The organism is Chryseobacterium sp. BIGb0232 (assembly GCF_024810195.1).
In the GTDB taxonomy this organism is placed as follows: Bacteria; Bacteroidota; Bacteroidia; order Flavobacteriales; family Weeksellaceae; genus Chryseobacterium; species Chryseobacterium pennae.
In genome coordinates, this window is sequence record NZ_JANUEH010000001.1 from 403,700 (window position 1) to 519,042 (window position 115,343).

The 115,343-nt window shown below is 36.8% G+C and carries 79 protein-coding genes (1 of these 79 cut by a window edge); 52 read left to right on the forward strand and 27 right to left on the reverse strand.

Annotation, left to right across the window (positions count from 1 at the left end; all coding sequences use genetic code 11):
- Positions 1–114: 114 nt before the first annotated feature.
- Together M2372_RS01795 and M2372_RS01800 are read left to right on the forward strand one after the other, a co-directional pair.
- Positions 115–3,237: a LodA/GoxA family CTQ-dependent oxidase gene (locus tag M2372_RS01795; RefSeq protein ID WP_123318614.1), complete on the forward strand. Its 3,123-nt coding sequence runs from the start codon at positions 115–117 to the stop codon at positions 3,235–3,237.
- 2 nt (positions 3,238–3,239) lie between these two features.
- Positions 3,240–4,361 carry an NAD(P)/FAD-dependent oxidoreductase gene (locus M2372_RS01800; protein ID WP_123318613.1) on the forward strand — a complete coding sequence of 374 codons (1,122 nt, stop codon included), beginning with the start codon at positions 3,240–3,242 and terminating at the stop codon, positions 4,359–4,361.
- A 227-nt stretch (positions 4,362–4,588) separates the two neighbouring features.
- Here M2372_RS01800 and M2372_RS01805 read toward each other — a convergent pair whose 3' ends face one another.
- From M2372_RS01805 to M2372_RS25580, 3 genes are read right to left on the reverse strand one after another with little or no spacing between them, the layout of a single operon-like run.
- On the reverse strand, positions 4,589–5,458 hold the full coding sequence (locus M2372_RS01805; RefSeq protein ID WP_148060727.1) for a zinc ribbon domain-containing protein: 870 nt from the start codon (positions 5,456–5,458) through the stop codon (positions 4,589–4,591).
- On the reverse strand, positions 5,388–5,960 hold the full coding sequence (locus M2372_RS01810; RefSeq protein WP_409013122.1) for a hypothetical protein: 573 nt from the start codon (positions 5,958–5,960) through the stop codon (positions 5,388–5,390). Before M2372_RS01810 ends, M2372_RS01805 begins: the two co-directional genes overlap by 71 nt.
- Positions 5,887–6,231, reverse strand: a complete 345-nt coding sequence (locus tag M2372_RS25580; RefSeq protein WP_123318610.1) for a recombinase family protein — start codon at positions 6,229–6,231, stop codon at positions 5,887–5,889. The genes M2372_RS01810 and M2372_RS25580 overlap by 74 nt, the downstream gene beginning before the upstream one ends.
- A gap of 668 nt (positions 6,232–6,899) precedes the next feature.
- Between M2372_RS25580 and M2372_RS01815 the strand changes: the two genes are divergently transcribed.
- Entirely contained in the window at positions 6,900–7,778 is an 879-nt protein-coding gene (locus M2372_RS01815) for an IS982 family transposase (RefSeq protein WP_123318608.1), read from the forward strand.
- A 90-nt stretch (positions 7,779–7,868) separates the two neighbouring features.
- Here M2372_RS01815 and M2372_RS01820 read toward each other — a convergent pair whose 3' ends face one another.
- Positions 7,869–9,509, reverse strand: a complete 1,641-nt coding sequence (locus M2372_RS01820) for an amidohydrolase family protein (RefSeq protein WP_123318607.1) — start codon at positions 9,507–9,509, stop codon at positions 7,869–7,871.
- Between the two features lie 452 nt (positions 9,510–9,961).
- On the opposite strand from M2372_RS01820, the gene M2372_RS01825 reads away from it, so the two are divergent.
- The 16 genes from M2372_RS01825 (at position 9,962) to M2372_RS01900 (ending at position 46,304) form a co-directional block, all read left to right on the forward strand.
- A complete protein-coding gene (locus M2372_RS01825) occupies positions 9,962–12,352 on the forward strand; it encodes a TonB-dependent receptor plug domain-containing protein (RefSeq protein WP_123318606.1) in 2,391 nt (796 codons plus the stop codon).
- Between the two features lie 25 nt (positions 12,353–12,377).
- Positions 12,378–13,655: a DUF4374 domain-containing protein gene (locus M2372_RS01830; protein WP_123318605.1), complete on the forward strand. Its 1,278-nt coding sequence runs from the start codon at positions 12,378–12,380 to the stop codon at positions 13,653–13,655.
- A gap of 92 nt (positions 13,656–13,747) precedes the next feature.
- Positions 13,748–14,173 carry a hypothetical protein gene (locus tag M2372_RS01835; RefSeq protein WP_123318604.1) on the forward strand — a complete coding sequence of 142 codons (426 nt, stop codon included), beginning with the start codon at positions 13,748–13,750 and terminating at the stop codon, positions 14,171–14,173.
- Between the two features lie 3 nt (positions 14,174–14,176).
- A complete protein-coding gene (locus M2372_RS01840; protein ID WP_123318603.1) occupies positions 14,177–15,640 on the forward strand; it encodes an NAD(P)/FAD-dependent oxidoreductase in 1,464 nt (487 codons plus the stop codon).
- A 53-nt stretch (positions 15,641–15,693) separates the two neighbouring features.
- The gene (locus tag M2372_RS01845; RefSeq protein ID WP_259080549.1) at positions 15,694–19,548 is read left to right on the forward strand and encodes an AMP-binding protein; all 3,855 of its coding nucleotides are present in this window, start codon (positions 15,694–15,696) and stop codon (positions 19,546–19,548) included.
- A 16-nt stretch (positions 19,549–19,564) separates the two neighbouring features.
- Positions 19,565–24,574, forward strand: a complete 5,010-nt coding sequence (locus tag M2372_RS01850; protein WP_123318601.1) for a beta-ketoacyl synthase N-terminal-like domain-containing protein — start codon at positions 19,565–19,567, stop codon at positions 24,572–24,574.
- Positions 24,575–24,592: 18 nt separating this feature from the next.
- Positions 24,593–26,482: a type I polyketide synthase gene (locus M2372_RS01855; protein WP_123318600.1), complete on the forward strand. Its 1,890-nt coding sequence runs from the start codon at positions 24,593–24,595 to the stop codon at positions 26,480–26,482.
- Positions 26,483–26,530: 48 nt separating this feature from the next.
- Positions 26,531–32,326 carry a non-ribosomal peptide synthetase gene (locus tag M2372_RS01860; protein WP_148060726.1) on the forward strand — a complete coding sequence of 1,932 codons (5,796 nt, stop codon included), beginning with the start codon at positions 26,531–26,533 and terminating at the stop codon, positions 32,324–32,326.
- A 37-nt stretch (positions 32,327–32,363) separates the two neighbouring features.
- Entirely contained in the window at positions 32,364–33,164 is an 801-nt protein-coding gene (locus M2372_RS01865) for a thioesterase II family protein (RefSeq protein ID WP_123318598.1), read from the forward strand.
- A gap of 13 nt (positions 33,165–33,177) precedes the next feature.
- A complete protein-coding gene (locus M2372_RS01870; RefSeq protein WP_123318597.1) occupies positions 33,178–36,744 on the forward strand; it encodes an amino acid adenylation domain-containing protein in 3,567 nt (1,188 codons plus the stop codon).
- A 2-nt stretch (positions 36,745–36,746) separates the two neighbouring features.
- Entirely contained in the window at positions 36,747–37,844 is a 1,098-nt protein-coding gene (locus M2372_RS01875) for a saccharopine dehydrogenase NADP-binding domain-containing protein (protein ID WP_123318596.1), read from the forward strand.
- Between the two features lie 10 nt (positions 37,845–37,854).
- Complete coding sequence (locus M2372_RS01880) at positions 37,855–38,979, forward strand: Gfo/Idh/MocA family oxidoreductase (RefSeq protein ID WP_123318595.1); 1,125 nt, start codon at positions 37,855–37,857, stop codon at positions 38,977–38,979.
- A gap of 22 nt (positions 38,980–39,001) precedes the next feature.
- Positions 39,002–43,420 carry a non-ribosomal peptide synthetase gene (locus M2372_RS01885; protein ID WP_123318594.1) on the forward strand — a complete coding sequence of 1,473 codons (4,419 nt, stop codon included), beginning with the start codon at positions 39,002–39,004 and terminating at the stop codon, positions 43,418–43,420.
- Between the two features lie 2 nt (positions 43,421–43,422).
- Complete coding sequence (locus tag M2372_RS01890) at positions 43,423–44,796, forward strand: MATE family efflux transporter (protein ID WP_123318593.1); 1,374 nt, start codon at positions 43,423–43,425, stop codon at positions 44,794–44,796.
- 94 nt (positions 44,797–44,890) lie between these two features.
- A complete protein-coding gene (locus tag M2372_RS01895) occupies positions 44,891–45,568 on the forward strand; it encodes an HAD family phosphatase (RefSeq protein ID WP_185018709.1) in 678 nt (225 codons plus the stop codon).
- A gap of 1 nt (position 45,569) precedes the next feature.
- Complete coding sequence (locus M2372_RS01900; protein WP_123318591.1) at positions 45,570–46,304, forward strand: 4'-phosphopantetheinyl transferase superfamily protein; 735 nt, start codon at positions 45,570–45,572, stop codon at positions 46,302–46,304.
- 260 nt (positions 46,305–46,564) lie between these two features.
- On the opposite strand, the gene M2372_RS01905 is transcribed toward M2372_RS01900, so the two are convergent.
- The gene (locus tag M2372_RS01905) at positions 46,565–47,110 is read right to left on the reverse strand and encodes a hypothetical protein (RefSeq protein ID WP_123318590.1); all 546 of its coding nucleotides are present in this window, start codon (positions 47,108–47,110) and stop codon (positions 46,565–46,567) included.
- A 58-nt stretch (positions 47,111–47,168) separates the two neighbouring features.
- On the opposite strand from M2372_RS01905, the gene M2372_RS01910 reads away from it, so the two are divergent.
- The 11 genes from M2372_RS01910 to pgl all read left to right on the forward strand — a co-directional run bounded on the left by M2372_RS01910 (position 47,169) and on the right by pgl (position 63,336).
- Entirely contained in the window at positions 47,169–47,510 is a 342-nt protein-coding gene (locus tag M2372_RS01910; protein WP_185018707.1) for a helix-turn-helix domain-containing protein, read from the forward strand.
- A 258-nt stretch (positions 47,511–47,768) separates the two neighbouring features.
- The gene (locus M2372_RS01915) at positions 47,769–50,747 is read left to right on the forward strand and encodes a TrlF family AAA-like ATPase (protein ID WP_123318588.1); all 2,979 of its coding nucleotides are present in this window, start codon (positions 47,769–47,771) and stop codon (positions 50,745–50,747) included.
- Between the two features lie 76 nt (positions 50,748–50,823).
- Positions 50,824–51,627 carry an abortive infection system antitoxin AbiGi family protein gene (locus tag M2372_RS01920; protein WP_123318587.1) on the forward strand — a complete coding sequence of 268 codons (804 nt, stop codon included), beginning with the start codon at positions 50,824–50,826 and terminating at the stop codon, positions 51,625–51,627.
- 228 nt (positions 51,628–51,855) lie between these two features.
- A complete protein-coding gene (locus M2372_RS01925; protein ID WP_123318586.1) occupies positions 51,856–52,740 on the forward strand; it encodes a hypothetical protein in 885 nt (294 codons plus the stop codon).
- 811 nt (positions 52,741–53,551) lie between these two features.
- Positions 53,552–55,870, forward strand: coding sequence for a TonB-dependent siderophore receptor (locus M2372_RS01930; protein WP_123318584.1), 2,319 nt, complete (start codon positions 53,552–53,554; stop codon positions 55,868–55,870).
- A gap of 3 nt (positions 55,871–55,873) precedes the next feature.
- Complete coding sequence (locus tag M2372_RS01935) at positions 55,874–57,319, forward strand: DUF3526 domain-containing protein (protein ID WP_123318583.1); 1,446 nt, start codon at positions 55,874–55,876, stop codon at positions 57,317–57,319.
- Positions 57,319–58,665 carry a DUF3526 domain-containing protein gene (locus M2372_RS01940; protein ID WP_123318582.1) on the forward strand — a complete coding sequence of 449 codons (1,347 nt, stop codon included), beginning with the start codon at positions 57,319–57,321 and terminating at the stop codon, positions 58,663–58,665. The genes M2372_RS01935 and M2372_RS01940 overlap by 1 nt, the downstream gene beginning before the upstream one ends.
- On the forward strand, positions 58,659–59,354 hold the full coding sequence (locus M2372_RS01945) for an ABC transporter ATP-binding protein (RefSeq protein ID WP_123318581.1): 696 nt from the start codon (positions 58,659–58,661) through the stop codon (positions 59,352–59,354). The genes M2372_RS01940 and M2372_RS01945 overlap by 7 nt, the downstream gene beginning before the upstream one ends.
- A gap of 342 nt (positions 59,355–59,696) precedes the next feature.
- Positions 59,697–61,115 carry an NADP-dependent phosphogluconate dehydrogenase gene (gene gndA, locus M2372_RS01950; protein WP_123318580.1) on the forward strand — a complete coding sequence of 473 codons (1,419 nt, stop codon included), beginning with the start codon at positions 59,697–59,699 and terminating at the stop codon, positions 61,113–61,115.
- A 9-nt stretch (positions 61,116–61,124) separates the two neighbouring features.
- The gene (zwf, locus tag M2372_RS01955; protein WP_123318579.1) at positions 61,125–62,606 is read left to right on the forward strand and encodes a glucose-6-phosphate dehydrogenase; all 1,482 of its coding nucleotides are present in this window, start codon (positions 61,125–61,127) and stop codon (positions 62,604–62,606) included.
- 19 nt (positions 62,607–62,625) lie between these two features.
- Positions 62,626–63,336 (forward strand): 6-phosphogluconolactonase, encoded by a 711-nt coding sequence (gene pgl, locus M2372_RS01960; RefSeq protein ID WP_123318578.1) that lies wholly within the window; start codon positions 62,626–62,628, stop codon positions 63,334–63,336.
- 99 nt (positions 63,337–63,435) lie between these two features.
- On the opposite strand, the gene M2372_RS01965 is transcribed toward pgl, so the two are convergent.
- The 4 genes from M2372_RS01965 to M2372_RS01980 form a co-directional block, all read right to left on the reverse strand.
- On the reverse strand, positions 63,436–63,954 hold the full coding sequence (locus M2372_RS01965) for a DUF2911 domain-containing protein (protein WP_115970764.1): 519 nt from the start codon (positions 63,952–63,954) through the stop codon (positions 63,436–63,438).
- A 35-nt stretch (positions 63,955–63,989) separates the two neighbouring features.
- Entirely contained in the window at positions 63,990–65,681 is a 1,692-nt protein-coding gene (locus tag M2372_RS01970; RefSeq protein ID WP_123318577.1) for a sodium:solute symporter, read from the reverse strand.
- 100 nt (positions 65,682–65,781) lie between these two features.
- Complete coding sequence (locus tag M2372_RS01975; RefSeq protein ID WP_123318576.1) at positions 65,782–68,274, reverse strand: PIG-L family deacetylase; 2,493 nt, start codon at positions 68,272–68,274, stop codon at positions 65,782–65,784.
- Between the two features lie 515 nt (positions 68,275–68,789).
- Positions 68,790–69,464, reverse strand: coding sequence for a hypothetical protein (locus tag M2372_RS01980; protein ID WP_123318575.1), 675 nt, complete (start codon positions 69,462–69,464; stop codon positions 68,790–68,792).
- A 338-nt stretch (positions 69,465–69,802) separates the two neighbouring features.
- On the opposite strand from M2372_RS01980, the gene M2372_RS01985 reads away from it, so the two are divergent.
- From M2372_RS01985 to M2372_RS01995, 3 genes are all read left to right on the forward strand, one after another.
- Positions 69,803–71,341: a tyrosinase family protein gene (locus M2372_RS01985; RefSeq protein ID WP_123318574.1), complete on the forward strand. Its 1,539-nt coding sequence runs from the start codon at positions 69,803–69,805 to the stop codon at positions 71,339–71,341.
- A 2-nt stretch (positions 71,342–71,343) separates the two neighbouring features.
- Positions 71,344–72,090 carry a DUF2182 domain-containing protein gene (locus tag M2372_RS01990; protein ID WP_123318573.1) on the forward strand — a complete coding sequence of 249 codons (747 nt, stop codon included), beginning with the start codon at positions 71,344–71,346 and terminating at the stop codon, positions 72,088–72,090.
- A 152-nt stretch (positions 72,091–72,242) separates the two neighbouring features.
- Positions 72,243–73,100, forward strand: coding sequence for a LysR family transcriptional regulator (locus tag M2372_RS01995; RefSeq protein WP_123318572.1), 858 nt, complete (start codon positions 72,243–72,245; stop codon positions 73,098–73,100).
- On the opposite strand, the gene M2372_RS25510 is transcribed toward M2372_RS01995, so the two are convergent.
- Together M2372_RS25510 and M2372_RS02010 are read right to left on the reverse strand one after the other, a co-directional pair.
- Positions 73,092–74,063 carry a GNAT family N-acetyltransferase gene (locus M2372_RS25510; protein WP_310473116.1) on the reverse strand — a complete coding sequence of 324 codons (972 nt, stop codon included), beginning with the start codon at positions 74,061–74,063 and terminating at the stop codon, positions 73,092–73,094. The genes M2372_RS01995 and M2372_RS25510 overlap by 9 nt on opposite strands.
- Positions 74,064–74,066: 3 nt before the next feature.
- The gene (locus tag M2372_RS02010) at positions 74,067–74,528 is read right to left on the reverse strand and encodes a GNAT family N-acetyltransferase (protein WP_228455647.1); all 462 of its coding nucleotides are present in this window, start codon (positions 74,526–74,528) and stop codon (positions 74,067–74,069) included.
- Between the two features lie 718 nt (positions 74,529–75,246).
- Between M2372_RS02010 and M2372_RS02015 the strand changes: the two genes are divergently transcribed.
- Entirely contained in the window at positions 75,247–76,464 is a 1,218-nt protein-coding gene (locus tag M2372_RS02015; protein ID WP_123318571.1) for a hypothetical protein, read from the forward strand.
- Between the two features lie 323 nt (positions 76,465–76,787).
- Here M2372_RS02015 and M2372_RS02020 read toward each other — a convergent pair whose 3' ends face one another.
- The gene (locus tag M2372_RS02020; protein ID WP_123318570.1) at positions 76,788–77,333 is read right to left on the reverse strand and encodes a hypothetical protein; all 546 of its coding nucleotides are present in this window, start codon (positions 77,331–77,333) and stop codon (positions 76,788–76,790) included.
- 488 nt (positions 77,334–77,821) lie between these two features.
- On the opposite strand from M2372_RS02020, the gene M2372_RS02025 reads away from it, so the two are divergent.
- Entirely contained in the window at positions 77,822–78,112 is a 291-nt protein-coding gene (locus M2372_RS02025) for a helix-turn-helix domain-containing protein (protein ID WP_123318569.1), read from the forward strand.
- A 13-nt stretch (positions 78,113–78,125) separates the two neighbouring features.
- Here M2372_RS02025 and M2372_RS02030 read toward each other — a convergent pair whose 3' ends face one another.
- Both M2372_RS02030 and M2372_RS02035 read right to left on the reverse strand, forming a co-directional pair.
- The gene (locus M2372_RS02030) at positions 78,126–79,406 is read right to left on the reverse strand and encodes a hypothetical protein (RefSeq protein WP_123318568.1); all 1,281 of its coding nucleotides are present in this window, start codon (positions 79,404–79,406) and stop codon (positions 78,126–78,128) included.
- Positions 79,399–79,848, reverse strand: a complete 450-nt coding sequence (locus tag M2372_RS02035; protein WP_123318567.1) for a hypothetical protein — start codon at positions 79,846–79,848, stop codon at positions 79,399–79,401. Before M2372_RS02035 ends, M2372_RS02030 begins: the two co-directional genes overlap by 8 nt.
- A 194-nt stretch (positions 79,849–80,042) precedes the next feature.
- Here M2372_RS02035 and M2372_RS02040 point away from each other — a divergent pair, with 194 nt between their 5' ends.
- The gene (locus M2372_RS02040) at positions 80,043–80,195 is read left to right on the forward strand and encodes a hypothetical protein (protein ID WP_185018705.1); all 153 of its coding nucleotides are present in this window, start codon (positions 80,043–80,045) and stop codon (positions 80,193–80,195) included.
- A gap of 30 nt (positions 80,196–80,225) precedes the next feature.
- On the opposite strand, the gene M2372_RS02045 is transcribed toward M2372_RS02040, so the two are convergent.
- Positions 80,226–81,344, reverse strand: a complete 1,119-nt coding sequence (locus M2372_RS02045; protein WP_123318566.1) for a serine hydrolase — start codon at positions 81,342–81,344, stop codon at positions 80,226–80,228.
- Positions 81,345–81,642: 298 nt separating this feature from the next.
- Between M2372_RS02045 and M2372_RS02050 the strand changes: the two genes are divergently transcribed.
- The gene (locus M2372_RS02050) at positions 81,643–82,605 is read left to right on the forward strand and encodes an alpha/beta fold hydrolase (RefSeq protein WP_123318565.1); all 963 of its coding nucleotides are present in this window, start codon (positions 81,643–81,645) and stop codon (positions 82,603–82,605) included.
- Between the two features lie 322 nt (positions 82,606–82,927).
- Here the strand turns inward: M2372_RS02050 and M2372_RS02055 are convergent, their stop codons facing one another.
- Together M2372_RS02055 and M2372_RS02060 are read right to left on the reverse strand one after the other, a co-directional pair.
- Positions 82,928–83,842, reverse strand: coding sequence for a hypothetical protein (locus M2372_RS02055; RefSeq protein ID WP_123318564.1), 915 nt, complete (start codon positions 83,840–83,842; stop codon positions 82,928–82,930).
- 172 nt (positions 83,843–84,014) lie between these two features.
- Positions 84,015–84,686 (reverse strand): hypothetical protein, encoded by a 672-nt coding sequence (locus tag M2372_RS02060; RefSeq protein WP_123318563.1) that lies wholly within the window; start codon positions 84,684–84,686, stop codon positions 84,015–84,017.
- A gap of 215 nt (positions 84,687–84,901) precedes the next feature.
- Between M2372_RS02060 and M2372_RS02065 the strand changes: the two genes are divergently transcribed.
- The 3 genes from M2372_RS02065 (at position 84,902) to M2372_RS02075 (ending at position 87,866) form a co-directional block, all read left to right on the forward strand.
- Positions 84,902–86,038 carry an AraC family transcriptional regulator gene (locus tag M2372_RS02065; protein ID WP_123318562.1) on the forward strand — a complete coding sequence of 379 codons (1,137 nt, stop codon included), beginning with the start codon at positions 84,902–84,904 and terminating at the stop codon, positions 86,036–86,038.
- 268 nt (positions 86,039–86,306) lie between these two features.
- Complete coding sequence (locus M2372_RS02070) at positions 86,307–86,441, forward strand: hypothetical protein (protein ID WP_259080552.1); 135 nt, start codon at positions 86,307–86,309, stop codon at positions 86,439–86,441.
- A gap of 132 nt (positions 86,442–86,573) precedes the next feature.
- A complete protein-coding gene (locus M2372_RS02075; protein WP_228455646.1) occupies positions 86,574–87,866 on the forward strand; it encodes a serine hydrolase in 1,293 nt (430 codons plus the stop codon).
- A 415-nt stretch (positions 87,867–88,281) separates the two neighbouring features.
- Here M2372_RS02075 and M2372_RS02080 read toward each other — a convergent pair whose 3' ends face one another.
- The 7 genes from M2372_RS02080 to M2372_RS02110 all read right to left on the reverse strand — a co-directional run bounded on the left by M2372_RS02080 (position 88,282) and on the right by M2372_RS02110 (position 96,059).
- A complete protein-coding gene (locus M2372_RS02080) occupies positions 88,282–89,580 on the reverse strand; it encodes a serine hydrolase (protein WP_123318559.1) in 1,299 nt (432 codons plus the stop codon).
- 75 nt (positions 89,581–89,655) lie between these two features.
- On the reverse strand, positions 89,656–90,480 hold the full coding sequence (locus M2372_RS02085) for an AraC family transcriptional regulator (RefSeq protein WP_123318558.1): 825 nt from the start codon (positions 90,478–90,480) through the stop codon (positions 89,656–89,658).
- A 60-nt stretch (positions 90,481–90,540) separates the two neighbouring features.
- Complete coding sequence (locus M2372_RS02090; RefSeq protein ID WP_123318557.1) at positions 90,541–91,254, reverse strand: DUF1266 domain-containing protein; 714 nt, start codon at positions 91,252–91,254, stop codon at positions 90,541–90,543.
- 6 nt (positions 91,255–91,260) lie between these two features.
- A complete protein-coding gene (locus tag M2372_RS02095; protein WP_123318556.1) occupies positions 91,261–91,959 on the reverse strand; it encodes a hypothetical protein in 699 nt (232 codons plus the stop codon).
- Between the two features lie 43 nt (positions 91,960–92,002).
- A complete protein-coding gene (locus M2372_RS02100) occupies positions 92,003–93,463 on the reverse strand; it encodes a serine hydrolase (RefSeq protein ID WP_123318555.1) in 1,461 nt (486 codons plus the stop codon).
- Between the two features lie 138 nt (positions 93,464–93,601).
- Positions 93,602–94,756 (reverse strand): AraC family transcriptional regulator, encoded by a 1,155-nt coding sequence (locus M2372_RS02105; RefSeq protein WP_123318554.1) that lies wholly within the window; start codon positions 94,754–94,756, stop codon positions 93,602–93,604.
- A 361-nt stretch (positions 94,757–95,117) separates the two neighbouring features.
- Positions 95,118–96,059: an alpha/beta fold hydrolase gene (locus M2372_RS02110; protein WP_123318553.1), complete on the reverse strand. Its 942-nt coding sequence runs from the start codon at positions 96,057–96,059 to the stop codon at positions 95,118–95,120.
- 335 nt (positions 96,060–96,394) lie between these two features.
- Here M2372_RS02110 and M2372_RS02115 point away from each other — a divergent pair, with 335 nt between their 5' ends.
- The 7 genes from M2372_RS02115 to M2372_RS02145 all read left to right on the forward strand — a co-directional run bounded on the left by M2372_RS02115 (position 96,395) and on the right by M2372_RS02145 (position 106,826).
- Complete coding sequence (locus tag M2372_RS02115) at positions 96,395–97,453, forward strand: serine hydrolase (protein WP_115970730.1); 1,059 nt, start codon at positions 96,395–96,397, stop codon at positions 97,451–97,453.
- A gap of 681 nt (positions 97,454–98,134) precedes the next feature.
- Complete coding sequence (locus M2372_RS02120; RefSeq protein WP_123318552.1) at positions 98,135–98,923, forward strand: PhzF family phenazine biosynthesis protein; 789 nt, start codon at positions 98,135–98,137, stop codon at positions 98,921–98,923.
- A 123-nt stretch (positions 98,924–99,046) separates the two neighbouring features.
- Positions 99,047–101,452, forward strand: coding sequence for a hypothetical protein (locus tag M2372_RS02125; RefSeq protein WP_148060725.1), 2,406 nt, complete (start codon positions 99,047–99,049; stop codon positions 101,450–101,452).
- Between the two features lie 172 nt (positions 101,453–101,624).
- Positions 101,625–102,515 (forward strand): SMI1/KNR4 family protein, encoded by an 891-nt coding sequence (locus tag M2372_RS02130; protein ID WP_123318550.1) that lies wholly within the window; start codon positions 101,625–101,627, stop codon positions 102,513–102,515.
- A gap of 143 nt (positions 102,516–102,658) precedes the next feature.
- Positions 102,659–103,267: a hypothetical protein gene (locus tag M2372_RS02135; RefSeq protein WP_123318549.1), complete on the forward strand. Its 609-nt coding sequence runs from the start codon at positions 102,659–102,661 to the stop codon at positions 103,265–103,267.
- A gap of 135 nt (positions 103,268–103,402) precedes the next feature.
- On the forward strand, positions 103,403–105,799 hold the full coding sequence (locus M2372_RS02140) for a hypothetical protein (protein ID WP_123318548.1): 2,397 nt from the start codon (positions 103,403–103,405) through the stop codon (positions 105,797–105,799).
- 547 nt (positions 105,800–106,346) lie between these two features.
- Positions 106,347–106,826: a hypothetical protein gene (locus tag M2372_RS02145; RefSeq protein ID WP_123318547.1), complete on the forward strand. Its 480-nt coding sequence runs from the start codon at positions 106,347–106,349 to the stop codon at positions 106,824–106,826.
- A 295-nt stretch (positions 106,827–107,121) separates the two neighbouring features.
- Here the strand turns inward: M2372_RS02145 and M2372_RS25515 are convergent, their stop codons facing one another.
- From M2372_RS25515 to M2372_RS02160, 3 genes are all read right to left on the reverse strand, one after another.
- A complete protein-coding gene (locus M2372_RS25515; protein ID WP_310473117.1) occupies positions 107,122–107,370 on the reverse strand; it encodes a transposase in 249 nt (82 codons plus the stop codon).
- Positions 107,371–107,537: 167 nt separating this feature from the next.
- Positions 107,538–108,077, reverse strand: a complete 540-nt coding sequence (locus tag M2372_RS02155; protein WP_123318546.1) for a hypothetical protein — start codon at positions 108,075–108,077, stop codon at positions 107,538–107,540.
- 136 nt (positions 108,078–108,213) lie between these two features.
- On the reverse strand, positions 108,214–109,044 hold the full coding sequence (locus M2372_RS02160) for a hypothetical protein (RefSeq protein WP_123318545.1): 831 nt from the start codon (positions 109,042–109,044) through the stop codon (positions 108,214–108,216).
- Positions 109,045–109,418: 374 nt separating this feature from the next.
- Here M2372_RS02160 and M2372_RS02165 point away from each other — a divergent pair, with 374 nt between their 5' ends.
- The 5 genes from M2372_RS02165 to M2372_RS02185 all read left to right on the forward strand — a co-directional run.
- Positions 109,419–111,302, forward strand: coding sequence for a type VI secretion system Vgr family protein (locus tag M2372_RS02165; protein WP_115970719.1), 1,884 nt, complete (start codon positions 109,419–109,421; stop codon positions 111,300–111,302).
- Between the two features lie 92 nt (positions 111,303–111,394).
- The gene (locus M2372_RS02170) at positions 111,395–113,074 is read left to right on the forward strand and encodes a PAAR-like protein (RefSeq protein ID WP_123318544.1); all 1,680 of its coding nucleotides are present in this window, start codon (positions 111,395–111,397) and stop codon (positions 113,072–113,074) included.
- Positions 113,055–113,630 (forward strand): hypothetical protein, encoded by a 576-nt coding sequence (locus M2372_RS02175; RefSeq protein ID WP_123318543.1) that lies wholly within the window; start codon positions 113,055–113,057, stop codon positions 113,628–113,630. The genes M2372_RS02170 and M2372_RS02175 overlap by 20 nt, the downstream gene beginning before the upstream one ends.
- A gap of 20 nt (positions 113,631–113,650) precedes the next feature.
- On the forward strand, positions 113,651–115,153 hold the full coding sequence (locus M2372_RS02180; RefSeq protein ID WP_123318542.1) for a hypothetical protein: 1,503 nt from the start codon (positions 113,651–113,653) through the stop codon (positions 115,151–115,153).
- A protein-coding gene (locus tag M2372_RS02185; protein ID WP_123318541.1) for a hypothetical protein crosses the window boundary here: on the forward strand, positions 115,138–115,343 show its beginning. Its footprint extends 409 nt past the window's final position; the window shows 206 of its 615 coding nt (coding positions 1–206); the start codon lies at positions 115,138–115,140; its stop codon lies beyond the right edge, outside the window. The genes M2372_RS02180 and M2372_RS02185 overlap by 16 nt, the downstream gene beginning before the upstream one ends.

Genomic DNA, 115,343 nt, shown 5'->3' on the forward strand with positions numbered 1-115,343 from the left:
TCCTACACAAACAATAAAAGAGGAAAAAGTATTACCGTTGGTGCAGGGTTAATCAATCTTGAAATTATTTACAATCCAATCACTATAAAAAATAATTAATTAAAACTTATTAAAATGGAAAAAAAGTACATTAATGACCTTAAGGCTCAATTTATTGACACTTACCAAAAGGTTATGATAGAAAATGGTGCAAATCCAGCACCTAGAGCCGTATTCAGGAAACAACATGGTATAGTACATGGTGAATTAAGCTTAACCAATGACTTACCGATTGAAAAATTAGCAGGTGATCTTGGTTTTTTTGGAATTAAAGATAATTTCAAGTGTGTAATGCGTTTTTCAAGTGATACAGATCCTAAAAGAACAGATGTAAAGTCTACCATTGGTTTGGGTTTAAAGATTTTTGATTTACCGAATAATGCTGAAGGGCTTAATGGACCAAATACAGATTTTATATTTCAAAATATTGATGTGTTTTTTGCTCAAAATGCACAACAAATGGTTGAATTCACTCAAATTTCCACTTCTGGTGATATCAACCAATTAAATGAATATTATAGAGAAAACAAAGAATTGAAACGTATTTTAGACCAAATGGAAAAATACGAAGACAGTTGTTTAACCACTGCATATTACCCTATCATACCATTCCGATTAGGCGAAAAATATATGATAAAACTACGGCTTAAACCCGTAGTTAAAGAAAATTTCCCTGTCATCATGAAGCAGAAAGATTATCTCGCTAAAGATTTACAGCAAAAATTATCTAATGATTCTTACCAATTTATTCTTGAAGGACAAATCAAGGAGCTTGATGAAAAAATAGCAGATAATCTACAATTAAAATGGGATGAAAGTTTTATTGAAATTGGTAAATTAAACCTTCCCAAACAAGATTTGAATCTGATTGGAGTGAAAGAACTTGGTGATCATATTAATTTTAATTGCTGGCGTATCAATTCATTAAATCAACCTCTGGGTAGTATTGCTGAAGCAAGAAAAGATGTTTACAAATATGGTGCAGAAACGAGATACAGCGCTAATGCTTTAGAGTTCAGAGAACCTCAAGGACAAATTTGCCCTTTTCATGCACAAAATAAAGATGAAAAAATAGTTGACCACGAAATTGTGAGTGCAGCAATATATCCTTCAATAGGCATTATGCGTGTAGGAAATAGTGATGAGTACTATATAGGGCCACAAGTTCCAGAACCCATAATGTCAAATGATCTTTCTTTTTATAGGGATAGAGAAGGCAAAATTAAAAGACAAGCAGCAGAATTTAGAATATATGGTCTGAATATTAAAGGAGAAGTTGTAAAGGAACTTACTCATCCTGATATTAAAGACAATGTTGAAATTGATTGGTCGTGCCATTTAGCCAACCAAAAAGCAGCTTGGTATCAATTTAATCTTGCATTAGATATTCCGGAAGCAAATGAAGATGAATACAAATATTCATTTAAAAGAAATTCAGAGATCCCAGATCGTATGAGCCTCGTTATTGATGGAGGTGTAAAAAGTATCAATAGCAAATCGATCAACCAATCAGGGAAATTTTCAGGAAATTTTTTAGGAAACACAGAAGTTTATCTTGGAGAAATGTTTTTCGATAAGAATTCACCAAATTCTAGAAGATTACATGTACTTGGAGGTAAAGGGATATCCAAAAGTTATAAAAATGAAATTGCCTTAGATTTTGCCAATAATGATGATTGGTATGATGACACTTCTGATGGACCGGTAACAGCCATTGTAAAATTCAATAATAAGGAAATTAATGTAAAACCTGCCTGGGTCATTTGTGCACCTCCAGATTATGCTCCTATGCAACAATCGGTAAGAACAATGTGGGATTTAATGAGAGATCTATCCGTAAGAGAACTTAAATTGCCTGCTCCCATTAGCCCTTCATTCTCTTATGATATATTTCCCATCTTTAAGAGAATGACAGAACTACAATGGGTAAACAAAGGTTTTTTAACCACTTTTGGCTTCAGTGGAGCTTATAATTTCAATGAAAATATATGGATTGAAAAATTAAGAGATGGAACTATGAATAACTTAGAATTCAGAAGACAAATGTTTAATCAGTTCAGACAGTTTGATCTCCCAGGTTCTCAATCTCCGGCTTTATGGCCTTGGTTATATGGAGATGCTATAGAAATAGTAGGAAACGGAAGCCCGAGGCAGCATAGTACACTTACAGATTTGCAAATCAAAATGTTACAGCAATGGGTAGATGGGAATTTTATTGATGATTGGGATAAATATAAAACCAATTATATGAATCCTAAACCTTTAGATGAATATCCTGTAGAAGAACAAGCTGACTTACTTACAAGAGCTTCTTTAGATTTTTGTCTGGCAGATGCTTTTCATCCAGGTTGTGAAATGACATGGCCGGTAAGAATATCTTCTATGTATGATTCTCCTTTTAGACTTAAATTTGATAGAGATAATCTTATTAAAGACAACCTTGATTACGGTCCTTTTATAGATCAAACGTTACTTAATAAAATAATTAACCCTTTCGAATTTCAAGTTGCAGGCGGTATAACACGTTGGATGGCTATTCCTTGGCAAACAGATACCGCCTCTTGTAAAGACGGATACGACAATTCATATGACCCCTATATTCCAACATTTTGGCCAGCACGAGTGCCTAATGAAATTATTACTTACAAGCAATTCAAAGCTTTACAAGAAAAACAAGGAAATCCCCAAGAGCAATTAGAAATATTAAATCAACGTTTTGAGTGGTTGGAAGATTTACCTGGTAACCCCACTATTTATTCCCCATATCAAGAGATTATTAATAAAATGATTACTCATTTTGATTCTGTAGGCACAGTGCTACCTATAAAATTAGATGAAACAATTACGAATAATGAGAATACTAAAGTTCCGAATACTGTGCAAGTTGCCTTAACAAGCTCATACACTAAAATTATTAATATCATTTTAAAAGAAACCAGACAAAAGCAGCTAATAGACAATGTCGCAAAAGATAAGGTAATTGAAATAATATCAGATAATGTATTAAATTCTTCTAGATTACAAATTGACGAAGAAGTAAAAAAAGAAGCGGAGCATATATTAAATAACTCAGAAGCATTAGAAAATCTACTGTCGAAAGTTCAAGAAATGAATGAAAATTTACAAATAGAATATGTTAAACCAAATCAAAAAATAGTAACTATTAATGAAAGATTTAGAAGACGTTTTAATTCTTAATCATGAATAACTGTTTCGACATTATAATTATTGGAGGAGGTATAGCAGGGTGTATCGCTGCTATGCACCTCCATTCATATTACAAAATTTTAATCATTGAAAAACCAGAAAACACAAATGTTTTACATGGGGAAACTTTAGTGGCATCCAGTACACGTATTTTTAGTGAATTAGGTATTGATATTGATGCAATAATGCAAGATCCGTTGGTTGGAAAACCTACAATTGGTATGCAATCATACTGGGGAACTCCTCATCCTATCATACAAGATAGCATACAGAATCCTGAAGGTCACGGCTGGTCTATCCATAAGAGTAATTTTGTAAATGAATTACAAAAAATAACAAGTGAGCGAGGGATTAAAATCATTAGAGAAAATATTGTTAGTGTTTTAGAAGAGTCTCAACAATGGGCTTTGATTACAAAAACAAAGGCGGGTTTTGAAAATAACTATAAAGCCAAATTTATCATAGATGCTTCAGGACGTAGAAGTTTGATGGCTCAAAAAATGAACATTAAGTGCCTCAAAAAAGATCAGCTTATAGGGATTCATGGAAGTATATCCATTCCAACTTTAAAAGAACTTTCTACAATCTATACTGTGGAAAATGGATGGTGGTATATTACCAAACTACCTAATAATAAACACTTGATTAGTTTCTTTACAGATTCCGATTTATGCGATAAAAAGTTGACAAAAGATGGAGATTTTTTTAAAAATTATTTTTTAGCTGAAAAAGATTTAATTAAAATTTTAGAAATTAAAGAAGAAATATTAGATTATGAATTTTTAGGCACAAAAGCATCACATTCTTCTTATCTTAAATTTCCAATACAATCAAATTGGATAGCACTTGGAGATGCTTGTTTAACCTTTGATCCATTATCCTCTCAAGGAATGTTTAATGCTTTAGCAATGGCTGCTCAATACTCTAAATTGATCATTAAATCAAATGTAGTTCATACCTTATCAGAAAACATTAAAAATGCATTTATAACAGAATACAATCGTATTGCAGAAAATATTTGGTCTCGTTATGAATATCACCATTACATCTATTACAAGATGGAAAAAAGATGGCCAAACCAATTATTTTGGAATAGACGTCATTATCCTAAATAAGCATTATTGATAAAATTAAGTTATGAGATTTACTTGAAATTAAAGCAACAGTATACTTGAATGTATCAGGTTTCATCTTTATATAAATTCTACTCATTACATTCAAATTAAATATTGTTCTTAAAATCTTCATAAAAGAGAGAAACCAATCGAAGTAAAATGAATTCAAACGATTCCAATTTTGATTGTTTTCAAATATTTAAAATCATCTTGAAAAAAAATCACAACTAAAAAAAATTAAATTCTAAATTAGGAATTGCTAAATCCTTTTTAATTTGGCTTAAACGGATTAAATCATCTATAAAAGCGTTTGAAGATACGCTCGTCTTGGTCACAAGACGGGGATTAAGATTTTTTAAATTTTGATCCCCATTTTTTTCTCTACCTAATTCCTTCTTAATCAAGAAAATACTTTTAGCAAAACTATTCATTTTAGCGGTTCGAAAACTAGTTCCGTCAAAAGTTAACTTTTCAGGAAATATCGAACCAACAATAGCACGTTTATCAATCAAATTGGCATTTCTATAACGATCTGATACATTTGTTACAGCATCTAATGCCAAAGAAAGTTTTGTTTCAATTTCACTCTCTGGACTTTTCTTTATCAAACTTAGCTTTTCTTTTAATTCACCCAACTCTCCTTTGTATCTATTCTTAATATCTCTAAAATCATCTTCGTCGATTTTATCAGATAAAAACATATCTCTTGCCTTTGAGATTCTTTCATCGAGAGCGTTGATTCTATTTGTAATAGCGGATCTTTCATCTTTTACCGTTGATGAAACATTTTTGAAATTATGTAGAATTATCGTATTTAAAATTTTTCTAATACTAAGCTGAAACTCATATTTTGAAAGTTCACGTTCAAATAATTCATTAACTAAATCAGAATTATGTCTAAATCCACAGGCAGAACTGCAATGACAATAGTAGTAATGCTTTTTTCTTCCTTTTGAGCCGCTTGCAGTAAGATTGTTTCCACATTTAGGACAGAGTAAAATTCCTCGTAAAGGGTATCTTTCATCATTAATCGCTTTTCCTCCTGGCAACCTCAGATCTTTGGTCCCTTTTCGCCATAAAACATTTTGAACCTTCATAAAGAGCTCTTCTGATATTAACGGGGTCGTGTTTTCCCTCCACTATTTTCTCCTCTTCTTTTCCATTAGCACGTAATAATAATTTCCCACAATAAGCTACATTCTTTAAGACTTCCATAAAAGCATTTAAAGAAATATCCCTCCCATCACGTTTGTTCATTTCAACACGCACTGTAGCTATAGGTAAATGCCCTTTGGCCACTTGTTTAAATGCCCATATTATATTAGAAGCTTCTGGCTCTTTTATGGCGACATATTTCCTTCCATCTTCTGTGCATTTATTAATATAGCCATAAGGAGCAATTCCCATCATCCTACCTTCCTTTATAGCTCTTCTCATTCCATTTGTTACATTTAAGGCTCTTCGATCGTTTTCAACTTCAGGTGTGGATAGATATATTGCTAAGAGAACTTTATTTTCGGAATACTTAGATCCAAATTGTTCTATTGCTTGGGGTGTAATATTTTTCTTTTTGAGATAGCTGATCATTTTGATAGGCATCGCTTGTATTTCTGCTAAATCTATCCCATTTTGTAAATAATAGTAATCGTCCTTCTTTTTCAGCTTTTCTACGATTAAATTCCAGTATGTATTTTCGCCACCCTGGACGATCGAATGTTTTTGCAGAATGATCTTCAAAAATAATTTTGTCAATCATTATTCCTGAGCGTATACAATGGTTGCGAAGCCTCTCTCCTTGATCTCTTTGAGAATAACCTTTATCGGCCTGTTCATCTGTAGAAACTCGTATATATAAATCAGCTATACTCATTATAAAGTATATTTAAAATTGGAAAAAATCAGTATTGCCAGCTATTAAACATCTGGTTATTAGAACATTTAAAGAAAATAAAGTACAAAAAGCTATTTAGTTGAAAAACTTCTTTCAAAGTTATTTTTGCGAGTGTATTCAGGAACTGCATTAGGTCCTCAACTTCTCTAGATGTAAGATTAAGACCATAATCAGTTAATATTTTGGCAGATTGTTCTAGTGGAAATTCTTCAAATTTCACAATAGATTCAAGGTCAAAATTTTCTGAGTATTTCCTTTTTTGATCTTTAAAAAGCCTTGTTTTTTTATGCACCATCATCTACAAATTTTAAACTTAAATAGATGACGAAATTATATACTAAGCGATAAAATGGATAAGTAATAAGACTCTGGTGAATAATTTTGCCTATAGTTTCCTATTTAAACTATAAAATTTGTAGATGAATAAATGAGTATGGATGGAGGATCATCCTATACAATAAAAGTGACTGAAATTACATTTTCAAAACAAAACATTTTTAGGAACTTATACAACTTCATTAATATTCTAAATTAGCAAGACTATTAAAAATTATATTTTTTTACCCGTTGTGCATTATGACTTCAAAATAAAAAGCTGTTCATTTGATTGATAATCAGTAAATTGTTTTTACCACAAAACATTTACAATGAACAGCTTAACTGCAAATTACGAAAGAATCTTGGAAGTTCTAAGAAAAATTTCAACGGATAAACTTTTATCTTATCAAAGGCGTTCTCCCCGAATGAAAGATTTAGAGCTTGTAAGTTTAGCTTTGACAGCTGAATATATGGGAATTGATAGTGAAAATCATTTATTTCGTCAGCTTCCCGTTTTTTTGAGCAATAAAATAGAACGTAGTGTTTACAATCGAAGGAAGCGAAAACTATCATTTAAGATTAATGAGATCCGCTTAAAAATGGCTCAAAGTTTTAATGAGTTTGAAGATTATTTTATTGTAGACAGTATGCCTTTGGAAATTTGTAAAATCTCAAGAAGTCTACGTTCTAGAATATATAAAGAACAACAAAATTGCTATCCCAACAGAGGTTTTTGTGCATCACAGCAAATGTCTTTCTACGGTTACAAACTGCATGCAGTTTGCTCTGTGAGTGGTATCTTTCAAAGTATAGATTTAAGTCCTGCATCCATTCATGATATTCATTTTTTAAAAGACATTAAAGAGCAGTTCTCTGATTGTATTTTGCTTGGAGATAAGGGATATCTTTCATCAGAGGTACAGATCGATTTGTTTAATTATGTTAATATTAGGTTAGAAACTCCTAAAAGAATTAATCAAAAAAATTATAAACCTCAATTTTACTTATTTAAAAAGCACAGAAAAAGGATTGAAACCTTATTTTCACAGCTATGCGATCAATTCATGATTAGACGAAATTATGCGAAAACCTTTGATGGATTTAAAACAAGGATATTAGCAAAAATTACAGCTTTGACAACAGTTCAGTTCATCAATAAAAATTACTTAAACAGAAACATCAACAATTTAAAATCAAATATAATTTAAAATGCACAACGGGTATAAAATACAAAAGAGTATACTATCAAAGTATTTTCCAGTACTATTCCTTTCGGGATTGTAACGAAGAGTCCAATATTACAAATCTTGTTTAAGTTTTGATATCCGATGATTATATATTTGATCATCGGCAGATAAAAACTTAGTCCTAAAAAGTTGTTTTTTCAAGGTATCTCTTGAATATGTTTCAATCAGACTATCCATTTTCTTTATCGAATTTTCAAGATTGAAATTTAGGTTGGAATTAATACTGACCCCCTTATTCTTTGAGTATTGTCCTTCATTATCTGGAAACTTCTGATAATCAACCTTTATATGATCAAAGACAGAAATATCCCCATAAATAATCCGACCATTGATCATAGAAAACTTTATCTTCTCATCTTCATTTTTCAACATATCCTCCAGTACATGATCAGAACTACCAGCTTTATAAACAAATAGATCAGCAAATGCACCTTCCTTAATCACAGAATAATTTAGATTTCCCAATGCCTTTGCGGCATTTACTGTAGCCATATCAAATATCTGTGTATCTGAACATTCAATATTGAAATGATTACAATAATATCTCGCAAATTTCATCTCATCCAATATATGCTTACTTCCACTGGGAGTCCAGTCAGTCCCTAAACAAACATTAATATTTTCATCTAAAAGCTTTTTAATCGGCAAAGTATCATTATAGAGCAATAGATTGGATACTGGTGACCAAACGATACTAATATTATGATCCTTTAAAAAATGAATTGTATCATGATCTGAATAATCAATGCCATTGGCGTGAACTAAAATCAGATTAGAATCTTTTAAATCCTGAGCATTTACTTTTTGTTTTAATTCTTCAAATAGCTGCTTGCATTCATTCTCAGAATATTTGTCTTTTGTCGCTTTATATAAATTACCCGTTTTGCCTTCTCCAATATGGGCAATGGTAGAATAATAATTAGCATTTTTTTGATTAACGGAATTTATATAGTAATCAAGATTCTTTTGTTTTACAGGTGACCATTTTGAAGTATCTGCGACAGGTGTTCCATCGGGCCTGATTTCGGGGCTGTAGAAATCAACCACAGGAAATACCTTTAGCGATTTATCGATTCCCATATCTTCGGAATTACCGGTATTCCGGATAAGAAAATGTTTCATATCAGACTCCTCATCATCCAGACTTAGCGTTTGAAGCAAAAGTCCGGTTCCACCGCATACAGCCTGAATTTCAGAAAGGATAGCATGGATTCTTTCAACCTCAGTTATCGCCCGAAACATATAAAACTCACGATAAGTACTATTACTTTCATCGTATAATAATGAATTTAGTTTTGAGGGATCAATATAGTCTGCAATAAAGCTTTCTAAAAGTACCGGGTTGGAAGCCCATCCTTTTTTTATATAGTTTGTAAATTCTTTGATTTCTGCAATATACTGTGGAGAATTTCTCCATTGATGTCTATTATACCATATATGAGGAGAATTCCATATCGGCAATACATTATAGCCAATATGGGTATGAAGATTTATAAAAGCAGGGAAAATAATTTCATTATCACTAAGCTCAATGATAAAACTGTCTGACAACAGATCAGTATTTGATTTCCCTTCAATGATTTTCACAATTTTTCCATCATCAATAAATAAACTCTTCACTTCACATTGATCAGTTACTGAATCATAAACTCTACCAATCAGGCAGATCGGTTTTGTAGAACTAATTTTCATGATTTTAAGTTTTCAAGGTTAGTATTATAAATTTATAAAAAATTTATAATACTATGGAAATCAATAACAGTAAGATCCCAAATACCTCAAACAAACTCCATTCAATTTAGTATAAAACAATTCAAATATAAATTACAGAAAGTAACGATATACTAGAATGCACCAGACCATATTTTATAAAAATACCATTCTACCTCCTTTTATAAAATAAACAAGATCGATTATAAAACGAATAATATTGCATTTTTTGATTCAGTACATCCCAATATATAATTACCCTTTTTATTCATCCATTAAAAAACAAACCACTGGTTTACAGAATAGAAAACCTCTATTCCTTATCGAATTTAACCCATAAAACCTAGAAAATACTATCCACGACATAAATCATGTTTTATTTTTAAATCATTTGTAAATTATTTATTTATATTTGGACTAATTATAAATAACACATGATACCAATTTTTGAGCGTTTAAATTACTCCAAGTTTACGGCAGCTATTTTCTTAACTGCATTTTCAATTAAATACACTAATGCTCAAACAATTATCAATATAAAAAATGAAAATAAGGAAGCTATTTTCAACGCAAAAATCACTGTTGAAGGAAATGGAGTTATTACTCAACAGACAACAGACAGGAATGGACAAGTAACAATTTATGAAAAACCAGGTACATATATGGTTTCTGTAGAAAATTCGTTATTTAGGAAAAAAGACTTCAAAATTCAGATCAGTGAAGAGCGGGAAACATTGGATGTTACTCTTTTGAAATCTGCTTATGAACTTGAAGAAGTGATTGTGGAAGGAACAAAACTTTCAGCATCACAAAGAATCCGTGAGTCGCTGTATACCCCTGAAGTTATTGATTTCAGAGAATTTAAAACCTCCTCAAAAACAGTTGTAGAAGCCTTAAACCTTGCTTCCGGATTGCGAATACAGCAGCAAGGCGGAATGGGCAGCGCCGTGAATGTGATTCTTAACGGTATTGATGGAAAAGATGTTCGGGTTTTTGTAGATGAAATTCCTGTTTATATTCTGGGGCGTGGCTTTGAACTGCAGAATCTCACCGCCAACATCATTGATCGTGTTGAAATATACAAAGGGCTGATTCCTGTACAGTTTGGGTCTGATGCTTTAGGAGGAGTCATCAATATCGTGACCAAACAAGGAGAAAAAGATTTTCTGGGGGCAGGATACAGTTATGGTTCATGGAATTCTCACGAAGCCACCCTCAACACCTCCGGGCATCCTTTCAAAAACAAAAAATTCTATGCAGGCTTCGATGCGGTGTACCGTCATTCAGACAATGACTACTGGATGGATGATGTGGATATTGTGGTTGACGATTTATACAACACGAAAAAAGGGCGTGCCAGAAGGTTTAATGATCAATATGATTTTGCGTTAGCCAAACTACAGGTAGGTGTTAAAGACCTAAGCTGGGCAGATCACCTGAAATTCATTTCTACTTTCACCCACACGTATAAAGAATGGCAGCATGGAGTTACCGCTCTACAGCCCTGGGGAGAACCTTTTTCCAGAGAATATACTGGCGGAGCCGCTTTGAACTGGAAAAAATCAAGTGCACAAAAAAATAAATGGCAAATTGATGTGACTGCCGGATACAATTTTGAACAGACCTATTTTGAGGATATTTCATCACGAATTTATTTCTGGGACGGCAATTTTGCCCAGGGAACAACTAAGGGAGAAAGCGGTTTATACAGCCAGGGACGTACTCCAAAAATCAATCAGAATGTGCTGTATGCAAGAGAAAATGCTTTTTTCAGATTAGGAGACCATTACAAACTGAACGTTAATCTCCTAACCACAAGAATGGAATTAACCGGAGAAGATAAAGCCGGTACAGCTACTTACAAAGAAGATCCTTTTAAAACACCTCAAACATTATTCAATAACTTTTTCGGTACTTCTCTTGAATCGAAATTTTTAAATGGTCACTTGATTTCCAATACTTCTTTCAAACATTACTACAACCAAGTACGAGGCATTAATTTTAAGATTAATAATGAATTTGATAAACTCAATTCGTCTTCCTCTTCTGATATTGGTTTTGGTCAGGTTTTTAAATGGATGGCAACACCGCAAATTTCCATATTGCCCGGTTATGAATATACCGTTCGCCAGCCTGACAGCAGGGAAATTTTTGGGGATTATATTACAACCAGTCCCAATCCTAACCTGAAATCTGCCAAAAGTCATAACATCAACTTTAAGATACAGTATAAAACTTTAGAAGGAAAAATATTTACCGGAATCGGTGGTTTTTACAGAAATACAAAAGACCGTATTCTCCTTACCTCTTTTTCCAATGCCCTTGCTGCTTACACCAATTTATTAAAAACTTCTACCCTTGGTGCAGAATGGTTCATGGAATACAAGATTAACAACAAGCTTAACGTTAACCTTAATGCCACCTATCTGGATACCCGATTACGAGGAGTAGATGATTCCGGAATTTTTAATGACAAATATATTGGCGCCAGAATTCCCAATACTCCTTACCTGTTCGGAAATACCCAAATCTCGTACACACTGGATCCCGGGAATAAAAAAAACTATTATTTCAGAGTATTATACACCGGATCTTATGTTCATGAATATTTCCTTACCTGGGCTATCAATGGGGTAAAATCTTCCAAAACTACTATTCCATCACAGTTTGTCAGTGATATTTCGGTGTCCGTGCATTCTAAAAATGAGAAATGGAGTTTTGCAGTTGACGGTAAAAACCTTACCAACGCCAAGGTATATGATAACTTCTCTGTTCAAAAACCGGGACGGAGTATTTACGCCAAGATTACGTATCAATTTAACTAAACAAAAATCATAAAAAATCAAAACAATGAAGAACAAATTAACTGCTTTAAGTTTTATGCTGCTGAGCATCTTATCCTGCAACAGCAAAGATGATGAACCCGGAAATCCAACAGCGGATAGCGGAACAGCCAATTTCGCCCTGATTACAAGACCACAAAATTCCAATGGAATGTCTTTTTCTGCCTATATGCAGAAATTGGAATCTCCGGATTTTGCTGGAACATTAGACAATTCTAAGGCATACGAAATTTCTGCTTCCCATTCCGGAGGAGTCTATGAGTTTAAAAAGGCTGTGTATGTAAATGATTATCAAAACAAATCGATCACAAGATGGACTTTATCCAACGGAAATGCCGGCGAGAAAAAAGGATCTATTGCAGTTCCTGAACTGGGATTCCAGGGAAATATTGCCTTTAAAGATGAAAACACAGCTTATATAGGAGGATCAGGGAAAATTGTGATCTTTAATCCAACAACGATGACCAAAACCGGGGTCATTGACTGGACCTCCATGTCAAGAGTCGGACAGGTAACCAACTTCCCTACTGCCGGAGCCAAAATTCAGGCAGATGGGGTTACCGAGATTATCATCAATGGAAATTATATGTACGCAGCATTGTATTACATGAACGATTTTAACACGTTCACTCCAGCTACGACAACCTGTGACATTCTTGTTATCGATCTTACCAAAGTCAATAATTCATCCAGTGATAATTCTAATGCACTCGTAAAAATTATCACCGATACAAGAGGATCCTTTACAGGAGCCTGGAATACCGGCGGTGGGGTTTACTACATGAATAAAACGGAAACCGGAGATATCTATGTATTGTGTCACAATGTATTTGGCGGAGCCAGAAACGTGATTGGCAAACCTGCCTGTATGCTAAGAATCAAAAACGGAGCTACAGAATTCGATAAAGACTATTATTTTAACCTGGAAGCCGCCTCACAAGGAAACGGAAATCCTGTGACCAACTTCGAATATTACGGAAACGGTAAATTCCTGGCTACCGTACTCGATCCTTCAAAACTGGATCCGGGCAATCCGTATTCATATAATACAGATGTTATTTTCCGTTGGTGGAGCTTTGATTTAAATGCGAAAACAGCCACAAAAGTAGATGATGATTATACCATCGGAGGAAAAGTAGCAAGATGTTATTTCGCAAACGGATTCGCTTATGTTCCATTTGCCAATAAAACAAGCAACTACATCAATAAAATCAATTTAAGCAATCTAAGTAAAACCAAAACGGTCACTACAACAGGGATGTCTCATATTCTAAAACTGAACTAGAACATTGTAACGGAATGAGCGTCTGAAAGTTCTTCAGATGCTCATCCGTTGTTATTCGTCATTTTAAAACTTACACTAAAAAATCAAATATTATGAGAAAATCCATGACCATACTCAGGTATGTTTTTGCCGTTGTGTTGTTACTTTTCGGTGCAATAGGAACCTATGCCATGTTTACAGAAGGTTATAATCCGCAAAGCGAAGGAATTTTACTGTTTGGAAAGACCTTCCGCCAATTGCATGATGCTATTATGATGAGTTACTTAGGTCCTTTCGTCCGTTTAGCCCAATTATTTGCAGGAATACTTTTATTAACCAAAAGATACTGGTGGATTGGTTTACTATTCTATCTTCCTTTTGCGGTCAATATCTTTTTAATTCACATTATTCATGATATGCCGCCTGCTCACCCTGTATTTTTTGCTTCGGGAATGATTGTATCTATTATGAATTTTGTCCTGGTATTTTATGAAAAAGATCGTTTGAAACAGCTTGTTGTCACTCCAAAAACAAAGTAACCCATGGCCACCAATCAAAAAGTGTATGAAGCCATCATTGTAGGATCAGGATTTTCAGGAATTTCAATGGCGATCAGCTTAAAAAAACGAGGGATCCATTCTTTTCTTATCCTGGAAAAAGCAAAAGACCTGGGAGGAACCTGGAGAGACAATACCTATCCGGGTGCCCAGTGTGATGTACCTTCAGCATTGTACAGCTATTCTTTTGAACCCTTCCCGGGTTGGGAGAAAAAATGGTCAGACCAGCCACAAATTCTTGAGTACCTAAGATTCAATGCAGAAAAAAACGATTTACAAGAACATATTCTTTATGAAAAAGAATTTTCGTCTTCATCGTTTATGGAAAATGAAGGCTGCTGGGAAGTGAAGACAAAAGAAGGTGATGCCTATACTGCAAAGTCGCTTATTATGGCCATAGGCCAGCTGCATCACCCGAAAATCCCCGATTTTAAGGGAAAAGAAACTTTCAAAGGAAATACCTGGCATTCCGCACAATGGAACCATGAGATTGATTTGAAAGGAAAACGTTTAGGAGTTATAGGAAATGCAGCCAGCGCCATTCAGTTTATTCCGAAGATTGTTTCTGATGTAGAGTCTCTGACGGTCTTCCAACGAAGTGCAAAATGGTTATTGCCCAAGAAAAACTCGCTGTACAACGACAAGGACAGACGTTGGCATCAAAAATACCCTTTCATCCTCAATTGGTCACGTCATTCAAATAATACATTCAATGGAGTGTTTTATCATTTGATGGGCCAGAACAAATTCTGGAAAAAGCTTTGGCAGGGTGTCAGCTTGAGCCACCTCAAAAAGTCTGTCAAAGATCCGGAACTTCTGAAAAAGCTGATCCCGGATTATCCAATGGGAGCGGTCCGTGTCCTTTTATCAGACGAATATTATCCTGCTCTGGCAAAAGAAAATGTACAGGTCAATGTGGATGGAATCTCACATATAACTGAGGATGGTATTGTTACCAAGCCCGGAGATCAAATTCCTTTGGATGTCATTATTTACGCGACAGGATTCGAAAGCAACCCTTTTTTGAAAGGATTGAATATACAAGGATTAAATGGACTTTCTATACGCAACGCCTGGGAACAGTCCATAGAAACCTATCTTGGAATTACAACGGCAGGTTTCCCGAATTTCTTTATGATGTTCGGCCCCAACACGAATCTTGCACATAGTTCTGTCCTGCTCATGGTAGAAAATCAGGCTCATTACATCACTGAATGTATCACTCTTATTTCGAATAACAGACTGAAGTACATGGATGTGAAACCTGATTTCCAGAAGAAGTTTACCCGTCAGGTCAACGAAAGAATGAAGAAAAAGGCCTGGACTCAGGCTAAGAACAGCTGGTACAAAGACGGAGATATTATTCTCAACAATTGGCCCGGCAAAGCGAAAGAATATCAAAAACTGACAAAAAAAGTAGATCAGTCTGCTTATACTTTTTGTCAATAAATAACCACCACTAAACCAATACAACTAACATGGAAAAAAGTCATGTTCAAGTTATGCCCCATACAGCAGACCATCAGCCGTCTGCAAAAGATGATCATTGTCTGATTGATTTTCTGATCAAAAGAACTGCACAATACCCACATAAAACAGCATTCTGCGATGTGGATATTGATCTTCAGGAAAACCCGTTTACCTATCCGGAACTCTTATTTCAGGTAAAGGGATATGCACAGATTTTAAAACATAAAAACATAAAAAAAGGAGATCGCTGCCTGCTTATTTTTAATCAGGGGATCGAATTTGTCATTGCATTTTTAGCCTGTCAATGGATCGGAGCGATTCCTGTTCCGCTTAATATTCCGGGACGTTCAAAATCTTTGGACAAATGGGAGAATATTGCCGGAGAATGTTTTCCTGAAACGATCATTACAGCTAAAAAAAATGCTTCAAGGTTGATTCAGTCTTTAAGTAAATCTAAACTATTAAGCAAAATACCGGTAACCGAAGTAGAAATTTTGGTTTCAGATCAATTGGAAACAGCCTTTACAGATGAACCAGATATTCATCCTACTGCATTTTTACAGTATACATCCGGTTCCACAGGAAATCCTAAAGGAGTTGTGGTGACCCAAAATTCTCTGATCAAAAATTCCAGAGAATCCAGAAAAAATATGAATGCCACTCCAGACAGTGTATTTGTGAGCTGGCTTCCCTTCTATCACGATATGGGACTCATCCTGTTTATTGTACAGACAATTTATAATGGAAACAGTCTTTATCTGATGAAACCTGAAGATTTTATGAGCAGGCCTCTCAATTGGGTCTGTGCGCTCAGCAAATGGAAAGGAACGCATACCGGAGGTCCTAACTTTGCGTATCAGCTGGTCGCTGATAAATTGGTACAGCTCCATCACGAGCTTAAACAAACGAATAAAAAAGCCGAAATCTCACTGGAGGATCTCAAAATGTGTGCTTCTGGAGCCGAACCGATCCGTTTTAAAACCATCTGTGATTTTCAAAATGCCATTTCGCTGTTTGGAGCCAATGATCATGTCATTTCTCCCGGATATGGCTTAGCAGAAGCTACTTTAACTGTTGCTTTGAACAAAGAAGGTGAAAAAGTAAAATGGCTGAAAGTAGATAAAGAAGCCTTGAAGAAAAACAAGGTAATTCTCAAAGAAAGCGGTTTTCTGGAAACAGCCAGGGATTTCCCCGAAGATGAAAGTTCCGTTTATCTTGTAGGAAACGGACAGGTCATTGATAACCACGGTATCGATATTATTGCCATTTCTGACCTTGAAAAGGAATTACCGGACTCCATTTCAAAACTTACTGCCCTTGAACCTTATTCAATTGGTGAATTATGGTATTCAGGACCTTCCGTGACTGATGGATATTACGAAAACAGACAAGCTACATCCGAAAGCTATTTCCACTCCCGTTCCAATGATACAGTATATCTAAGAACAGGAGACCTTGCCTTCAAAGATGATGACGGACAAATTTATATTGTGGGCAGAATTAAGGATCTCATTATCATCAGAGGTTTAAATTATTATCCTCAGGACATTGAGCGTACCTCCTGCTATTCACATCCTGATCTGAGAACTGACGGAGCTGCTGCTTTTGCCATGAATAAAGAGGGTAATGAATGCTGTTATATTGTACAGGAATTAACCCGAAGTGCTGTTTTATCTCCAAAATTTGATGAATATGCCAAGACAATACGCAACGCTGTTTTACAAGAACATGGAATAGCCATTGAAAAAATTATTTTTGTTGCTCCCATGCATGTTCCCCGAACTACCAGTGGTAAAATTCAGAGACGACTGGCTAAACGTACTACGGAACGCAATGAGTGGGAAAACATTTTACACACTTCTCAGTTAGGTTTCACAGTACCTGTAAAAAATGCAGATACGGTTCACATTCCGCTTGAGGAAAATACCTTCAAAAATACCATTGAGGAACTACAGCATTTTCTTCAAACCAGAGTTGACAGCTATACCATTGACGAAAGGCGTTCAATTCCACCCTACATCATGACTGAGTTTTCCCGGATGGGATTAATGGGATTACTGATTCCACAGGAAAATGGTGGCTTGGGCTGTAGTCTCAGCCAGGCAAGAACTATAATAGAAATCATTTCTTCTGCTGATCTGACATTGGGATTATTGGTGAGCCTCCACAACTTACTGGGACTGCATCCTATCGCAAAATTTGCCAAAGAAGAAATCAGGGAAAAAGTGGTGAAAGATCTGTCTGCAGGTAAAGGAACCGCCAGCTTTGCATTAAGCGAACCCGGTGCAGGAAGCAATCCTAACGCAGGAAAAACTTTCGCACAGAAACATAACAGCCACTGGATCTTAAATGGTGAAAAATGTTGGGTCGGCTCTTCTTCATGGGCGAGTTATCTGACTGTCATTGCCCATACACAGGACGAAAATGGTAAATATCTTGGACAATCCGCCTTTTTAGTCCCACAAGGAACTCCCGGGTTACATCATATTGAAGAATGCATGACCATGGGAATGCGAGGCACTGTACAAGGACATTTTACGATGAATAATGTACAAATTCAGGCCTCACATATTCTGGGAGAGATTGGGAAAGGCGCTGAAGTTCTGCACGAAGTAGTCTCTATGGGACGCATCGGAATCAATTCTATGTGTATAGGAATCCTGAAAACCGTCTTATCCCGATCTAAACGATGGGCTGAAAACAGAAAGATCAATTCAGGATACCTCATCGATCAGCCTGTTGTTCTTAAAAACCTCAATGAACTTCTTTGGATATTAGAGATCGTTGAAACTTATCAGTCAAAACTCGTGCAATGGAAAGATGAAAGTCTTCTCCTTCCTGATATGCTGGTAAGTGCCGGAAAAATATTCTCCACGGAAGAAACCTGGAAAGGCGTTGATTTTCTGATGCAGATTACAGCAGCCAGAGGATATTCAGAACATAACGGCATTGCCCAGCTTTTCCGTGATACCAGAGTATTGAGAATATTCGAAGGCCCATCAGAATCGTTAATTGCTGATTTGGGAGGGCGTACCGATGAAAACATTATGGAAACCCTGAACTTTTTAACCCATCAGCATGTAGCGATCAACACCACCCTTCAAACAGAAAAAATACGGCATATCAAAAAGCAGTTTGAAGAGCATGCTACTAATTCCGAAGGACAACACAGGAAATTTGCCCGATATGCTTTTGGAGAAGTGCTCACTTATCAGATGATTGTATGGATGTGTCAGGACGATATTTCCTCTCAGGCCAAAAACTGGCTGGAGAAAAAAATCACAACGATTATTACAGATACTCTTGAATTCAATACAACGCTGCTTGCCAAAGAGCGTTTTGAAAAACAATTCAATCATATTCTGAAAGATCACGAGGCCATTTACACACAGCCTGTTTTTCCTGAAGCATCAGCCCGTTCTCCTTTCCGGGATCTGCAAGCAATAGAAACTCAGAATACACCAAAAAGATCAGAGGAACAAAATATTTCAGAAAAGGTCATATTGAGGGCTACAGCAGCAGAGACCAACAGTTCATCATCCATTAAACAACCCTCAAATAACAAAAATGTTTCGCAAATAGAGACATGGATTTATAACTGGCTGGAAAAAGAAGCAGGAATTGAACGCAGCTTGTTTACTCCTTTCACTTCTTTTTCAGAATATGGGCTCGATTCCTCATTATCGATACGCTTTATAAGTGATATGAATGTAAGATATACTATTCATGTAGAACCCTCAATTATCTGGAGTTATTCAACAGTCAACGAACTTGCCGCTTACCTGTGTGAATTTGAAATCAAATCATCCGGATCCATAACAACAAACGACAAAGGACTGGACGATGATTTTCTGAAAGGATTATTAGAAGACGATCTAACCTCTTAATCTCAAACAATACAATATGAACACCATCAAAAAAAATAAGATAGCGGTCATTGGTTTGGATTGCAAATTCCCGGGACAGTCCAATGGTCCGGATCAGTTTTGGGAAGCACTTTTACATCAAAAAAACGGAATCATCCCTATACCTTCCGACCGTTGGGATCATTCCTTTTATTACGATATTGAAGGGGGTAAAGGAAAAACCTTTGTCAACCGTGCCGGATTTATTTCCGATGTATTTGATTTTTCTCCTTCAAGCTTTGGTATTCCTGAAAAAGAGGCTGCCGATATCGATCCACAGCAACGTCTGCTGATCCAGTCTTCCTGGAACAGCATTCAGAATGCAGGGTATAAAATTGATTCCATTAAAGAAAAAACAGGCGTATTCTTTGGACTGAGCTATCGTGATTATTACGATTTCGACATTGCTCCGGATGGAGTGAATGGCTATACGGCCTCTAATCCATTGGGGAACTGTAATGCAATTGCCGCAGGAAGAGTGGCTTATTTATTAGGGTTAAACGGACCGGCTATTCAACTGGATACGATCTGTTCTTCATCACTGATGACTCTGCATTTAGCCTGCCAGAGCTTACTGAATGAAGAATGTGATTATGCCCTTTCCGGAGGAGTAAACTGTATTCTGTCTCCTCATGCATTAGTCGCATTGGCCCAAATGGGTGCTTTGTCAAAATCTGCGCAATGCCAGGCTTTCTCCAAACATGCGGATGGCTATATCCGTGGTGAAGGTGTAGGCGTTTTATTGCTTAAACGTCTGGAAGATGCGGAAAGAGACGGCGATTATATTTACGGGACTGTAGAAGGTACAGCCACCAATCATGACGGAAGAAGCAATGGACTCACCGCTCCCAACGGAAAAGCCCAGGTCAGGCTGATAGAATCATGTCTGAAAAAAGCAGGACTTTCTGCTGGAGATATAGGATATGTAGAAGCTCACGGAACAGGCACCTATCTTGGAGACCCTGTGGAGCTTGAAGCACTTTACCAGGTATTCGGAAGTGAAAAATCAGCAGCAGAGCCACTTTTTGTAGGGTCTGTGAAATCCAATATAGGACATCTTGAACCCGCGGCAGGAGTGGCTTCGTTAATCAAGTCTCTGTTGATCCTTAAAAACAATGCGATCCCTCCCGGACTGCATCTGGAAGAGCTGAATCCCGGCTTTAAGTGGCATGAAAAACCAATTGTCCCGGTCAAAGAAACTCAAAACTGGGAAAACAAGGAAAAATATATTGGAATCAGTGCCTTCAGTATGACTGGAGCAAATGTTCATGCGATTCTGGGGAAAGCCCCTGAGCAAAAAACAAATAATCCTTCAGGATCATCAGCTAAAAAATGGCCGATTCTCATTTCTGCGCAAAATGAAACCACTTTACAACAATATGTTTCTTCTCTTTTACATAGTATTGATAAGAATACCTCTATTGCAGCCCTGTCCAATACATTGATGAATGGACGGGAAATATTTGAAGAATCCCTCTGTGCCTGGCTGAATAACACAGAAGAATTGATAACGGAACTCGAAAAATTTCAACATGACCAGCAAAATATTTTCAATACTGTTTCACTGAAAGGAAGGAGAAAAAGAAATCAGCTTGTTGTACATATTCAAAATTTCAATGATTTTAATCCGGAATCTCTTCAAAGCTGGAGAAAAGAAGAACTGTTCAGGCTATCCATCACAAAAATTGATCATATTCTGACGAAGTTATTCGGTAAATCTCTTTCTGATCTTTCACAAAATCCTGCTACAGCATTGGAACAGAAAGCGGTCCGTTTTACTCAGGCATTGATATGGACTGATTCCATTATTTCTATGTTAAAAGCCGATGTCATCTTGAATACATCCGGTGATGGAGATTATCTGGGAGCTGTTTTCAGTGGATTATTGAACCTTGAAGAAGCATTGTTGCTGTTTATCCTGGAAAACGGATCAAAACGTGCACAACTGCTTGACAGAATTAGTTTCCGTACAGGAAATCATGATTGGGAAAAAGCTGAAAAAGCAGCTAATAAAGAATTCTGGCTTGACAAAACAGGAGATTCCTCAATACAGGAAATTACGGTGAATCTTCTGAATGATGATTCAAAAGTTTCGGTTTCATTAGCTGACACAACAGATCAATTATCCGATTTCATGTTGTATTCTTATGCAAAAGGAGTTGAAATAGAATGGACCTCTCTTTTAGGAAATCAACCTATAAGAAAAGTACCACTCCCTCCTGCTCCACTGGCTATGGGAACTTATATCTCAGAATCATACAGAATCAATAGTAGAAAAGATCCGGCAGCTTCCGGAAATATTCAACAACCTGAAAAAGGGAATATTATTGCTTCTATTCTTCATCATCAGCAGGATACGAAGCAGGATAACAGAAAAATTTTTACTTCATCATTCAGCCCTGAAAAGGAAGTTTTCATTAAAGATCATATCGTGAACGGAAATTATATTTTTCCAGGCGCAGGATATCTTTCCATGGTTGTTGAAGCATTATTTTATCTTCAGAAAAGCCATAAGATTACTTTAAAAAATGTACAGATTTTCCAGCCGATGAGTTTCCATTCATTGGAGGAAAAAAGAGAGGTACAACTGGATGTAGTGTATAATGACCATGAAGAACCATTTACAGCAAGTGGCTTCTGGGAAATCAGGAGCAAAAAAGACCAGGAGGATTGGCTGCTTCATATAAAAGGTAATTTTGAACTTCGTTCTGAAAATAGAGTTCCTAAACCCTTAGTGACCGTTAATGATGCCGCTTTAACTCCTATCGACACCCTAGTATTTTATGATCAATTGGATCAATGGGGAATAGAATATGGTACGGAATTCCGTTTGGTGAATCAGGTGAAATCCGATGACCGAAGCATGAAAGCTGTTGTAAAGCAGAATGAAAAAGCAAAGGATTTATTTGCTTCTCCTGAACTGCTGGATGCCTGTATGCATGCTTTATTTTCAGCCAAAATATTTGAACAGTTTTCCGAACCTTTTGTGCCTTCCCGTTATGATGAAATTAACTTTTATCAACCATTTCATGGCCCTGTTCATGCGTCAGGAGAATTGCTAAAAGCAGATAGTGATGCAATGAAAGCTCAGTTCAGTTTTTGTGATTCTGAAGGAAATCCTTTGATGGAAATTACCTCTATGGAAATTCGAAAAATTTTGACCGAATTTTTAAAACCAGGAAAAGAAAATGAATTCGTGTATGAAGAGCAATGGAAAAAGCTGGAGGTCAACTTTGAAGACACTGAGAAAAAAGCAAATCCGTCCGTTCAACAGGATCTATGGGTTTTCCTAAATATTCAGCAAGCTCAACAGGTATTTTCAGCGGTTGAAAAGAATTCTGAAGATCTACCACAGATAGCTTTTATTGGACAGGAATCTGAAAAAAAGGTACATCAAAACCTATCAGTATTCAATACTATTTCCGAGCTCATTAAAAGTCAGACAGAGGATAACAAAGAATTAATACTCTTTACCCCTCCTATTGATGATATTAAAGGGTTATCCTCAGTGTTTGCTGTATGCAAAGATCTGTTGTTGAATCTCCCTAAAAATCTTAGTTTCAGATTATGTACAGTTAAAGGAGCAGCAGCCAATACTACAGAAGAAGTCAATCCTTTTCAAACAGCGCTTTGGGGACTGGCCCGAACCATGCCTATAGAAGCAAAACAAAGATGGAAAGGGGTCATTGACCTTGCATCTATTCAGGAAACGACCTTCCTTTCTCAGGTTAAAAATCTTTTCACTGATGATCAGCTTGCCATAAGGGAAACTACGGTTTACACTCCTGTGCTTACAAGAGAAATTGACACTCATTCTGAAAATAAACAGCCCAAAGGCGACTGGAAAAACCCTGTATTGATTACAGGTGGATTAGGGCAAATGGGCCGGATCTTTACCGAGCAGCTGATCAAATCAGGGTGCAAAAAAATCTATCTACTGTCCCGTAATCCATCATGGCTGCAGGCAAAAGAAAGCCAGGCCAGGAAAATGAAACTCAGCCCGTCACAGCTGGATTTCCGCAAGTATGTGGAACAATGCAGATCAGAGGGTATTTTGATTTCAGCAATTGCCGGAAAAGTAGATTCTGCTGAAGACATGGAAGCCATTGCTATTTTGTTAAAAAAACAAGGCATTGAAGAAATCAATCTGATTCATGCTGCCGGAGCCATTACCCGAAATAAAGTCACTGAAGCCAATACCGAAGAACTTGAAGCTGAATGGAAGGCAAAATACGAAGGGGCTTTACAGCTAGATCAGCAATTTGAAAATTTCAAGGTTGGATTTACCCTGTACACCTCCTCTATTGCTTCATTATGGTCAGGAGACGGAGTAGCAGGATATTCAAGTGCCAACTTACTGCTGGACGGACTTGCTTTTAACAGAAATCTTTCAGGGAAAAGAACCCTTTCAGTCCGTTTCGGAAGGTTTGCAGAAAAAGGATTGATGAAAGACGAAGAAGCAAAAGAACTTGAAGCGTCCGGTATTTTGACCATTCCTATGAGCGTTGCCATTGACAAAGCTTTGGAACTGGCTGCCACATCAGCTCTCACGACTCCCGGGATTATGAATATCGACTGGAAACGTTTTACCCCGCTGTATCAGTTGCTTAATCATAATCAGCTGTTGTCACTGCTTACTCACAAGGAAACCACTTCAGGGAATAAAAAAGAACAAAACACTCCTAAAATCCAGGATAAACCTTTACGGGAAATCATTCGGAAAATGGTGGCAGAGGAACTTGAAATTGATATCGATGAAGTAGATTCTTCGATTCCTCTTTTTGAACTGGGATTGGGTTCTATTCACTCATTAGGCATACGAACCGACCTGGAAGAACTGCTTGATATCAAATTATCCGTAAGTCTTATTTATGACTTTAATACAGTGGATCTTTTAAGCCAGCACCTTGAAGAATTAACGCAAAAAGTTCCGGATTCCTCTGTCGACGATAAAAAAGAAGAAAGTGAAGAGGATCTTTTACAGCTTTTAATGCAGGAATTGCAGTAAATACCAAAACAAAATTCAATGGAAAACAATATTACAGATCGTTCAGATATTCTCAGAAAAGCTCTTGAGGAAATCCGAAGATTGAAAAAACAAATAGAACACAACCAGGATTCTCTTTTTGAACCTATTGCTATTGTAGGAATGGCGTGCAGGTTTCCCAAAGGAGCCAGCAGTCCGGAAAAATTCTGGCAAGCCTTACAATCGCAGCAAGACCTCATTGGTCCTATCCCGGAAAAGAGAACAGAAAATACATTGGGTGGCGCATGGGAAAGAAGTCCCTTTTTAAAAGAAGCCGGGTATCTTGAAGAAGATATCGAAGCTTTCGACCACCGCTTATTCCGTTTTTCCCCAAGAGAGGCAGAACGCACCGATCCCCAGCAAAGATTATTTCTGAAAGTCTGCTGGGAAGCCCTGGAAAATGCAGGATATGCCCCGGATTCATTGCGTGGAAGTAAAACAGGAGTGTATGCAGGTGTTATGCTGATGGAATATATGCAGCAGCTCGCCAGCGAAAGAAAACTGACTGCCCAATTTGAACCTTATGATGTATCAGGTAACGGATTTTCATTTATGTCCGGAAGAGCCAGCTATTTCTTTGGGTTCCAGGGACCGGGAATTACGACTGATACTGCCTGTTCTTCATCATTGGTGAGTATTGACCAGGCTTGTAAGGGCTTATGGATGGGCGATTGTGACATGGCACTTGCGGGTGGAGTCAATCTGTTGCTTTTCCAGGAATCCACAGCATTATTTTCTTCCCTGAATATCCTTTCTCCGGAATGCCGCAGTAAATCATTTGATGCGGAAGCCAATGGAACTGTTCGTGGAGAAGGATGCGGTATTGTGGTGCTTAAAAAGCTGGCGGATGCCGTGAAGGCTGGTGATCATATTCATGCAGTCATTAAAGCATCCGGAGTTAATCAGGGTGGATTATCTTCCGGTCCTACCGTGCCTCACGGCCCTTCACAGGAAATGTTGCTGAAAGAGGTCTGGAAGAAAGCCGGGATCAGCGAAAATGGCCCCGATTATATCGAAGCCCACGGAACCGGAACTGAAATAGGCGATCCTATTGAAATGAACTCCATTATCCATTTACTGCCTCAAGAAAGGCAATCTCCGGTGTATGTAGGTACCGTAAAATCGAACCTTGGCCACCTGGAAGCCGCAGCGGGCGTTGCAGGATTTATTAAAACCGTATTGGCATTGGAACATAAAAAAGTTCCCGGAAATCTGCATTTTAACACACCCTCATCCCATATCAACTGGTCTGAATCATGCATTGAAATTCCAACAAAAACAATAGAATGGAACGCCTCACAAAAGCCAAGAACAGCAGCGATCAGTTCTTTTGGGTTAAGCGGAACCAATGCTCATATCGTACTGGAAGAATATGATAATCCAGCTTCCTATCAGCAGGAAAAACCGAATGAAGCTTTCCGGAAGTGGCCGCTTCGTTTCAGTGCCAGAAACCTGTCCTGTATCAGAGATCAATGGACCGCTTTTGCTTCTTTCTTAAAGGAAAGCGAAAATCTGAGTATGGATGAATTATCCTACAGCCAGAATGTATCCAGAGCTGATTTCAAAGAAAAACAGGTAATCTGGGCAGCCGATCAAAACGAAGCCCTCAGGATTTTAGAAACTGCTCTTGCCGATGAATCGGATAGCATTCCTGTAAAAGGTCTTTGGAGAAACAGCAGTGATATTCTTGAAATATCTGAAAAAAGTGTTGATAGAATCTCCTTTTCAGATATCCAACTCAATCCGGATCTGGAACATCATGTCTTTGCAGACTGGATAAAAGGTAAAAAAACAGACTGGAAGTCCTATTACAAAGGATGCAGCCTAAGAAAAGTATATGTCCCGAATTATCAGTTTCGGGAAAAAGTATTCGGGTTGAAAACCACCTGATGCTGAGCAGCATTATTCAGATAAAACAATAACATTTAAAACTATTTTGTGATAACTATAGAACAAGAATCTCCACAGGTAACACTTAACAGTGTGTCAGAAGCTTTTGAATATCTTCAAAAGAATCTGATGGAAGAATTAAAGCTCGATGAAGACGAGCTGGAAGAACTTGAAAATGATGAAAATCTGTTTACCATAGGATTAGACTCTATTGCCATGGCTGACCTTACAGGCCGCTGGAAAAAAGAATTGGGTATAGAAGTAAGAAGTACAGACTTTTTAAGAGAGCCTACCTTACAAAGCTGGGCAGAATTCATCTTTGAACAGGTCAATGAACAACAGCTTACTTCTTCTGAAAATACTACCTTGAGTTTATACAAAAATGATGAAGACTCCAGATATGAAAGTTTCAGACTCGGAGATATCCAAAATGCTTACGTGGTAGGCAGAAATGCAGAATTGCCCTGGGGCGGCATCAGCTGTTACGGATATTTTGAAATGAACACCCGAGATCTGGACATGCACGCTTTACAGCTTGCCATCAATGATCTGATCAAAAGACACGAAATGCTTCGCGTGAGAGTGGATGAAAACGGTTTCCAGAAAATTCTTCCGGAAATGAATTACATTATTCCTCTGTTTAGCATCAATAAAGGTAAAGATCTACAGAAACATCTTGCAGAGATCCGTGAAGAGATGGAAAACCAGATCATCCCACTCAGCAAACCTTTATTTGATCTCAGAGTCAGTGAAATGGAATCAGGAACATGGCGCATCCATTTCGGAATGGACTTTATCGCCAGCGATGCATTAAGTCTGCGTCTGTTCTGGAGAGACCTTTCAATCTTATATTCGCAGCGATTGAAAAACGCTTCTTCTCAAAACGCTCTGCCGCAAATCAAAGCTTCTTTCCGTGATTATCTTCAGTACATTGAGTTAAGAAAAAGATCTGACCGATATGAAGAAGATAAGGCATATTGGCTGAACAGGATGGACAGCTTATCTCTTCCGCCCCAGCTGCCATTAAAAAAACAGATCAGTGCCTTTGGCCATACCGCCAAAGAATTTACCCATTTTGAACACACCTTTACCAAACAACAATGGGAAAAATTCTGTCAACATGCCGCACAGAAAAAACTAACCCCTACTGCAGCTTTGATGAGCCTTTTTTCAGAAGTACTCTCTGCCTGGGGTTCCGGACCACAGTTTGGGTTGATGCTTACCGTTTTTGAAAGAGATCCTGTTCATCCTGACATTGATAAAGTCATCGGAGATTTCACCCATCTGTCCCTTTTAAGCGTCAACTGTCTCAACCGCAGCGTAGAAGAAAATGCTTTGGCACTGCAATGGCAGATGCAGGAAGACCTGGAGCACAAAACGTATTCTGCCGTTGAGGTGGTAAGAGAGCTCAACCGTATCAATCCTTCAGCGGATCTGTTCTACCCTGTCGTATTTACCAGTGCATTAGGTTTAAGCAAAGATGGAAATGATCTGGGAGACCCTTCCGTGTTTGGCGAAGTAGGCTATTCTTCTTCTCAGACGCCACAGGTTTGGTTAGACTCACAGGTGATGATTAAAAACGAAGATATGGTAGTGGCGTGGGATGCTTTAAATACCATATTCCCCGACGGATTGATTGCTTCCATGTTTGAAACCTATACACGCTTAATTGAAAATGCAGTAGAGGAAATTTCATTCTGGGAATCAACACTAGATGATTTGAGACCTAATGATCAACGTGAAATCCAAAAGATTGTCAATCAGACTCAATACAATTATCCGGTACTTCTGCTGCATGAGCAGATTCTGGAATACGCTCAAAAAGATCCCAGCAGAGAAGCTATTATTTTTAAAGAACAAACATACTCTTACAAAGAATTAACCGAAAAAGCCAATCATATTTCGGCATTATTGCAGCGTAATCAGATTAAAAAAGGAGCCAGAATTGTGGTTCAGATGCAAAAATCATTTGAATCCATCGCCGTTATTCTTGGTATTGTTCAATATGGGGCATCCTATATTCCGATGTCTCACAACAATCCTGAAGCCAGAACCGTTGAAATTATTCAGCAGGCGGAAGCACTGGGTTTTATTACCGATCAGGAATTTGATTTAAACGAAATACAAACCGAAAATTTCCTGCACTTACAACAGTCTGATATCACCTGGGAAAAAATTGATTTTGAAAAAACGGTCATTCTCCCTCAGGACATTGCTTATATTATCTTTACATCAGGATCAACAGGCAATCCCAAAGGTGTAGTGATTACCCACGAGGCAGCTGTAAACACTATTCTGGATATCAACAGACGCTTTGACGTAACCGAAAATGATACTGTATTAGGAGTATCAGCCTATAGCTTTGATCTATCGGTATATGACATCTTCGGAGTACTGGGAACGGGCGGAAAGCTCATTGTTCCTACAGAAGAAGAACGTATTGATCCGATAGCATGGAAATCCCTGATTACCCAACATCAGATTACCTTATGGAATTCTGTTCCTGCCTTATTCAACATTTTGCTTGATGCTACTCAGGAGCAGAACAACCTGTCTTTAGAAAAAGTCTTTTTATCAGGGGACTGGATTCCGCTTTCCACTTTTGACCGGATGAAAAAACTGATACCTAATGCCAGTCTGGTAAGTATGGGAGGTGCTACAGAAGCATCCATCTGGTCAAATTATTATGAAGTGAAAGCACTCGAAGAAGACTGGACTTCCATTCCTTATGGGTATCCCCTATCCAATCAGCAATTTTATGTACTGGATGAATCAGGACGCCCGTGTCCAACATTCGTCAAAGGAAAATTACATATCGCCGGAAAAGGTCTTGCAACGGAATATTGGGGCCGTGAAGACTTAACCCAAAAAGCATTTTATATCCATCCTACGCTCCATATCAGATTGTATGATACAGGGGATTACGGACAGTATATAGAAAATGGAATGATTGAATTCCTGGGACGAAAAGACGATCAGTTGAAAATCAACGGATACCGTATTGAAATAGCAGAAATCCAAATGGCATTTCAACAGTGTAATCCGGCATTGGATCCTGTAATTCTGTCTATTGGAGAAAAAGCAGCCCACAAAAAGCTGGTAGCCTATGTGAAATCGGACGCAGATACTTTTTCAGAGTCTGATTTCAAAAAACAGCTGGCAAAATATCTTCCACCCTACTTTATTCCGGACAGCATCATTCCATTGAAAAACTATCCTGTAACCGCCAATGGAAAGATTGACCGAAATGCATTGATCCGGCAAGCTGCGGAACAAACCTCATCCCGAGCTGAAAAACCTGATACCGGAAAGGAAACAACCCATTCAAAAAACGGAAGTATCCATCCGGTCCTGAAAGTTGTGCGGGAAGTATTTGATCTGCCGGAACTCAATGAGCAGGATCAGTTCAGTGAACTGGGAGTTTCTTCTATGGATATCATCCGCCTTGCCAATCAACTGGAAACCCACTTCCTGGATCGTCCTACGGTAGGTGATATGGTGAGATTGAGTTCTGTTGCTGAACTGATTGAATATTATCTGGCCAAAAACATCCGGTTTGAAGAACTTGAAGAAACCGGAAATCATTCTGTCTCGCCTCAATTCCTTTTGTATACTGCTGAACAAATGAAATACCTTAGCGGATTACCTTTCATTGATCAGTTGGAACCGAGACAGTCTTACAAGAAAAGCAGGATTGCACAACGTACGGCTCTCTCTTCCGACAACCGGATTTCATTAGCAGACAGCCCAACACCGGATATCTATAGTGCATGGAGAAAAAGCTACCGTACTTTTATCGACAGAGCTGTTTCATTTGAAGAATTTAAAGGCTATTTAAATCTATGTTCTGCTCAGTCCATGGATCAGAATGTACGCTTCAATTATGCTTCTTCAGGGGGAATATATCCTGTACAGATCTATGTAACCGTTTTCAGGGACAAAGTAGAACATGTAAAGGAAGGGTATTACTATTTCGATCCGTATAATCAGGAACTTATCTTGGTTTCTCATGAAAATATCATCTCAGCCACGCAGCTTAATTTTAACCATAACTGGCTGGATCAGGGAGCTTTTGCGGTTCACATGATCGCAGATATGGAAGCCATTTATCCCATTTACAATAAAGAATCACTGCGCTTCTCTATGTTGGAAGCCGGCTTTATTTCGCAGCTGCTGGAAGCAGAGGGTGTACATTATAATATTGGAGCCTGTCAGCTGGGAGGTTATGATTTTGAACAGATCAGAGCCAACTTAAACCTTTCTATACAGCACTTTTATCTGCATACACTCATTGCCGGTGCTATAGATTTTCAATCTGAAAAAGCAGCCATGCAGACAGAGCTTGCATCTTTAGAATGGCAAAAACATACGGACACCCTGCAATCTTTGGTTAATGCATGTGAACAGAAAGAAGTACAGCTTTGGGTAGAAGAAGACAAACTGAAATTCAAAGCGCCTGAAGGAGCCCTTTCTCCTGAATTGCTTGAACAGTTAAAAGCCAGCAAAACTTTCCTGATTGCCTATTTGCAGTCCGAAACGTTTAAAAAACATCAAAAACAATACGAACGATTTGCCCTTACTCCTATTCAGGCGGCCTTTTTAATGGGCAGGGATAATACTTTTGAACTAGGAAATGTAGGATCTCATTATTACAGCGAATTGAAATGGCCCAACCTTGATGTCGAGAAACTGGAAAAAGTAGTGAATCATGTCATTGGGTTACATGATGCCCTGAGAACCGTTATTTACGAAGATGGAACCCAGGCAGTTTTACCACAGCAACCTTATTACCAGATTACAATATCTAATGAGACACCCGAAGCCATCAGAACAGAACGTTCCCACCATAAATATCCTCTTGGAAAGTGGCCTATGTTTCATTTTGAAGTGAGCAGCGCTCATTCTACCGACACCATTTTACATCTGAGCGTCGATTTACTTTTACTGGATGCCTGGAGCGCCGATCTTCTGATGCGGGAAATCATTAAAGCCTATCAGGGGCAGGAAGTAAAAAAGCCAGGATATACCGTTAAGCAATACATTGCCGATGAAAAAAAATGGCATCTGGAACATCAGCAATTCCTGCAGAAAGCAGAAAATTACTGGGAATCCAAGTTAAAAGACATTCCTTCCGGACCGGAATTACCGTTTATAAAGCCGCTCTCTGAGATTGAACATCCAAAATTCAAAAGGTACACATTTGCTGTATCAGATAAAGCCATTGAAGCTTTAACCCAAAAAGCCGGAGAGTATAATCTGAGTGCTACAGCCGTATTGGCAACCATCTTTTCAAAACTTCTGTCCCACTGGAGTGGCGGGAAAGCTCTTACTTTAAATATGACGCTTTTCAACCGTCTGGGTCTCCATCCGGATGTCAACGAGGTCATGGGTGACTTTACCAATGTGGCCTTAATCTCCTATTTCCCTGAAAATCAATCAACCTTCTTATACGAAGCCACTGCCATTCAGGAACAAATATGGCAGGCCGTGGAGCACCGGGCTAAAAATGGATTGGAAGTCTTAAGGGCTTTAAACAAAAACAATCCCGGAAAAGCAGTGATGCCCGTTGTGTATACCAGTTTGCTAAGCAGCGAGTCAGCAGATATGGAAAACAATTTCTTCCCTGAAGGCGTGAAAGAAGTCTATGCCGTAAGCCAGACTCCGCAGGTAGTCATTGACCATCAGATCTACCGCAGAGGAGATGAATACCTGATCAACTGGGATGTGGTGGAAGAAACTTTTGATCTTCAGCAGCTTGAAAAAATCGTGACGCTGTATGAAGCATGGGTACACCGGATTGTAGACGCTGAAAACTGGAACATTCAACTGAGTGCAGATTCATAAAAAACAAATTAAAACTACAGATTAAAACTAAAACTATATGAATATTTTACAAAGATGGTTTCCTTTTAACCATAGAAAAATACAGGAGGAACAAGAAAACACAGATTCGTTCAGACCTTCGGAAGAGCGCATCCAGGTATTTTGTTTTCCTTCAGCCGGCAGCAGTGCCGGTTTGTACAGAAGCTGGTGCAACGCCACCCATGCCATGAATGACATAGACTTTATTCCTGTGGAGATCCCGGGACGCGGCAATCACATTACATCTCCGGCCGCAACCTCCATTGACGAACTGGTAGAAGCTTTTTTATCGGTTTTTCCAAAAGTGGTACGCACTCCTTATATTATTTACGGGCACAGTTTTGGAGCAGCAGTTGCCTTTCAGGTCGCTTATACCTTACAGGAAAGAGGTTTCCAGCTCCCTGAAAAACTGATTGTAGCCGGACGCCATGCTCCTCATATGCAGGATCCTAACCCTTTGAGCAGCGCAAGTACTGATGCCGAAATCATTGAAGAAATCAAAAAAATGGGCGGTACTCCGGAAGCCATTCTGAATCATCCGGAAATGTTACAGTTTACCCTCTCCCAACTGAGAGGAGATCTGCGTACCCATGAATCCTTACGATACACAGGACAAAAACTTCAGATTCCTATTGAAGCCCATTGCGCTACACAGGACGATGCAACCAAAGAAATTGTGGAATACTGGAAAGATGTGACCACAGATGAATTTTACATCAAGGAGTTTGAAGGTCACCACTTTTTTATTCAGGCATTGGGTGAAACCTACCTGAATTCACTGATGGATACCATTACCCAAACAAGAAAATCACTCTCTTAAATTACTATGACTCATGACAACGGATTCAATTCATTATAAAACAATCTCCCAGCTCATCCAGGATGATACATGGAATACGGAAAGACTTCATATTTCAACGGAAACCTGGAAGGCTATTAGAGATCAATCAAAAGAGTATCACTTACAGCCTGAAAACATATTGGCTTTTGCAGCTGCACTTTCCTTAAAAACCTGGCTCGATCTGCCGGATCAGGAAGCAGATGAACAGATGAATATCATCAGTAAAAACGACTTTTTCTCCGTTTTACTCAATCCTTCTGAAAATATCGGATGGGATCAAAGTTTTCTGAAACACTGCAATGATCTTAATGATTCTGCCACTTCAGATTTCAATAAAGCACAAGAATTATTGAACCACAGGTTTTCCGTAATTCTTCATGATGGCTCCTCTGATTTTACTATTCCCATCATCACCTCTCCGGTTTTGATTATGATAAAAATAACTGAAGACATACAAATTGAATGGCATATTCATTCTGAATTTATAAAGGAAGAAAGAGTGAAATCTATAGCCAACACCCACAGCTATTTACTGAACTGGGCATCACAGGAAAACTGGCAAAATTCTTTACCGGATCTTTTGAGCGAACAGGAAAGAACAATCAGAACTGAAGTTAACCGGACTTCAACAGAAATTCAGCCTCAACTTATTCATCAGGCTTTTTTCCAGCATGCTTTGCAACATCCTGAGGATATTGCACTTTATTGGGAGGAGGGAAATACAGCTCAAATGAGCTATGGAGAACTAGCCAACAAAGCCTTAAAACTATCACGTGCTTTGGTTGATAACGGAGCTGGCCAGAATAGTCGTGCAGCAGTTGTACTGCCAAAAGGTTCCCTTCAAATCATCGCTGTGATGGGAATTTTGGGGAGTGGATCACTGTATATCCCGATTGGTGTAGACCAGCCTTCAGAACGTCAGAAAAAGATCTTTAAAAAGGCAGACATACAGTACATAGTTACTGATTCTTCAACGCTTTCCGAATTTCCGCATCTCAACAATCTGGCACAGGAACAGCATATTACCATCATTAATCTTGATGAACTCTCTGAGGTAGAGCCTTTGGAAAACCCTGTCAATTCAGGTACAGACCAGTTGGCTTATATTATTTTCACTTCGGGATCAACCGGAGAGCCCAAAGGGGTAGAAATTACCCATTCCGCAGCCTGGAATACCATTCAGAATATCAATACCAGGTTTAACGTAACTGCTTCAGACCGGGCTTTAGCGATATCTGCTCTGGATTTTGATTTGTCTGTGTATGACATTTTCGGATTGCTGGCAGTAGGTGGATCACTGGTACTGATTCGTGAGGAAGATCGAAAAGAAGCTTCTCTTTGGGTTCAGTGGGTTGAGAAATACAACGTAACTCTATGGAATTCAGTTCCGGCACTTTTTGATATGTTGCTTTTGAGTTCTTCGCCAGAAAATAATCTGTCAAGCCTTCGTCTGGTATTAGTCTCAGGAGATTGGGTAGGATTAGATTTAAAGGACAGACTGATAGAAAGATCAGAAAACGGCCAGCTTATCGCGCTGGGTGGAGCCACAGAAGCTTCCATCTGGTCCAATTTCTTTCTGGTGAATGAGGTTAATCCCAACTGGAAATCAATTCCGTACGGAAAACCTCTGGCCAACCAGAAATACAGAGTGGTGAATCATTTGGGAATGGATTGCCCTGATGGCATTGCCGGAGAATTGTGGATTGGTGGGAAAGGAGTTGCTTCAGGGTATACCAATAATGAGGAACTTACCCACAGCCGTTTTGTTACTTTTGATAATGAAAGATGGTACCGGACCGGTGATCTTGGACGCTATTGGCAGGATGGCAATCTGGAATTTTTAGGCCGTATTGATCATCAGGTAAAGATAAACGGATTTAGAATCGAGCTCGGAGAAATTGAGTCTGCTCTGAAAACTTTTCCGGGAGTCGCTCAGGCAACAGCTGCGGTAATTTCTATTCATCAATCTGCCCATCTGATTGCCGGTATTGTAGGAGAAAAAGCAGCTTTAACTGAAGAAACCGAATCTGATATACTGACAGCCGCCTCTCCTGCTGCCCAATCCGGATATCAACTTCAAAAGCAGGTGGTTGCCAATTTCCTGTACGAATTACTGGATTTATCAAACCACACTATGAAAGGAACTCATGATTCTGATCTTTTACTTTCAGAACCAGCCTTACCGTCTATGATCACCGCATTAAAAGCTGAAATCATTAATGAAATGGGCATTGCTCCTGAGCAGACTCCCGTACTGGATATGTGGTTCAACTGGCTGCATGAAGAAAATATTCTGACAGAAAAAGAAGGTCAGTTGTTATTTGCTGAGCCAAGTACTGTTGATTCTGATGATTCCTTTTTGAACACTTTCAGAGAAAGACTTCATGAACGCCAACCGATACTTCGTCAGATTCTATCTAACACTCTGCCTTCTGTCTCTTTACTGGATGATGACCTTTTATCTCCGGAAATCTTAAGCACCCATGATCAAAGTACACTGAAAGGAATTGAATATATAGCCGAAAAAATTAACCAGACAGCCAACGTATCTGAAAAAACTTTGAAAATTGCTATTCTGGGAGGCCGAACAGGTGTTTTAACAGAGAAACTGCTTCAAGCAACTCAAAATAACGGCATTGAATATTCTGTGATTGATGAAGGCCGTGCTATGGTTCGCAGCTGCACTGAAACATTATCTAAAGCAGGCTATCAGGTCGATGGAATTGAACTGAAAAACAATCAGGTTCCCGAAGAATACTGGTATCATTTTGATTTTGTGGTGGCTATCAATACACTGCATCGTTTCCCTCAACCGGATCAGGGAATATTCATCAGCCATCTTCTCCTCCATAACGGAGGGCGGCTTCTCGCTGTTGAGGCCGGATTATTGATGCCGGTTGCCCTTATCAGTTCAGGAGTTATTGACCGTGGTTTCCAGCACTTTGATCCTCAGCGCAGAGAAATATTCAGTCCGATGTTAAACAAAGCATCCTGGAAAAATTATTTTCTAAAAATAGGTTTTACAAAAGTGTTTGCCGAAGAAATTGAAGATTCTTTCACCCTTGTATATGATACACAGTGTCCGGAAAACCGTCCTCAATTAAAGGAAACACAGATTCTTTCCCACATTCAGACATTATTACCACCACACATGATTCCTGAAAAGCTGGTCATCCTTCCGTGGATGCCGTTAAGTGCGAATGGAAAAATAGACCGAAAATCCTTTATCGGACTGGTAAAAACCATGATAAAATCGGAAGTGAGAAAAAGTAAGGAAGATTTTGAAAAGCCAAACGGTAAGATGGAAGAAGGCATCGCTGAAATCTGGAAAGAACTATTGGCTTTAGAGGCCGTAGGAAGAAACGACGTATTCTTTGAAATAGGAGGCGACAGCTTATCGGCTACCCGTTTTCTTACAGAAGTAAAAAAACAGTTTGAAGTGAATCTCTCCCTGAGAGAATTATTTGGAGCGACTTTAAAAGATGTTGCCGCTAAAGTGCAGATACAGCACATCAAAATGCAGCAGGAATTGGAAACCATGGAAATAGGAGAAATTTAATTATGATAGGAATTATAGGAGGATACGGAGAAGTAGGCCATCATGCCTGCATTACCTTGCAACAATATGGTATTGGTCCCTTAAAAATCGGAGGGCGTAATCCTGAGAAAGGAAAAGCAAAACAGTCAGAGGCACTTCCCGGAGCCATCTGGGAACAGGTAGACGTAGAAGATGACGAAAGCATTGCCCGTTTCATTGCCGGGTGTGATCTGATCTTAAATTGCGCTGCTCCATCCCATCGTTACTCAAGACGGATTGCTAAAATATGTTTACAGCATCATGTCAACATGGTAGATGCCGGAATAGATAATGATTATCACAGTGATCCGCTGGAAACCGGAGATAATATCATTGTGTATGCTGCCGGAGCTACCCCGGGGTTTTCGGGATTGTTCCCGATCTGGTTCGGTCAGCAGTTTGACAAAGTCCACTCACTGCTTAGCTATTACGGCACTTCGGGACAGCTTTCAAAAGCCGGTGCGGAAGATTACCTGGAAGGATCATTACATTCCAACAATGTTCCCCGTGCGGCCTGGAGAAATGGTGTTGTACCGAATGTATTATCACGAAAAAGCGGAGTCGCACTTCCCTTCTTCCCCGGAGAAATTACTTTATTCCCTCTTTTTGATGATGAAACCCAGCTGGTAGCCCAAAGGCTTGAACTGGAAAACGGAGAATGGTACGCTGCGGTAGAAGGAGAAAAATCAATTGCAGCTCTTGACAGCGCCAGTTTTGAATATAAAACCAATCCCAAAGCTATGATTGAAAAATTGTGCTTTGCAGTAGAAATGGATACGCTGGGAAGAAGTCCTTATTTCATTCTTATGGTCCAGTTGACCGGAGAATCAGCAGGTCAGGAAAAAACACAGACTGCCGTGTATGAGGTAGGAAAAATCATTCCTTTCTGCGGAAAAATAGCCGCTATTATGGTAAAAGCAGTACTGGATGGTAAGCTAAAACACGGATTACATCACGCGGCTTCCATTGAGGATATTGACTATGTGATGGATCTTCTGGAAAAAACAGATTCCACACACAGTATCCAGATTATTGATCATTCAATTGAAGAACTTTCAGTGGAGGAAGAAGGAACCTTATAAAGATTAAAAAATGAACAGTATCAAAAAATATAAATCAGGAAAAATAAGAACCGTAGTCATTGGCTCTACTTTCGGGCAGTTTTATCTGGAAGCGCTCAGTAACCTGTCTGATGACTTTGAGATCAAAGCTTTGATTGCCGGTGGCAGTGAGCGTTCAAAAAAATGTGCAGAAGCTTATGGCATCCCACTTTTAAAAGATATTACAGAAATAAACCCTGATGAGGTGGATCTGGCCTGCATTATCCTCCGTTCAGGTGTTATGGGCGGTAAAGGAACAGAATTCGCTCTTTATTGTATGGAAAAAGGCATTCATGTGATACAGGAACACCCCATCCACCACAATGATCTGGCCACCTGTTTACGGGCAGCCAAATCGAACAATGTGCATTTCATTACAGGTAATCTATATGTTCATCTCCCGGCTTTCAGACGATTTTCTAAAGTGGCTCAACATCTTTTTGAAACAAAAAAAGCAGTCTATATTGATATTGCGTTGGCCACTCAGGTATCATTTCCGCTTGTCCAGATGATGATTGATCTTTTGCCTAACCCAAGACCACTGAACATTCATCATATTCTGAAAGATTCAGGACCATTCCAGGTACTTACCGGAGAATGGGGCGGTCTTCCTCTTACCCTTCGTGCCCATAATGAAGTCAATCCAAACGATCCTGACAACCATCAGCATTTGCTGCATACCATCTCTATCGGATGCTCCGGAGGAACTTTATCTCTTACGGATACCCACGGACCTGTGGTCTGGAAAGCCCAGCTACATATCCCGCACAATGAATTGCTGAGAAATGTATCTGACGGAAATCATCTGAATGAAAAAAGTACCATGGTCCTAGGACCTGAATTCCCGCCTACTTATCAGGAAATTCTTCAGAAACAATGGCCAAGAGCTATTGGAAAGGACCTGCTAGCCATAAAAAGTTTTATCACAGGCGAAAAAAAACCGGAACAGAGAGCTCACCTGGAACTATTATGTAGCCGTTTGTGGCATGACCTGACCCACGCTTTAGGATCTCCGACCTTAAAACCGGATGCCTCCTATGAGCAGATTGAAATAAGCCAACTTATCGAGATTGCCAGCCACGTTCCGGCCGAACCGGAAGAAATGAGTATCTCTTAATCTGCTTTTAAAACCCAATAATATGAATACCCATATGACAACTTATATAGAATCCGTTGATGTTCAGGAGCTGATGAACAGCATGCGAAAAAAGAAAATTCAGCTCTGGACAGAAGATGGAAAATTAAAATTCAAAGCTCCGAAAGGAGTTATGGAACCGAATGACCTAGAGCTTCTCAAGGAAAACAAAGAAAAGATCCTTGACTATCTGGAGTCAGAAAACAAGACCATGACCATCCAGAATGACCTGCCAAACCGTTATAAACCGTTTCCCCTTACCGATGTTCAATCTGCTTATCTTCTGGGAAGAAACCCCGGATTCAGATACGGCGGAGTTGCCTGTCATTTGTATATGGAATTAAAATACAATGCCTTAGACCATAAACTTGTAGAAAATACCTGGAACAGACTGGTTCAAAGACATGAAATGCTAAGGGCTACGGTGAGCAATCAGGGGTTTCAGAGCATTCAGCAGGAAACACCACGCTTCACGGTAAGTTATCAAGATGTTTCTTCATTAGCCATTCAGGAACAGGCTTCTGTTTTAGAGAAAGTACGGGGGCAGATGAGCCATCGTGTTTATGATACTGAACAATGGCCGTTATTTGATATTGCGGTAACCACGACACAATGGGAACAGAAAAAAGAATCTGTACTTCATTTTTCTATGGAGTTTCTGATTGCAGACTGGATCAGTATGTGGATGCTGATGGCTGAATTTGAAACACTTTATTTCAATCCCGATATTCAGCTTTCCCCCTTAAGCCTTAGTTTCAGAGATTATGCCATTGCAGAAAGAGGAATCCGTGAAACTCCTGCCTATGCCAAAGACCGGAACTACTGGATGAATCGTGTGGAAACGTTGCCCGCAGGTCCTACCCTTCCCGTTTCCCGCAGGGAAAATACCGCTTCCAATCATTTTACGAGAAACAGCACGTTGATTGAAAAAAAGAAATGGGAAAGCTTTAAAGCAACCGCCAACTCACATGGTATTACTCCCACTTCTGCAGTGGCAGCAGTGTACGCTTATGTACTGGAACGCTGGAGCGAAACCGATCATTTCTGTCTTAACCTTACTGTTCTGAACCGTATGCCTCTTCATCCTGAAGTTCATCAGATTGTGGGTGATTTCACTTCGGTTAGTTTACTTGAAGTAGATTACAGGGAACCCAAAGTATTCAGTGAGACGGCAAAGAATATGAATATTCAGCTGTTTGACGATTTGGATCATCCATTATTTACCGGTGTTGAAGTACTTCGTGAAATGACCAAAAAGCAACAGAACGGAAGAGTTCTTTTACCCGTTGTGCTAACGAGTGCCATCGGATTGCTTGATACGGGCGAAGATGCAGGACTAAAAGGACAGATCGGTGATTATAACATCAGCCAGACGCCTCAGGTATTTATTGACTGCCAGGTGGTAGATACCGCACAGGGACTTTCTGTAAACTGGGATACCCGTGATGGTATTTTCCCCGAACAGATGATTGACGATATGTTTTCAACCTTTGAAACGCTTCTCAACGAACTGTCAGATCATCCGGAATCGTGGCACAAAAAAGACCTGATTACATTACCTTCAAGACATCAGGAGGAAAGAGACCAACTGAATCATGAACCTGCTATGCTGCCGGAATCTTTACTTCATGAACCAACCTTCAAAAACTTCAAAAAAAATGCTGATAAAACAGCTATTGTAGATGAGTACGGTTCGTTTACCTATCAGGATATTGAAGAAAAAACAGCTGCTATCGCTTTACAATTACAACAACTGGGTTGTAAAGAACAGGATAAAGTAGCGATTACCCTTCCTAAATCCCACCATCAGGTAACTTCTGTACTGGCGGTTCTTGCTCTGGGTGGTGTATATGTTCCGATAGACCTCAACCAGCCTGTTGAAAGACGAACAAAGATTATTAAAAATGCAGGGATTAAGTATGTTCTGACTTCTGATGAAATCAGTCAGCAAGGATACGGAACAGAGAATGGTGTACACATTATTGCTGTAGATACTTTACAACATGATAAAGAAACCGGTCTTGATACAATTTCTGCCCACACAAAACAGGACTGCAATGCTCCTGCTTATGTCATTTATACTTCAGGATCTACCGGCGAGCCTAAAGGAGTGATGATTTCCCATCTGGGTGCGATGAACACGATTGAAGATATTAACAGACGCTTCAACATCGATGAAAAAGACAGTGTTCTTGCTTTATCACAGCTCGGTTTTGATTTATCAGTATATGATATCTTTGGAATGTTAGGGCTTGGCGGAACTCTCATCTATCCTAACCCGGACCGCCAGCGTGATCCTTCTCACTGGCTGGAACTGATGCAAAATTATCAGATCACAGTATGGAACACAGCTCCCGCCCTTATGCAGATGTTTGTTAATTTTCTGGAAACTGAAAAGCAGGAAATTCGTACTTCTCTAAGTCATTTCAGGCTTGCTTTGTTATCAGGAGACTGGATTCCTCTGAACCTCCCTGATACTCTGAAACAGCTGGTTCCTTCTGTACAGCTGATCAGCCTGGGTGGAGCAACGGAAGCTTCCATCTGGTCCAATTTCCATATGTATAAAGGATTACAACCGGACTGGAATAGTATACCCTACGGAAGACCGCTTTCCAACCAGGGATTCCGTATTCTGGATGAACAGATGAGAGATTGTCCGGAATGGAAATCGGGGGATTTGTTTATCACAGGTTCAGGGCTTGCACTGGAATACTTCAATGATCCTGATCTTACTGATGAACGTTTCTTTCTACATCCTTCAGACGGTGAAAGAATGTATAAAACCGGAGATCTGGGAAGATATATGCCCGGCGGAGAAATTGAGTTTTTAGGAAGAAGAGATAAGCAGGTTAAAATAAGAGGTCACCGTATTGAACTAGGTGAAATAGAATCTGCATTAACTACCCATCCTGATGTTTCCAATGCCGTAGTGATCGCTAAAACCCATACTGAAAACAGTAAAATAAAAACCTTATTTGGATTTATAGTTCCTTCCGGAAATCAGTCTGATTCCGATTTTACTTCTGAAATAGTACAGTTTTTAGGTAAAAAAGTCCCTGCGTATATGGTTCCTTCCCATCTTCAGGTTATTGATAGAATTCCGGTAACCGTGAACGGTAAAGTAGATATTAAAAAACTGGAAGAATTATGCATTCTCGATACCGGTAAAACCACTACAGGCAATCAGGATTTCACGGATGAACTTGAAAAAACAATTCATGATTTGTGGTGCAGCTCTCTTGGTCTTGATTATATCGACAAGCATCAGAACCTCAACGATTTTGGAGCAGACTCCCTGATATCAGCTCAGATGGCTGGAAAACTGAGGGATATTTTCGTAGAAAAAGGGCAGCAGCATCTGACTTTTGACCTGATTTTAAGACAAATTCTAACCTCTCCTACCATTGCAGATCTGGCAGATTTCTTTAGAGATCAGGAAAACAATGCAGGCGTTCAGAAGAAGGCAGAAGAAACCAAAAAAGAAACCCGTATCGGAACACTTACCCATTTCGGAGGGGACTCATCCGGGATGCATCGTATCATCCTTCATGCAGGAGGTGGAACTTTGGAAAGGTATAAACACCTGATCCGTGAAATGGTCAATCAGAATTCCGGAGCGGTCTATGGAATTTCCGTTGGAGATTTTGATGCTTATTGTGCTATAGAAAGCGATCAGCTGGTGGAACGTATTTCAGATGATTATTGTGCCTCTATTATTGAAAATGGTGCTAAACAGGTACAACTTATCGGCTATTCCATCGGAAGTATGATTGCGGTAGAAATGGCAAGAAGACTGAGTGAAAAGGGAATTGAAGTCGCTGATTTGTGCATTATAGATGCCATCCGTGTTCCTTTTAAAGTATATGATGATCTGTTTGTGGAATTCCGTTTTCTGCCGAATTTAGGAATTAACCCAGCAGATGCAGGTTTTGGAGAGATGAACGGAAAACTGTTCATGGAATGGGTAACCCAAACCTTACAGCAAAATAAAAACGAACTTCCGGAAGGGGCTATTTTTACGATGCAGGGTAACAGCGAATTGGTACAGATAAGTTCAGTTTTTAACAAGATGAAAGCTGCCAGCCAATCCGAGAGATTTGATGCTTATCTGGATGCCATGAAACGCTTATCCGGACGCGAAATGCCCAAAGAACTGCTGGAACGTACCTACCGTACTTTTGCCCAAAACTTTAAAGCTTCCCGGTTTGTGTCTCCGCCTTATTTTGGTGATATCCGGTATTTTAAAGCTAAAGATCAGGGAACTACGACTGCAACCGGAATCAATGATGACATTGTAGAACTGTGGTCAGAAATCAGCCTCGGAACTTTAGATATTACAGACATCGAAGGGGATCACCTGGGTTGTGTTGGCGAAGAATATACACCTGATCTGGCTCGTCATTTAGAAATTTCTGATCAATAATCATGAATAGTATTGAACAAAAAGATAAAATCCTACATGACAACTTATGGAGCTTAGCCTGGAATCTTTCCTGGCCTATCATCATTGCCATGGTGCTGTATGGGCTTAATATCGTTATAGATGCGGTTCTGGTTGGTTTATTGATTAGTGAAAACGCTCTGGCTGCTGTAGCCATTACCTATCCCGTGGTTTCTATAACCATGGGAATAGGTTCGCTCATTGGAGTGGGTGCAGGATCTTTGCTCAGTATAGCCATTGGTGAGAAAGATCAGAAAAAGCAGTCGGAATTATTGGGAAATGTCAATGTTCTCAGCATAGTTTTATCTGCAATTTATTTAGTTTTTGTCTTTTTCATGGGAAAAACCCTATTAGAATTTATGGGAGCTCAGGGTGAAATCCTGAATCTTGCCCATACCTATCTTCAGCACACTCTTTTTGGTGCTTTCTTTTGGGTATATGGTTTTTCAGCCAATATGATTGTAAGAGCAGAAGGCAAAATGAAACTTGCAGCGATTATTATGGGAACCGGATTGGTAGTTAATGTACTGGTCAGCTATTTCCTGATTGATGTATTGAAACTGGGCGTTGCAGGAGCAGCCTGGGGAGCCAATATTGGAATGCTTGTTTATTCAGTTTTCGGTTTTTACTATTTCCGCAGCAAAAATGTTTCCTTTCCGGCACAGCCACTGTCTTTGAAATATGATCAAGCTATCTTAAAGGCAATTTCTTCATTAGGCATGGCCTCATTCATTATGGTAGTCATGAATCTGATACAGGCAATAGCCGTTTTCAAAAGTGTTTCCAGATATGGCAGTGCATTGGATATGGCGGTATACGGAGCGGCTTACCGGGTATATACATTACTTCTGATGCCGATTGCCGGATTTATGAGAGCCCTTCAGCCTGTTATCGGAATTAATTTCGGAGCAGGAAAATACGACCGGACTGTGAATGCCTATATGATTTTCGTATTGCTTTCAACCCTGTTCATTTTACCCATATGGGTTCTTTTGATTGGTTATCCGGAGACCGTACTTTCTTCAATGATCAGTACAGAATCACTTAATAGTCAGCACTACAAAGACTTTCAGGTTTTATTGTGGGCAACTCCCGTAGTTCCCTTTCTGTTTATGACCATGAGTTTTTATCCCTCTATCGGTAAAGGAAAGCCGGCGGTATTGCTGGCCATTATCCGGCAAATTATTTTTTATGTGCCTGCCATGCTTATTTTACCTGCTTTGTATGGAATCAGCTGGATTTATCTTGCTTCAAGCATCATAGAATATGGTGTGGCGCTTATTGCCCTGATCATGATTATTGGTGAATTAAGACGGCTCATTCAGCTTAAAACAAAATCAGATTTACAACAAACCTGATTCTACCCCAACAAGATGAGACTTTCATGATTGGTGACTCCGGAATGGCTGATCAATCATGATTGTTTCATCATTAAAAACTTGTATTCAATCAATGAAAAACTTACCTAAAAACCTACATGCCGTCTATTTTGATGTGGATGGTACATTAACCAAAAGCAATATTGTAGAGCCTTTATTGTATATTAAAAAACAGGTGATGTCACCATTCAGATATAGCCTTTGGAAGGCAGGACTTCCCTTTCGCTTCATATACTGGACTTTTCTTGACAAGATTGATCGTGAAAAGGCTACAGCTTCCATCTACAGGCAGTATAAAAATATCTCTGTTGAAACGATGGACTCTTTAAAATATCAATGTTATCAGGAAAAATATCAAAAGAAACTCTTTCCAAAAGCTCTTGAAGCCATCAATACCTTCAAAGGACAAGGAACCCGGATGGTTCTGGTTTCAGGATCTTTGGATATTTTCCTGCAGCTTCTGGCTGAAGAATTAGAGGCAGAGCTCATTTCTTCCCGCCTGGAAACCAAAAACGGAATCTATACCGGAGCAATGGAGGGCCGTGCCGTTAGCGGAAAGCGAAAAGCTGAGCTCATTCGTCAACACGCTCACCGTAATCAGTTTACGCTGGAAAACTGTGCTTCTTTCGGAGACTCAGGTGATGATATTGCCATGCTGGCTTCAGTACAATATCCTGTAGCGGTTAATCCGGATAAGAAACTGGCTTCATTGGCTCAAAAAAACAATTGGGAACTTCTCATATGGTCTTAACATGCATATTTATTGTATCCATATTACTAATCTCTTGGATGAGGCAGAATTTAACGAGCTCATCCAATATGTCTCGCCCGATAAAAAGGCCAAAATCCAAAGATTCCGAAAACCCATTGATGCTGTAAGATCATTATTGGGCGATTTGATCATCCGTACTATTCTGTGCAGACACTATGGCTTAACAAATGATGAAATACATTATGAATACCAGGAGTTTGGAAAGCCCTATCTTCCCCACCACCCTCTTCTTCATTTTAATATTTCGCATTCCGGAGATTGGGTTGTGGGTGTGGTTTCAACCAACATCATAGGTATTGACATTGAAAAAATAACTGAGGTAAAAGAAAACTTTGTGTCGTTAGCATTATGCGCGGAAGAGGATAGACAGCTTCAGAGCCTTCATGAAACGGATCGCCACTCATTTTTTTTCAAACTCTGGACATTAAAAGAAAGCTATGTAAAAGCTATAGGAACAGGCTTGTCCGAAGGACTGAATACCTTAGAAATTACCATGGACAATGAGGATATCATTATGAAAAAAAATGAAAAACCTATTCCGGCCTATTTTGAAACCATGGAACTGCAGCAAGGATATCAGTTTTCGCTGTGTTCACTTTCGGAAAATACTTACCAGGATATACAGGTGTTTTCGCTTCAGGAATTCATTGAAGAGGTAAATATCTTCTTACCTGCACCTGATTATCAGGAGTTTTTCATTCACAAAACGCAATAGATTATGTTTGAAATTATTCTTTGGTTAAGAAGATTAAACGCAAAGTTCATTAATCATTCCGCTTTATGGTAAGGAGGCAAAACAATGCGACTTTGTCGCGGATGAAGCTTTATGCTTATCCACACGCTTCAACGAATCAACAAAGTTGATTCTATCCTTTGCTCCCTAAAAATCCACATAACAAAGCTAGAACTTTGCGTTTAAAAAGACACATCATCAATACATTAATCATCTGAATCAATAATTTATACACAACCTTCTTATCCTGAATGAGTGTCAGCCATCTTCTTTTCTCTCCTTCTTTGAACAATAAGGTGCGCCGCATCCAGCATTTTAACCGTATGAATGTAAGGCATCACGATATTCTTTTCCGGTAGATTTTCATAGACGCCCATGGAGAAATAGACGATTCCGGACATAAAATAATCAAATTCTTTGAGGGTGTATGCTCTGAATGCTTTTTTGAAAACCAGCAGCGGATTACGGTATTCCTTCTCCGAAAGCAGGCCAAGAAGCCATGGGGAAATCTTCTCCGGCTGGGTATCTACCGTCCATTTTCTTTCCTTTAGCATCATGAGATAGCCTGCCCGGATCAACGACCTCATCGATTGATGAAACTGGAAGATCACCGCCGGATCTTCATGGATCCAGCTATTTCTCTTTACCGCATAGTTCATCAGATTGCTGAGCATTTCTTTGGAATCATCCAGCTCATTGAAATGGAAGAAAGTTTCCATCATCTGTAGCCCGGAATGCTTGTTATCTGTTCGAAAACGGGTATCTAAATGTGTTTTTATCTTTTTCATGAGTTTGTATTTTTTTATAAATGTAAGAAAAAAACAAATAAACAACATATATGTGTTGATGAAAAATTTTAGAAAGCTCAAACTTTACTACATGTATAAATGGGAAATAGAAGAATTAAAATTTCAAATTGGAAAGCTTATTCAATTAAATAGGCTTAAAAGAGAACTTTCACAATTACAACTTGGAAATGAGCTCAATATCTCAAGCAACCATGTTGGTAGAATTGAAAGAGCTGAAACAAATCCAACCATTGAAAGTCTTGTTATATTCTGTAATTTTCTTGAAATTGATCTGTTACATTTATTTACAAAACTCAATGAAAAAGAATTAAAGAAGATTGAAAGTGAAATTGATCACCTGCAAAAAGAATTTAAAAATCAAAATAAGAGAAAATCCTGACGAAAGTTGGGATTTTTTACTTCATACAAAATATTCAAACGTTCAGTAAAAACACTGAGTTTTTATAAATGGTAATCTTATATATTTACTTTTTATGTCCATAAAATAGAATCTTAGTTACATAAAGAATTATTGAGAGATATTGATACGGTTTTCCGTAAGTAACATAAAAGATATAATTATAAATTTAAATGTTATAAAATCAGAAGAATTTATTGGCATTTACTTAAATATTAAAGCATTATTAAAAACTAATTTATGATAAACAGAGGCTCAGAATGGAGAAAATGGAATTTACATGTACATACTAAGGGTACTAATAAAAATGATCAATTTACTTCCACAACTTTAGATGAATTCTTTTACACATTTTTTAAAAAAGCATATGACAATAACGTTCAAGCGATCGGAATAACAGACTATTTCTCTATTGACCGATATAAAGACGCTTTGGAATATGTCTCTCAAATACAAACAAAAATTAATTCTATAAATGGAGCACAGTTGTTTACAGATGAAGAAATTAACTTTATTAAGAATATATTTATTTTTCCTAATGTAGAACTTAGAATGTTACCTGCTACAGATAGAGCTCGTCTAATAAACATACATTGTATTTTTAATCCTGACTACGTTACACATCTTGAAAACGATTTTTTTGGTCATCTTACAAACCAAGATGGAAAAAAAATGAATAAACATGGCTTAATTGATTATGGAAGAGAACTAGACCCGAATTTAGAAACAGATACTCTTAGATATAAAAAAGGAGTTGATAATTTTGTAATCGATTTAACATCTTTAAAACAACTTATTAATGGAAATAAAAAATTTAATGAGAATTGTATATTAGTAGTTAGCAACTCAAACCAAGATGGTGCTTCTGGAGTTCAACAGCATTATGATTTGTTCGAAAATGAGGAAGGTTCATTAGGAGGATTAAGAACTTCTATTTATAAAATTTCGCATTGCATCTTTTCAACCAATCCAAGAGATATCAAATATTTTTTAGGAAAAAGATTAGAGGGATCTGCAGATTATAACGAAGAAATATATAAAAAAGAAGTGGAAGAAGTAATAAATAATAGAGGTTCTTTAAAACCGTGCCTTGTTGGATGTGATTCCCACTCAGAAACAACTCTTTTCAATAGATTTACGTGGATTAAAGCAGATCTAACATTTGAAGGCTTACGGCAGATATGTTTCGAGCCTGAGCAAAGAGTTAAAATACAAAATTCTAAACCTGACTTTAAAGAAGAAAAAGTGATTATTGATAAGGTGAAATTTATTTCTCCCAATAAAAAATTTTTAGATACAGAGATTTATCTAAATTCAAACCTAAATGTAATTATTGGTGGCAAGTCATCAGGAAAATCAATTCTATTATATTCAATTGCTAAGACACTTCTTCCCGATCAGGAAATATTATTGACAGATGTTGCAGAAGAGAAATATGATTTAAAATCAATAGATAGTGAATTTAATTTTGAAATCACCTCTAGATCAGGTATTTCACAATCTATGTTTAGAAATTTGGAGGAAAATTCAATTATGCCTGATATAAAATATATTCCTCAAAACTACTTAGTTAAGCTAGCCGAACCAGAACTTAATAAGAAAGGACGGCCTCTTAATAAACTTGTAAGAGAGTTGATTAACGAAAATCCTGATTCTAAATCAAGATATGATAATTTTATTAAAAATGTCAAGAATTTTGATAAAGATAGAGAAGACCTAATTAATCATTACTTTGATTTAAATGATGAAATTCACAAAATAGAAGCAAATTTAAAAACAAAGTCGAATAAAGAAGTTTTGGAAACAAATATCAAAACGAATACTGATAAGGTTGAAGAATTGAATAAAGAAGCTGGATTATCCGATGAAGAATTAATAAGATATAAAGAAGTTCAAGGAAAGAAAGCTGATAACACTCAAAAAAAAGAAGAATTCAAGGAAGATTTTAAACATACTAAAGAATCTTTAAACGAAATTGGACAGCAGGTTGATAACTTAAACGCTTCGAAAAATACATTTATTAATGGTATTAAAGATGAGAGTATAAAAGAATATTACCGTCAAAAACTAGATATTATTTCAAACCTTAAACATGAGATAGATTATATGATAGAAGAAATTAAGTTAGCGCCGGATGAAGAAGGAAATAAGTACTTTACTAAGGATAATAAATTTAAAGAGCTTGTATCAATTATTGAAAATACATCTAATATTATTAACGAAGAATTAAAACCTTTTCAGAAAAATGAACAAATTCAACAACAGGTTAAAGTATTAAATGATTCTATATCTTCTGATAAAAAAACATTGACTGAAATTGATCAACTAAATAAGGAAAAGATAGAAAAGAATGAATCATTAACAAAATGTAAAGAAGACATATTTAAGATATATGATAGTACCTATCAAGAATATCAGCAAATTATTACTGATCTCAAAGGAAGAACAACAGATCTTGAAAAAGATGGGCTAAAAATAGAAGGTATATCTCAATTTAATTTTGTGAAATTGTATAAAAAAATTTTTGATATTAGCGATGGTAGAAAAGCTCATTACAATAGCTATCCTGAAATATTTAATGAACGAAAAAAGGCAACTTCAGATTTTGAATATACAATAATCAAAGCAGAGTTAGAAAAAATTTTCGACGAGATTTGTAATGGTAATTTTGCTATTCTTCCCAAAGTAAATAGAAAAGAAGGAATAAAAATATTATTGGATGATTATTTCTTTGATTACTGGAGAATAACTTATAAAAATGATAAACTAGGAGAAATGTCAACTGGTAAAGCTAGTTTTGTCATCTTAATGTTGATTATTGGATTAAGTATATCGAAATCTCCTATTTTAATAGATCAACCAGAAGACAATTTAGATAACAGATCGATCACCCGTGATTTAGTTTTTTATTTAAAAAATAAAAAACTGGAACGTCAAATCATTGTAGTAACCCACAATGCTAATATTGTAGTAAACTCAGATGCAGAAAACATTATTGTAGCAAATCAAAAAGGTCAAAATGATGTCGAATCTTCTAGTGACTTTTTATTTGACTATATAAATGGAGCGATTGAAAATAGTTCACTAATAAATAAAGAAGAAAAAGATCTTTTAAAATCAATGGGAATTAGAGAGCACATTGCTGATATTGTAGAGGGAGGTAAAGATGCTTTTCTCCTTAGAGAAAAAAGATATCGTTTTGAAAAATTATTATCATAATTTATTACTGCTCCACCACTTTCAAAAGTCTTCCAGCTAAATAACCTATAACTGTATTATCAAAAAAAATTAACTAATGGGTTTCGAACAAAAGAAAATAAATCATATTTTTCATTATACAAGAGGTATTTCCTCATTAAAAAGTATGCTAAAAAATGGATTCGCTCCTTCATACTGCATAGAAAAAGTAGGTGATGACAATTACTATATTCCTATGGTGAGTTTTTGTAATATTCCTCTAAAAGATGTTGAATTATATGCACGATATGGAAATTATGGTATTGGAATGAGCTTAGATTGGGCAATTAAAAATTCTATTTCACCTGTAGTTTATACACATGAAAACACAAAATTCCGTAATATACATAGTGATATAAATAAAATACATATTGGAGACTTATTTGAGAAAATGTTTCCAAAAATAATTGAAGCTAAGCTGGAAGGAAAAGAAGATACAACTGATTATACTGAATATGAAAGAATAATTAAAGAAGTAAATAAAATAACAATTCCAACCATTCAACATTTCAAAAACTGGAAAGTACAATATAAAGGAAAAGAAATAATTACTTATCTAGAACGAGAATGGAGATATATTCCAAATCTCCCGGAAGAAGTAAGTAAAATAATACATGAACAAGAGAATGAATTTCAACTATTACAAAATAACGAATTCAGAAAAAAACCTCATTTCCCCGAATTAGCTTTAGAGATTGATGAAATCAATGACTTACGTTACATAATGATTAACAGTGACTCTCAACGAAAGTCTATTATCTCAGTTTTAAATGAAAAGTTTGGAAAAGAAGTAATAACTGAATCTATTTTGAGTGGTAATTTAGTAATATTCAATCCTAAAAGCATTAAAAACGATTTCTGAGTATTAAGACCCCGCTCTCCAAAGCCCCCTGACTTTGGAGCAAACTTAAAAAGAATGTTTACTAGCTCAAAGCCGGGAGACTTTGCGTAGTCATAACTTCTTAATACTTAACTAGAGAATAAATTGCACTTAAAAAGATTAGAGCTTCGAAATCCATTGTATAAAATATATTATAATAAATATTTAATTTACTATCTTTAAGCTATAACTATTAATCTTGTTAATTCTATGTCAGAAGTTAAAAACATACCACTTCACGAAAGGAGAATTATTATGATAGCTTCTGATGAATCTAAATTAAAACAAAGAAAAATTGACTGGTCTAAAGTTTTTATTTCTGAAGAAGATGTGAATTTTTATAAATCATTAATAAATCACAAAAAAGATTCTTCTGATTCAAGAAGTGTACTACAAAAATTTAAGGATAAATTTCATAATGAAGTAAAGGATGGTTTTGCGTATTACTTTAAGGAAAAAAATTTACCTTTTGTTATTTGTAAAATAGATGATGTGATTAATAATTTTAAATTTCCTCCACAACATCCAAAAAATGGATTTGCATATGCATGCAGTGATGTAGAGCCAGATTTATATCTACCGTTATCTACGTTTCATTCCTATATGTATCAATCTAAACTATCTGCATTTAATGAATTATGCTCAGCCTTAGGCGCAAAAACTTGTAGAGTTATATCCGTTGAGGAAAACGGAAAAATTATCACTAAAAGTACTGACATTAATAAAATACCCACTAAATTAGGATTACTTTCTTCCAAATTAACATTAAAAATAAATAAAAAAACAAACAGTGAATCTATTATATATTTAGAACTACCAAAACCAAATAAAATAAAGCCTTACGAAAGTTTATGGTTAGATTCCGAACCAACCTGGAAGTCTCTTCAAAAAATTAGGTTAAATAATGACCTACTTAAATATACAGTGGATCTTAATTACACTGATGAAATGGGAATTGATAACAAATTAGCAGCATCAATAAATTCTATAGGTGGTAACATTGGTGGAGTATTTACTGGAATTACTAAGATTATGTATAGATTTGAAGTGGAATTTTGGCCAAAGGATCAAATTTCACTTCAAAAAAATATCTAATTCTATATTCTTATAAGTTTACATTATCTTTTCACCAGCTCTACTCTACGGTTTTGCGCCTTCCCTTGTTCAGAACTATTTTTCGCTATCTCATTTTTGCCACCAAAGCCCTCTGGTAAAAGTCCTTATTAGTCTATACCTGAATTCGTTATAACATTCAATACTGTTATAGCACGGTCTTTAGCCATATCTTACAGGCAAACACATTAAGCATCGATTTTCTGTTTTGGATAATTAAATTGAGTCTGTTCTCTATTTATTATTGCAACAAAGTTTCATTTTATAAAATTTTATCCCTACTTTTGACGCTTCTTATGCAAAAAACATTGAAAACCTTTTTTGTCTTTTCTTTGTTACTGATCTTCCTATCGAACGTCAGTGGAATAAGTACATGTCTTGAACATGCGAAGCACGCAACCGCCAACACCTTCCCTAAAAAAGATTCTAAAGAAGAAAAAGGATCTACCTTCTCCAAGGATGACCATTGCCAGTGTGCCCTCCATATGCATATGAATAATGTGGTTCTGCCGGAATCTTTAACAGTAGATTTTGCTGTAAACACTGCCAACAACAGTGAAATACCTCAACCGAAGGCCATTACCTACCGGTGTTTACTCGATTTTTTCAGCTCACGCGCACCCCCATCAGATTTTTATACTGCAGCCTGATTATTTTTTCGTTGCAGCCCGTTACCTATTGCAGGTCTTATGATCTGTAAGTCTATTTCTGTGGGCATTTGTATACCTCTCTGTATACAAAATCCTTTTTATTAATATACGATATCACAGATGTCTGTATCATTCTATTTGTAATGCGCATCAACCACTTTAACGGTCCGGAAGTAATGAACCTCATTTCCGGCAAAACCAAACAGCTTTCTGCATTGGGAGCTATTATTTCATCCTCTTTACTGAATGCTCAGTCGGTGAGCAAAGACTCTGCATCAGGATCAATACAAACGGTAGAGATCATCGGCAGAAAATCAAAAGATTATATTTCTGATTATTCTTTTGCAGCCACTAAAACAGCCATGAAGAATAAGGATCTTCCTTTAACGCTTAATACCATTACCAAAGAGTTCATCCGTGAACGCCAGGCCTTTCAGCTGGGAGAAGTATTAAAAAATGTAAGCGGTGTTTCTCCTTCAAGCTATTACAATCAGTACAACATTCGGGGAATCAGCCAGAATGAAGAAGGTCAGATCATCAACGGAATGAGAACCAGGCAGTATTATTTTCTGCAGCCTATGACCTCCAATATAGAACGTGTGGAGGTTTTTAAAGGTCCTGCCAGCATCACCATGTCCAGCGTAGATCCCGGAGGGACTATCAATATGGTGACTAAAAAACCTTTACCGGATTCACGGCACGAAATCAGTCTCTCAGGCGGAAGTTTTGATACCTACAGGATTACAACAGACCTTACAGGACCTCTGAATAAGAGCAAGACTTTACTGTACCGTTTTAATGGGGCTTACCAGAACGCAAAATCTTTCAGGGATCACATTAACAACAGTGGTTTTCTGATCTCGCCTTCCATTACCTATATTCCTGATGAAAAAACCTCTTTGAATGTGGAGATGGTGATGAATCATCTCAATGGAAATCTGGACCGCGGCCAGCCTATTTTTGGAGCAGTAGCAGGGAAAACCGACCTCAACAGCACCCCGAAAAGTTTAAATCTTGGAGCTCCTGAAGACTTTTTTAAAACCAGGGAACTGATCATTATGGGAAACTTTTCCAGGCATATTAGTAAGCACATCAGCTTTAATGCCTCTTACATGAAACAGCTGTGGAAAGAAGACCTTCAGGAGCATCGTACTACGGGGGCTTTCGTCCCTGATATTGAAAACAAACCCATATCCAGCCTGGCCATGATGCAGTTTGTCCAGAGAAAACAAAATTGGGCTACAGACAACCTGAATGCCTATTTTAATTTCAATTTTAAAACCGGGCAGGTGGAACATCAAACTCTTATTGGGTACGATAACCAGATCTGGGAAAAGCGAAAAGGAGGCCTGCAGAATGCTGCAAGAGGATTTCTGATGAAAGACGGTTCTGTGGCATCCTCTTATAATCCTGCCAATGCAGACCGTTATGAAACGATCCTATACAATGGAATAACAGTACCCAAACCGAACGTCACTCCTTTTGATTTAAGCCCCGGAGCGCAAAATTATCAGGGAGCAGATTTGTATAAGACCAATGTGACGACCCAGCTGCCTGCTGCACTTACCACCACTCATGCAGCCTATATTCAGCATCTTTTTACGTGGAAAAAATTCAAAGTATTGTCCGGGATCCGTCATGAATGGTTTAAAGATACAACCCACTTTAAAGAAGCTGACGAATCTTCATTCAGCAACAATAAGTTTTTATACAGACTGGGAATCACCTATAGCCTTACGGATCAGATCAACCTTTATGGAACGTATCTTACCGGATACCAGCCCCAGTCCAATACGGTGACATTAATGCCCAACACCGGGCGGTTTACCGGTTCAGAATCTGCTGCCCAATTCAAACCTTTAACTTCTGATCTTAAGGAAATAGGGGTTAAAGGGCGTTTGTTCGGGATGCTTTCGGCCAGTCTTGCGGTATATGAGATCAATCAGAAAAATATCCTGATCAATGCCAATAATCCGGCAGAACCGGATCAGCTTATCCAGCGTGGTGCCGACCGCAGCAGAGGTTTTGAGGCTGAAGTGACAGGCTATATTCTTCCTCAATGGCACATCTACGCCGGATACAGTTATATTGACGCCCGGATAGTAGACGATGCAGACGCAACTCTCATAGGTCAAAGAAAGGAGAATACGTCTAAGAACTCTGTTAATATCTGGACCCGTTATAATTTTTCAAAAACAAGCTTCCTGAGCGACTTCGGAGTTGGGTTGGGTATGCTGTACCAGAGTTCCAAAGTTCCCTGGTTTACCAGAGGATTTGAGCTTCCGGCTTACACCACTTTGGATGCTGCAGTCTACTATACTCTTTTACAGTCGAAAGTGCAGCTGGCTCTTACAGTCAATAACATCACCAACACGTCTTATTGGGTGGGTGCACAGAATTATCTCAGACTTTTTCCGGGAGCTCCCACAAACTATCTATTAACTGCTACCTATAATTTTTAAACTATGCCTATTTCAAACTTACGACGTATCGTCAGAAAAACCCGGCAGGATTTGCTCAAAGGAAAACAAAACCTGCTTATAACCGTTATTGTGCTCTTATTCTGTATGATGAGCATTGGAGTCAGATTCATGCAATATACAGACAACGTTTCCCAGATCAAAGAATACCGCAGCGAGGTGCGGGAACATTGGGAAGACCGGCCAGACAAGCATCCGCACAGGATGGCCCACTACGGATACCTGGTATTCCGGACTGCCCATCCTTTAAGCCTTTTTGATAACGGACTGGATGATTATCTGGGAAATGTTATTTTTCTGGAAGCCCACAAACAGAATACCGCCAATCTTTCCGAGGCAGGAAGTTCCGGAGCTTTGGTCCGTTTCGGAGCCTTCAGCAGTGCATTCATTCTTCAGAGCATTGTTCCGTTGATCATCCTTTTTCTTGGTTTCGGACTTATTGTTCAGGAGCGTGAGAACACCACCCTGAAAATACTAAGCATTCAGGGGGCGTCCAACAGGGATATTCTTTGGGGCAAGATCCTTGGACTGTGGCAGTTTTCATTATTCTTTCTGCTGCCTGTATTACCTGTGGTCTTGTTTACTGCCGCATTTTCGGAAACAGTTCTCCTTAATGATATTGTACTGAGAATACTTTCTCTCCTGCCTGCTTATATGATTTATTATTTCTTTATCAGCACCCTGGCGGTGGTAATATCATCAGTAAGCAGGACTTCTGCAACGGCTTTGGTAGGCCTGATCGGATGCTGGCTTCTCCTGGTCATTTTTCTTCCGAAAGGAATCCAGTTTGCCGCACAGAACCTCTACTCTACCCCATCCCGTATTGCTTTTGAAACCCAGCTGGAAAAAGATATTCTGAAAGCGGGAGACAGCCATAATCCGGATGATCCTCATTTCAAAAAGATTAAAGACTCTCTGCTTCTTCACTACGGAGTAAGCAATACCAATGAACTGCCCTTTAACTACAGTGGATTTGTGATGAAGGAGGGCGAAAAGATCAGTTCTCAGATTTACATTTCGCACCAGAAAAGGTTACAGGAACAGTATCACCAGCAGCAGAAATTCTCAGAGCTGTTCGGGTTTATAGATCCCTCTCTGGCCATCAGACATTTTTCTATGGCAGTAACGGGAACAGATTTTTTCTCTTACATCCAGTTTCAGAAACAGGCCGAAGAATACCGCTACAAGATGGCACAGCGACTGAATGATCTGCAGATACAATATATCAGCAATATAAAACCGGAAAAAGGAGGTCCTCCGGCTGTGATCGACGGAAAAAACTGGAAAGAATTCCCTGATTTCGAGTATGAGTATACTTCTCTTACCGAAAGCATGAAGAATCAGTGGATATCTGCTGCAGCCCTGTTGTTCTGGCTTGCAGCCTGTGTATTAATCATAGAAATAAGCAGTAGAAACCTAAAACTTATCTAATGAATCATTATTTATATAAACAATTTTACCGTAACAAGGCCTATCTTATCGCCCTGGTATTTTTACTGGCGGCAGGCCTCATGGCTATCTATACCGGAAAAAAATTCCTGGACAGAAATGAAGATATCATTGCAAAGAGTGGCAATTTTCAGAAAGAAAGCATTGCACGCAATGTAAAATTTCATAAGGATGATCTGGGCCTGATCTTATATTACGTCAAATTCAACCTTGTCAATGAAACGCCAAAGCTTGCAGCATTAAATATAGGTATGCGCGATCTGAATCCGTCGATACAGGGCGTTACCATAAGAAATCTGGAAGAACAGCGTTATAATTCGGATTTTTATAATCCTGCCAATGCTGCTGTCGGGAATTTTGATTTTAGCTTTGTCCTGATTTTTCTTTTCCCACTGGTTATTATTGCCTTCTGTTATAACCTCATCTCCGAAGAGGAGGAAAAAGGAACCTGGAAACTTCTTTCTGTACAAAGTGGGCATCTGGGAAGATTTCTAAATGCCAAAATAATCATACGGGGTATTGCGGTAAGCCTGATCTACCTTCTGTTGATCATCATTGCCACACTTTGGATCCGTATTCCTCTGGATAAGTTCTATATACTTTTTATCCTCTCGGGGTGGCTGTATATTCTCTTTTGGTTTGTATTATGCCGCTGGATCGTCCTGTTCAGAAAATCATCTGCTCAGAATGCCCTCATCCTTCTTATTGTGTGGGTTGCTATGAACTTCATTATTCCGATGGGGTGTAATCTGCTGATCCAAAAGTCTTATCCTGTTCAGGAATCCCTTAAGGCAGTTATGGAACAGCGTGAAGGTTACCACAACAAATGGGATGAACCCAAGAAGCCTACCATGGAAAAGTTTTACAAAGTATATCCTCAGTACAGGAAGTTTACCGTAGAAGAGAATGATACCTTCACCTGGACCTGGTATTACGCCATGCAGCATATGGGAGATGCAGAAGCCTCACAATCTGCAATTCTTTACAGAGAGAAAATGGACAAGCGTAACCGTGCCGCCGTTTTCCTTGGTTATTTTCTTCCCAACATCCATACTCAGCTTACCGAGAGCCGGCTGGCTCAGACCGGAATGGATAATCACCTGCAATACAGTGCGGCACTGCAAAAGTTTCATGAAGGAAAACGTTTGTTTTTTTATCCTCTTATCTTTTCAGGTCAGAATGCAGAATCCGTTAACTGGGCTACACAAACTGTAGACCATTTCACAAAAACTGAAAAACTGAATATGCTGCAGCTTTTCTTACCGTATTTGATCATCATCGTTTTACTTCTTCTTTTTTCACAAAATAAATACCGAAAACTATGTTAAAAACCATTAATCTACACAAAAAATATAATGATTTCACAGCGCTTCAATCTCTTAATTTAGAAGTTGGGAAGGGAGAAATTTATGCTTTATTAGGCCAAAACGGAGCAGGCAAAAGTACAACAATCAATATTCTTTTGGGACTCATCAAAGCTACATCCGGAGATGCTTTTATCAATAATATATCGGTGACAGATCATCCGCAGAAAATAAAAAAAGAACTGGCTTATATTCCAGAGACCGTGCTTTTATACCCTAACCTTACAGGCATGGAAAATCTGGATTTCTTTTCCAAAATAGCAGGATTCAATTACACAAGATCCGAACTGTCCGCATTTTTGAGACATACCGGACTGCAGGAAGCGGCCCATCATAAAACTTTGGGCGGCTATTCTAAGGGAATGCGCCAAAAGGTAGGAATAGCCATCGCCCTGGCCAAAGATGCCAAAGTACTTTTACTGGACGAGCCTACGAGTGGCCTGGATCCTATTGCCACAGCAGAGTTTACAGAAATTATCCGTCAGCTGGGACAGGAAGGCAGAACCATACTCATGGCTACCCATGATATTTTCAATGCAGTAAGTGTGGCCTCGAATATCGGAATTATGAAACAGGGGCAGCTGGTACAGAATCTCCAGTCTAAAGCATTTACGGCAGAAGAACTTCAGGAATTGTATCTTAAAACAATCTGATTTTGTTTCCACACATTCAATAATATAAGCAATTAAAAAAAGCCAGATGATAACCCTATCTGGCTTTTTGGTCATTGAATGATAAGACCCAGCTTTCCTATTGCCCTTAAATAAACCCAATCATCTATATTTCACGATAATCTCAAATAGATCAAATCTTTTTTCTCATATAATCATCATGTAAACTAAATAGCTGAAATGAATTATATGAATGTATTTAGATTTTTCAGTTGATGATAACTACTATAATGATTGAAAGAAAATTTTGTATAATTTTTTTACTGCTATGCATTTCCGTAAATTTGATCTGTAAAAATAAAATAAATCTTAAATAAGATAAGAATGGAAAAGTACAATTACGGGGTCATTGGTCTCGGAGTAATGGGAAGAAACCTGCTTTACAATATTGCCGATAACGGTTTTTCTACAGCAGGATTCGATTTGGATGAGGAAAAAGTAAGAGAACTGCATAACGGAGCAACTCCGGGAACTTCAGTGAAGGGAACCGCTTCTCTGGAAGAGTTTGTCTCAGTTTTGGACAGTCCGAGAAAAATTATTTTAATGGTACCCGCAGGAAAACCTGTAGATGCTGTTCTGGAAAGCATTACACCACTTCTCAGCCCAAAAGATATCGTAATTGATGCTGGGAATTCTTATTTCAAAGATACTGAAAGACGCATTGCTGATTTAGCTTCTAAAAACCTACATTTCATGGGAATGGGTGTTTCAGGAGGCGAGCAAGGCGCAAGAAGAGGGCCAAGTATTATGCCTGGTGGCGATTTGGAAGCTTTCAACCTGCTAAAACCTATGTTGGAATTAATTTCAGCAAAGGTTAACGGTGAAGCTTGTACCGCTTACATGGGCAAAGGTTCTGCCGGAAACTATGTAAAAATGGTTCATAATGGAATTGAGTATGCCATCATGCAATTGATCAGTGAGGCTTACGATCTACTGAAAAAAGGAGCTCATCTTAACAATGATCAGCTTTATGAGGTGTTCAAAAAGTGGAATGAAGGTGAAATGAATTCTTTCCTTATTGAAATCACAAGGGATATTTTCCAGCAAAAAGATGATCTAACAGATGGATTTCTTGTTGATCAAATTCTGGATAAAGCCGGAGCAAAAGGAACCGGAAAATGGACATCCGAACAGGCAATGGAAATCGGAGTTTCTATTCCGACTATTGATATTGCTGTAACTTCAAGAATTTTATCAGCTTATAAAGAAGAGAGAATAAAAGCTTCTCAATTATATCCTAAAGAAGCAATAAAAACTCCGGAAGATACAGAAGCATTCATCAAAGAAGTGGGTGATGCGTTGTATTTGGCTACTTTAATCAGCTATGCACAAGGATTGGCATTACTGGTAAAAGCATCTGAAGAATATCAGTTTGAAATTCCGTTAAAAGATGTTGTCAAAATATGGAGAGGCGGATGCATTATCCGTTCTGTTTTGTTAGAAAAATTCTATTCAGCATATTCTAAAGATCAGAATTTATCTAATATTCTATTGGATCAGCAGATTTCAGAAATTGTGAAAGATAAGATTCCTGCATTAAGAAAAATGGCTGCTTTTGCTGCATCCAACGGAATCCCAGGCTTAGGAATTCAGTCAGCTTTAGGATATTTCGAAGCCTACACCACAGAGTCCTTACCCATCAATTTACTTCAGGCTCAGCGTGATTATTTTGGGGCACATACTTACCAAAGAATTGACAGAGAAGGAGTTTTTCACACTTCATGGCAAAACCTAAATAACTAAACCCGGAAAATGAGCGACAATACAATCCTGCATCCAACAACCATTGTTATTTTTGGTGCAACGGGAGATTTGGCAAAAAGAAAACTTTTTCCTGCATTTTACAATTTATATATTGATGGCAGAATGCCCAAAGGCTTTAATATTTTAGCGTTGGGAAGAGCCGAAAATACGGATGAAAAATTCAGAGCTTATATTAAAGAAAACCTGGAAAGCTTTTCAAGAAAAACTGTAACCAAGGAAGATTGGGCTGGTTTTCAGGCTCACATAAGCTACTTTCAGCATCAGCTGGATGAAGAAAGCTCCTATCAAAATTTATATCAGAAACTGGAAAATTTTGATAAAGTTTATGGAGTGAGGGGGAACAGACTCTTCTATCTTTCCATTGCGCCGAACTTTGTGTCCGTTATTTCAAATCATATTAAGACTACTTCTATCGCTTCCGATCCTGCAAAAGACCGGATTATTATCGAAAAACCTTTTGGCCATAATAAAGAATCTGCTATAGAACTGAATAATCTTCTTTCACAAACCTTTCAGGAAGAACAGATTTACCGTATCGACCACTATCTGGGAAAAGAAACTGTTCAGAATATTTTGGCATTCAGATTCGGAAATTCAATTTTTGAGCCTTTATGGAATCACAGGCATATAGAATCGGTACAGATTACTGTTGCAGAAGAAGTAGGGGTAGAAACAAGAGCCAGCTTTTATGAGCAGACAGGGGCTTTGCGTGATATGATTCAGAATCACCTTTTGCAAATTCTCTGTATGGTCGCTATGGAACCGCCGGTTTCATTGGAGTCTGGAGAAATCAGAGATCGTAAAGTGGATGTTTTAAAATCAATCCGCAGAATTTCATCAGATAAAGTAGATCATTATGCTGTCCGGGGTCAGTATGGAAAAGGGAAAGTAAATGGAGTCAAAGTAAACGGCTACCGCCAGGAGGAAGGAATTGCTCCTGATTCCAACACCGAAACATTTGTTGCTATTAAGTTTTATCTGGATAACCATCGATGGGAAAACGTTCCTTTCTACGTTCGTACCGGAAAAAAGATGAAAGAGAAGCATTCTTACATTACCATTCAGTTTAAACCCCTTCCCCATTCTACATTTTCAGAAAGCTCATCCCCTTTATCTGCTAACCGACTGATTATTAACATTCAGCCACAAATGGATATAAGGCTGCAGTTTATGTCTAAAAAACCGGGGCTTTCATTAGAATTGAAACCGGTAGAAATGATTTTTGATAATTTTGCCTGTCAGACAGATACTCCTGAAGCTTATGAGACCCTATTGTTAGAGGCACTTGCAGGTGATCTTACCTTGTTTATGCGTTCTGATCAGGTAGAAGAAGCCTGGGATGTTGTAAAAACGATTCAGGAAACCTGGGAAACAACCAAAGATCCCTCTTTCCCGAATTACGATGCAGGAAGCTGGGGACCTGATGACAGCAATGCCTTGGTGGAAAGACAAGGGCATGAGTGGGTTTAGAATTTAACTAAGAAATAAAATGGATATTACAATATTTAATACGCTCGATACTTTATATAAAAAAGCAGCAGATACGTTTGTTGAGCTTTCAGAACAATCTATTCAAAAACATGGAAAATTTGTAACAGCGGTGAGCGGAGGCTCTTCTCCTAAAGCCATTTTCAGCTTATTGGCGACTCCTGAATATGCAGATAAAATAGATTGGAGCAAAGTGTATATTTTTTGGGTGGATGAAAGATGGGTTGCTCTTGATGACGAAAAGAGTAATTTCAAAATGACTCTGGAAACACTTTTGAATAAAGTTCCCGCCCATAAAGATCAGATTTTCCCAATGTATAAAAACGGAACTGAACCTGAAGATTATGCTAAAGAATATGAAATGCAGATCAGAAACACATTAGGAGAAGAAGGCGTTTTCGATTTTATCCTTTTAGGAATGGGTGATGATGGTCATACAGCGTCCTTATTTCCGGGAGAAGCCGTTCTGGATGAAAAAGAAAAATGGGTGACAGCTTATTATCTGAAACCTCAGGAAATGTTCAGAATTACTTTAACAGAGCCTATCATCAATAAAGCTGACCATATTTTGATTGTCACATTCGGGCCCTCTAAAAAGCATGCTCTGAATGAAGTTTTAAACGGCGAATACAATCCGAAACTGTATCCGCTTCAGTTAATTGAAAAGAAAGACGGTGTTCAGATTTTTACCGACAAAGAAGCAGGAGCTTAAATGTCGTAAAGGTTTTTCACCTGGTCACCAATATACAGTATCAAAATTGTAAACAAAAAATCCCGGTTAATCCGGGATTTTAATTTCTTATACTGAGATCTATTTTATCTCTACAGGAACTGAGATTTTATCCCAATCCATTGTGAATCCATTACTGTTTACCTTATACACTAAAGTTTCCTGTGTTGCCGGTAAAGCTTTTGTTTTTACATCCACACGTAAAGCATCTTTAGATTCTTCGTATTTATAGGCTCCCCATTGTTTTGGTTCCTTGTTAAAAATCGCAGTCCAGGTTCCGCTTTCCTTAGGGATTAAGAAAAAGCTATATTTACCTGCAGGAAGCGTTTTACCCTGAACGGTAATGTTTTTATCCGTTTCAAAAGTAGTGGCTTCATTAGCACCTGCACGCCAAACTTTATTATAGGATTCTAAACCGCCCCAGATGGTACGTCCTTTAACAGAAGGACTGCTATAGGCTATTGTAATAGTTGCATCTTTAATTTTTCCCGTAGCTGTAGCAGGAGGGCTGGCAGGTTTTTTAGCTTCCTGTGCAAAGGCATTTACTGAAATCGTCATTGCAGCAAAAATCATGGTAGCAGATTTGATCATTGTTTTCATACTATTTTTATTTGTTTGTTTTTGTTATTGTCCGTTTACGAATTTACATCTTTCGGCTTATAAAACAATAAACCGATTGCTGAAAATATAATTACTGCCGCTGCCCCAATTACGTTAAGCCAAAGGAACGAAACGATATCAAACTGATAAACGGCAATAACCGTAATTTCTGATAATATTGCAGCAATAAATACATTGGAGCCGGTGATTTTTTTATAATAAAATGCAACAAGAAAAATCCCCAATATCGGGCCGTAGAAAAGAGAACCCAATACATTAACCGCTTCAATAAGGGAACCCATCTGCGTGGCAAACATAGCAACACCGATTGAGAAAATACCCCAGGCTAAAGTATGCAGACGGCTATACTTCAATTCGGTGGCGTCATCAGGAATTTCTTTTTTAAATATCAAATGAACATCTTTTAATGAACAGGCGGCAAGGGAATTCAGCGCTGCAGAAATAGAACCCCAACTGGCCAGAAAAATGACGGCAAACAGTAAACCGATCATCCCTACAGGTAATGTATTTTTCACGAAATACAGGAAAATGTAATTGGTATCCGTTTTCTCAGCATTATAGTTTGAATGATTGATAGCCTCCTCTACCCTTCCATGAAGTGCTTTTACCTCGGTCTGTGTATTTTTAAAATCCTGAATTGTTTTATTGAGTTGGGGAGAATTATTTTCCTTCAACTTTAGAATTTCTTTCGATTCTGCATTAAATTTGAGTTGTAAATCCTGATGCTCCTTTTCAAAAACGGCAGCCTGTTCAGGTTTTGTTTCCTTTAAATATTGATAAGAGCGTTCATTAAAATAAATCGGAGCCGGTTTTAGAGAAAAGAAAGCAAAAAGCAAAGCCCCAATCAGGAGAATCGCAAACTGCATCGGAATTTTAACCAATCCGTTCAGCAGCAACCCCATTTTTGCATTGGTATTGTCTTTTGCTGTAATATACCTCCCCACCTGACTCTGGTCCGTACCGAAGTAAGACAATGCCAGAAAAAAACCGCCAATCAGCCCGCTCCAGATATTGTATTTATCTTTCCAATCGAATTCTGTGGTGATGACATTGAGCTTTCCGGATTTTCCAGCCAGGTAAAGTGCATCATTAAAACCAATTCCGTTCGGCATATTCTGAATAAGCAGATACCCTGCAAAAGCCATGGTTCCCAGAATAATGAGAAACTGTAATTTTTGGGTGTGAGCAATCGCTTTTGCACCGCCAACGTAAGTGTAAATCAACAGAATACCACCTGTCAAGACATTGGTTAAGTAAATATTCCAGTTTAAAACACTTGACAAGATTATACTCGGAGCGTAAATACTGATTCCTGTTGATAAGCCTCTGGAAAAAAGAAAAAGCAGTGAAGTAAGCACCCTTGTTTTTTTATCAAAACGGTTTTCCAAATATTCGTAAGCGGTGTAAACATTTAAGCGCTGAAAAATCGGGATGAAAGTGATGCAGATCACAATCATTGCCAAAGGCAAACCAAAGTAATACTGCACGAAACGCATACCGTCTGTATAAGCCTGGCCCGGTGCTGAAAGAAACGTAATTGCACTTGCCTGTGTAGCCATAATACCAATAAGCACAATATACCAGGGCATTTTATTATCTGCTTTCAGATAGGATTCATTACTTTTTTGACCCCGACCGATGAATACGCCGTAAACCACCACTGCAACAAGTGTAAAAATGAGAACTGTCCAATCTATATTACTCATGCCCAGAATTTAGTAAACCAATAATAAAATGCGATCTGAGATACTAATGCAAGGGCTAATAGTATGTACCAGATATTCCAATTTTTAAGTTGCTTGTTCATCAGTTTTTTTGTGCAGATAAAAAGTTTAAAAATAAACGGGCCGCCCCAACATTTCCTGCAGGCAGCTGTCTGAAAAATGCCAACGGGGTATAAATAAAATTACCCTTTCCGTATTGGGCATATAAAGTTGATCCCTGCAGAGGTTCTTCATCCGTATCGTGCATTTCAAAAAGAGGTTCGTACGCTGCATCCCATTGAGCAGGGAAATAAGCACCACGTTCCTGTACCCAGCCTTTAAAATCATCTGTAGTAATTTTGTTCGGAAAGTTCAGTAATTTATGATTTGGATTTAACAGCTTAACTGCAGCATTTTCTTCGGTAACGCGCTTATTGGCAATACTGAAATTGTACATTCCCAATTGGTCAACGGTTGTATCCTGATTGGTGTTGTACTGCATCACCAAATTACCGCCAGCTTTTGCATAAGACCATAAAAAAGGCATCCAGCGACCCAGTTTTTTCTCTGTATTATTGGCACGAACACCAAGTACGATGGCATCATATTGTGATAGTTTGTTCTGGCTACCGTTTTCTATGTTACCATAAAAATCTTCGTCTTTCAGGACCTCTACCTGAATACCTGCAATGCGTAGGAACTCAGGAATGAAATCGCCTGCACCCTCTACATATCCTACTTTTTTAACCTTCGCCTGAATATCACCTTTCATTACGGTTACCATGGCAGGTGTAAAATATTGTAAGGAAGGTAAATGCGGGTACTGAATTAATAGTTGTTTCTTATTATAAGTGACTCCATCTGCAACAAAATTAGCATCCAATTGCAAACGAGATGAATGAATTGCAGCAAGCTTAGCTTTTGGAATAACGTAATCAATCGTAGTATCTTTTCCATTGAGCGAACTTACATCAACGCCTCCTAATCGCTCTCCGCTATACATCAGGTTTAGAATACCCTTACTGTACGGTTTGTTAGAATTAACCTTAACATTTAAACTCAAAGGTAAATCTTCATTTTCTTTGACCAGATAAAGGGGTTGTGTAAATTTCAGTTCCAATGCAGGAACAATGCGCAAAGCTTCGACTACATCACCACGCACCGGGTCTAATTTCTTGAAAGATAAAGGAAGGCTAACCTGAAAATTTTCTGAACCTATTTTTAAACCAAGCAAAACATTCAGTGGTGATTCTGCCTCAGGCAAACCGACTAAAGTATCATTCTGAACAGAGAAAGTGGCTGCGTTCGTAGCTGGTTTTGCTAACCAGTAAGGTTCTGTGAGTGCTGCATCAGCAGGAATCTGAATGTCATGCTGAATAGTAATTAAAGAATCTTTTGACAGTTTTTTATTGAAGCTTTCTGACTGTCCTAACCATTTTACATTTTCTAAAACAACAGGATTTGCAGCTCTTGAAACCAAATTTAATCTGAAATTATAATGATCTCCGGCAACAGCTTCAGCCTGATTGGTAACCACTTCGCCCATAAATCCGGCGCAACTTAAAATGATTTGGTCAAGAGATTTAAGTTTATCTTTTTTTAGGTCTGCATCTTTTAGTACCATAACCTTTTTTCGCAATGCAAGCAAAGCAGGCAAGCTAAGGTCTGGGTTATTGAAATTGAAAGTAGAAATAATTGTATTTAAGGATTCGTCAATATCAGCATTTCCCTGTGAAGTCCAGGTTTTCACTACTCCGTCAAAAAGTGTTGTTTTTGCTGGTTCGCCAATAACATGGGAAAAATATTCAGTTCTGATACCGGCTACAGACTGTGTTCCTGCTCCCTGGCTTTTATGTAAACTTCTGCTTAATCCTGCCAGTTCACCATAGCCCATTCCCAATTGTGCATCATATTGCCCAACCGTAATTTTCAGTTGATTTTCAGCTGTTGTATTGACCGTACCAAAGCGGAAAGTATTCCACAATACGCGTTTTGGCTGCCATGTATTAACATATTTCAGTTGATCCGGGAATGCATTTTTATCGCCTGCCAGCTTAAAAGCTTTTTCTGCCACCACGGCCGAAGCCGCATGCTGTCCGTGGCCTGCCGCCGCATTAGGAGGAAAACGACAAATGATAACATCAGGACGGAATGTACGGATGACCCAAACTACATCCGCTGTAATGCTGTCTGCATCCCATTGTTTAAAAGTATCAGTAGTATTTTTAGAAAATCCGAAATCAATTGCCCGGGTAAAAAACTGTTGGGCACCGTCTAATTTTCTTGCCTCTAAAAGCTCATGCGTTCTGATTAAACCCAATGCAGCACCTTGCTCTGTACCTAATAAATTCTGACCACCATCTCCTCTTGTTAAAGACAAATAGCCCGTTTCTACATTTTGATCGTTGATTAACCAGGAGAGTAATCCTGTATTTTCATCATCGGGATGAGCTGCAAGGTATAAAACCTTAGGCAGGTGTTTAAGTGTTTTGAGTTCACGGTAAATTTCAGATGATTTGGAAGGCCGAACCTGCTGGGCCGAACAAAAAACCGTATAAAAGCCAAGGATAAATACAGTGCTTACTTTTTTGAACATTTAATTTTACTTTGCAGGGCAAATATAAGTAAATCATCTTTCTTTCAATAGTAAAAGAATTAAACTGTGAATTCTATAAAAAAGCTGTTTAATTTTTATTAACCACAAAAGGCATAAAAGTTTTAGATACTTTAGTTTATTTTAAGTAGCATACTTGATGCATAGTAAGTACACATAAGGCTTGAAAATCTTTGATTTTCTTCTAAAGAAAAACTTAGGCGTTTAAAATAAAAACATGTGTAATTTCCCCAAACTACGGAGCATAAAATCACACATAAACATCTGTGCTAATCTGTGTCATCTGTGGTAAAAATTTAACCACAAAAGGCACAAAAGTTTTAGACACTTTGGTTTATTTTAGTGATTAGCTAAATGTTTGAGAAGAGCACTTAAGTTTTAAAAATCAAAGTTTTTTTTTGAATGTACATACTTATTCTCAATCATCTGTGGTAATCTGCGGAAAAATATTAGATACAGGCTTTGTGTACGAATTACAGTTTCAAAGAAAATAAAAACTACTTATTTTTTCTAGTTATATTCCGTGTAAGATAGATATAATTAAACATGCAAAATGTGGCTATTGCTCCAAAGGTATGCCACAAAAAGTGTGTTCCAAAACTCAACCATTCCCATTTGTCAATGATGCGGGAAGTGAGTGCGAAAACAAACGACAATAAAGCAAAGCCTACCCATTTACCAGCTTTCCATTGGGTATAAATCAGATAACTCAATACCGAGAAAAGTACAAATGAAGCCATGATTGCATAATTTACGTTGATAAAGAGAGAAGGTTTATCTGCCAAAATCCAATTTCTCAACCCCAACGTAAGGACCAGATATACAAGAACCATTACAATAGCATAGTACCATTTGAGGCTCTGCGCTAAAAAATAAAACCCTGCAGAAAAGCACAATACCATAATGGGCATCCAATCCATCATAATAAATACCGGCCATTGTCTGAATGCATGATAAATAGTTCCCCCTATGGCACCAATATATAACAAAACCAGACAGTAGGTTAAAAAAGGATATTGTTTAAAATTACCTTTCATTTTAAGAGTCCAAAAAATGGCTATGACTAAAAATAATACAGCAGTGATTGCATTTAGCGGCTCAGGAAAAAAATGAGCCATATCTGTTTCTTTATAGAGCATACCTCCGTCCGGAGGTAATTGATTTATTGGCATTGTCCTTTTTATATGGGTTCATAGAAAGGCTGTAGAACGCAAAATGCAGACACAAGCCATTTTTTTTTAAATATAGAAAAAATTGTGACATTATATAGCTGGATATGTTCCATCATATTTTATAAAATTGTTAATTCAAAGCACATTAAACTATACAAAGCTGCGTCTGCAAGAAAATAGGCTGATACTCTTTCTTATCACAAAACCTTCTTTTATGCAAGATTAGGTATAACTACTGATAGACAAGATTTTTTTAAATAATAATTTTACAGTGAGAGTGAAATCGAAAAAAATATTTGGTTTCAATCTCATAACTATAATCATAAATCTATTAGTACATGAAAAAATTCTTACGAAAAAACGCGTGGAATGAGGAAGGAACGTTTAATAATCCCGATTTATACTGGTACGCAAAAGCAGTTGCTGAAATGCAGTCCAGAAAATTGGATGACCCAACGAGCTGGTGGTTTTTTGCCGCCATTCACGGGGAAAATTTTGCCGGGGATCCTGATGGTATTGACTGGAATACTATTAAAGCTCCGCCAAAGGTACCTACAAGCCCTTTTCCGTCTAAAGATATAAAAGATAAGTATTGGAATCAATGTCAGCACCAAACCTGGTATTTTGCCCCATGGCATCGTGGTTATCTTATGGCTTTGGAAATTCAGATAAGAGCAATAGTGATAGAGCTTAATGGGCCTGATGACTGGGCTTTACCGTATTGGAACTACTTTGGTGGAGAAAAAGAAAATAAAATACCTCCGGCATTTACCAGCCCGTTTTTAGACCGCGATACTCCTAACCCTCTTTTTGTTACAGAAAGACACGGTCCTGATAATGACGGAAATATTTACATCAAATTATTTAAGGACGGCAAGCCAAGGGTTACACAAAATTGTGAACTTAAGACAGTATACACCGGTAAACAAAATTGTTTCGGAGGGCCTGAAACTGATTTTTCACATTATGGTACAATATTTCCTGAAGAAAGTTTAGAAACCAATCCTCATAATTTTGTTCATAATGATGTAGGAGGAGTTGTTAAAGGAAATGAAGGTCTTATGTCTGATCCTAACGCTGCAGCACTGGATCCTATTTTTTATCTTCATCACTGTAATATTGACAGAATGTGGGCATCATGGAATGCCAAGGGAAACAAGAATCCATCAGAGAAAAAATGGCTGGGAGGCCCGAAGGAAATTGGAGAACGTGAGTTTGTAATGCCTTTACTTGATGGAAAAGAATGGACGTATACCCCCAATGATGTAACCAATCTTGATCTTTTGGATTACAGCTATGATGATCTTAAAACAAAAGTAGAACCTGCCGCCGCCGATACTACTTCTGAAAGATTGAGAAAACTAGGAATTCCGATTTTGGATGATGCTCAAATAACTGAATCTACTATGGATAATAATGAGAAACCAACAGAATTAGTCGCTGCCAACCAAGGTTCTTTTGAAATTAAGAATGCAGTAACCAAAACTACCGTTAATTTTTCTGATAAAGGATTAAAGAAAGTGTCTACAAGCCTTTTAAGAGCTTCTGCAGATGAAATTCCTGACCGTATCTATCTGGTTCTGGAGAATGTGAAGGGAAATATCAACGCCAATACGCTTGAAGTTTCTGTAAACAATCAGCATATAGGATTTATCTCGCTTTTTGGACTTCGCAATGCATCACTGGACGATTCTCACGGAGGAGGTAACGGACTTAGCTTTTCTTTAGATATTACCAATATCATTGATGAACTGCATCTTGAAAATGATCTTGAGAATCTAAAATCCTTAGATGTTGCCATTACTCCTGATAACGAAATCTTATCTGATGTGAAAATTACAGTAGGAAGAATAAGTGTTTACAGAGAAAAACAATAGCAATGAAAAGATCAAATGCTAATCAGAACCTTATAAGTTACAGTGTATGGAGTTTCAGTATTATCTGTTGGTTTATCCTGCTTTTCAATCCCGGCAATTTGCTTACAGCAGCACATTGTCAGATGAATTTATGTAACGGAAGCAGCGCTTCATTAAAAATGATCATCAAAATAAATCCTTTCTCTGAAATGATGACGGGATGGATATTGATGGTATTGGCCATGATGCTTCCCAAGCTGATTATTCCTATACAGATCATCATTAATCAAAGTTTTAAAAGTATGAGTTTTTTATTGGTCATTCTTTTTATAACAGGATATGTTTTAATGTGGGCTGTAACCGGGTTTTTATTAAACATTTTCATCATTTTTGTGAGTATTCAGATGCCTGGATCTTTTATTCCTGCAGTTATTTTTGGGATCATCACCTTAATCTGGCAATTTTCTCCCATTAAGCAAAAGTGTCTAAACAGGGGACATTATCATCCTGTTTTGGCAGCCTGGGGTTCTAAAGCTTATAAGGATGCTTTTTCATTTGGGCTTACTCACGGTTTCTGGTGTGTTGGCGCAGGCTGGGCATTAATGCTTCTCCCGATGTTATTACCGCAGGGACATCATTTGGCGATGCTGATCGTCACTTTTATTATGCTGAGCGAACATATGGAACATCCGCAAGCTCCACGTTGGCGCATAGATTTGAGGTTGAAATTACTGAGAATCATAATCCCTGAAAATCCTATCAGACGTTGATCTGCTGTTAAAAAAAGATTAGATTACAATATCCAAATAGCGCCATTTTTTATAAAGAGGCGCTATTTTTTGTATTCATATAATTTTCAATCAGGTGATCTTTAATTCAATTTACTTATTAAATTTGCTTAACTAATGATTAATTTGCATTAATGGATCTACAACAGCTCAAATATTTTCTGGCATTGGCCAAAGAACTTCATTTCTGGAATACGTCTGCGAAAATGAATATTACACAGTCTGCTTTGAGCCGGAACATTCAGTCTTTAGAAAGTGAACTGGGTGTTCAGCTGTTTTACCGTGATAAGCGAAATGTGAAACTTACCCCGGCAGGCCAATTTTTACAGGAAAAATGGGGCGAAGAGCTTAGTCAAATGGAGGCTTTTCATCAGCTGGCCCGGCAAATTCATTTAGGCGAACATGGAACAATAAGAATTGCACACCCTGATTCTATTTCTTCTTCAGTTTTACCCGATTTTGTAAAAAAGGTTTCAGCAGCTTTTCCCCATCTTAATCTGGAATTGTTTCAGCTGACCAATGAAATTCAGGAGGATTATCTTAAAAATTATAAGATAGATCTGGCATTTTCCCGTGATATCAATACCTATTCAGGAATTAATGAAAAGAAATTATACCAGGAAAATCTTTCTTTAGTGGTTCCTGAAAATCATCATTTTAAAACCTTATCTGATATTTCTGAAGAAACACTGAAAGATCAGAAATTCCTTTTAACCACAGGAGATGACGGCAGCAGTTACAATTTGTTAGTTCAGCAGGTTCTCGGTTTTTACAACATCAATCTTGATTCTTATATTCGTTGTGAGTTTGGGTCTACCATTATCTCATTAATTAAAAACGGATTAGGCATTTCGATTCTGCCGCATTCTTATCATCTTCATCAAAATACCGGAATCCGTTTTATCCCTCTTCCCTTTGTTACCGATTTGTACATCCAATGGCGGAAAGATGACCCTAACCCGATTCTTAAAAATATTCTGGAATTAGTTTAAAACCATTTCTATATGCGGAATACCATCTTCATCGTAAGAACTTCCGACCTCTTTAAAGCCTAGAGCATTGTAAAATTTCAGCAGGTACAATTGTGCACTGATCCGGATTTTTGATTCCTTAAGAATATCCTGACAGCCTTTGATAGAGTTTTCCATCAGCTGTTTTCCCAGTCCCAATCCTCTATAATCTGACCCAATCACAACACGGCCAATTGAAGCGTCTTCATAGGTCAAACCATGCGGAACAATCCGGGTATATCCTGCCAGATTTCCATCTACTAAACACATCAGGTGATGGCATTTTAAATCTTTATCATCAATATCCTGATATACACAATTCTGTTCTATAATAAATATTTCGCTTCTTAATTTTAATATGTTGTAAAGCTCGAGAGTGGATAATTCTTCGAATGATTTTATAAAAAATTCAGTTTTCATTGTGTTGCTTTTTAAATCCAGTTTCATCATAATATCGGTCTGCTCTTCATTTCCGAGTCTAAAAATATGTTTATCAAACTCTTTAAATCCATTTTTTCTGTAAAAGTTAATAGCCCTCAAATTGTTTTCCCAAACACCCAACCAAAGGTAATCTGCATTTTTTTCTGTGGCAATGGCCATCGCTTTGTCATAAAGAGCCTGCCCTACTTTCTTTCCGTGAAAGTCTTTAGAAACATATATCCTTTCAATTTCAAGTGCATGATCTCCTTTCATTTCGGTCTGTGATGAACCGGAGTTGAGTTTCAAATATCCAATGACTTTATGATCCAGTCTGGCAAAGTAGAATTCAGAATTTCTATCGTTGAGTTCAGCATGAAGCTTTTCTGTTGCAAAACTTGTTTCAAGATATTGCGCCATGCTTTCTTCTGTATTATCCGCAGAGAATGTTTCGGAGAACGTTTTTTTACTGATCTCCTGTAGCTCTGCTATATCGTTTTCTGTAATTTTTGTTATAATTATTTCCATGTTTTATACTTTCCATTCATAATTCAACCAATCTTTATTTTCTTTTGCTCCAAGGCGTTCATAGAAGTTTTGCCCGGATTTGTTCCAGGGTGCAACAGTCCATTTTATTTGGGAGCAATTGTTTATTATGGCCTCCGTCTTCAAAGCATTCATCAGCTGTTCTCCAATTTTCTGACCGCGATAATTTTCTTCTACATAAAGCTCTTTCATATAAATCACAGGTTTGTTTTGTGCTGTGTAGGGAAGAAAATAATACACCAGCATTCCTGCTATCTGATTTTCATTTTCTGCAACCAAACAATAAAAGTCGGGCGGACTTTTTCTAAAACCGGATTCTTTCACAATTTCAGGAGTAATTTCAAAACTGTCAATATAATTTTCGAAAACTGCCAATTGTTCCATCAAAACCCAAAGCTTTTCACTGTCTGGTTCCACAGCTTTTCTAATGATAATATCTGTATTCAAAATCAATCTATTTATTGCCGCAAAATTAGCTTGTAGAATAATGCAGAAAAATGCTATTTTTTAATTATTTGATTTGTTTTTTGCATTAAAAGAATGAACGCAAAGTTTATTAATTATGCCGCTTTATTTTGAGGAGTCAAAGAACAGAATCGCCAAAGTTGATTCGATGAAGTATACGTTTTAGCCTCACGCTTAATCGGCGGCGAAGTTGCAATGCTTTGCTCACTTATCATCAAAAGTTTCAAAAATGAAAACTTTGCGTCAGAGAAACATATCGTTTGTACAATCTCAGACCCCATTTAATTGGATACTCAAAAAAGTGTTTACAACTGAGAATTCTATCAAGAAAATTCAACTGGAATATTTTAAATCCCGGACAATTTACCAAATTCATTGGTAACCATTTATGTTTAACAATAATATATTTGGTGATAGTTTTCAGGGTATTAGGACCAATTTAAATAAAATAATAAATACAAATATCTGTATATATAAAAAATAATCTTATTTCAGAGAAAAAGAGAATTTTACAAAATTTGACATAAACAGCTTTAATCAAACATAAAATACTGAAATTAAAACCATTACAAATTCATTTAAAATCTACATATTTTAATAAAATGTTACGTATTAATTAATTTTATTCAACTATAAAGGTATTTTTTTATTTTTTTATTAAAAAAAAGTTATATTTGACTTACCCAAAATAACACCCAACATGAAAACAAAATTTACACAATTCAGTGCTATTCTTATCTCTGGATTCGCATTTGCCCAAGTAGGTTTCAATACCAATGTACCCAAAACAACAGTGGATGTATCTGCTAAAAGAGATGGTTCAGGAGTGATTACGGATAACACACAAACATTCGGATTGCAGGCTCCGAGGCTTACAAGAGCTGAGCTTACTGTAAATACGGCTACCTATAACAGCAATCAGCAAGGAGCATTAATTTACATTACAGATGTAACTGGTGGCGATGCTACAGGACAACGTATCAATGTTACTGCTATGGGCTATTATTATTTTGACGGAACAGTATGGCAAAGACTTACACAGGCTACAAATACCAGCATTCCAGTGATTTCAGCATTACAATGTAATACAGCCTACTTAAATCCTTCTACCTATACCGCCGGTACTCCTTTCAACGGAAACCTTAGAGTTACCTATACCCAGGGAAACGGAGGTTCATATAATTCAGGTGCTCCTTTTACAGTGAATGGATTAACCTTCCAGCTAAGACCCGGAACTTTAGAGTTTGGTGACGGCGAATTGGTATTCTCAGTGACCGGAACTCCTACCACTGGTAATAATATGACTCTTCCTTTAAACAGCACTGCAATTCCTTTCTTAACAGCAGGACAAAACTGTACTGCTACCGTGGGAAATACCAGCCGTGCAGACATTTCAGACCTTGCTGCGATGGGATATTCGACCCTCACAACCGATTCCAACGGGAAACAAGCCTATACTTTTCCTTTAACTACCCCAGATGGTAAGTATTCGATCAGGGTAATATTTGATACCACAAGTGGTACAACCGCTGCAATTCCTAATGTACAATTATATAATAATACAGGAGCTACCGTTAACCTATATTGGAATTATAACACCGAATATGGTGGTTATATTGGCGCAGCGGTAACAACCAACAATATTACTTCAGGAGTATGGGGTGGTATGGGAGATGCAACAGCTACGTGGTTTCCTCAAGGCACAGGGGCAGTAGGAAGCGCTTATTGGGGGAATGTAGGAATTATAGATGGAGCAAGTGGCGGACCTGAACATAGAAGATATACCTGGATAGACAGTAATGCTTCTTCAAAAACCGCTTATACCGCAACCATTATGGCAGGAGCCCCTACTTCAGGCAGTGCCCAGCCCAACCTTTCTAAAATATACATCAAGATCGAGCAAGTAAGAGCGCAATAATATAATACCTCTAAAATAGAATGCCCCTGAAAAAAGGGGCATTTTTTTATTTATCTACAATGTTTACGATAGATGTATAGATGTAAAATCATATTTGAAATTATTTGATAAACGCAAAGTATATGAGTAATTCTGCTTTATTGTAAGGAGCGAATTTTTCCCTAATGAAGCAATATGCTTATCCACACGCTTCAACGAATCAACAAAGTTGATTCTATCCTTGGCTCCCTGAAAATAGGCATAATGAAGCTAAAACTTTTCGTCTAAAAAAATACTTCATCAATACATTAATCATCTGAACCAATAATGTATACACAACCCTCCTATCCTGAATTGGTGTCAGCCATTTTCTTTTCTCTCCTTCTTTGAATGATAAGGTGTGCCGCATCCAGCATTTTAACGGTATGGATGTACGGCATAACGATATTTCTTTCCGGTAGATTTTCATAGACACCCATTGAGAAATAGACGATTCCGGACAGAAAATAATCAAATTCTCTGAGGCTGTATTCTCTGAATGCTTTTTTGAAAACCAGCAGCGGATTCCGGTATTCTTTCTCTGAAAGCAGTCCAAGAACCCACGGGGAAATCTTTTCCGGTTGGGTATCAACAGTCCATTTTCTTTCCTTCAGCATCATGAGATATCCTGCCCGGATCAACGACCTCATCGACTGATGAAACTGAAAGATGACCGCCGGATCTTCATGGATCCAACTATTTCTTTTTACTGCATAATTCATCAAGTTGCTTAGCATTTCTTTGGAATCATCCAGCTCATTGAAATGGAAGAAAGTTTCCATCAGCTGCAACCCTGAGTGCTTGTTGTCTGCCCGAAAACGGGGATCGAAATGTGTTTTTATCTTTTTCATTGTTTGTATTTTTAGAATGCATAAAACCGTCAGCCTACCGATGTACGCTGAGTTGTATGATAAATGATGAATAGAAATAAAATCTGTGTTCCCGTGAAAGCCCTGAAGCCACAATGGATTGTACACTCCATTGTACCCTATCATGATACTTTATGTGGTGAAGCAGCTTAGAAAAAGATGATTGTAGAAAAGCAGAACAGCATAAAAATAAAAACGGCATGAGACTCTACAATATCCGAACAGAGGTACTGGTATACCATGCATACAGATAAGAGAGCCCACGCCTAGGTCGTGAGCTTCCTGCTTATCGTCTCGTATGCTAAAAATTACCAGTTTTCTGTTCGAGATTCTAAGCAATAGCTTCTAATATTCTTTGAAGTATCGCAAAGCTACTTTATTGTAACTTATTTTACAAATGTAAGAAAAAAAACAAAAGGATACATATAAGTATCCTAAATTTTAACTCCAAACCTAGAATTTTACAGTTAATGAATGAAACCGACCTTCATAACTATAAAAAAGCTCTTGGTTATAGAATTTCTGAATTAAGAAAGAAAGTTATAAATCCCGAGACAAATAAACCTATTTCACAAGAAGAACTAGGCTTAAGAACCGGGCATGCGAAAAAGACAATTGGAGAATTAGAAAGAGGTAACACCAATCCTCGATATGATACTCTACTTATAATCAGTAAAGAGCTTAATGTTACCATACAAGAACTCTTTGAGTTTGATATGAAAAAATATATCAAGCTATCAAAAAAAACTGAAAACAGCTAAGTTATCACCAAATCTATAAATAACAATCTATTCTTTTGTATATCCCATCAACTGTTGTTACAATTCCTGATACATCAACAACTTTATCTTCATTCAGACTCTCTGTGAAAATAGAATTGGCCAAATCTTTTTTACTTGTATGTACTGTTAATAAGATCTTATAATATTTTTCTGATGAATCAATATAGAGCCTTGCACCTCCTTTACCTGTTTCACTATTGATTCTAAAAACAAGAATTCTATAATTCTGAGGTGTTTCATCAGAGACAACATTTGTTTCTTGATTAATTATATCTGTTGATAAAAGCTTTGTATTTACAATAGATTTATAATTACTATCAATTGTACCATTACTTAAAAATTGACCTTGTCTATCAACTATACCAATTTCTATAGAATTAAAGCTGTCGTTCGATTTCATAAATTCACTTACATCTGATAGTTTCTCTGCTACATTATTAATACCATCAATTAATATATCAGAAACGGTTGATACTGGTTCTTGATGAGAACTGTAAAATATTTCCTTAAAACTATTTTCAATTATAGAAAAAGCTTCTGAACCCTCTGCATGATTATTTAAAAACCCATCCTTTTCATGTGGTAAAGTTTGTGAAATATAGCTTAGATATAGATTTATAAATTCAGTTACTTTATCCCTATTTACTTCAAAAAAATTCAGTTGAGGATTAGGCATAAAATCTATATCAAAATTAAGTCTGTAACTTCCAACATTGGAAGGTTGTGAAAAAACTTTTGGTATAATTCCAAATATACTTAGTGCTTGTAAACTTTCATTTAAATAATCATATATTTTTGAATTTATATTATTAACATCATTTACCAATGCTTTATGTAAATCAGCTAACTTTCCTTTTAAACTAAAGGAATAATTTAAAGATTCAGCTACAACATATTTGTTTGGAATATATGAAGATTCTAATGGAATATAATCGACAGGGATGTCTGATATAGGAACAAAATAAGATTTAAGTATTTTATTATTATAATTTTTTTCTAGTATGAAAACCTCACTAGAATTAAGTATTAACTGTCTATAGGATATTTTTTTCTTATAAAAATTACTATAATCATCATCACTAATTATAATTGTAAAGTAAATTAAAGTGTCATTTTCATCATCCTCATCACAAAAAGATCCTATGATTTTATTCCCAAATTTATTTATACCTGTGAATAAAATTGGATATTCATCAAAATGCAAAACAGTATAATTGTCTGTTATTACAGGCAATTCGGAATTCACTAACTGAGTACTAATTAAGTTAAGCATCTTTATTCGGTATTAAAGGGATCATTTCAATTAATTCTAAACGATCAACAGTGAAAGAATCTTCTTTGTAAAAATCATAATGATGTTCACTATATTCCATCTGGTGTGGAGTATACTTTACTACACCTGCGTTTTCTTTTAGTCTAAAAACTGATAAATTATTTTTATGTCTTGGGCTAATCCCTGCAGTATAAAGATATTTCTCTAATAATATTTTGGAATTGTCATCATTCCAAATTTCAATTGAAACACCATGAAAACCACAAACTTCATCACAAGTATGCGTTTCTGGAGTTTTACCTCTTTCAAAATGATTCTTAAAATCTGCATCCTTCATATCAGGAGCTTTTCTAACCTTTCTGACAAACATATTTGTCAAATCAGTATGAGAATCATTTAAGCAACCACACTCAGTATTACTAGTTATCTTAATAAATTGCATATAGAAAAAGAACAGGTTATTGTTTGAAACAAATATACACATTCTTCTCAAATCCAATTATGTGCTTAACTAGTATTGTACTTTTCCCAAAACTACTTCCTTAATACGTCAAATCTTGTCGTAATTTATTCTTTATTATTTTTTAATATTACTTATTATCTGAAGTCTTTGAATTTAGAGCAAGTTTAAAGAAAATGATCTTATTGACCAGCCCAAAATCAGAAGACGTTGCACAGCAGACTCTGGACAATATCGATGTTGATGAAGAGACCATTGGTAATTTCTTTACTCCTCTTTCCATTACTGCTCACCAATGGCTCATTATCATCGGATATCTTCGTAAGTAAGGAACGCGATGCAGCGGTTTAAATTAGTTTTTACTCAAGCAATATGCCTGTAATTTCTTCATACAATGTCCGTAACTGTTTCTCTTTTATAGCATCGGTAAGCGTTCCCGCGTTTGTACACAGGACGACGCTGGTATTTTTGGAAGGAAAATAAAAAGCATAGGCACCGGCTCCGATCCCACTACCCTCGTGGCCGATGGCTTGCAGGCCACTATTGGTTTTATAAAAATACAGCCCTAAGCCATATATCGGAGTACCCTGATTACTCACCGCAACCTTCATTTCTTCCAATGATGCTGGTGACAATACCGTTTTATCATGGAGCAGCTTGTAGTAAAATCCCGCGATATCCTGAACAGAAGCTACAATACCGTCATCCCCAATGAACGTAAGGACTGTACCCAACTGTAGGTGGCTCATATCGGTAAAAGCGCCATCTATTTCCAGATAGCTGGCCGTCGTCCCCTGAGGAGCCGTAGTACTTGCCGAGCCCGCTATATAATAGGTATTGGAAAGTCCAATGGTGTTAATTATTTTGTCCGTAATATACTTTCGATGCCCGTTTGGAGTAACCCTATCTATAATAAGAGCCAGCAAGTGATAATTTATATTGCAATACCCAAATGAAGTACCGGGTGCAAATTTTGCGGGTTGATTGTATATATAGCTCAATACCTGTTCGCTCGTCATAGGCAGTGGCCCTGTAACAGCATCATTTAAAAACTGTTCGTTATCTAAATAATCAGGAAGGCCAGATGTCATCGTAAGCAGTTGCCTTACCGTAATGATATTTCCGTTTGGCAGATGATTACAAATGTCAGGAAGATAGGTGTTTACCCTGGCATCGAGATTAATTTTGCCCTCATCTTTCAGTTTTAGGACAGCCACTGCGGTAAAGGTTTTTGAAATACTCTGCATATAGTGAAGGGCAGAAGCAACCATCGGCTTTTCATTAATTACCGCGTCTCCTGCAACCAGGGTATAATTCCCGGAAGCTGTTTTTACACTAAGGCTTAAACCCGGGAAGTTGGACAAAGCTTTATCAAGTTTTTGCTGTGCCTGTGCTTTTCTATCGGCTGAGGAGTTTGAATTATCATTGCTGCATGAGGTGATAAAAATAAAAACAACTAGTAATATGAACTTTTTCATAACATGTAATTTGAATTATTTACATGCAAAATTCATATAAGAAAAATGAGAAGAGGTTTCAAAAGCTTAAAAGTGCATAAATTGGTACTTATTTCCTGGTATTTTTATATTCGTTTGGGGTCTGGCCGCTCATGACTTTGGAGCAAGTGTAAAGGAAATAATTTTATTTACCAACTCAAAATCGGGAGACTTTGCGCAGCAGAAGGTAATAGATCTAATTTATTTTTGACTACTGACACACTGCTGTCACGTTACTGGTGTAAGTTTGCATCATTAATTAATCTTTAAAAGAATAAAAATGACAAACGAAATTAGCTCAGTATTTAAGTCAACCCATTTTCCTAACCCCACTCTTATTTCAGTTAATGGTGTGGAACTGGAAGTCTTTGAAGCAGGTAAACAGAATGCCGGAAAACCTATTGTACTCTGCCACGGCTTTCCGGAACATGCATTTTCCTGGCGTCATCAGGTGTCAGCATTGGTTGCAGCTGGGTATCATGTGATCATTCCAAACCAGAGAGGTTATGGGAACTCATCCCGTCCGGATGAAGTAACTGAATATGATATTGTACACCTGACAGGTGACCTGGTTGCCCTACTCGATCACTTTGGATATGAAGATGCCACTTTTGTTGGTCACGATTGGGGAGCAAATGTTGTTTGGAATCTGGCACTATTGCATCCTAAGCGCGTAAATAAAATAATAAATCTGGCTTTGCCTTATCAGGAGCGCGGAGAACAGCCATGGCTTGAATTTATGGAAGCTATATTTGGAGGTGACTTCTATTTTGTTCACTTCAATCGACAGCCGGGAGTAGCAGATACTATAATGAATGAAAACACCTCTCAGTTCCTCCGTAACATATTCCGCAAAAATATGCCTCCAACACCACCAGAACCCGGAATGCTAATGATCAATCTTGCAAGAGCAGAAAATCCACAGGGAGAACCCTTAATGGAAGACAACGAACTGTCTGTATTTGTTTCTGCTTTCGAATCATCAGGGTTTACAGGAAGTATAAACTGGTACAGAAACCTTGACAGAAACTGGCACTTAATGGCAGATGTACCCCCAATCATTCATCAACCGACTCTTATGATATATGGTGAACAGGACACGATTCCCCAATCTGAAAACCTAAAAAATATTGTTCCTAATTTAGATGTTGTGAGTCTGGATTGTGGCCATTGGATTCAACAGGAAAAGCCAGAAGAAACCACCCAAGCAATTTTAAAATGGTTAGAACAACAAAATGCTTAACAAGGAAGTAGAAATGTATTTCCCTCAAAGCCAAACAAGTCTAACCTTACTTCAATAAATTGATGTGTAGCCGTTTGGTGATTTTGTGCATCAGAAATCAAAACAAAAAAATCCCAGCTTTCTCGTTGGGATTTTTAAGCAAAAGAATATCTAATTCTATATTCTTATAAGGTTAACATCATTTTTTCATCAGTTCTACCCGCTCTCCGAAGTCTCCTGACTTTGGAGCATATTTTACAAAACATTTTTAATTGCATGGCTCAAAGTCAGGAGACTTTGCGCAGCGGAATACCTGTGAAACGTTCAATCAGCTGTGGCAACTTTATGCCCTCATATGTTTTAATATCCAGTTTAAACATTCTTTAGAATCCATGATACTCCAGGAATGAGGATGTCTTGTACCGTCCGGGCGAATTCCACGATCATTGGTGATGACAAGATCAGCGTTTTTGTGACCTTTTATTCGCAACAGATTAATCATCGCTGTAATATCTGCCACATTAAGGTCGTAAATATCCCTTCCCCTGTTTTCCATCTGCCATATAATTCCCGGTTCTGTATAAATCAGAATAGGGATATTCAGAAGAAATTTTGCATTGCCACCATCTTTTTCACGATAAGAAAACATTGATTCTCTTACATAATTGGCTCTGTTTTTATCCGGTGTACCGATGGCATCAACCATTTCGTCAGTTAAAAACTTAGCTTCATTAGTTCCAATATCAGAGTAGTTTCTTTCAATTTCTCTCTGCAATCTGTAATACATATTCTCGTAATCTAACGGCAGATCAAGAGCGAATACAGAATTGGGTGTAAAATAGGTGTTTTTATCCCTGATTGCCCTTTCAGCATAGGTAACAGCCAGCATTCCGCCGCCGGAAAGTCCACCAATTGATATTTTATCTTTGGAAATTTTATGCTTTTCCACTGTATCTTTTACAATCCTGTCCAAAAATTTCTGTTCTGTATGAAATCCAAAATCCCCCTCTTCCCAGGTCGGGAATAATACGATAAGATTCTTCTCCAACGCCAGATCATCCAGATTAATCTGATTCATTACTTTTTCGCCATTTTCACCTCCACCGGGTAAGATAACAAGTATTCCTTCAGCTTTATCCTTCGGAACTAATTTCAAATAATGGTTCTGGGTATCTTTAAAAGTGATTTTTTCAGAAGTCTGTCCGAAAAGGTGAGTACAAAACATTCCCAGTAGAAGGGTAAAGTATCTGATGTTCATAATTAAATAGTTTATTACTGATTATAACGCTGATCCCAAAAAAATATTTGATTCATATGAAGGGTACTCTGGCTTTCTGCAATCTCTTGATTTTGGCGTAAGTTCAAAGGCAAAGATCTTATTTATCAGCTCAAAGTCTGGAGACTTTATGCAGCAGAAAAATAAAAATCACTTATGTTTTTCTAATTGTATTCCGTGTAAGATTGATATAATTAAACATGCAAAATGTTGCTGCCGCCCCGAAAGTATGCCATAAAAAGTGGGTTCCGAAACTCAACCATCCCCACTTATCCGCTATACGGAAAGTCAATGCAAAAACAAATGACAATACCGCAAAGCCTACCCATTTGCCAGCTTTCCATTGGGTGTAGATTAAATAACGCAATACCGAGAAAACTACAAATGAAGCCATAATTGCATAATTCAGGTTGATAAAAAGAGAAGGGTTAGCTATCAGGATCCAGTTTCTCAATGCAAACATGAGCAGTATATATACGAGAACCATTACAACAGCATAATACCATTTGGTGCTCTGCGCTATAAAATAAAATCCGGCAGACAAACAGAGCAACATGATGGGCAGCCAATCCATCATAATAAATACCGGCCATTGCCTGAATGAATGATAAACAGTTCCCCCTATGGCACCAATATATAGTAAAACCAAGCAATAGGTTAAAAAAGGATATTGTTTAAAATTACCTTTCATTTTAAGGGTCCAAAAAATGGCTATGGCTAAAAAAAACACAGCAGTTATAGCATTTAACGGCTCAGGAAAAAACTGAGCCATATCTGTTTCTTTATATAACATGCCTCCATCCGGAGGTATCGGGTTTATCGGCATTGTCTTTAATATACTTCTTCTAAATATAGAAAAAATTATGGCATGATATACCCGAATATGCCTGATTATATATTATAAAAATGTTAATTCTATTTCTTATACCAATAAACCAGATTGATTATAAAACGAATATTATTTTTGATGCAGTATATTTAAATATATAGTTTGTTATTTTAATTTCATAAGAATTACATTTGTATTTCTTCTTAAAAACCATGGACAAATACAGCTTTTTGGAAATAACAGCATTTGTAGGAATATTTTTAGTGCTTCTTCTTGCCTTATTTTTACTTACTGTTAAAACAAAATATAAACTAAGAAACTACCTTCTTGCTTTTTTTCTCTTTACAAATGCTGTAGATGCATTAAAGTTTTTGCAGCGGGAATTTCCAGTTAATTATATCAACCTCGAGGCGTTTCGTTGGAGTATTGTTTATTTGGTTCCGGCATCGTTTTATCTCTATGTACTGTCTGTTTGTTACTCCAACTTTCGATTAAAACCTAAACATTTACTCCATACAATTCCTTTTGTTGCTTACAGTTTGTATCTGATGTGGGGAATTTTTTTTGTAGACAGAGCCTCGAAAATAGATTTTATAAATGGCATGAATGATATGCCTCTCATGCAATTTTTTTACTTTCTTTTCGAATTGATGATTCAAGTTTATTTTATTGCTTCATTTCTGGTGATCAGAAAGTCTAAAACGGTATATCTCGAGAATTATACAAACCCCAATATTTCTGAACTTAACGCCCTTTACAAAATAACAATTCTATATTACGTCTTACACTTTATAGTCCTTATAAGATGGCTTGTCACTTTTATCTTCGGGCTGGGTGAGATCCGGGCCTGGATTGTAATGCTTGATGGGTTTGCATTTTTATTTTGTACGTGCTGGTATCTATTTATTGCGTTAAACAATCCTGAGTTTTTCCGAGGAGTAAATTCTGATCTGAAACCCATTACAGAAGCTGTTCCAAAACAAAAAAACAGCCCTTTAATAGTTGAGGAAAAAAATGAACAAATCGAATTCTTAAAAAACTTTATGGCTGAAAGAGAACCCTATCTGGATTCCTCATTAACTATTCAGGACTTATCGGAGCAAGTAAAAATGTCCGTTAAAGATTTATCTACTTTGATTAATTTGTATATGGATAAACACTTTTTCGATTTCGTTAATGAATATCGAATTGAAAAGGCAATGCAAATCCTAAAAGACCCGTCTCAAAAAGAACTGACTGTTTTGGAAATCTTATACCAGGTTGGTTTTAATTCTAAATCTTCGTTTAATACTTCTTTCAAAAAATATACAGGAAAAACTCCAACAGATTTTAGAAAACAGCCTTTGTAAAATCAAATTATTTTCAAAAAATGAGTTCGATTTTTTTTAATCGGTCGCGTCCTGAGGTTCTTTAAGGCATATTTGCAGAAAATAATTAAATCTAAAATAAAACGATAACCCAACAGTTTTCAAAATGAAAAAAACATGCCTTATCCTTTTCCTGATTTTTTCACTCCCCACTTTTGCACAAAATGTAAACAAAAAAATCAAATCATTCGAAAATAGTCTAAATTCCCGGAACAAGACCAAAAGCAAAAAATCGACCTTAAAAGAGCGAATGGATTTTCACGAAATAAATGCGGTAAGTATTGCTCACGTGAAAGATTGCAAATTAGAACCGGAACCTACCAATCAGAACGCAAAAGAAATGCTTCACAAAATCGAAAATATTAAAAAAAACAAACAAAACTAAACATACATGAAAACACTTAATCCAGAAAGAAGTATCAGTTATTTTTTAGTTTTGCTAATCATATTTAGCTGTAATTCCAGAAATATTAAAACGGAAAAAAATTCTGTCTACGTCAGTAAAATTGATTCCTTAATGGCAGAATCTTATGAAAGAGGATTGTTTAATGGAAATGTCCTGGTCGCTAAAAATCATAAAATCATCTATCAGAAATCATTTGGTTTTACTGATGAAACAAGACAAACTAACTTAAATGATAAGTCAATATTTAATATTGGTTCCATTGCAAAGGAATTTAATGCTGTTGCCATCATGATTTTAGTTGAACGTGGTCTGCTTAATCTTGATGACAAGGTCTCCAAATTTAATTTGGGCTTACCGAAATGGTCTGAAAAAGTGACCATCAGACATCTGATTAATTATGCCAGTGGTATCCCTCCAATCGAACGATTAAAACCCGAAAATGATGCGGAGGCATGGAATATTTTGAGAAGTAATGACAGTCTGCTCTTTGAACCGGGAACCAGTTACAGATATGATAATGGTAATGTATTTTTGCAAAGAAGAATCATTGAAAAAGTAACCGGAATATCATTTGAGGAATTTGTTATTCAAAATATAGTTAAACCACTGAAAATGACCAATTCGGTATTTGAACCAAAATTGGGTTATAAAAACCGAACATCCTGTTATGATATGAACCGTGTCCGATGCCCGGAACTGAAATTTATCAGCGGATGGCTTTGGGTAGATACCAATGATCTCTACAAATGGATTGAAGCACTGAATTCCAATCGATTAATCTCCAAAGCATCCCTTCAAACTTTGTTGAATAACCCGTATGCACCTGAAGAAGGTGGATCACTTGGCAGATACTTAGAAAAAGATGAATTGCAAAGACATAACGGAGTTTCTTATAAATTTGAATCCATCTTTTTAAACGATTTTAAAAATAATATTACGATAATTCTGGTGTCCAATAATCTAAATAGAGTTTGGGATCTGGGATATATTATTCATAACTTAATGTTGGGAAAAGAGTACGAAATTCCTAAAAAATCTATTTATCAGGAGATCAGAAAGGAATCTCTCGGCAATGTAAATAAAGCTATAGAAATATACTATGTCCTCAAAAAAAATTCTAAAAATGAATATAGCTTTGAGAATCCAGGTGAGCTTAATAAACTAGGCTATGAATTATTAAGGAGTGGAAATATAGATTCTGCCATTAAAATTTTCAGTCTTAATGTTTCTGAGTTTCCCGGATCAGCCAACACTTACGACAGCCGCGGCGAAGCCTATTTCAATAAAAAAGAATATCAATTATCAAAAGACGATTATCAGAAATCATTAGAACTGGACCCAACCAATAAGAATGCAAAGGAAATGATTTTGAAAATCACCTCCCTTTTGCCCAGTAAAAAATAATTATACTTTTCAGTATTTGGGATGGTAATTCTTACAGGATTATTTATTTCTGATCATTCCCAGGTAGTAACCGCAAAAACCTTCCGGATCTTCTGTTTGACTGTTCAGTTCTTCATCAATTGATGGTAAAAGGTAAAGGTTTTACTCATCCTGGTCACAAACAACAATATGCGCAAATTGTCCTAATTTGCGCATATTTATTTTACACCAATGATAATCATCAGGTTAACACTTATTGATTCATAGTTTTCATGACCAGAATCACTACAACAAAATATCACGGTTTCTGAATCTCTACCATGTAGGTACTAGAAATTCTCTGATAAAAAATGTTTGTTTTATATGACTGATGGATTTAAGTATGCCGTTACCATAAATAATAGTTGTAGTCCATTAAATCTCAACCATTATGAGACTATTTACTCCTCTTTATTACTTCTTTTACACCGCCTTTTGTTAGAATTACAGAATTGTAAAGGCCCTTACTGTCCGGAATAAATTCAATGGTCCTGTCATTATTATCCGCTCTAAAAAATTTGGTTTTAGACTCTGGGATGAGTTCCATTTCTGTACTGTTAAAATAAAGTTTACCGTCAATTTTCAATATGGTAATTGTATTATATGTACCTACATATTGATCATATAGGTTTGTGTTTATTTCAATTCGATGGTGCTTGTAAGGAAGTTCAACCTCTTTTCCCAATGCAATGGCAGAAAGTCCATAACTTATGATATAGGAAAATGATTCATTATTGGAAAGTACAGTCACAAAAATTTTATCATCCGTAAATCGGTTAAAGGAAGTCATGGTACCAAAAAAACCTCCGTCATGAGCAATTAACTGGTGCCCGTGATTGTAAAACGGATTGATAATGAAGCCATATCCCCAGTTTTCATCACCATAGGGCGTAAACATTAGTTTCTTCATCTGTGCGGAAAGAATATCAGTTCCATATAGAGCTTTATCCCATAAGGCCAGGTCTTCAACAGTAGAATAAACGCCATCATGCCCTACATTAATTTCCCAGTTGATATAAGGATTGTGAACAAGCCCATTTTCTGTGTGATAGTAAGCCTTTGCTTTCTTTTCAACTATAGACTCATTATTGCTGACGCCTGTATTATTCATCCCTGCTTTTTCAAATATATTCTTCTTTAAGAAAACAGCATACTTCTCACCTGAAACTTTTTCAATGATCCTGGCCAATAGATAATAGCCGATATTACTGTATCCGCTTTTAGTTCCGGGAGAGAACTCATAAGGCATTTTCTTTATTTCGGCATAAGCAGAATCCTTATTCATCGAGCTTAAGGCTATTTCTTTAAAACCCATAGCCAAGCCAGAGGTATGCGATAACAGCATATGGATGGTAACACTATCAGCCTTGGGGTAATCCGGCAGAAATTTACTCAGTTTATCATCAAGAGACAGCTTCTTTTTCTCAATCAATAGAAGTATCGCTGTGGCAGTAAATTGTTTGGTAACTGAGGCCAACTGAAATTTAGTATCTATGGTGTTTTTAATATTCCACTCGTAGTCTGCCAAACCGTAAGCTTTTTTGAGTAAAACTTTACCCTCTTTCGTCACAAGAACGGTTCCACTAAAATTATTTATTTCAACCTGGGCCTGCATATATTCCGCAAGACTAGCTGACCCATTTTTCTGTCCGAAAATAAGAAATGGAAATAACAGTATGATTAGGATTAGCTTCATAAACTATTGAATGATATTATTACACAGCAATGTTACTACTTAATAAGCCTATATCATTGTATTTTTGTAAACCTACTAAATAAACATCCATTTTATGAGATCTTTTTCAAGGGTTGTTGTTTTTGAAAAAAAAACTTTTGGGGTAAAACCTGTCAATTTTTTAAAATCTCTGATCATGTGTGACTGGTCAAAATAATCTACACTATAAGGCAGTCCAATTCTATTTTTCTCATCAAGCTGACTTTGAATAGCAGCCCTGAATCTGATAATCTTTTTAAACTGGGAGGGCGTTTTACAAATATGCTTCTCAAAATGTTTGTTTATTGTTGTTCGGGACCGGCCTGTTGTATAAGACAGTTTCGTCATAGACTGATTGATGTTATTGGTATCGAACATTTCGGCCAACACCTCTTTCAACAGGCTATCCTCAAACGGACGAAATTTTGAAAACCAATACAATTCTACTGCCCTGATTTTTTCATCCGGGTTTTTTATCGAAAGAATGGTCGCCATGGTTTCTTTATAATCCTCATATGGACTAAAATCAGGAAAGCTTCCTTCTGCGTAATCTCTTAAATCATTGGGTATGAAAGCATTAATCCCCAATGGTTTGAAATAAGTAGTAACTTCATTGATTTTGCCTTCATAGCTCACCAATACCGGTTCATTAAAATTGCTTACCAGATTTGTTTCAATTGGATTGGACAGGCAGTATCTGGTTATTATTTTGTCTTTGGTAGCCAGAGTTTCTGTTTTCTCACTAGCAGTAACAATAGTATAGATGTTTGGAAAGGTGAAATAAGTAGCAGAGGATTCTTCAGAGGTCTGCTCGAGAATATAAAAGCATTCAATATACTTTTTCAGTATGGGGTTTTCGGGTCTGTAGACTTTTATGGTCATCCTTTTTAGCCTTTAAATGTATGTAAATCCAGCTCAATCAACCAAAATCTTTTTTCCTAATCAGAGGTATGTTTTATTTTTGAGTGGGCTTCTGTTGTTGTTCAATAAATCATCTGCAATCTGTACCATTCCATTATTGTTACCACCACCCCAAATTGCCCTTCCAAAAATATAACTTATTGTATATTCTTTCCAGGTACTGCAATATTTTTTCAATTCTCTGTGGGATTTTGCCAAATATTCTATAAGCTCTTTTTCAGAAATATACCCCAGTTCATAACAGCAGCGTGCTAAAAACACACTTCTTCCATAATTCCAACCACTATCTTTTATTTTTTTTAACTGAGAAAAGTCTGTAATAATTTTCTGCTCAATCAACTCTGGAACTACTTTTCTCAGTTTTCGGAAATGGTCCAGATAATACTCAAAAGCTTCGTCTTCATTTGATAGATTCGATCTTAAAATGTCAACATAGTTTTCCGGATTTTCAAATGCTTTGTATACAATATCAAGGTTTTCATCCTGATTTCTGTCGTGCAGACTCTGAAGAGTTTCTATCGCCTGATTTTGATCTGATATTCCCCAATATGTTTCAATTAACTTTATAATATCAGATCTGTTCACTCCTGTTTCATAAGAATTCAGGTATGCCGATTGTTGTTCGGCATACATTGAACCTATGAGCAAATGGTCTAACAAATAACCACTTACTGTATTTTTATCATTTAACCGTATGCTTTTAAATGAGCTTAAAAATTTTGATAAAATTCCCATATTATATTAAGCCATTTTGAGGTTAGGGAATTTAGTCTGTGAAATTTTTACAAATTTTTCGCCAACTACCTGGTATTTTACTCTGGTCTCCAATTGCTTTTTCAGATTAAGCATATCTTCCGGGTCAACTCTGTAATTAAGTCTATCGTGAATTTCAAGAGATAATGAACTTCCGTCAATATCAAAGGTGATAATATGTGTTTTTGGTAAATATTCTTCTGATGATTTTGAATAAACCCCCAGTTGTGATTTCAATAGACCTCCATATTGAAGGCTTGCTTTTTCAACTCTAAAATTATCAAATACAATGTGTTCATCTAATTCGCCAACGGTATTGGTGCTGAAAAAATGCATATCGTTTCCGCTTAACACCCAAAAACAATCGGTTTCAATTCTTCTAAGCTTTACACCAATTGTGGATAATGCTATATTTTTTATCCCGTCGGTTACGAGATCCTGCACTTTATTGGCTGTTGACTGGGGAACAGAGGCAGAAGTAAAAGCATCAATGGGCTTACCTTCCATCCATTGTTTTAATTTTGAAAAATCCTGAGAGAGAAGCTCTTGTTTGTACTGGTCATATTTAGTTCTTTCAGAATCTAAATCAATTTCTGATTTTGCAGCTTTGTGTTTATTATTCATAATGATCATGAAAGCTACACCTGCAATTATTACTATTACTGGAATTAAAAATAATGGGTTCATACTTTTTAGGTTTAAGTTTTTGTTTTTTAAATATTTGTTCGATTTATTTTTTAATCATCTTAACTTCTGTTTTCAGGGAATCTCTTGTTAAGATGACAGCGTTTACCTTTCCATTGCTGAAATCGAACTTTAACAGGTTCGGATAATCTACAATTCTGAAGGTTCCATTTTTCAGATAGAGTAATTCATACTCATTTTTCCCTTTAAAATGTTCCAGAATTGGAGACTCTACATACAGACGGTTATTCTTTTCAAGAATTTTAGTTTCCATTCCCTGTCCATACAGAAAATCGTCATAGGTTCCGATGAGTTGTTTTTTAAGATTTAATGGAAGTTCCTGAATATCTTCATGAGTTTCTTTATTCCAATCCATTACTGTAAGAATCTTTGTTCTGGTATTATTCATGACAGGAAAACGATTCGGCTTTTCGCCATTGGCAAGATATACCATCCCGTTACCATCTGTCATAGAAGCCAAAACATTGCCCCCAACTCCAGTATTGGAACCATTACACGAGAACCAGTCATAATTACTATAACCAAAAGATTTTTGCCAGCCATAGCTCCATCCTCCAACTGCATTTTTCAAAGCAGTCACTTTTGTTACTTCTTTTGCTACCTGATGAGAAATCACCTTATTGTTTTTATTGCGTAGCGCATTTTGGATCTCAATGGAAAGCTTCGCTAAATCTGTAGGAGTAGACCATAACCCTGATGGGGCAACCTGAGGCGTAATGGGTAGACCTGTTTTTATCACTTTTCCTTCTTTATCATGTACAAAAGCTACATTCTTTAGAAATCCTTTTTCGTTAGGCTGAATCATTGTGGTATTTTTCATTCCAAGAGGGGAAAAGATATATTCTTGTGCCAATTCTGCAATAGGTTTATTCAAAGTGTCTTCTAATGCCATCTGGATGATTACATAGCCACCACCGCTATATTCAAAGCTGGTTCCCGGTGTAAACAAAAATTCAATTTCTTTATCGTATCTGGGAATCTGTCCCAAAAGGCTTTGCGTGATCGTTGGAATGGTTTCTCCTTCGTAATGATCTTCAAATCCACCCTGACTTGTACCGGCCGTATGATTTAAAAACTGTTTCCAGGTTGGGCTATTATTTTCAGTAAACTTACTTTTTGGCAAATGCCAGCGCTTTAAGTATTTATCTATTGGATCATTCAGATTAATTAAGCCTTTTTCTTCAAGAATATGGCAAAGAAGTGCGGTGATTGGTTTTGCAATAGATGCTGTAGAAAAAGCCGTGTTTTCATCTAACTTTTCTTTAGAATCCATTGATTTTACTCCCACCTGGCTTGAGTATACAATCTTATAATTTTCAAAAACAACAAGGCTAAATCCCGGAAGCTTATACTTTTCTAATTGGGGTTCAATATTTAAACTATCAGTAAGAAAGCTGTAATCTCTTTTTTCCGAAAAAACTTTTTTACTTGTTTGGCAGCTTGAAAGCAACGCTATAAGAATTAGTAAATAAAAGGAGCTTTTCATGGTATCGATTTTTTTATGTTAAAAATTATTTCGATACAAAGATGTGGAAGACATTAAAGCTGTGCGACCGAGTAAATGTAATCGGTCGGATTTGTATAAAAAATGAGTATGAATCTTTATAAAAAAGAGTACGAATAATTACAAAACACTGTCTTGCAGGTTTTTGCGATAGGAAGTCGGCGTATTGCCCGTGTGTTTTTTAAAAGCAGTATTAAAGGAAGATTTTGAATTAAAACCAACTTCGTATAGAATTTCTAAAACAGTTACCTTACTTTTTGAAGTATCTTTTAAAATATCCTTAGCACTTTCTATCCGATAGGCGTTTACGAAATCATAAAAATGCTGCCCTAATTGATGATTGATTAAAAGAGATAAATCCCGGACAGGAATTTCAATATCACTGGAAACATCCTGAATGGTTAGCGAGGAGTTTAGATAAGGTCTTTTCTCAACCATATATTTTTTTAGCTTCAAAAGCTCTTCATTATATTCTCTTTCATCTTCTATTGATTCCTTACTGCTTTTTTCTTCGGAAACAAGCTCAGAAACAAGTTTTAGTTTTGAATCAATATTCCTAAAAAGATCAGGGTTATTTAACGCTTTGAACAGATACCAACAAAAAATAAAAAGAGAGGATACGAAAAGTCCGATCTTGATAAATTCAGAAACCTGCTGATAGTCAGAAAATTTAAAAATGTTTTTTAAAAGAGCTACGGCATATAAAATACTCAGTACAACGGTAAACTGGAGCAGCCAGTTATAGGAACTGATGTTTTTTCCTGCATAGTTTTCAAGATATAGTTTCTTTGTTTTTCTTAGTATTCTAAAAACTGCAATGATATAAAGAACGATCTGCAGATGTATTAAAATATGAATGAACTGAAACTCTATCATATTCTGACGATTCTGAATAAAACTCATTTTTGATGCTGCATCCACAGTATAAAAACGGGGCAGTAAAACCAGATTAACAATTAAAAACGGGAGCAGATGCAGCAAATATTTTGGTTTTAGCTTAAAATCAGAGTAACAGACTGATATTACATAAAGATAAAAAACAGGAATTTGCAGGAAAGCGAAAGTAGTCCTAAACATTCCCAGGTTGGACGGACCATCGGTTACCATGCTAAACAAAGGCTCACTAATATCTATTGCATTTAATATTAGAAAAAAAGCAAATAAAGAATTACTTATTTTGTACTTTGTTTTAAGGGTAATCAGGAAAAATGCCAGAAACAACGAGATGAATAAAGAGATTATATTTACAACAATTAATAGACTAATATTATCCATTCTTTACTCTTATTTGTTTATTGCTATTTTATTTTCAAATTTTTACTGGAATTCCGAAAGCCTATTAAGGATAAGAATCCAACAGATGCAAATATAAAAATTAGATTGACTTTTGTTTGAGTTTTTTTCATCAAAAGTATATTAAATGGTTACCTAACATGCGAACAAGCTACAAATTAATGATTTTCAACAATATAAATTTAAAACACTTTTAAAATCGAGATTATCCGTTTTGCATTCTACGTTTAAAACAGTCTCACTCATGCGATTCTCCTTCACAAAAGTCAGAAAAACATCATAACTATTACTGATTGGTTTTGAAGCAGTATAATCTCCAAAATCTGATACAAAACAATTCTTTCTACTTGTTTTTTAAGGAAGTGTGACACTTTTTGTATGTATCAATTAAAGCTTCTGCTACAATTTTGGGATCTTGCTGGTGGATTCCATGACTGTAACGCGGCAACAAGATAAGCCGGCTATTACTGTTATTTTTTATCATCTCTGCGTAATGGTTTATTCTTAATTCATCCAACTCCTTCCACCACGGAATTAAATTGATCCCTAATTTCAGTTTTTCGTTCATTTCAGTTTCATAATGCTCAATATGCTTGTTGTATGAAATCATTACGGTTACAGGGATGTCTTTAAGAGGTTGTAAGGATTTATATTTTTTAAAGAATTCCGGTGAACTTTCATTCAGCTCTCTCTTTGCCTCATTTCGAAAACCTTCTGAGGTTAAGGGATCATTTATAATATTTTTAAGGTTTATCATAAATAATTCCTGATAGCCAGTGGAGCTTGATGTATTTATTTTCACCTTATTGTCTTCGTCTTTAGTAAGCATAAAATCTGTGGGATCTATGAAAAACAGGCCGCAAGTTTCATTGGGATACATTGAAGCATACAAACGTATAAACGGCCCACCTATAGAGTGTCCTGCCAATAAATAAGGCGGACTTATTTTTAAAGCTGCCAGCATATCGTGAAGCCTTTTGATCACATCTTCATCTGTTTTTATAGATGTATCAATTTCTGACTCTCCAATTCCATTTCTGTCATACACTATCCCTGCAAAACTTTTTTGAATGAAAGGAAACAAACTTCCATAGCCTCCACCTCCTGAACCGAGACCACTTTCAAAGATGACTACGGGTTCATTAGCTTTTCTTTCATCAAGTCCAAAAGTTTTATATGCTATTTGTTTATTGTTAACGGATACAAATTTTCTTTCAGAAGTCTGAGAAAAAACTAACGTTATTGAAAAAAAGGTAATACATACAGATATTATTATAGATTTCATCTTTTTTTGATTTGGTATAAGGGTCAGGCTTTAAAATTACTGTTAACTAAGAAATACACACGATGTGCATTCTGAATACTTTAAACAATATTAATGAATTTTCAGGTGCCAATATACTTTAATGTACAATAAAAAAAACATACAGGAAACACTCTGCCTTAAAAACATAACACATTACAAAACAAAACGTTGTAATTACCCGTACTCCTGTATTAATCTATTCGAACCCATTTTCCCGGAACAAATGAGTCCGAATACTTTCATTCGGTCGCATAGCTTCAGACTCTTCCACATCTTTGTATCGAAATAATTTTTAACCTTAAAACAACGATACAATGAAAACTTCATTCACCTTCTTTGCAGTACTGTTATTCATCAGCAGCTTTTCTTTTGGACAAGATATTTCCAAAAAAATAGATTCAATCATTGGGGACAATTATCAAAAAAATCCAGATGTAGCCATCAGTGTTGGTTTCATTCATAATGATGATGAATTTTATACGGCTTACGGAAAACTGAGCAAAGAAAGCCCTGTTGACATCAATAAAAATTCTGTATTTGAAATTGCTTCTATTACTAAAATCCTGACCTCCAATTTAATTGCACAGGCAGCTATCGAGAAAAAACTAAAACTGGATGATTATATTGACAGCTATCTGCCTAAAGGATATGTACTACAAAAAAACCTTAAGAACAAAATAAAGATTTCAGATCTGGCCTCTCATCAATCGGGGTTACCTGACATAGATTTTGGTAAGCTGATAGAACTGAACCCACAACAGCCTGTGAGCAATGTCACTGAAAAAACATTGACGGAAATCATCAACAATTGCGGAGAGCTTCTTGACTATGGAAAATATCGTTATTCTACTGTTGGGTATACTTTGCTGGGACAGATTTTGGAAAAGGTATATGGTAAAACTTATGATGCCATCATTCATGAAAGAATAATTGATCCTTTGCAAATGACCAATACCTTTACAACAGAGTTCAATGTAAAAAATAGAACGACAGGTTATAATCCTAATGGCGGAACTCAGGAATTCTTCAAATGGAATATTACGGCATCTGCAGGATTGGTAAAATCAAATGCTGCTGATATGATCTCCTATCTGAAAGCAGTGCTAACCAAAGGAAACCCAATATATGAAGCAGCATTGCTGACCGAAAAGATCTGCTATAAAGATGAAAAAAGAGAAATGGGACTGGGTACCAACATCAGTACTGATGATCAGAATACGATTTACCTGAAATCTGGCGATTCTATGGGACAATCTTCCATTATATGTTACAACAGAGCAAAAAATTGGGGAATCATCATTCTTTTAAATCAAAGAAATTCAAAAATGAGACAGGATTTACTGAATAAAATTTATGAAAAGGTGCTGAAATAAGGCAACAAAAGAAACGATGAAGATTATTAATCTCAAAAATAATTTTCACATCAGATAAATTCAATGGAATTCTAAAAGAAATCAGTCTAGGAATCAGTAATCTCCCCAAACAATAGACATGAACAGCAATAAGCGCCAATTCAGAAAATAGGCGCTTATTGTTATATTTAATAATCAATGAACTGATCTCTATCGTGTATTAAAGAAGATTTTCTACCCCTTTTTACGAACGTCTGTCTAAATATAGATGTAAGATTTACAATAAGGTAGGGCAGATTTTTATAAAAACATCGACTGCTATTTTGGAAAAGACATCACTGTAGAAACGTTTCAGTCTGCTGCTTTTTTGTGGATAAAGCTAATATTTCTATAAACTTTTGTATTTTTATGAAATAGATGATCTATATACCTGTAAGAAATACTTTGAACAAATTTTCGGATCGAAATTAAAACCAATGATGGTATTGTTTTTATTTCCTGGATAAAAAAAAGAACTGAAAAGGCAAATCACAAGCCTTGAAAACATTGAATAGTCATCCCTCTTCTCTTTAAAAACAAAAGAAAAAAGTGAATTATCAGATGGGTTTTCTGCGTTTAAAAAGCAGAAGCAATCATAAAAAACCAACGTCAAACAAAAATTATTTTTATCATACTTTATTACAAACCTAAATTTTCTCAATCATGAAGTTAGAATTATATCAGATAGATGCATTTACAGAAGAGATTTTCCAAGGAAACCCTGCGTGTGTTGTCCCATTGAAAAACTGGTTACCAGATGAAATACTTTTAAAAATAGCCTGTGAAAATGCTGTTGCAGAAACAGCCTTCTTTATTGATAATGGCAATACCGTTCATCTGAGATGGTTTACTCCTGAGATTGAGATGGACTTATGTGGTCATGCTACCCTTGCTACGGCTCATTGCCTGGTTTCTATCTTAAACTACCAGCATAGCAGAATTATTTTTGAAACTAAAAGCGGTGAATTAACTGTTGATGTAAAAGATGGTGTTTATTATATGGATTTCCCGTCAAGAATGCCTGAACCATCCACTCTTCCGGATAATATCATCAGGTCTCTCAATATACAGCCTAAGGAGGTCTTCAAATCAAGAGACTATGTGTTGGTATATGATTATGAGGAAGATATCAAAAAGATTACCGTTGAAAGATCTGTTTTTGACCTTATCAATCTGGATCCGGGAGGTGTTGTGGTGACTGCAGCTGGTACTGACAGTGATTTTGTTTCAAGATATTTTACACCACAGTCATCAATTCTTGAAGATCCTGTAACCGGCTCTGCACACTGCTCGCTCATTCCGTTCTGGGCATCAAGATTAGGAAAAGATAACCTTTTCGCCCGCCAGTTATCAGAAAGAGGAGGCGAACTCTATTGTGAAAACAAAAATGAAAGAGTGATCGTCGCAGGTAAAGCCAGAACTTATTCTATGGGACATCTATCAATAGGATGATCAGTCTGTGTAAGCTGAAATTTACAATTTCAACTTATTTTCTTCAGAAGAAAAATTAGATATCAATTTTTAAAGCTTTTAAATGATTAAATTAACACTGAATTAAAATGATGTAAAATTTTTATGAAAAATATATTCTGTGTATTGCTTATTGCAATGGTACCCTCCGTACTGGCACAAACTAAATTGGAAAAAGCAATAACCAATCTTGAGAATAATTATGTTCAGGAAAAAGTGTACTTACTGACAGACAAGTCTCAATATGCAGCCGGTGACCCAATATGGTTTAAAAGCTTTGTATTTGAAGGCTATAGCCGTTCTACACTATCTACTACCCTATTTGTAGAATTGTACGATGCTGATAAAAAACTAATAGACTGGAAAACAATTCTTCTAACCAATGGTGAGGGTAACGGTGATTTTCTGCTGAAAGAAGATCTTCCCGAGCAGGTTTATTTTATAAGAGCTTACACGCCTTACATGACCAACTTTAATGAGGACTTTCAGATCGTTAAAACTCTTCCGGTTTACAATCCAAATTCCCCTAAATCATTAGAGATTTCCAAAAACTCAGAATGGTCTGCAAAAGCTTTTCCGGAAGGCGGAACTTTCATTAACAGTACTCCTACAAAATTTGCAGTAAGAATATCCGGCAGTTCTTCTTTCCCGGAAAGCTGGACTGGAAAAGTTATAGATACTCAAAATCCCAATATTCCCATCACTACATTTAAATCTTTTGATAAAAATGTAGCCTCTTTTACCTTAACTCCGGCTTCAGGTAAAAAATATCAGGTTATCGTTCAAGATAATACCGGAAAAAGCAATACAATAGATCTTCCACAAGTTGCAGACAGCGGACTTCATGTAGAAATTAACAGTGCTAAAGAAGGGATTAAATATACCTTAAAAGGGATTAACTTACCCAAACCGCTTCAAAATTATAAGATTGTAGGAACCATCAATAATCAGCTTGCCTACAAAGCTGATATCAACCCGCTGACTAATGTGGTTTCAAGCCTTATTCCTAATAAAATAAGCAATGGTGCGAACGGCGTTTTACAATTAGCCATTTTTGACGATCAGGACAAACTGATTGCCCAAAGGCTCTGCTTTATAAAATCCGACAATTTAAGTATTGAGAAAGCGGAAATCACAGACCAGAACATCAGGCAAACCTCCAGATCTATCAACAGTATTGATCTTTCTCTGAACTCTTACTTTAAAAATTATACGGTTTTAGTGAGTGATGATGATGATGATGACAGCAATAAACCCGAAGAAGAAAATATTCTAAGCAGACTTTGGCTAACAGGAGATTTCACTTCGAAAATAGACTGTCCTGCACAATATTTTTCTAACAACGCGAATAATGAAGCTTTAGATGCTCTGTTAATTTCTGAAACCTGGAAAAGGTTTGACTGGAATTCAATACTCAGCGGGCCTGTTCCCACGCTTAGAACCAACGCACAGCAATTCCTCTCCTATAAGCTAAAACCTCTTAAGAATAATGCTCTGTTAAAAAACACTGAGGTAACTTTAGCGTTAAAATCAGGTAAAAATCCACCCATTATAAATGCATCAAAAACAGATCAGAACGGGTATATTTATTTGGATAATATTAATTTCAATCAACCCTTTAATGTTTCATTATTTTTAAATCCTGAAAAAGATCAAAGACCCAATGCTGATCAATTATCCTTCACCGTAGAACCACAGATTAAACCCACAAAGTTTAATGGTGCCCTTCCCAACACGGCTTATCAATTGGTGACTCAGACTGAAAATAAGGAACTTCCGGTTTCTATTTCCAGAGCCATCAACACTCAGAAAAATAACAAAAAAAATCAGGATAATAATGTTCAGATTGCTGAAGTAAAACTAACCGGAAAAAAGAAATATCCTACAAAGGAACTAAACAATCAACTGTCCAGTGGAATGTTCAACACCATGAATGCTAATATATTTGACTTTGTCAACGAAGAGCAGCATATCTTAGGATCATTTGATATATTAGACTGGCTGCAAGGGAGAGTAGCCGGTGTTGTGTTTAAAAGAAATGAAGTGGGAGAAAATGTCCCCTATATCCGTGGCGGTAGGGCTAAGCTATATTTAGATGAAATAGAGGTTGAGCCCGGTATAATTACGTCTGTTCCTGTAAGTGAAATCGCTATGGTAAAAGTCATAAAACAATCAGGATTGATTAATAACTCTATACTGATCTACACCCTGAGAGGCAGTATGGCTTCTAAGAGTACTCAACAGGATCAGAAGAACCAAAAGATCAGTTCTACTATCGTAAAAGGCTATGACAAACCTTCAGAATTCCCTGTTGAAATGATTAATGACAATGTGAAAATTGAAAAAGACACCCGTGAAACCCTGTACTGGAATCCTAATTTATTGGGCAGCAATGATACTCCGCCAAGAATCAAATTTTTCAATAATGACACGGCAAAACAATTTAAAGTAACGATCATAAGCTTTGATGAAGATGACCGCCTACTTTATCAGAACAATATTTTTAAATAATATATTTTCTGTACAACTCACTTTAAGAGACCACTAAATTTACGTTTTCATATCTCAATTTAAACAATATCTTTACAGGAATTAATACCCTTTACTGCCGTATGAAAGAATGATCAGCATTATCTGCTTTCTTTTACAGCATTTCAAATGATAACTAAAACCATAGAAACTTATGAGCATCAAACCCAAAGAGTGGGCTGAAAGCTATTTCAGCAGACTGAAAAACACGATTGAAGCATTACAGAACCATGATCTTGTAAAGAGTGTCGAATTCCTTCAGTGCCCCGGCGCAACTGAACAACAGATCGCTGAAGCTGAGGCAAAAATTTACGCAGAACAAATAGAGGTCACCGAAAATCATGATACCGAAGCTCCACAAGAACCATTTATCTTCAATGAATACCTGAGGGAGTTCTACAAGATCAGCAATGGCCTGCATATATCCTGGCATTCCGTTATTTTTCAGGAGGAAGAAAGGGAAGAAAGCTATAAAAGCAACTTCCCGATAGCAAAAGATGAAGATGATTTTAAAGAGGGCTGGATATCCATCCTTCCAATAGAAGGCTTAGCAAACCCAATCAATTTCGACCTGTCTGGAGATCCCCGATACACCACATGGGCAGAGGATCTGGATAAAAGCGGAGTATTATTTAATTATTTTGACGGCTTCAACTTTTACTATGACGCCTGCATAACTTTGTACAACGGTAATCCATCAATAGCTTTTGGTGATGATTACAGCGCTTCATATGATGCACCTCATGCCTGCGATTTTGTTATTTATATGGAATATGCACTTTCTACATTTTTCTCGGTAGAATGCCGCTCTAAGGGGTTATATTTTTCCAGTCAACATGAAGTATATCCTGAACTGGAAAACATGGTAGAAACACAAGATTACAGCAAGCTTGAATCCCTGCTGAAAGATAATCAACATACAGATATTGATTCGGTAATCGCTTTGGGATATGAGGAAAAGGGCTGCGAATATGCGGATGAGGACTATATGGAAAAACTTCCGGAAGCGATACGGAAGCGCTTAAATACGTTAATAGAAGTATAAGAATTCATACCATCCAGCATCTTAGAAGAAGCATAGTGAATAAATGGTTAGAAGGAGTCTGTACTTGATCATGTTATAAAAGAAAGATAAGCCGATAAGGTTTGTATTGAAAAATTTGATACATTCATACTAGAAAATAAATTATGAAAAACCTATCCCTGTATATTGGCTTATTTCTTCTTTTAGCAAAGGTGAACGTATATTCCCAAAACACGGCTGATAAAGGTAGTTTCACTTTCCTAGTACAAAAAGAACTGGGAGATATGAATCATGATAAACGCACAGACAAAGTGATGGTAGAAATGGATCTGAAAGATAATACCAGACCATTGAGAGTACAGATATTCCTTTCTCAGCCAGATAAAAAGCTTCAACTTATAGTTTCTTCTACAAAACTGATTGAAACCCAATACCCAACCTATAAAAAGGGAGAACATAATGGTAATCCGATCCCAGACTTCTTCATTGAGGAAGGTAATTTAAAAATGCTTACAGATATTAATGACCGGAAAAGCAGCTATGAATTCAAATGTAAACAGAATGACTGTGAACTGAATAAAATTTCACGGGTCATCTGGGATGGCAAAAACACCACTACTGAAACGGAAATCGACTTAGTAGCCCAAACGAAAGTAGAGTTTGACCAGGAATTAGGTTCAGATAAAATCTTAAACAAAAAGGAAAAGAAATTAAAAATTAAATCTTTGCCCAAAATACAGGATTTGAGTTTTTCTGACCTGGAACAGTATTAGAATCTTACGTTTTCTCTTTTTTTAAACTCAATTTGAAGTTTTATGTTCTTTTCTTCTGAAATAAGAGATCAATATCAATTTTTGAAGTCTTTAAATGATTAAATTAGCACTGAATTAAAATGCGCTAAGACTTTTATGAAAAATATATTCTGCGTATTGCTTATTTCAATGGTGCAACCTATACTGGCACAAACTAAATTAGAAAAAGCAATAACCAATCTTGAGGATAATTACGAACATGAAAAAGTATATTTACTTACCGATAAATTACAATATGCAGCTGGCGACAAAATGTGGTTTAAAAGTTTTGTCTTTGATGGGTATAACCGTTCCGAATTATCCACTACTCTATTTGTTGAACTCTACAATGCTGATAAAAAATTAATAGACTGGAAAACTGTACTTCTTACCAATGGTGAAGGCAGCGGGGATTTTCAACTGAAAGAAGACCTTCCTGAACAGGTGTACTTTGTAAGAGCTTATACGCCTTATATGAACGGTTTTAATGAGGATTACCAGATTATTAAAACGATTCCGGTTTACAATCCAAATTCCACAGAATCACTGGTGATTTCTAAAAGTTCTGACTGGTCTGCAAAGGCCTTTCCGGAAGGTGGAACTTTCATTAATGGGATGCCTACGAAATTTGCAGTAAGATTATCAAGCGATACTTCTCTGCCGGAAACCTGGACCGGAAAAATAATAGATACACAAAGCCCCAATGTATCTTTAACAACCTTTAAATCTTTTGACAAAAACGTTGCATCCTTTACTATAACTCCGGCTTCAGGAAAAAAATACCAGGCTATTATTCAGGATAATGCGGGAAAAAGTAAAACAATAGACCTTCCGTCAGTTTCAGACAATGGTCTCCATTTAGAAATCAACAGTTCTAAAGAAGGAATTAAATATGCTTTAAAAGGGGTAAACCTAAAACAAAAGCTTCAGGATTATAAAATTGTAGGAACAATTAATAACCATCTTGCTTATAAAGCACAGATTAAACAATCAACGAATGAAGTATCAAGCCTTATTCCTACCAAAATAAGTAACGGAGCTAACGGAGTTTTACAATTAGCCATTTTTGATGAGCAGGACAACCTGGTAGCCAAAAGACTTTGTTTTATAAAACCCAATGATTTAAAGATTGAGAAGGCTGAAATTATAGGCCAGAGCATAAAACAAACCCCAAGATCTTTCAACAGTATTGACCTTTCTCCGGAATCTTATTTTAAAAACTATACTGTCTTAGTAAGCGAGGATGATGGCAGCAATAAACCTGAAGAGGAAAATATCCTGAGCGGACTTTGGTTAACAGGAGATTTTACGACCAGGATAGACAGCCCGGCACAATATTTCTCTAAAAATGCCAATAGTGAAGCGTTGGATGCCCTGCTTATATCTGAAAACTGGAAAAGATTTGACTGGAATTCTGTACTTAGCGGAAATGTACCGACTCATAATACCAATTCTCAGAAATTTCTTTCTTACAGAGTAAAGCCTATTAAAGACAATGCTCTCATGGTCAACAGCACTGTGATTTTAGTATTGAGGCTAGGTAAAAACCAACCCACTGTTACTCCCGTTAAAACAGATCAAAACGGATATATCTATTTGAATAATATCAACAACGATGAACCTTTGGAGGTTTCAGTATTTGCAAATGCTGATAAGAGTAAAGAATCCAATGCTGATAATATATTCGTTACAATAGAACCACTGGTAAACCCTGTACAGTTTAATGGAAATTTCCCGGGTACAAAATATAAACTGGTAAAAAACGGAGACAAGAAGACTCTTCCAGCAACAATTTCCAAAGCCATCAATACCCAGAAAAACAATAAAAAAATAGAGAATTCCGAAGTAGAAATTGAACAGGTAAAATTAGTGGGAAAAAAGAAAGACCCAAAACAAGAATTGGACAAACAACTCTCCAGCGGGATGTTCAGTTCTATAAATGCTACCATATTTGATTTCGTCAATGAAAACCAATATGTTGCAGGATTTACTAATATATTTGACTGGCTTCAGGGAAAAGCTGCCGGTTTAACATTTCAAAAAGACAGTTCCGGGAATAATGTCCCTTACATTCGTAACCAGCCGGCTAAAATATATTTGGATGAAGTTCCTACTGATGCTTCAATGATTTCCTCCCTTCCCGTAAACAATATTGCTATGGTAAAGATTATTAAAGGAGCAGGGTTAGTAGGTGAAGCAGTAGCCATTTATACGATGAGAGGTAATATGCAATCTAAAAGTAATGAAAAGCCAGCTCTTCAAAAGAACAATTCATCTATGATAAAAGGCTATGATAAACCTTCAGAATTCCTTGTTGAAATGATAGATGACAATGCAAAAATTGAAAAGGATACCCGTGAAACCTTATACTGGAATCCTAATTTATTTGACAGCGATTACGTTCCGCCAAGAATCAAATTTTTCAATAATGACAGTGCAAAACAATATAAAGTATTGATCATAAGCTTTGATGAAGACGACCATCTACTGTATGATCAGCAAATCTTTAAATAATATTTCTACAGATTAAAAAGCCTTTCAGTTTTTTTGAAAGGCTTTTTTAGTATTTTAAATTAAGCCTCGTTAATTTGTAATGATATCGAATCATATAATATTGCCACATAATTGTATTTTCTTTTTTTTTCATAAAACCGGACACCCACCCTATTTCACTGTTGAACAGTGAAATAGACACGAATATAGCAAAATATTGCAATTGTATAATGAAATCATCTAGAGATAAATAATGAGACTGGAAGATAGAAGATGGAATTTATAAAGGGATAAAGAATAACTATTTGTTTTTTATGATAGTTTAGTTCTATGCTAATTTTACTAATCATAACTAACAGTGGTTTCTGGGTTATTATCTTCAAACTCCCTACCCTTACCTTCAATTCAAGTTAGCCACAAACCAGTGATAGATTGAATACAATCATAACAGACCGAAAAAAGTAATATAGGCTCTAAAAAATATAAACAAAGCATTACCCTTCTCCAAAAAAACAGGATCTTTCAAAAGAAAATACCAAATATTCCGTTTAATTCTTAAATTTGGCTAATGCGAAAGAATCTTTATCTCATCATTATATTATTTTCTCTTACAAGCTGCTATACTTATCAGGTAAAAAAACCTGCAGCCCCTGTTACCGACAATAAGCAAGAATCTAAAAAGAGTTCAGCTCCTGCTAATAATGCTTTAATGCAAACGAAAAGTGCAATAGCTGAACCTCAAGCCCAAAGCCTGCCCTCGCAACAACAGCCAGCTGCGCCGGCCAGTATTCAGGAGAAACTTGCTCCTAATAAAAATGTTAAAATTGATGTTGATGGCAAAAGCTATAAAGTAATTGTTGACCGATGGGAAAGCGACAGTCTGGTGGCCCACCCGGTTCATAATGCTAAAAAAACACTGAAATTCCATAAGAATCAGATCAATGCTGATAAAATTGCAGAAAAACGCTTTTCACAGCCTATAGCTGATATTATTACCGTTACTGCTTATGCCGGAATTGCTGCTGCAATCTGGTATCTTGTGCGCTAAGAATATTGTAGAAAAACGTTAGCGAAAAAAATAACATCCTTGATCCTTGTCAAGGTTTTAAACCTTGACAAGGATATCCAACAAATCCTCTTCACACAAAAGCAACAGTATTTTATCTACTCAAAGCTTATCTGTTTGTTTCAGAAAAAATGTCTTTCGCTGTTACTGCACGATTGCATCGTGTGGTTTCTGTATTACAAGTCAAACATTCTGAAAACAACAATATCATCTAAAAGTCCTTTTTCGTCAGAATAATCTACAGCACTGCTGTATCTATAATCTTCCGCGCGAAAAACTAGACCTGATTATCATGTCTCCAAAATTGATATTGAGTTACATTTGAAGTTTTTGAAGCTTCTTTAAGGAAGAAATCTAATAAAAACTCTTTTCTGCTTTCTGTAGGATTTTCCTTAATTACTGTCACAATTGCTCTGCTTGTAAATCTTTTTAAATCACCAATCAAAGTTTCTGGTTCCTGCCCATTTATACTTCTGAAAATTAAGTGTACATGGCTTGACATAATGCACCATGAATGTATTTCCATTCTTTACTCTAAAAACTTATGAAATATAATCCTTCAGGATTGTGGAATTTGTAATTACGACTCATCAATTATGTTTTTATAAAGATAAAAACTTTGTGAGAAAATGGTTGAGATAAAACCACATGATACAATCGTGCGGTAGCGAGGGGGGAAGTTATGTCTATAAATCATAAGATAAGAGCAACCTTTGCAATTTCCCATTTAGCATCAATAATAGTGTTTTTATTTTTGTATTTTTTATTCCAAGCTTTCGCTCCTTTTATTATGCCATAACCAGCGGCACCAGCACCAAAAGGAATCGCTGCAGTAACAACAATTCCTACCGCAGCTCCAGCACCTACTGTACTACCTAGAACAGCTAACCCAGACATAATGCCTGGGCCAGAAAGCCCTGCGACACCTATGCCTCCTACAACATTTGTTAGAGTTCCAAGTCCTAATCCCGCTCCAACAGCACTTCCTAATATTTCTAAAATGTTCTTCTTTTCTTCATCGGCTAATTTAACATAGGTATCGAATCCGATAGTAATTAATACCTGAGTCTGTTTTATCATTTCATTCGTTGGAAGAGTATTACCATTTAAAAGACGCTTTAGAGTTGCTCCAGAACAACCTATTACGTTTGAAACTTTCTTATACGTTAAGTTATTTTTATTAATAAATTTACTAAGTAATTCACTATAATTTTCCTGAGTAATATTTTCCATAGTTCTACAGATTTATTTAAATCTTACATTTGCTTATATAAAAACAATAAAAACAATAAAAATAATTAAAAATTAAAATTCGGTGAAAAAATGAAATCCAAACACTTAAAATAGCTACATAGTTAAAAGTTCGAAATTAAGACTTTTTATTTCTAATTATTAATTCCAGATTCATTATAAGAAAATGAAGGAAAACTCCTATTCCTATACAATAAATAACAACATAATGAATAGTATATAATATATTAGCCATTGGTGTCAATGGAGACATATTTCCGGTAAATATAGAAGATATACTGTATGGAAGTAGTGTTGCAAAAGTCCAAAAATTATTTCTATCTAATTCAACTTTTTTATCTCTGTAATATTTCAGTTCGTTTTTCAACCTATTAATATCTTCAGTTATTACACTTCCAAATTTTATAGAATCTAACTCAACCTGGCTTCCAACCTTATATAATCTCTTTTTTAAAATGCCTTTGTTATCAAAAATATAGACAGTTGCCGTAAAATCATAAGTTTTACTAGGTAAATTAAGATGATAATCTGTATATATTATATTCCTTTGACCAAAAATTAATTGTTTTAATTCTTTTAATTGCTTGTTCAATATAGAATAATTTGAAAGTTTAAGATTTTCAAGAAACTTAATCTCATAAGGGATACTCTTAGAGTTATCAATCCATTCATTAAGTACCAACTTTTTTCGGTTATCATGAATAGCAGTTTTAAATTCAAAACTAGCGGGATCATTTTTGAGCATTAAAATGTATAAAAAAGGAAACACGACTAAATGCAAAGTCAACATTATTGAAAGACATGCAATTGTATATTTAAATTTCTGATATTTTTCATACTTAGAAACTCTGTAGAGATATGCACAGAAAGATAAAATAATTAAGATTAAAAATGTTGTTGAAAAAAATTCACCAATACCAAATGAGATATTAATTAAAGTTAGTATCATATAATTTTTTTGTCTGCAAACATAGAAGAGATAACAATATATCAATTACGGGAAACCGTAATGCTATTATCTAATATCTTCACAGTTTTAAAAATTTTTCTTTTCAAAAAGCAAGATTCAATCCCGCTCTCCAAAGTCTCCCGACTTCGGAGATTCTATTTCAATCCAACAAAAACAATACTCCAAAACCTACTTTCCAGACCAGAACTCCTCAATTCCTAAGACTTTCTACAAACGTCTAATTTAAAGTCATTTAAATAAAACAATCGTAGTTTTACTACAATTTTTCAGATTTAACGAAAATTTACATTTCATACTATTTTTTTTATCTAACTTCGGTGACATAAGACCGCTAAAAAAATGCACTAAATATTATGAAAAACACCTCAAATTCTGAGAAAGTTTCAGAAAACCACATTTCGGGGATCAACCGGGTGGTAAAGCTGGAAATTGTGGTTGAGGGCAAGACTATCAATCACTTTAAACACTTTCGTTTGCAGCAGAGTGCAAGAAAGCACCATGATTTTGAACTGGTATTGGCTCATGACTCTTTAGGGGAAGTACAAAACCACAACCTCCAGCAGGCCCAAAAGTTTTTAGGAAAAAGAATCACCATTGTTTTTAGATATAAAGATTACGAAAATGAAACCCCTGAAAGAACATTTGTGGGCATCATTACCAAAGTAGCCTTCAGTCAGGAAAAAATGAGTCTGGGAAATATTATACTAAAAGGAATGAGCCCTACGATTCTGATGGATGCAGCTCCTCATACCCAAAGCTTCGGCGGCAACCAGTCTGTGAATACCAATATTATTGCAGACCGGATTATCAAAGAGACTTTAGGAACAAGTAAATTTGACTTTAGGGTAGATACCCAGAACAAAAGCTATATCAGTTACAGCGCACAATATAACGAAACGCATTACAATTACCTGACAAGGATTGCAGAAGCCTATGGCGAGCAGTTTTATTATGATGGTGAAGTTCTTCATTTCGGAAAGCTTCCTCCTTCTGAGAAACCTATCCTACTGGTATATGGTAGTAACGTTATTGATGTAAACGTTGAGCTGAGAGCAGTTCATACCAAACCTGAATATTTCGGTTATAACAGCAGCAGACATACCAAAATGGTAGGTGCTGATGACAGAATCAACCATTTGGGAGAATTATCTTCCAAAGCGTATGAGCTGAATGATACTATTTTTACCACCCGTTCATTAACCCCTACTCCTATCAATCCCAACGTATTCCTTGATGTGGATGATTCCCAGAAAAGTGCAAGAGGAAGTAAAGCAGTAGAGGTTTTTACCGTTTCGGGAAAGACCACCGTTCCGTTCCTTTATATTGGTTGTGTAGCGGATTTGGCAATGAGAAAGACCGACAGCAATGAAACGTCTCATTTTACAACACTGATGGTTACAGAAGTAAGCCATGAAGTGGATGCAAGAGGATATTATAAAGGAAGCTTTGAAGCCATTGCTGAAGGAACCGGTTTTATGCCAAAATCTGATTTTGAAATGCCGAAAGCAGAACCACAGGTAGCCACTGTGATCTCCAATGTAGATCCATTGAATCAGGGAAGAATACAGGTAAGGTTTGACTGGCAGCTAAATGATACAACTCACTTTATCAGAATGATGAGCCCGGATGCAGGAGGAACCGATGCAATTACCCAAAACAGAGGGTTTGTAGCCGTTCCTGAAATTGGCGATCAGGTCATGGTAGGATTTGAATACCATAACCCCGATTTTCCATTTGCCATGGGAGGAATGTTCCATGGGCAGGTAGGTCTGGGCGGAGGCCTTGACAATCACCTGAAATCTATACAGACCAGAAGCGGTATTAAGGTATTAATGAATGATGCTGATAGAAGTGTTACCATTAAAGATCCAAGTGGAAACACTTATTTTATGGATGGCCAGGGCAATATCAATGTTACCGCACCGAAGAATATGACTTTCACGGCAGGAGAAGATATGCATATTTCTGTGGGAAGGAATATGACCACCAAAATTGGACAGGACAGCACTCTCAACATAGGAAATGATCATACCGAATCTATAACAAAAAGATATACTCAGACCTCTGAAAATAAAACGGTTACCGTAAAACAGGATCAGACAGAAAGTACTGGAAGTAAATTTAAAAGCATTTCCGGAGAAGCTGATATACAGACTTCAAAAGGTGATTTAAAACTGAGAGGAACTTCACTGGCTGTATTCCAGGGCGGAAAAGACGTTAAAGTAAGTAAGGGTTAAATCTATATGAGGAATGAAAGTCAATTTTCATTGGCACCCTCAAGAACATGATGACAACCTCAACCATTGAATCCAATCCAAAATAGTAACACATGGAAGATCAGAAAACTTCAGCGCACGATCAAAAGCTTTCTGAAAAAAGAGCAGAACAACAGAAAAAATCCAGCGAACCTTCTCCTACCGAAAAAAGAGAAATGGTAATGAACGGAGCTACGCTGAAGTGTCCCTATGCTCAGGGGCCAGGAGAGCTGAAAGTGACCTCCAACGATATCAACCTTCAGGATCAGCCATTTGCGACAGTAGGTGATGGAAACAACATGGTTAACCTTCAGTTTAAAGGAACCTGCGGACATCCCAAATGGCCGGCAAGAAACATGTCTCCCCCACCCTGTATGAGCGTTATCAAATTAACGCCATGGCAAAATCCGGGAACCACTAATATACAGGAACAGACCGTTTTGGTAAAAGAGTCTTATATTAATTGTGATCCTGAATTTAATTCTGCTTCACCATCACCAATTCCGAAAGCGGAAAGTATAAAAAGTGAAATTCAGAATAGTAATGCTCCTAAAATCCTTGATGCTTATTTCGTAAAATGGACTACTGAGAAAGGAGCTGCTGTTGAAAAAGAAGAAGAAGTATTCAACAAAAAACTGGGCAAGAAAGTTACAGTTAAAAAGAAAGTGGATACCAATAAAATAACTGCAGAAAAAATATCTGAACGGGGATTGAGTTACCAGGTTGCTTTAGTCGTTGAGACTGAAGGACTCACAGGAAAGAAAATAAAAGTTAAGGTTAAAAGTGGTAAGAATAAAGTCTTATCAGACGTCAATACTGAGGTAGGTTTAATTGACTTAAAAGAGATAGAAAAAATTACAGATGCTTCAAAATATGCAGGCATAAAAGCAAAAACTGAATTTGAAGTAGAGGTTGATAATCTGGCCAATGACTCCACGATAGAAAATGCAAGTCAGTTCAAAAACAAAGCAGTGGTTAAGCTGATGCTCAATCAGCGTGCTGATGATTTGTCATTTAATTTAGCCAAACTCATTGCTGCAAGTCCTGATAAAGAAGCATCAGTCTATATTGAAGTAACTTCTGATGAACCCAAAGTTGAATATCTGGGGAAACAAGGAAGCGGCAGTTTAAAAAACACTTTTTTAAATGAAGGCGGTCAGTATTTTAAAATCAAATACTTTGAACAGCCGTGGATTGTGAAAGCCCGTGAAGAGCAGGAGCTTGGCATATCTGAAGCTACCCATTGTTCCAAGATCGTGGATGAATATCACGCCATCAACCGACAAAATAAACCCAAAGCCTGTGCTGATACGGGTAACAGTTCCTGGTGCGCCTCATTTGTAGGCTGGTGTCTGAACAAGAGCGGATATTCTGCCCAATTAGATCCGGGAGCTTATTCATACGGTGAAGAAAAGACCAGATACAGACAAGGGTTTAAGAAAAATCCAACCGATAAAAAAGGATTGGAAAAAGAAGAATTTGATGATCCGGTATGGGGAAAACTGATCGCAGGGAATAAACCTTTGCTGGGTTCAATATGTGTTTTATCCAATAAACATCACGTAAGTATGGCTGTTGGAAAGAGCAGTGACGGCAAAACCATATATTATCTCGGAGGAAATCAGGGAAACAAAGTTTGTGTAGGATCTTATTCAGACAGAACCTCATCCATGTATCCTACAGAATATACTAAAAAGACTGAAGATGATGAATTACCTATTTATTATACAAAAAATGAAAAGCTTAGTTACTAGTCTGATATTATTTTTCTTCATTCCTGTGTTCGGGCAAAAGTCTGTGCATGACAGTTTGAAAGTATATTATCAGGATTCATTGATGGTCAGTAAAAATTTTAAAGACGGAACGGTGTCCAATAAACTGACCGTAAAAGTCATAAACCCCTGTAATGCTGAAAAAAACAGGTTTGACGGTGTGGTAACCCTCATCAATGCTACGGTTCAAAATAAACATTATACAGATAATATAACTTACAATTATCCGTATGCACAATCCGGTTTAATCAATTTAAAAACAGGAAATATCTCCAATTTTACAATAGATAAACATCAGGCTGTCTTAATCCCTTTTACCTATTGCGGAAATATGGATAATGACACACAGGTCTCATACATTACGTTTTATAAGCATAAAAAGTATCTGCATCATATCAAATACTATTGTGGAGAAGACAATACCTGCAAAATCAAAGATGATCTGAATGTCACCTTAAAAGATTTGCCTTCCCAATTAAAGTCGAAAGTGATCAAAGACCTGAAAACAAAGTATAAAAACTCAAAGGATTTTTACTAATCAGCTCAAAATGTAATGATATGAGTGACGAACAAGAAAAAGACAGTTATACAGCAAATCCCCGTCAAATAGCTTATGATAAGCAAAGCCAGAAAGATCATGAGGTACATGTGGTGAAAATATATTTTGCTAAGAAGATTCCTAAAATGACCTGGGTACCCAAAGAAGAAACGTATCCTGTAAAAAGCGGCGGGCTGGTATCTGATGTCAAAAAGAAGTATGAACAAAAAGGAAGAAGAAACATACAGGCTGATAAAGAAGATTCGGTAAAATTAAAAGCCAAAGAATCTGTAAAAATTACCTGGGAAGAAGAAGTACAGGAAACGAAGGATGGCCAACCTGTTTTTAATTTCGAAAAACTTGATAAAAGCGTTATTAAAAAGAAAGTCTGGGTGGTCGCAGAATGCCAGGGATTCAGTGGAAAGCTCTCTGTGGAAATCCATGAAAATAAATTAACCAATCCGGAAAACGTATATGATAATCCTGTAAAATTTTTGGATGGTGATACGGAAAAAACCACGATTGAATTCCCAATCAACGGAAAGCTTGAGTATTCTACAGAAATAACGCTGCGTCCTAAAAGTGATCAGGATGTAAAGAAATTGGTAGAAAAATTTGCAAAAAGAGCAGATGTAAATGCTTTTTTATATTTTAAAGCTGAAGTAAAAGATACCCAGGATAAGATTATATTTCCGGATGAAACCCATGAGTTTTTAAATAAAGACGGCGAAAGGTTTGAAATTGCCGGAACGCCTTGCTACTGTAACAGAGATATCACGGTGGATGAAATGATCGATTTAATTTACCATTTAAGAGATGAGCAGAATTACAAATCGAAAAGAGATGCATTTTTTAATGGCGGCAAAGAAAAAATAACGGCTATTGGTATTACCAGCGGAAAGATCTCTGAAAACAGGGATAAGATAAAGCTGTTTACCGATGAAATGAATGCGATGTTTAAGAAATTCAGCATTAAAACCTGTAGAAGAAAAATTCATTTTCTGGGACAGATGTATTTAGAAACCATCAGTTTCACCTATACTTATGAAAGCCGGGACTCTGTTCCTGCCAATTATAAAGGCGGTGTTCCTTTCCAGGGAAGAGGAATGAAACAGATAACCCATGACTATAATTATCTGGCCTATTATGATTATGTGAATGGTACTAAACATTATGACACTTATATAAAGTTCAGATCCGGCTATGAGGGTGTTGGCGAATGCGTAACAAACAGACCAAAAGCACGGGAAAAAGGTCTGGATGAAGCTTTTTATGAAGATTTAAAGACTTATGCCAAAAACATTTCTGAAAATTTATTCCATGCCTTTAATTCTGCCGGCTGGTTTTCCACCATTCATAAGACCGATACTATTACTGCGATGGATAATGGATTGGCAGACTCAGATGTTGAGAAGGTAACACAAGCTATTAATGGAGGTCAAACCAATATAGCGGAAAGAAAAAATTACACCAAGTGGACTAAAGAATTTTTTAAATACGATACAGAATGCGTAAACAAATAATATACCTGTTTTTCCTCCTTTTTTATTCGCTGAACAGCTGCCAGAGTATTTCAGGAAGCAATGACAATATTGCGGTTTTGCAGAACAGGAAAAAAGTAGGATTTATAAATCAGACAAGTGATATAAAGTGTGACAGCTGTTATGCTTTGAGAACGGTGAAAATAGATGGCAGGGAGTTTTCCTTCAGAGT

Bases quoted from the DNA above. Each gene is read 5' to 3' on its own strand.
- M2372_RS01795 (WP_123318614.1), top strand. From the start codon at position 115: ATGGAAAAAAAGTACATTAATGACCTTAAGGCTCAATTTATTGACACT.
- M2372_RS01800 (WP_123318613.1), top strand. From the start codon at position 3,240: ATGAATAACTGTTTCGACATTATAATTATTGGAGGAGGTATAGCAGGG.
- M2372_RS01805 (WP_148060727.1), bottom strand. From the start codon at position 5,458: ATGAAGGTTCAAAATGTTTTATGGCGAAAAGGGACCAAAGATCTGAGG.
- M2372_RS01810 (WP_409013122.1), bottom strand. From the start codon at position 5,960: ATGCCTATCAAAATGATCAGCTATCTCAAAAAGAAAAATATTACACCC.
- M2372_RS25580 (WP_123318610.1), bottom strand. From the start codon at position 6,231: ATGAGTATAGCTGATTTATATATACGAGTTTCTACAGATGAACAGGCC.
- M2372_RS01815 (WP_123318608.1), top strand. From the start codon at position 6,900: ATGAACAGCTTAACTGCAAATTACGAAAGAATCTTGGAAGTTCTAAGA.
- M2372_RS01820 (WP_123318607.1), bottom strand. From the start codon at position 9,509: ATGAAAATTAGTTCTACAAAACCGATCTGCCTGATTGGTAGAGTTTAT.
- M2372_RS01825 (WP_123318606.1), top strand. From the start codon at position 9,962: ATGATACCAATTTTTGAGCGTTTAAATTACTCCAAGTTTACGGCAGCT.
- M2372_RS01830 (WP_123318605.1), top strand. From the start codon at position 12,378: ATGAAGAACAAATTAACTGCTTTAAGTTTTATGCTGCTGAGCATCTTA.
- M2372_RS01835 (WP_123318604.1), top strand. From the start codon at position 13,748: ATGAGAAAATCCATGACCATACTCAGGTATGTTTTTGCCGTTGTGTTG.
- M2372_RS01840 (WP_123318603.1), top strand. From the start codon at position 14,177: ATGGCCACCAATCAAAAAGTGTATGAAGCCATCATTGTAGGATCAGGA.
- M2372_RS01845 (WP_259080549.1), top strand. From the start codon at position 15,694: ATGCCCCATACAGCAGACCATCAGCCGTCTGCAAAAGATGATCATTGT.
- M2372_RS01850 (WP_123318601.1), top strand. From the start codon at position 19,565: ATGAACACCATCAAAAAAAATAAGATAGCGGTCATTGGTTTGGATTGC.
- M2372_RS01855 (WP_123318600.1), top strand. From the start codon at position 24,593: ATGGAAAACAATATTACAGATCGTTCAGATATTCTCAGAAAAGCTCTT.
- M2372_RS01865 (WP_123318598.1), top strand. From the start codon at position 32,364: ATGAATATTTTACAAAGATGGTTTCCTTTTAACCATAGAAAAATACAG.
- M2372_RS01870 (WP_123318597.1), top strand. From the start codon at position 33,178: ATGACAACGGATTCAATTCATTATAAAACAATCTCCCAGCTCATCCAG.
- M2372_RS01875 (WP_123318596.1), top strand. From the start codon at position 36,747: ATGATAGGAATTATAGGAGGATACGGAGAAGTAGGCCATCATGCCTGC.
- M2372_RS01880 (WP_123318595.1), top strand. From the start codon at position 37,855: ATGAACAGTATCAAAAAATATAAATCAGGAAAAATAAGAACCGTAGTC.
- M2372_RS01885 (WP_123318594.1), top strand. From the start codon at position 39,002: ATGAATACCCATATGACAACTTATATAGAATCCGTTGATGTTCAGGAG.
- M2372_RS01890 (WP_123318593.1), top strand. From the start codon at position 43,423: ATGAATAGTATTGAACAAAAAGATAAAATCCTACATGACAACTTATGG.
- M2372_RS01895 (WP_185018709.1), top strand. From the start codon at position 44,891: ATGAAAAACTTACCTAAAAACCTACATGCCGTCTATTTTGATGTGGAT.
- M2372_RS01900 (WP_123318591.1), top strand. From the start codon at position 45,570: ATGCATATTTATTGTATCCATATTACTAATCTCTTGGATGAGGCAGAA.
- M2372_RS01905 (WP_123318590.1), bottom strand. From the start codon at position 47,110: ATGAAAAAGATAAAAACACATTTAGATACCCGTTTTCGAACAGATAAC.
- M2372_RS01910 (WP_185018707.1), top strand. From the start codon at position 47,169: ATGAAAAATTTTAGAAAGCTCAAACTTTACTACATGTATAAATGGGAA.
- M2372_RS01915 (WP_123318588.1), top strand. From the start codon at position 47,769: ATGATAAACAGAGGCTCAGAATGGAGAAAATGGAATTTACATGTACAT.
- M2372_RS01920 (WP_123318587.1), top strand. From the start codon at position 50,824: ATGGGTTTCGAACAAAAGAAAATAAATCATATTTTTCATTATACAAGA.
- M2372_RS01925 (WP_123318586.1), top strand. From the start codon at position 51,856: ATGTCAGAAGTTAAAAACATACCACTTCACGAAAGGAGAATTATTATG.
- M2372_RS01930 (WP_123318584.1), top strand. From the start codon at position 53,552: ATGCGCATCAACCACTTTAACGGTCCGGAAGTAATGAACCTCATTTCC.
- M2372_RS01935 (WP_123318583.1), top strand. From the start codon at position 55,874: ATGCCTATTTCAAACTTACGACGTATCGTCAGAAAAACCCGGCAGGAT.
- M2372_RS01940 (WP_123318582.1), top strand. From the start codon at position 57,319: ATGAATCATTATTTATATAAACAATTTTACCGTAACAAGGCCTATCTT.
- M2372_RS01945 (WP_123318581.1), top strand. From the start codon at position 58,659: ATGTTAAAAACCATTAATCTACACAAAAAATATAATGATTTCACAGCG.
- gndA (WP_123318580.1), top strand. From the start codon at position 59,697: ATGGAAAAGTACAATTACGGGGTCATTGGTCTCGGAGTAATGGGAAGA.
- zwf (WP_123318579.1), top strand. From the start codon at position 61,125: ATGAGCGACAATACAATCCTGCATCCAACAACCATTGTTATTTTTGGT.
- pgl (WP_123318578.1), top strand. From the start codon at position 62,626: ATGGATATTACAATATTTAATACGCTCGATACTTTATATAAAAAAGCA.
- M2372_RS01965 (WP_115970764.1), bottom strand. From the start codon at position 63,954: ATGAAAACAATGATCAAATCTGCTACCATGATTTTTGCTGCAATGACG.
- M2372_RS01970 (WP_123318577.1), bottom strand. From the start codon at position 65,681: ATGAGTAATATAGATTGGACAGTTCTCATTTTTACACTTGTTGCAGTG.
- M2372_RS01975 (WP_123318576.1), bottom strand. From the start codon at position 68,274: ATGTTCAAAAAAGTAAGCACTGTATTTATCCTTGGCTTTTATACGGTT.
- M2372_RS01980 (WP_123318575.1), bottom strand. From the start codon at position 69,464: ATGCCAATAAATCAATTACCTCCGGACGGAGGTATGCTCTATAAAGAA.
- M2372_RS01985 (WP_123318574.1), top strand. From the start codon at position 69,803: ATGAAAAAATTCTTACGAAAAAACGCGTGGAATGAGGAAGGAACGTTT.
- M2372_RS01990 (WP_123318573.1), top strand. From the start codon at position 71,344: ATGAAAAGATCAAATGCTAATCAGAACCTTATAAGTTACAGTGTATGG.
- M2372_RS01995 (WP_123318572.1), top strand. From the start codon at position 72,243: ATGGATCTACAACAGCTCAAATATTTTCTGGCATTGGCCAAAGAACTT.
- M2372_RS25510 (WP_310473116.1), bottom strand. From the start codon at position 74,063: ATGGAAATAATTATAACAAAAATTACAGAAAACGATATAGCAGAGCTA.
- M2372_RS02015 (WP_123318571.1), top strand. From the start codon at position 75,247: ATGAAAACAAAATTTACACAATTCAGTGCTATTCTTATCTCTGGATTC.
- M2372_RS02020 (WP_123318570.1), bottom strand. From the start codon at position 77,333: ATGAAAAAGATAAAAACACATTTCGATCCCCGTTTTCGGGCAGACAAC.
- M2372_RS02025 (WP_123318569.1), top strand. From the start codon at position 77,822: ATGAATGAAACCGACCTTCATAACTATAAAAAAGCTCTTGGTTATAGA.
- M2372_RS02030 (WP_123318568.1), bottom strand. From the start codon at position 79,406: ATGCTTAACTTAATTAGTACTCAGTTAGTGAATTCCGAATTGCCTGTA.
- M2372_RS02035 (WP_123318567.1), bottom strand. From the start codon at position 79,848: ATGCAATTTATTAAGATAACTAGTAATACTGAGTGTGGTTGCTTAAAT.
- M2372_RS02040 (WP_185018705.1), top strand. From the start codon at position 80,043: ATGATCTTATTGACCAGCCCAAAATCAGAAGACGTTGCACAGCAGACT.
- M2372_RS02045 (WP_123318566.1), bottom strand. From the start codon at position 81,344: ATGAAAAAGTTCATATTACTAGTTGTTTTTATTTTTATCACCTCATGC.
- M2372_RS02050 (WP_123318565.1), top strand. From the start codon at position 81,643: ATGACAAACGAAATTAGCTCAGTATTTAAGTCAACCCATTTTCCTAAC.
- M2372_RS02055 (WP_123318564.1), bottom strand. From the start codon at position 83,842: ATGAACATCAGATACTTTACCCTTCTACTGGGAATGTTTTGTACTCAC.
- M2372_RS02060 (WP_123318563.1), bottom strand. From the start codon at position 84,686: ATGCCGATAAACCCGATACCTCCGGATGGAGGCATGTTATATAAAGAA.
- M2372_RS02065 (WP_123318562.1), top strand. From the start codon at position 84,902: ATGGACAAATACAGCTTTTTGGAAATAACAGCATTTGTAGGAATATTT.
- M2372_RS02070 (WP_259080552.1), top strand. From the start codon at position 86,307: ATGGATTTTCACGAAATAAATGCGGTAAGTATTGCTCACGTGAAAGAT.
- M2372_RS02075 (WP_228455646.1), top strand. From the start codon at position 86,574: ATGGCAGAATCTTATGAAAGAGGATTGTTTAATGGAAATGTCCTGGTC.
- M2372_RS02080 (WP_123318559.1), bottom strand. From the start codon at position 89,580: ATGAAGCTAATCCTAATCATACTGTTATTTCCATTTCTTATTTTCGGA.
- M2372_RS02085 (WP_123318558.1), bottom strand. From the start codon at position 90,480: ATGACCATAAAAGTCTACAGACCCGAAAACCCCATACTGAAAAAGTAT.
- M2372_RS02090 (WP_123318557.1), bottom strand. From the start codon at position 91,254: ATGGGAATTTTATCAAAATTTTTAAGCTCATTTAAAAGCATACGGTTA.
- M2372_RS02095 (WP_123318556.1), bottom strand. From the start codon at position 91,959: ATGAACCCATTATTTTTAATTCCAGTAATAGTAATAATTGCAGGTGTA.
- M2372_RS02100 (WP_123318555.1), bottom strand. From the start codon at position 93,463: ATGAAAAGCTCCTTTTATTTACTAATTCTTATAGCGTTGCTTTCAAGC.
- M2372_RS02105 (WP_123318554.1), bottom strand. From the start codon at position 94,756: ATGGATAATATTAGTCTATTAATTGTTGTAAATATAATCTCTTTATTC.
- M2372_RS02110 (WP_123318553.1), bottom strand. From the start codon at position 96,059: ATGAAATCTATAATAATATCTGTATGTATTACCTTTTTTTCAATAACG.
- M2372_RS02115 (WP_115970730.1), top strand. From the start codon at position 96,395: ATGAAAACTTCATTCACCTTCTTTGCAGTACTGTTATTCATCAGCAGC.
- M2372_RS02120 (WP_123318552.1), top strand. From the start codon at position 98,135: ATGAAGTTAGAATTATATCAGATAGATGCATTTACAGAAGAGATTTTC.
- M2372_RS02125 (WP_148060725.1), top strand. From the start codon at position 99,047: ATGAAAAATATATTCTGTGTATTGCTTATTGCAATGGTACCCTCCGTA.
- M2372_RS02130 (WP_123318550.1), top strand. From the start codon at position 101,625: ATGAGCATCAAACCCAAAGAGTGGGCTGAAAGCTATTTCAGCAGACTG.
- M2372_RS02135 (WP_123318549.1), top strand. From the start codon at position 102,659: ATGAAAAACCTATCCCTGTATATTGGCTTATTTCTTCTTTTAGCAAAG.
- M2372_RS02140 (WP_123318548.1), top strand. From the start codon at position 103,403: ATGAAAAATATATTCTGCGTATTGCTTATTTCAATGGTGCAACCTATA.
- M2372_RS02145 (WP_123318547.1), top strand. From the start codon at position 106,347: ATGCGAAAGAATCTTTATCTCATCATTATATTATTTTCTCTTACAAGC.
- M2372_RS25515 (WP_310473117.1), bottom strand. From the start codon at position 107,370: ATGGAAATACATTCATGGTGCATTATGTCAAGCCATGTACACTTAATT.
- M2372_RS02155 (WP_123318546.1), bottom strand. From the start codon at position 108,077: ATGGAAAATATTACTCAGGAAAATTATAGTGAATTACTTAGTAAATTT.
- M2372_RS02160 (WP_123318545.1), bottom strand. From the start codon at position 109,044: ATGATACTAACTTTAATTAATATCTCATTTGGTATTGGTGAATTTTTT.
- M2372_RS02165 (WP_115970719.1), top strand. From the start codon at position 109,419: ATGAAAAACACCTCAAATTCTGAGAAAGTTTCAGAAAACCACATTTCG.
- M2372_RS02170 (WP_123318544.1), top strand. From the start codon at position 111,395: ATGGAAGATCAGAAAACTTCAGCGCACGATCAAAAGCTTTCTGAAAAA.
- M2372_RS02175 (WP_123318543.1), top strand. From the start codon at position 113,055: ATGAAAAGCTTAGTTACTAGTCTGATATTATTTTTCTTCATTCCTGTG.
- M2372_RS02180 (WP_123318542.1), top strand. From the start codon at position 113,651: ATGAGTGACGAACAAGAAAAAGACAGTTATACAGCAAATCCCCGTCAA.